A 115,343-nucleotide genomic window follows, 5' to 3' on the forward strand; every position below is an offset into this window, starting at 1 on the left:
CGGCTATTCCATCGGTGACAAAGCATATGGTATCAGTGAACCCGCGTGTACGGAAAGTGTAGTTTCCGTGGCAGCATACAGCTCCGAATACCAGTTAGGCAACGGTAATTGGGTTGGTGGTACCATTGCCAATTTCTCATCCTTCGGTCCTACGATGGATGAACGCAGTAAACCGGATGTAACCGCACCTGGAGTTACTGTAGCATCGTCGATCAGCTCGTTCACGGACAATGCCTTCACATCGATCCTGAACATTGATTTCCAAGGCCGCACTTATCCATTTGCCAGATTCTCCGGAACAAGCATGTCTGCTCCAGCAACCACAGGTGTTGTTGCTTTGATGCTGGAAGTGGATCCAACCTTAACACCTGCCGATATCCGTGACATTCTGCGACAAACAGCGCGCGTGGATCAGAACACCGGAACGATACCTACTGGCGGAAGCACGCGCTGGGGTTACGGAAAAGTGAATGCGTACCAATCGGTGATCGACGTTCTTGGGGTCGTTGGGGTCAATGAAAATACAGTAGATCGAATTAACGTATGGCCGAACCCGACATCTTCCGAACTGAACATTCTACTAAATCAGCGGAGTGGAAATGTCAGGTTGATCGTTGTCGATATCACGGGCAGGGTGGTACACAAAGAGTCTTACAATTCTACCGAAGTGATCTCGTTAAGCACTGCGGAATGGAGTACTGGAGTTTACGTGATCCAGATCGAACAGGATCAGCAGGTTTCTGTTGCAAGGGTCGTGAAACAGTGATCATCGGATTTTGGAACATCTGATCAACTGATCCGCACTATGGATCCACGCACCCTTTCCATACAGGACTACACGTACGACCTACCGGAAGCGCGTATTGCCCAGCAACCGTTGGCGGAAAGGGATGCCAGCAAATTGTTGCTCTTCGACAAGGGAGTGATCCGTGATCATAGCTTTCGTTCGTTACCGGATCTGATCCCATCCAATGCGTTGCTGGTATTGAACAATACCAAGGTGGTCAATGCTCGCCTCATATTCCATCGTGCTTCCGGCGCGCGGATCGAAGTGCTTTGCCTTTCACCGGTGGAAGGAAAACCTGTGGAATTAGCATTTGTGGAATCCGGGTCAAGTGAATGGGAATGCTTCATCGGCAATGCGAAGCGCTGGAAAGCAGGGGAGGAGTTGATCGCAACGGCGAATGGGTTAGAGATCCGGGCCATGCGTAAAGGTCAAGAAAGCATTCGGCTAGCATGGACCCCCGTGGAACTGAGTTTTGTGGAAGTTCTTGATCGCATCGGCCACGTGCCGCTACCCCCCTACATGAAACGGCCGGATGAAGCTGCTGATAAAACGCGGTACAATACGGTCTTTGCGCAATACGATGGCTCGGTCGCCGCACCAACTGCGAGCCTTCACTTTACCAAGGAGATATTGGATCGCATAGTACAGCGTGGCATACGTTCCACGGACCTCACGCTACACGTGGGAGCAGGAACATTCTTACCGGTAAAGAGCGCAACAATGGACCAGCATGCCATGCACTCGGAGCAAGTGCGCATACCGCTAAAAATGCTACTGCAGTTGAGCGAACAGCTAGGCAAAGGACCGGTCATTCCAGTAGGAACCACGGCGCTACGCACATTGGAAAGCATCTATTGGCATGGAGTAAAGCTGCTACGACGAATCGGTTCAAACGTGATCGATATCGATCAATGGGATTCCTATTCCTACGATGAGAATGATCTGCCAACTCCAAAAGACGCACTGAATGCAGTGATCATGAGTCTAATGGAGAAGAAAGAATACCAACTTTCAGGTGAGACCAAGCTCCTGATCGCCCCGGGGTATACGTTCCGCTTTGCAACAGGCCTTGTTACGAATTTTCATCAACCGCAAAGCACATTGCTTTTACTGGTAGCGGCATTTCTAGGTAAGGATTGGCGATCGGTCTACGACCATGCATTGGCATCGGATTATCGCTTTCTGAGCTACGGTGACGGTTCGCTTTTATTGCCTTGAGCATTTCTAATGGATCAATTCCTTTGTCTTACAAGAGTCACACCTACTTTTTACCGGGCGACAACAATACCAGCCCATTATCTTCGTTCCCTTCGCGAATGCGCCAAACAATTACCCTACTAGCCTTGATCCTTGCCAGCACATTAACTTCTGCGCAGCAGGTCGGCGGCAATAAGGTCTTTCGAATATTGGATATTCCAAGCTCTGCACGAGCAGCAGCGCTGGGCGGTAATTACATCGCTGTTCAGGACAATGACCTCAATCTCGGACTCTTCAATCCAGCGCTATTGAACAAGAATACCGGCCGACAGATAGCCCTCAGCTATTTGCCCTATTTTGAGGGAATAAATGTTGGCTACGCTGCCTATTCGCATCATTTCGATAGCTTGAACACGACATTCTCAGGATCCGTTCAGTATGTGAATTACGGCACGTTCCAGCGGACGGATGAGATCGGTAATGAACTCGGCGAGTTCAAGGCAGGTGAGTACGTGGTCCAGGTCGGTGCTGCCCATCCGATCGATAGTTTGTTCAGCATCGGTGCCAATCTGAAATTCATCAACAGTAATCTGGATATTTATAACAGCACGGCTTGGGCTGCGGATATCGGCGGAGTGTTCTACAAGAAGAAGCTCGGGTTAACGGTTGCCGCGGTATTGAAGAACATCGGTTACCAGACCTCCACCTACACTGCCGAACGCGAGAAGCTGCCGTTCCAAGTTCAACTGGGTATTACCTACAAATTCAAGCACGCTCCGTTCCGGTTGGGCCTGATGATGGAGCAGTTACAGCGCTGGGACCTGACGTATGTGGACCCGAACCGCAGTGTGCAGATCGACCCGACTACCGGAGATGTGATCGAAGAAAAAGTAACGACCTTGGATAAGACCTTGCTTCATTTGGTGCCAAGTGCCGAGGTTCTATTGAGCAAGAATTTCATGCTGCGCTTGGCCTACAACTACCGTCGTCGCCAAGAGCTGGTCATCGGTGATAAGCCAGGAGCTGTTGGGATCAGTTTTGGCTTGGGCCTGAAAGTGAGCAAGGTCCATATCAGTTATGGGTTCTCCCAATTGCACCTGGCCGGTATCTCGAATACATTCTCCATCGCCTTCCGGTTCGCGGATATTAAGAAAGCCGAGGGTTGATCCTTCTTGAATGGGCAATTGCGATGTCCTGTTTCATTGCGATCTTCGGATAAAGCAGCTTTAACGGTCCCGCAAATCACTCTTTTCTTTCCAGCAGAGGGCAAGCCATTAACTTGGCGGCCGCATAATGGGTCACGCCAAAAAGATCATCATAGCCATTGACGGTTTCAGCAGTTGTGGCAAGAGTACGTTGGCCAAGCAGCTCGCTCATCATTTGCATTACACGTATATCGACAGTGGTGCGATGTACAGGGCAATTGCACTGTACTGTATTGAGAATGGCCTCGTGAATGGTGATGAATTGAACGACGTTGCGTTATTGCGGGTACTTCCGCATATCCACATTGGTTTCAAACATGACGATGCAACTCAACGCAGCGAGACGTGGTTGGATGGACGCAATGTTGAACACCGTATCCGTGAAATGGATGTGAGCAACACGGTAACGCTGGTGAGTCCTATTCCTGAGGTGCGCGCCAAGTTGGTCCAGTTGCAACAAGAGAGCGGCAAGAATGGGGGAGTTGTGATGGACGGCCGGGACATTGGTACCGTGGTATTTCCGAGGGCCGAGGTGAAATTCTTCATGACCGCAAAGCCGGAAATACGTGCCGAACGACGCTATTTGGAATTGAAAGGTCGCGGAACCAAGGTCCGTATCGAAGAAGTTTTACGCAATATTGCTCGCCGTGACAAGGACGATACAACCCGTGCTGCGGACCCACTGATCCAAGCACCCGATGCGCATGTGATCGACAATAGTGAACTTACTTCCTCGGAACAGTTCGATATTGCGATGGGTGTGATCGTGAAAGCGATCGGTGTGGTTGCAGAAGCGTGATCCAGCGCTGTTCATCGCACGACCATGAACGGTCGCGTAACCCAACCATCGTCCACAAGGAACCGCACGAAGTAGGATCCATCGTTCAACCCGCTTGTATCAAGAGAGCCTGTTTTTCCGCTAATGCGGTAAGAATTCAACACCTGGCCTTGTATGCTGAGGATCTCAACGCTACTGACAGAACCTTGATCCAACCTCCATTGTAGAACATCATTCGCAGGGTTGGGAAAGAGCGAAATTGATAGGTTCATACGATCGTTCTCTGAAACGGACACCGCACCGGGCAACGTGATCACCCATAAGGACCGCGGGGTGTTGATCCAATACTCGATCACGAAGATCTCGTTGCCTACTTGCTCCGCATCCACTGGTAAATAGAATCCTTTAACGATGCGCTGAGCTGAAACGGAATACTCCTGTTCAACGGCATCATAGAACAATTCCAAATGAAGGAGATCACCACTTTCATCAACCGGAACTACGGGTATTCCCCACGGAGCGAACGGGCTGAAACCAGTCGTATCACCGCCGGGAGTGAAACTCGCAACGAATGCGTCACCGGTATAATCGCCACCAAGTGCATTTTGGTTATCGAAGATCAACCCTAGTGGAGAACGGTGACACGTGAACGTACTTATCGGGATCCCCGAATCCGAAGCATCCACGATACTACCGGTCTCCGTCCGGATCTTATCCGCATCAGGACCGTGGTTAACGATCGGTTCCTCGAATATTAGATTCGGTGGAGCGGGGAAGAGTGGGTCGTAGTTGAATTCGGTTGCGGCAGAAGGGAATCCAGGGTTCAATAAAGGATCCTGTGTAGGGTCATAGCCAGCAGCTCGCGTTGGGTTCGGGTTGCCGCCGGCCCGCCACGGAAAGCCATAATGAAAACCGGGGCGCATCCAATTCATCTCTTCCGGATCATCGTGATCTCCGCTGTTCTCAACACCAAATAAATGCCCAGCGGAATTAAAGGCCAGGTCATAAGTGTTCCGAACCCCTTGTGCATAGAGCATTCCAGAAGTTGAAAGGGTACCGATGTCATTGGGGATGACAATATCCACTCCATTGATCGGAAGAATGAGCACGATCGCAGAGACCGGTTCTTCCCGCATGTCCGGAAACACTCCTCCCATATCCTGTACCTCGCCGTGGTCCGTTCGCGAGCCACTGTTCACGAACAATGAGTTCCCATCCGGCGAAACAGCAAGGCCATTGAATCCGTGGTCCTTGCCTCCGCGCGCATATGGTTCAGTGCGGGCCAGTTCGTTCCATTGACGCAAGCCATCAGGAAGTAACGATCCACGCGCAACAACACCTTCCCAGTAATTTCCATTGGAGATATTTCCTGAGATGAACAACGCACTATCGTGGAACACCATTCCCTGTGCATTTGTAATACCATGGTCCGCATTCGTGAACAACAACGTGTCCATGGGCCCGGTTGGTCCGTGATCGATCAAGTAGATGTCACCATCAACGGTCAGGTAATGCAATCTGTCAGAAACAGCGTCATATACCATGCGCGAAACATTCGGCTGTATATCCAAATAGTGTTCAACGGTTACGTCCGGTACAAGCGAAATGGGGGTGTTCTGCGCCAGAACAAGCGGGATATTGAATAGGATCAGTGCAAATAGAGTGAGGCGCATGAAGCAGAGCTTTTGTTTCTAGACGTAAGGTACAGCTATTACGCTGTTTGTTATAGATCTATCGGGATCTACTTCAGTGTGCGGATTATTCTTATTAAGATGTAGCTTGACTTCACAGCGGGCAACTTGGTTTCATCCCGGCTGAATTAGACGGTTTACTACACATCCAAAAGGATTCTTCTTGCCCTGTGCCTCTCCACTACCAACTTGGAACCTTGGCCCATTTCGACGTCACTGGGATCTTTTCTCCACGAGCCAATCGGCGCACATTTTGGCGCAATCCGAACCTCCAGAATGGAAAGAGTTTATTTCCTGAGCATAATGACGTGTAAAGCATTGATCCCTCGGCCTCGCTGGAATACGCAAAGACAAGGTATCTGCCACCAAAAGGAAGTAATGACCCGCAAGACACGCCGCTGATCTTTGTTCGAATATGCACTTTCCTCTGAACATGACCTTTGTACTGGTGTCCTACGAACAACACGATCTCACGCATTTGTGGAGACTGAGGGTCATCGGTCTTTACGATCCTTGAACCGATCGCTACGGCTTCGAAGACATTAACGGATCTTGCGAAATTCCCAGCGAGTCCGTTATCTATACATGAACAAGCAAAACTTCGACCAACTAAAATGATTAAAAAGAATATGGTCGCGATCCGGAGATTCATTTTCTTGAATTACCCAACTAACTCATCAACAACCAAAACCGGATCCTCAGCACCCTCAACAAACACCAACACCTTCAGCATAACCTGGTCCAACAAGGTATCCGGGCAGCTGGCACCGCTGGTAAGGATGACCGTTAATGGCCGTTTTGTGGGTAACCAATTTTTGGAGCGTTCAAGCTTATGCAACGGGTAGTTGAAATGCTCGATCTCGGTAGCACTTAACAATTCCTTCTCGCCGTTGATGAAGAACGTCGGGAATTTCTGTTCGAGTAATTCCACCAAATGACTGGTATTGCTGCTGTTGTATCCGCCAACTACCAATGCTAGATCTGCATCGGCCTTCAGTAATTCGTTGGTGGCGTCCTGGTTATCGTTGGTTGCGTAGCAGAGGGTATCCCGCGTATCCGCGAAATGGGCTTTCAGTTCTGCCTCACCATATTTCGTGAGCATTACTTGTTTCAGATGGTCCGCAATGGCCTGGGTCTCTGTCGCCAGCATCGTGGTCTGGTTCACGACTCCGATACGGTCCAATTGGGTAGCAGGGTCAAAATCGGGTGTGCAACGTTCCCCGAAGAGTTCATGGAATCGCTCCAATGGCACTTCACCGCTAATGATGCGGCCGAGTTCGATGGTCTCGGCCATGTCCTTCACAATAACAGCTGGCGCACCTTGGGCGGTATGACTGAAAGTAGCACGCGTTTCTTCATGTGCGGCTTTGCCATGGATCACCACCGTATGGTCCTGAACACCAAGCTGCGCGCTGCGTTTCCACACCTTCTCCACGAACGGGCATGTGGTGTTGTGCATCAACGGGTCAATGCCAATGGCTTTTAGTCGGTTCTCCGTTTCAATGGTTGTACCGAATGCCGGAATGATCACGATATCGTCCTTGGTGATCTCATTCCAATCCATTAGCATCTCGCCATGCGTATCCTGGATAAAGCGCAGTCCGTGGCTTTCCAGATCGGCGTTCACTTCAGGATTGTGGATCATTTGGCTCAGCAGAAAGATCCGTTTTCCCGGATTCTCTTCCAACGCCTTGTAGCTGATCTCGATCGCGTTCTCAACCCCATAACAGAACCCGAAATGCCGCGCGAATACAAAACGCACCGCTCCAAGGTCAAGCAGGGTAGGTGAAAGGTCCTTTTTCTTCGGGTCCTGGACTTTGCGGAAGGCTTTCAGTCGACCAATAAGATCACTGCGGTAATTTGTAGGGATATCGAAACTGCGCATAGGCAGGCAAAGGTAATAGTAGGAACTCTGTTCTTTTCCTTCAGTTATGTGCCTGTTCGACCGGATAATCTCATCCAGGCTCTTAGGCCATGGAGGCGCATTTGACCTTATCGGCGCTCATCAGTCCTTTCTGCGTTATCAGCGTTCTATTCTCTTCGACCACACAGGCGCTCAATTGTCTGATCGTCTGAACTTCTGACCCTACGATCCTCTAAATCACTACCTTTGCGCCCCCTTTCGGGGAAGCTTATGCCGGGGTGGCATAGGTTAACCAACCAACCCTCTCGTATACCACCCCCTAGGTACGGGATACAAGTAATAACGCATGTCAGTAGTAGAGAATAACAAAGTAACCTTCGCCGAACCACCAGCGGATTTCGATTGGGCGGCATTGGAAGAAGGAAAGACCCCTGAGGCTACCACAGCTCGTTTGGCTATGGAAAAGGCCTACGAGGACACCCTCAGCAGCATCCAGGAACACGAGGTGTTGATGGGTACCGTGGTGGGTATGAATAAGAAGGAAGTAGTGATCAACATCGGCTATAAGTCCGAAGGTGTTGTTCCTATCAGTGAATTCCGGTACAAGGAGGACCTCGCGATCGGCGATAAGGTCGAAGTGTACATTGAGAAGCAAGAAGATAAGGGTGGTCAAATGATCATCAGCCATAAGACCGCGCGCGTTCACAACGCATGGGGCAAGGTCAATGGCGCCATGGAAAGCAGCGCGATCATTACCGGTTACGTTAAGTGCCGCACCAAAGGCGGTCTTATCGTTGATGTATTCGGCATCGAGGCCTTCTTACCAGGTAGCCAGATCGATGTGAAGCCGATCCGTGATTACGATCAGTACGTTGGCAAGAACATGGAATTCAAGGTCGTGAAGATCAACCAGGAATTCAAGAACGTTGTTGTTTCACATAAAGCACTGATCGAAGCCGAACTGGAAGCCCAGAAGAAGCAGATCATTGGTGGCTTGGAGAAAGGTCAGGTATTGGAAGGTACCGTCAAGAACATCACCAGCTACGGAGTGTTCGTGGATCTGGGCGGTGTGGACGGACTCATCCACATCACGGATCTCAGCTATGGCCGCGTAAGCCATCCGGAAGAGGTGGTGAAGTTGGACGAAAAGATCAACGTTGTAATTCTGGATTTCGACGACGAGAAGCGTCGTATCGCACTTGGTCTGAAGCAGCTTAGCGCCCATCCATGGGATGCATTGAGCGCTGACATGAACGCAGGCGACAAAGTGAAGGGCAAAGTGATGGTGATCACCGACTACGGTGCATTCGTTGAGGTATCAGCAGGCGTAGAAGGCCTATTGCACGTTAGCGAAATGAGCTGGAGCCAGCATCTGCGCAGTCCGAAGGACTTCCTCAAGGAAGGACAGGAGATCGATTGCGTGGTCTTGAACATCGACCGTGAAGAGCGGAAGATGAGCTTAGGAATGAAGCAGCTCGCTGCTGATCCATGGGCGGAGATCGAAGCGAAATACCCGGTCAACAGCAAGCATCAGGCGAAAGTCCGCAACTTCACGCACTTCGGCATCTTCGCCGAATTGGAAGAAGGTGTTGATGGATTGATCCACATCAGCGATCTAAGCTGGACCAAGCGTATCAAGCACCCAAGCGAATTCTGCAATGTGGGTGATGATATCGAGGTCATGGTATTGGAGGTCGATAGAGAGAATCGTCGATTGAGCCTTGGCCATAAGCAAGTTGAGGAGAACCCATGGGAAGTGTTCGCAGGGGTATTCGTACCTGGAAGCACGCACGAGGGAGCCATCACTGGCCGCGCTGGTCAGAACTTCATCGTGAGCTTGTCCTATGGAGTTGAAGGCACTGTAACGGCCAAGAACCTGAAGAAGGCCGATGGTGGCAAAGCCGAAATGGAAGAGAAGCTACCGTTCGTGGTACTCGAATTCAATGCCGAAGCACGCCGGATCGTCCTAAGCCACACCCGCACCTTCGAAGAGGGTGAAGAGGTGATCGAATCCGCTCCAGCAGCTGGTGGCAAGAAAGGCGTCCGCAAGGAAGGTTCCGGCGGTGGTGCGACAGCACTGAAGAGCGTGAACGAAAAGGTTGAAAAGAGCACGTTAGGAGACCTCAGCGTATTGAGCGATCTGAAGAGCGCAATGGAATCCAAAGAGCGGACCGGTAAGGCTAAAAAAGCCAAGAAGTTCGTGGAAGACGACGACGATGACGAAGCGTAAGCTACGTTCCAAGTGAATTGAAAAGCCCGGTGCCGCAAGGTTACCGGGCTTTTTCTTATACAGCCACCTGCCTCAATACCATCATAGCCCGCGTACGATCTCGTAGGAAGTAAGTAGCTAAAGGATGGATCTGTCTAATCCATTCTTAATTTTTCATTGTTCATTCTACATTCTACATTCCCTTAGGTCCGGTATCTTCGCCGCCATGCAGCCGCTTTCACTCCTCACCTCTAAAGCCTTTGGGCTTACTGTAGGGCGGTTGTGCTACCAGTTGATCGAGGACCATGGCGACATGAGCGGCGTAGCGCTGATCGGCTTACAACCGCGCGGCGTGTTCTTGGCTAGGCGGTTACGCAAGGAATTGCAACGCATCATAGGCAAGGAGAATTTGTATTATGGCGAACTGGACATCACCTTCCATCGGGACGATTTTCGTCACCGGTCCACACCCGCTGCACCCCGAACGACCGATCTGGAATTCAGCTTGGATGAACGGAAAGTGGTGATAGTTGATGATGTCTTATACACAGGGCGCACCATCCGTGCGGGACTCGATGCAATGCTCGCTTTTGGCAGGCCGGCCAGTGTTCAGTTATTGGTTCTGGTGGATAGGCGTTTCAGTCGCGAACTCCCGATACAGCCTGATTATGTGGGCAAATGGGTGGATAGCATTGATGGCCAACGCGTAAATGTGGAGTGGCAGGAAAGTGACGGTAAGGATCAGGTATTATTGCTCAACGATCGATAATGAAGAAGTCCAGCACCAAGATCGAGAATGCTGAAGCCAGCGACCAGCTTAGCACGCAGCACTTGTTGGGCATAAAGGATCTAAGCGCTGCTGACATTGAGTTGATCTTCCGCACTGCGGATGGTTTCAAGGAAGTACTGGGCAGGCCGATAAAGAAAGTTCCATCGTTACGCGATATCACCATTGCTAATCTCTTCTTCGAAAGCAGCACACGAACGCGTGTGAGCTTTGAGCTTGCTGAGAAACGGTTAAGTGCCGATGTGGTCAACTTCAGTAGCAGTGGTTCCAGCGTGAGCAAGGGTGAAACCTTGGTGGATACCGTGAACAACATCCTGGCCATGAAAGTGGATATGGTGGTGATGCGACACCCGGACCCCGGTGCAGCCATGTTCTTAAGCAGGCATATCAATGCGAGTATCGTGAATGCTGGAGATGGCACGCATGAACATCCCACCCAAGCACTTCTGGATGCTTACAGCATTCGGGAGAAACTTGGGAAGGTCCGCGGTAAGAAAGTGTTGATCGTGGGAGATATTCTTCATTCACGGGTAGCATTGAGCAATATCTTCTGTTTACAAAAACTGGGTGCCGAGGTCATGTTATGCGGACCGGCCACGCTTATTCCCAAGCATATAACAAATCTTGGAGTAAAAGTTGAACATGATTTAGATAAAGCACTGATCTGGTGTGATGTAGCGAATATGCTTCGCATCCAAATGGAGCGGCAAAAAGGGGATGGGATCTCTAATTTCCCAAGTCTTCGTGAATATGCTATGCTTTATGGTTTGGACCTGGAACGATACAAGCGGCTCGGAAAGGAGATCGTGATCATGCACCCGGGTCCGATAAATCGTGGAGTTGAAATAAGTAGCGAAGTAGCCGACCATGCCAATAGCATAATATTGGACCAGGTAAGCAATGGGGTAGCGGTGCGCATGGCCGTATTGTATCTGCTTGCAGCACGTATCCCACGTCTACCTGTTTGAAACTAGGTATTACGTAACCTATGTCGGGCGTATCGATCCAAGTATATCTTTGGCGGGAACGCGGATCACCATGAATTTTACCATAGAAGACAAAGGACGTTACACACTTGTGACCAGCAATGTGGACAAACTTGATACTACCTGTGCTCCGGAACTGAAGAGCGAGCTCGTCTATCTGAACAAGACGGGAGTGAGGAACGTTATCATCGATCTGACCACTACGCGCTATTGCGATAGCTCGGGACTCAGTGCATTGTTGGTAGCAAATCGCTTGTGCAAAAGCGTTAATGGATTGCTCGTGGTATGTGGTTTGCAGGAACCCGTTCAGAAACTGGTACAGATCTCTCAGCTGGAGAGCGTGTTGTCGATAACACCAACACCGGCCGAAGCAGTTGATCTGTTGTACATGGAAGAGATCGAAAAGGACGTTAACAAAGACCAATAATCCGTTTGAATGAAAAAAGTAATACTCTCAGTGATCATCGCAGCTAGTGCTGGAAGCGCAATGGCTCAGGCATGTACTCCTGATCCGATCTATGCGGACAGCCTTTACGGGATCTGGCCGGATACGACCACGAATATGGCACCGGGTATGGTCGGTATAGCTTACGAGCAAGTGTTGAACATGATCATTCCATCGGATGCTGGTTTGATCGATCCTCAATATGTTGGTGTGGTTCTGGATTCCATTGCACTCGATGGTCTCTCCGGTATGCCGGATGGTCTTAGTTATGCGTGTAACAGCCAAACTCCGGCACCGTGCTCCTATTTAACTGGCCAATTGGGTTGTGCAATTATTACAGGCGTGCCTACCACAGAGGGTACTTTCCCTTTGGCAATTGAGGTTACGGCCTTTACAAACATCTTCGGACAAGTTATTCCAGTGCCGCAGACCTTTAGCGGGTATAGCATTGTGATCTCCCAGAACAATGTCGGTATTCTGGAAGGGGAGTTGATCGCTACAGGTTCAGCGCGTGCCGTGCCGAATCCATTCACCACGAACACCAACATCGAGTTCCAAATGGCCCGCTCAGGTCAAGTGAAGCTCAGCGTGTTCAACCTATTAGGTGAAAAACTATGGTCAAAGACCGTGGCTGGCAAGAACGGCTTGAACAAAGTACCATACGAAAGCACCGATCTTCAGGATGGGATCTACCTTTTCAAGGTTGAGTCCGGAAATGATGTATTCACAGGTCGTATGGTCGTTAGGCATTGATCTGCACAGATGATAACGAATAAGACAGGCCTCGCACATGCGGGGCCTTCTTCATGAGCAATGTCCACCCCACGATTCGATGTGACCACGTTAGGAACAGGAGCTGCCTTACCGGCAAGGGGGCGCTATCCCACGGCGCAATTGCTGAACATCCATGAGGCATTGTACCTAGTGGATTGTGGTGAAGGCACGCAAGAAAGGCTGCGCTCGGCTGGCATCAATATGCAACGCATTGGGCACATTTTCATCAGCCATTTGCACGGGGATCACTACCTCGGCCTAATGGGTCTCATCAGCTCCATGCATCTTATGGGGAGGCAAGCCGAATTGCATGTATACGCCGCCATCGAACTGAAAGAGATCATCGAGCTGCAAATGCGTGTTTCGGGAACCTACTTGCGTTTTTCATTGGAGTTTCACCCGATCGTAGCTGAGAGTGGAACGGTGATCCTGGAAAATGTGCAAGTATCCGTTTCCACATTGGCGTTAAAACATCGCATACCATGTGTAGGCTTCGTGTTCCGCGAATCACTACGGCCTAGAAGCCTGCGGAAGGAGCGCGTTGACGAGATCCCCCATTACATGCGCTCGAGCATAAAACAAGGCGCCGATCTGGAACTTCCGGATGGTTCGATGATACTGAATACCGAACTCACCGAAGACCCGCCACCACCGCGTAGTTATGCATATTGTTCAGATACGGCATACGAACCGGCGTTGATCCCCTTTCTGAGGGGCGTTGACCTCTTGTATCATGAAGCAACCTTCACTTCCCCATTCGCCGCTCGTGCCAAGGAAACGATGCATAGCACAGCTGCTCAAGCCGCTCAAGTGGCCAAGGAGGCCGGAGTAGGGCAATTGCTCCTTGGTCATTTCAGCTCGCGTTATAAAAGTGCAGGGCCACTGCTACAAGAAGCCATTCAGATCTTTCCAAACACCCTGCTTAGCTACGAGAGTGCGACCTTTCCGGTTTGAACGATCGGATCCTGAAGAACTTTTGTTGGGTTGCGTTTACTTCACACCTACATTTGCCATCATTAGATTGATTCTAAATAAGGGATGTTGGTAAGAACGCTTCTAGCGGATCATAGTGAGTTATCGTTAATAGGGCTACAGAGCATATTTGCGGATGTGCCTCGGATCGAAGTGGTTGGTGTTGCAAGGGATCCAATTGAGCTACAGGCGCAGATCGTGCGTTTGAAACCGCATATCGTATTATTGGACCACACGGCTGAAGGATTCGGGCCACAAGCAATACGCGAAGGAAGAAAACGCTCACGTTCCACCCTATTCGTGTCGATCACCACCGATCCATCAGCATTTGCTTTGATGGGGGCTATACGCGCAGGAGTAACGAGTTACATTAAGAAGGATTGCGATATTGATGAGATCATCAATGCGGTATTGCAAACTGCGGATGGGGATAAGTTCTTTTGTGGAAAGATCCTGGAAACGTTGCGAAAGTCCAGCTTCGATATGGAACAATTCCTCACCGAACCCTTATCGTGCACCCCGGTTACGCTGAGTGACCGCGAATGTGAAGTAATATCATTGATCGCAGAAGGCCAGAGCTATACGCGTATTGCCGAGGCATTACATTTGAGTGCACATACGATCACAACGCACAGACGGAACATCATGCAGAAGTTGGGGGTGAATAACACCGCAGCTGTCGTTATGTATGCTGTGAAGAACGGCTTGGTAAGTCAGAATAAGTTCTTGTTCAATAAGTTGGGTTGAACCCACTACTTGAGTCTTCGGTCATGGCTGGAATTACGGTGATCGGAGAAATAGGCGGCACGTCTTCCAGGTGGGCATTCATGGAACCGGACAGGTCGGTCCGGGTATTTCCGAACAAAGGCGAAGTACTATCCGGCTTTAACCCGTTGAATGGTGATGCTGACCAATTCGTAGCAAGTGTTTCGGGATATTTCAAGACCAATTTTCCCGGTTACGTTGACCATGGTAATGTGCAGGTCTATGGCGCAGGATGCGGATCCCCGGAGCGCACACAGCGCATGTCGGAGGCATTGAGCAGGATCTGGCCTACTGCCGAAATAGCAGTGGATACGGATATACTGGGGGCTGCAAAGGGCTTATGCGGTAGCGATCCAGGTCTGGTCTTGATATTAGGAACTGGAATGAGTGCCGGGTATTGGGACGGGACCAACCTCTTTCGACCTATGCCATCACTAGGTTTCATAATAGGCGATGAAGGCAGCGGGGCGGATATTGGCCGAACGATCCTACAAGATGCGTTCTACAAGCGGATGCCCTTCCATTTGATCGAAGCCTTGTTCGGTGAGGATGGGCCGGATCTTTCTTTGATCCTCGAGAGCATACATCGGTCAGCATTCCCTGCTCGCGCATTGGCTTCTTATACAGCGAAGCTTAGTGTTCATAGAGAGGAACGTTATGTTCGTGAACTGATCCTGTCGCGGTTCCACGCAATGGCTGAACTGCTTGTACTGTTCTTTTCGCCTGAGCAGCGAGCGAATGTTGCAGCTACGGGATCCGTTTCATTCGGCTTCAAGGAGCTACTGGCGGAGTGTTTATTGGATCGCGGTATGACACTTACTTCAGTGGAACCGGACCCATTGCCGGGCCTCGTGCGCTTCCATCAACAAATGTCTTAGCTCCGCCAAAGGCAGCTTTCAGTTGATTGAACGCCTCGACATTCTCCTCACTATGGATCGTTCGTAACACGCGAGAGCGTTCTAGAGCGGTAAGATGCCAACTCAAGGAGATCTGCTCCTCCTCATCATGTCTTAATTGCACATCGACCACCTGCAAGGGCACCTCGGTCCAGCCACTCGCCTGTTGCAGCATCAGGTCAAAATCCTGATCCTGTACCCGAACAAAGTTGCTGTACACACTTCCAGCCGGATCAAGCAGGCGGGCCAATAACGAACCACTACTTGGATGGATCTTCAGGTCTTTCTGTGTATCCCTTAACTGTAGGATCACAACGCCGGAGGTGTTCTCGTCGATCCATTTCCTGAAGGTGTGAAGGAAAGCAAGTGTAACACGATAACCATAGTTGTCCCGCACTCCTGCGTCCATGACGCGCATTGGAGGTTTGCTAGGCAATGTGACCACTGGCGTTATGTATGGGAAACTAGCGTTCATTCGCAAGGCACTTGAGATCTTAAGCCTTGAGGCACCTTGATCCGCGAACATGCGGTGGAAGTCGATGGCCTCGGCTTCTCCGTTGTTGATCACAGGGGCGTCAGGATGAATATTGGTCAAGAAGGCCATTGGCAGTGCACTGATGACCACCCGGCGGCCATCATTGATGGATGTGGGGTTGATCACCAACAATGGAATGCGTGCTTCGCGCTCCGCACCGGCCATATCTCCGAAACGTACATTCAACAGGCCACGTGTATTCTCATTCAGACGGCGTTCGAACGCATGCCCTCTATCCAATGTATAGGCATGTCCATCGTCATACACCTTCCGGTAACGGAAGAACATATCGTTGGTGACAAAATTGAATGCAACGGGGTTGAGCATATCGCTTGCGACCTCACCTACCAGAATGGATGCATTACGGTCTTGTGTCGTATCGGACAGCCCGGCCAAATAGAGCTGCCGGTAATAGGTAGCGCCTATCAAGCCACCGGACGACCCTGTTAGCAACACTGATCGATCCATCAACGTGCCCTCCAGCAAACTGTCCGCAACTTGCATGCTACGCAGGGTCCAAAGCATTGCACGCAATCCACCACCACTGGTATTCACGATCAACATGGTCGGCTTTTTACCTGAACCATCCAATGCCATATTGTCTTTTTTCCAGAGTTCCAATGTTTCTAGCATGGCATCTGCGTCTGCGCGTGATTTGGCCGTATCATTAGCCATGGCATAGAGCACATCGCGGTCATACGTTGCGGGCTCAACATCATAGTTCAGCCCATATGCTTGATCATCGTACATGAATTTTTCCGTACTATGGCTGACCACATTGAGCAGGATGATGACACCCAGAATAACAGTTGATGTCCAACCTTGCATCCAACTGTACAATGCGCTGATGATCATTAGGATCATTGTGAAGAATAGAAATGCACTGGCTCCGGCTGGAATAGCGAAGAATCGCAGATCACCAAAGGCTCCTAGAGCAATAAAGATCAGCACGACGACCATTTCGAAGATCGAGCCATTGATGTGATTCTGCCAAAGCACATCACGTAGCAATTCTTTATCGTAATGCTCGCTACTTCGAGCCAATAGTAACCTGCCTCGAGGGCCTAAATATGTTTCAACTTTCCATTTTTCCGTTCGTTGGGCGCGCCGCAACCAGCGGCTGGCCTTTCGGCGTTGCGATCTTTTTCTAGGTCCCATTGTTTGATGAGGACCAAGAATATCCATCATTGGTTCGTCCGGCCTGAAGGGTTCTGGATCCTTTCCCAATAATTTGATGATATCCGTATTGGTGCTGGTGAAATAGATCAGTGCAACGAACAGGAATCCCAGCACGCCGACAACGAAGCCCAAGAGGTTTACAATGATGTCAGCTCCATCAACGAACTCCTTGTAATACTGGAACTGAGCGCTACATGACAGATAGGTAAGGATGAACAGGATCGGGATCACCGCATTGTTCACGTTGAATTTCAGAAACGGCTTTGCCAGCGTAGCAATGAAGGGGAATCGGTAGCCATGCATGGCATAGGTGTACAGGTTGAAAGCGGTAATGAAACCGCCGAGTGCGAACCCAGTGATCATGTATGACCAGAAACTGACCCGCCCAAAATACTCGGGGAACAGAAAGAGGTTGGGTACACCATATTTCACACCCATGTTCTCTGTAACGTATCCGAACAGGATGAGCCAGATCAGCAAGAGAAAATGATTCTTCTTGGCATGCAACAGAAGCAACTGCACCGGGAAGAAGTAGAGTACTCTCCTGCTCCAATGAGGTGGTTTGTGCTTCGCGACCATTTCTTATGTAACGATACCGATCATATAGTTCCTACTGAAGGCGCTAAAGATGCGCTAAAAGACCTATACGCAAGAATTGGCCCAAGTGTTGTGAAAACGAAGTAATTAGCCTCGTTCTGTTCTGCTTGGGATGCTATGGTACACCAGAACCGCCACACCCATCAACATGTGTGATATGCAACGGTCTTACTGAATTCAACTGGAAAACTTGTAATGTTACGCAAAGCTCAATGCCACATTCACATCTTCGAAAGTGTTACGCGCATGACATCCGCCTCCAACGCTTCAGCTTCCGATCTTAAAGCTTCCGCTTTAGCTAAAACCTTCGTTTTGAAATCCGCATCGTTCAGCCCTGAGCAATTGATAAGAATGTTGAGGTAACCCGCAATGGCCCCGGCACGTGCACAAACAGCTCCAACACCAGCGTCACTAACGCTGGCTGGCAGACCGGTCTCGGCCATGGCTTGCATCAACGCCATGCTTTCAACGCACACCTCCATAGTGCGTAGTGGGGTGTTTATAGCCCCTTTGGTAGCTTCAGTTATGGCTTTCGCACGAGCAGCCTTTTCAGCATCCGAACCCTTTGGTAGCCCAAGTGCAGCGAGGATGCGATCGAAAGCGCGCGTGTCTTCGTCCACCAAGTATAAAAGCTCATTGCGGTGTTTCTCACCGATCACTGCCCACTCACTGTATTGATCCCACTTATCATCCCAGCCTCGTTTGTGAGCGCTTAGGTTCGCCACCATAGTACCAAGGGCCGCTCCCAAAGCACCAACGTAGGCACCAACGGAACCTCCACCTGGCGCAGGGCTTTCACCAGCGGTCTCCTCCGTGAATTTCTTCAGGTCCATGCTCACCAATCGCTCGGCACCAGGTTCCTCCAGCATGTACTCGATCACTTTTTTCTTCGGATCGAAAGGGCGCAGATCATCCAATCCCAACGATTTGATCGCGATCTTCATCTTCTCGCTCTCGGAGATGCCCAAGCTTCGTTGTTGGCGCTTCAAAAAGAAATCGGCGGCATCCAGCAGTGACTGTTTTGGGATAAGGCCCACCAGCTCGCTTCCAGTTACACGGATCCCTCTTTCTGCCGCGCTCTTGCAAGCTTCATCGAAGGCGATGTGCACCGGTGTAACGGTAATGTCCGTCAGATTCAAGGAAAGTTGAGCAATGCCGTACTCTTCGATGTACCATCCGATGCCTTTCACGGCCTTCAATTTACCGGGTTCTTTTTTGGGTTCTCCGTTGGCATCAACAATAGGCTTGCCTGTTACGGGATCCTTCTCGTGGATAATGCGACCCGCTTCCCGGATATCGAAGGCAATTGCATTCGCACGCCGCGTGCTGGTGGTATTCAAATTCACATTGTATGCCACCAGGAAGTTTCGAGCACCAATAGCAGTTGCGCCACTGCGTGCCACACTTTCTGTGAATTCACTTGGTCCGAAATCCGGTTTCCATGCTGGGTCCACGATCTTCTTGGCCAGCCCTTCATACTCACCGCTGCGATTGTTCGCGAGGTTCTTCCGTTTCTCCTCACGTGCAGCTGCTTCATAGCAATACACAGGAATGGAGAGTTCTTTTCCAACGCGTTCAGCCAGTTTGCGGGCGTATTCTGCGGTCTCTTCCATCGAGATACCACTGATCGGCACTAGTGGGCAAACATCCGTAGCTCCAAAGCGTGGGTGCTCTCCCTTATGCTTGCGCATGTCGATCAATTCCTGTGCTTTCTTCAACAAAAGAAAAGCCGCTTCGATGACGGGTTCCGGTTCCCCAACAAAAGTGATCACGGTCCGGTTCGTTGCGTTCCCAGGATCCACATCCAATAATTGCACCCCCGCAACGGTTTTCACAACAGCGGCGATCGCATCGATCTTAGCCTGGTCTCTTCCTTCACTGATATTGGGTACACACTCGATCAATCTACGTTCCATGGTGCAATTATTCTTTCGGGTTGCGAAGTTAAGACAGGGTAGGGGCTCTGTTCAGAGAGACCTATGGAAAAGCCACGGTCGCCAGATTATTCAACATATGAAGTGCTACGGGCACCCAAATTGAACCGCTCTTCGCACGGGCATAGCCTAGGACCACACCCAATGGCAAGATCAACAGCATCACTGCCGCCGTATACTGCATATGCATGATAGTGAAAACGCCAGCAGTTGCAGCTACCGCTATGTTCTCATCTGCAAGATGCCGAACAGAGCCGAACAATAATCCTCTTAAAAGGAATTCCTCGAAAAGTGGAGCCATGATCCCAACGCCTAAATAGAGCCAGACCATATTGGTGGTGTTACCAAGGATGTCAGTCATGAAATCACTCCGGAATACCGGCGAGAGATAGGCCAACCCTTCAATGATAAGTCCAAGTAGAACGAAGATCCCGGCCCAGATCAGGAACTGTTTGATACTTGGAATACGCAGTCCGAGGAATTGGCTGGTCAGGCTTCGTTTCCATAAGAGAACTGAGAGCAGTATCGCCAGTAGACCGACTAGGCCACTCCAAAGAGCAGCATGACCAATGAGGTCGCCATTGGACATTAAGGTCGCCATTCTTTCCTGCATCAATGGTTCATTGAGCAGGCTGAATGAGAAACCTTGTTCACGCAGCTCCGGTGATCGATCGATGACCCCGTTAATGAACACACCTGATTGCACAATAAAGAACACAAGAACGATCACCCCGAAAAGAGTGATACCCATGGCAAATTCCAACCCTGGTGGTCGGATGAATGTACGAGAAGGATCAGATCCCGGGTGTTGTTCAGACGGGTGTTCCATCGATGATCACGGTTTGGATATGGTTGCTCCCGAATGCATAGGGTAAGTAGGCCAGCGAAGGCACCGGGCGGGTAATGATAAGACTTGCGCGTTTACCGATCGCAATGCTACCCAGCTCCTTCACCAGACCCATGGCAGCAGCACTGTTCAAGGTCATGGCATTGATTGCTTCCTCGGGCAGCATGCGCAATTGGATACAGGCAAGTGAAAGTACCAGATTCATATTTCCACTTGGCGTAGTACCGGGATTGAAGTCAGTTGCCAACGCGACCGGAAGACCGCGATCGATGAGTTGTCTTGCAGGGCCATACGGGATCCTCAAAAAGAACGAGCAGCTCGGAAGTAAGGTTGGAATGGTCTTCTCGGCTGCGCTCGAAGTGCTACCATCCCCGACCAATGCATCGATATCCGATTCTTCCATTATTTCCAGATGATCCACGCTCCGTGCTTTGTGCGCAACAGCCGCTTGAATTCCTCCAATACTTGTGAATTGGTTCACATGTACTTTTCCCGGTAGACCATGGTGTGCGCCAGCAATGAGGATCCGTTCCATTTCGGCAACGGTGAAGTAATTCGTCTCGCAGAAGGTATCCACGTAGTCCGCGAGGTTTTCACGCTTCACCTGCGGAATCAATTCGTTCACAATAAGGTCGATGTATGCACTGCGGTCATCTGCAAATTCAGGAGGCACTGCATGCGCGGCAAGTAGCGTAGTACGTACTTGCAAAGGCAAGGCATCACCGAGTTTGCGTGCAACGCGAAGCATCTTTAGTTCACTTTCGGCAGTGAGGCCATACCCGCTCTTGATCTCCACGGCCACAGTGCCATGTTTCATCATTTCCTGCAAACGGACCTTCGCTTGATCGAATAGCGTGTCTCCGTCCATCGCCCGCAACTTCTTGGCGCTGTTCAGGATCCCACCGCCTTTTGCAGCTATCTCTTGGTAGGTACGACCTTTGATCTTATCCACGAACTCCTCTTCGCGGGGCGCTGCGAAAACAGTATGGGTATGCGAATCGCACCAACCGGGTAGAACATACCCGCCGTTAGCATCGATCACTTCATTTGCGCCGTGATCTTTAGGCAAGTTGGCCATTTCGCCGAACGCCGAGATAAGGCCATCCTCGGCGAGTAACCAGCCATTTTCCACCTGCGGCAAACTAGCCATAGCAGCACCCGCAACTATCTCAGTTCCATATGGATGGGTGCCTACTAGGGCCTTGGCGTTGGTGATCAATAGGCGATGCATTGCGGCAAAGAAAGATCGAAACTCCTGAATAAAATTCAATTGGAAAGACAAGTTCTACACGGCTCGTTCTGCAAGCTGATTACCGGCGGAACACCTACACGCGTTGCGAGCGCTTTACTGTTTTACGACCCGATGCACTGAGTTCCCAGGATCCGACTGCACCAATACGGAATAGCAACCATTTGGGAGTGACGAAAGGTCAAGTGTAGAAACATTGTTCTTTTGGAAAAGCACCGTTCTTCCGAGCATATCCATAACGCGAAGCGTTTGAACATGTTCGGCATTTACAGTGATCATCCCGTTCGTGGGGTTCGGAAATAGTACCTGTTCAGTGTCCGTGTTCGTCGAAGCAATGGACGTCGAAATCTCGCCGTATTTAATGTTCAGAACAGGAGCCAGTTCAGGATCGGTTCCATCCGTGAAATAGACTGATCCTTGAGACGTAGCAGTGCTAGAAATTACAAATTGAGTGATATCCGTCTGCGAGATAAAGGGGAGCATTTCTTCCGGAAGGTCGATACGGATCCAACGGCCGTTGCCATCGTTGCTACCAAAACGACAGGCATCAACTTCTGCATCTGCAACAGCTATATAGTCAACGGCTTCAACATTCATTGTTGTACCAAGAACACCGTGCTTCGCCTTTACGTGTAGCGTAGATCCAATCGGGTTGGCACCGGTCAAACTATCACGACGAAGAAAAATACTTGCTTTTTCAACCGGTTGCATATCCATCACCGTCGTATTGAAGGTAAGCGCGGTAGCGAATTCTTCGGTTCCGTTCAGTCCTAGTTGTAATGTGTTCGAGATCGTGCCTGTGCTAGAAACCGAGCCATTCTCGGAACCCGTTCCAGCGAGCAGGTATAGGTCATCCATCAAGAATTTGTGGTAGAACTCACGGGTGTGCAGATCGATCATATCACGGTAGCCGCCAGCAGAAAGGTGAAAACAATCACGCGTTAATCCATAGTCACGCATGGAGCTTATGGGTGAAGGATAAGTAGGAAATCCATTCGGTAAAGGAGCAGTGAACTGGTCGTACGTACCACCGGGAGCCACTCCCAAGTTACTTTCTTGTCCGAAGGTGTATTGCAAGAAACCCGGCGAATTCACAAAATGTACGCGTGGCATGGTATCAGTGTAAGCCTCAATACCCGCAGAAAAATTGATCATTACATTATTGATCTGCTCGAACGAAGGAAAACCCATGTCTTCCCACGTACCATAGAACGGGTGCAGCGTTTGAAGCGGTGCAAAGCTCTCGATCACTTCTTCGAAATTCGGGTACATGTAGCCGCTCCAAAGCACATGAACATCGGGCCTCACGTTCAGGATGAAGTCGATCACTTGAACTAAACGCGCTCGAACGGATGCTTCCAAGGAATCGGTTTGTTGGGTGGTCATTTCAACGTTCCAATCGCCCAGAACATCGTTACCACCAATGCTCAGATGTACCACTTTGATCGAAGGTTCAGCTATCAAACGCGCTTCGATCTCGTCCTGTTTTTCAGCGGTCAGAAAATCATCTGTTTCAGCACCGTTCTCAGCGATGGTCAGGTTGGTCAGATATCGTGCATCCGAGTGCCCCCAGCGCTCAAGGACGGTATTTATGGTTTGGTCCACACCCATGAAAAAGGCCCAACTGTCGCCAACGAGCAATACTTTATTAGTGGCATCTTCGGAACATTGTGAGTAGCCGGAAAGTGAAGAGATGGAAGCAAGAATAGCAACGCAGCAATTACGTATCATAAAGTGGAAAGGGTTGAATTCGAGCGAAAATAGGTGATCTGGTCGGGAGTGCTGAAATTGCAAAATTTACACATCAGGAACTTGGGATCCACTGAGGGTCCAAATCAGCAAATCTGTTAATCCTCTCACTTCAGCTGATCATCGTATTCCCCGGTTATCTTCGCCCCATGCCCGGAAATACCGTTGGAATTCTTTTCAATCTAACCACATTCGGAGAAAGCCATGGCGTTGCTATTGGTGGTGTTATTGACGGTTGCCCTGCGGGTCTAGATCTGAACGTGGAAGCCATACAAGCAGAATTGGACCGAAGAAGACCTGGCAGCACGCCTTTAGGTACAACTCGGAAGGAAGGCGATGAAGTCGAGATCCTGAGTGGCGTAATGGAAGGTATGACATTAGGTACGCCCATTGGCTTCTTGATCCGCAATAAGGATGCGAATAGCTCTGATTATGACCAATTGAAAGAGGTATATCGCCCAAGCCATGCAGACCGGACGTGGGAACAGAAATACGGCATTCGTGATCACAGGGGTGGAGGGCGGAGCAGCGCGCGTGAAACAGCATGCAGAGTAGTGGCCGGGGCCATAGCGCGCCAATTCTTGTCCAAGCAAGGAATAAAAGTAAGCGCGTATGTAAGTGCCGTTGGAGAGGTACGGTTGGATCGGGTATATAGCGACATGGACCTGGATAGCATCTGGACCAATTCAGCAAGATGTCCTGATGCGGACACTGCGAAAAGCATGACCAAATTGATCGAAAAGGTCCGTGCCGATGGTGATTCGATCGGAGGCGTGATCTCATGTGTTGTACGTGGAGTACCTGCGGGGCTGGGCGAACCTGTTTTCGATAAGTTGGAAGCTGATCTTGCAAAGGCGATGCTTTCGATCAATGCCACCAAAGGGTTTCAGATCGGCAGCGGCTTCGGAGCGACATACTTACTAGGCTCACAGCACAACGATCCATACACGGTCACGCAAGCGGGAGGGATCAAGACTGCGAGCAACCGAAGCGGTGGAACACAAGGTGGGATCAGCAATGGCGAGGATATTCTGTTCGATGTGGCCTTTAAGCCGCCCGCCACCATAGCACAAGCGCAGCAAACAGTGAATGTAAAAGGCGAACCGGTGATCCTAGAAGCAAAAGGCCGCCATGATCCATGTGTGGTGCCAAGGGCTGTACCTATTGTGGAAGCTATGGCCTGTTTGGTTCTGATGGATCATCTTTTAAGACAACGATCAGCTCGAATATGACCGCAGCAGAAAAGAAGAAAGGAATATCGCTACCGGTCAAGATCATTATTGGCCTCATTTCAGGTACGGCTTGGGCGGTATTGTCCAGCATTATGGGTTGGAGCCATTTCACGTTGGATTGGATCGCTCCGTTCGGTGATATCTTCATCAATCTGCTGAAACTGATCGCGATCCCCCTTGTATTGTTCAGCATAATAAGTGGGGTCAGTGGTCTGAGCGACATCACCAAATTGGGGCGGACAGGTCTAGGAATGATGTCGCTTTATCTGGCGACTACGTTCATTGCTGTGAGTGTGGGTCTGGTGTTGGTAAACATCATCCAGCCCGGAAAAATGGCGAACGATGATGCGCGATTACGAAATCGGATCACGTATGAGTTATGGGTGAACAACACGACCAGCGTTGATAAGCCGAAGGATGGCCGCTGTTTGAGTTGCGACCCCGCCAACGCTGCGGTTGTTGCAGAAGTAATGGCGGCCCACGATGAAACAGCTACTGACGATTGGCTGACCGGTAAGGTTGAATTGGCGCGTAACACCAAGCAAGAAGGCCCTTTGCAATTTCTTGTGGACATGGTGCCAAGCAACATTTTCCTCAGTTTCAACGATGCGTTGATGTTGCAGGTGATCTTCTTCGCGATCTTCTTCGGTGTGGTCCTTCTGATGATCCCCGGTGCAAGTGCCGCACCTGTGATCGCGCTGATGAATGGATTGAACGATGTATTCATGACCATGGTCGATGTGGTCATGAAGGCTGCACCTTGGTTCGTGTTCGCGCTGATGGCCGGGGTGGTTTCCCGCATAGCAGGGAACGACCTTGGTGCGGTAATTGAATTGTTCAAATCGCTGGCCGGATATAGCATCACGGTTATTCTGGGGTTGGCGATAGTGGTATTCGTTATCTATCCTACGCTCATGACCCTGTTGATGCGTCGCAATATATTCCTGCGGTTCCTAAAGGCCATCAGTCCTGCACAGTTATTGGCGTTCAGTACGAGTAGCAGCGCTGCCACGTTACCCGTTACGTTGGAATGTGTGGAAGAGAATATCGGAGTAAGCAAAAGCACCGCGAGCTTTGTGTTGCCGATCGGTGCCACGGTGAACATGGACGGCACCAGTTTGTACCAGGCGGTAGCGGTCGTGTTCCTGGCTCAGTTCCACATGGTGGATCTAACGTTCATCCAACAAGTAAGCATTGTACTCACAGCAACGTTGGCCAGCATTGGGGCTGCCGCCGTTCCAAGCGCAGGCTTGATCACACTGTTCGTGGTACTGACCTCATTAGGGCTGGATCCCGCATGGATCGCGATCATACTGCCCGTTGATCGTATCCTGGATATGTGCCGCACCGTCGTGAACGTTACCGGTGACGCTACCTGTTGTAGTGTGGTGGCCCATTGGCAAGGCGAAAAACTGTTCAACGATCAAGTGTGACGAATCAGTGACAGAAAGGCTTCTGCGGATCCAAAGCGGTGCGATCTTTGTATGTTCAAGAAAAATTTAGTTCAAAGTAGTTCGTTAGTGCATTGAACTTCTGCGGTATTCATGAAAGACCATTCCACGACCCAAGGCTGCGGTAACGTCAAAGCTCTTCACCATTCACCCATCACCATTCACTACCTATAAAATGTCCAAGTGGATCAAACGCATTTTTATTACGCTCGCAGTACTTATTGTGCTGGTTCTGGCTGCGGCCATCATACTACCCTATGTATTCAGGGATAAAATTGAAGCTGCGGTGAAGCTTGAGGTCAACAAGAATATCAATGCCATCGTTAACTGGGGCGAATGGGACATCACCATACTGAAAAGCTTCCCGGACCTTACAGTGGATATTGCCGATGTGAAGGTGAGTGGTAATGCACCATTCGAGGGCGTTGACCTTGCGCGGATCGGTTCGCTAACAGCGACCATTGATATCAAGAGCGTATTCGGTGATAAGATCGACATCAAACGTGTGGGTCTCATCAAGCCTTACATCCATATCCGTGTTCTGGAAGATGGAAAGGCCAATTACGACATCGCAATAGCGGATAGTGCAGCAGTTGAAACACCAAGCGATACGGCTAGTTCGCTGAGCTTCGGGTTAAGGGAATACTTCATTGAGAACGGCCATATCATCTACGAGGATCTCTCGTTACCCGTGAGCATGGATCTGGCCAATGTGCAACACAAGGGAAGCGGCGATTTCCGACAGGATCTTTTCACGCTTGAAACAAAGACCACCATCGACAGTGTTACCGTTGTTTACGATGGCGTGAAATATCTTAAACAAGTAAAGGCCGAATTGGATGCGGATCTGGACATGGACCTGGCGAATATGAAATTCACGTTCAAGGAAAATGAGTTGAAGATCAATGAGCTCGCCGTTGCGTTCGATGGCTGGTTGGCCATGCCTACGGATGATATCGCTATGGACCTCACATGGGCAGCACAACGGACCGACCTGAAAATGATCCTATCGTTGATCCCTGCAGCCTTCGCAAAGGACCTTAAGGGCGTTGAGATGTCGGGGAAAGTGGCCTTCGGCGGCTATGTGAAGGGAACCTATGGAGAGGAGGTCATGCCTGGTTTCGGGGTTGATCTGAATATCGATAATGGCCGCTTCAAATATCCGGACCTCCCTGAAAGCTGCGAGAATATTTTCGTTGATCTGAAAGTGACCAGTCCGGATGGAAAGGACACGGATGGAATGGTGGTGAATTTGAAGCGCTTCGCTCTGAAGATGGCGGGCAATCCTATTGAGGCACGCATGCTTTTGGTAAAGCCCACAACGAACCCGACAGTGGATGCTGAGCTCAAGGCCAACGTGGATCTCGCGAGCATCAACAAGGTGGTTCCGTTGGAAAAAGGAGATGAATTGAAAGGTAACCTCACGGCGGACATTCGCATGAAAGGTGCTATGAGCGATATCGAGGCGCAGCGATATGAGAAATTTACTGCGGATGGGAAATTGATCCTTTTGGATATGGCATACAAGAGCGATTCGTTGCCGATCCCGGTAGGTATAAACAGCTTGTATTTTGAATTCAGTCCCCAATTCCTGGCACTTACCAGTTTTGATGGAACCGTTGGCAGTAGCAGCATCCAAGCTAAAGGGCGAATGGATAACTACCTTCAGTGGTGGTTGAAGGACAGCACGCTCGTAGGAACTTTTGATATGACCGCCGACAAGTTCGATATGAACGAATTGATGGGTCCTGAAACTGCAACAACTGAAGGAGCACCTGCGGATACGAGTTCAATGAGCGTGATCGAAGTACCGAGCAATATCAATTTCCGAATGGGTATGGCCGTGAAAGAGGTGATCTATGATGAAATGCACCTGACCAACGTGAAAGGGGGAATGCACATTCATGATAGTCGCGTTGACCTGAAGGATGTATTCTTCAATCTATTTGAAGGTAGCGTGAACATGGATGGATTCTATGATGCCAAGGATCTGAGCAGACCCAACATCGATCTGGGATATAAGGTGAAGGACCTGGACATTGAGCAGACCGTGAAATACGTTGATGCAGTGCAGAAAATGGCACCGATAGCAAAGACGGCGAAAGGGAAATTCAGTACCGCCATGCGCATGCAAGCGGATCTGAATGCGAAGATGGAGCCGAACATGAATACCTTAACGGGTGCTGGAACATTGAACACGAAGAACGTACGGATCGATGGGTTTCAACCCTTGGTGGATATTGCGAAAGCATTGAAGATACAAGGCATAGAGAATACCACATTGCAGGATGTATCGTTCAGCTATCGGTTCGCGGATGGTAAGATGATCACCGACCCGTTCGATGTGAAGATCGACCGGATCAAAGCCAATGTGGGTGGTAGCACAGCATTCGAGGACCAAGCGATCGACTACAACATGAAAGCGAAGATCCCGAGTGACATTTTCGGTGCGCAAGCAACCTCGGCTGTTGCTGGATTGTTGGGAAAAGCAAATCAAGCGATCGGGTCCAATTTCCAGGTCCCTAAAGAGCTGGATGCCACCATCAAGATCACAGGAACGATCGAAAAACCGATCATCAAACCCCAGTTCGCAGGTGGAGAGTCCAATGTGAAGGATATGATCGTTACGGAGATCAAGGAAGAGCTGAACAACCAGATCATTAAGGTCAAGGAAGATGTTGTTGCAAAGGCGCGTGAGGAGGCCGCCAAATTGATCGCAGAGGCCCAGAAACAAGCGGATGACATCAAGGCAAAGGCACGTCAGGAAGCAGCCAGCATTAAGTCCCAAGCCTATAAAGCAGCAGATGATGAATTAGCCAAGGTCACGAATCCATTGGCAAAGTTGGCGGCGAAAGCACTAGCGGATAAAGCCAAACAAGAAGCGGATAAGAAAGAACAACAATTCGTTGCTGAGGCCGATAAACGTGCTGATGGCATCGTGGTGATGGCGCGTAATAAAGGTGATGACATGATAAAAAAGGCGGAGGAAACCAACACGACCGTAAAATAACCATGACCCGTAGGGGCGGACCATGGTCCGCCCCTACGGGTCATGGTATGTCAAGATCGGCACAGAAATAGCAACGACCTCCAATACGGTCGCCCGAAGAGAAGTATGAGCATTCAGTTAACCAGGATCCTGGTCATTGTGGGTCTGTTGATCGGTACAAGTGCATTTGCACAGGATGAACCCGGACCATGTGATCCACCTACGGACAAGAAGATCCTGAAGCTGCTTGCCGATGCCGAAAAGGCCAAGGACGCGGAGTCTCGTCATCATAAGTTGAAGGAAGCGTTGGAGAACGATGCTGAATGCGCAACGTGTCTTTATGAACTGGGAATGTCTGCCTATCGCATTGGAAAAGAGAGCGGAAAAGGATATGATGCGGCGATCAGGTACTTTGATCAGTTGGAGACCAAATGCCCACAATTCCACAGTAACGTGCCCTATCATATGGGGATCATGCACTATGCGCAGGATGAATTTGCCGAGGCCGCGAAAGCTTTCGAAGCGTTCCGTGAATTCCCGACGGATGATCCTACGAAGCTCACTAAGGACTACGACAAGAAATACGCTGATGTGGAAGCTGTAATGCCCGAGCTCCAATTCTATGTGGATTTCTACAAGAACACTGCACCGTTGGATCCCAGGATAGTTCGCGGAGTGAGCACACCGGCTGAAGAATACCTGCCCATGCTATCGCCCGATAACGAGTTGATGTTCATCACCAGAAAAAGCAAGGTGAAGGCAAAAGGTGATATTGTTTCACGCGATGTGGAGGAATTGATAGAAGCCCGCCGAACGGATAGCAAGTCGGACTTCAATGCTGGAGAAGCGCTGCCTGAACCCTTTAACCTTGGAGATGGATATGGCGGAGTAACGATCAACGTGAACAATAAGGAAATGTTCGTTACGGTATGCTCACCGGCGGATGCTCGCGGCTATGTGAACTGCGACATATACCGCACGCATTACGATAGCAAGTTCGATATGGACAAGGGTGGCCAGACCTACATCTGGACCGGCCTGGATAACCTGGGGCCGAACATAAACACGCCCGATGGATGGGAAAGTCAACCGACGTTGAGTGCCGATGGCCGCACGCTATACTTTGCGGTTAATCGGCAGAACACGGATGCAACGGATATCTTCCAAAGCACCCGCGATGAGAAAGGGGAGTGGGCGCCAGCACGCCCAGTGCCCGGGATCAACACCATGGGAGATGAGAAGGCACCGTTCATGCACTCGGATAGCCGCACCATGTACTTCGCGGCAAAACCACCGCAAGATGATCCTGATAAAGGCCATAAGAGCATCGGTGGTTACGATATATTCTTTAGCAAATTAGGAGACGATGGCACATGGGGAAAACCCAAGAACATTGGGAACCCATTGAATACCGAACAGGACGAACACGGATTGATCGTAAGTGCTGACGGTCGAACCGCCTACTTTGCCAGTGGTAGGTTCCAGGGCGTTGGTGGGTTGGATATTTATGGCTTCGACCTGCCTGTGGATGTCCGGCCGGAAGAGATCCTGATCGTGAAAGGAACGGTTCGCGACGAAGCGGGTCGCGTGGTGAAGGACGCGACCGTGGAGATCAAGTACATGGATACACGCAAGACCGAGATCATCCATGTGGATAGCACGGATGGCCGTTACGCAACTATTGTGAATTTGAAAGAGAATAGCGACGTAGTGGTGACGGTAAAGAAGAAGGATCATGTGTTCGATACGCACAGTTTCTCGCTGGAGGATACGGTACGAGCCGGTGTCGCGAAAGTGGATATGACCGTGCAGAAGATCGCGGTTGGGAAGAGCTACCGCGTGAACGATATCAAGTACACTACGAACTCGGCAGAGATATCAAAGACCTCGGAATTCATTTTGGACGAGTTGATCGAATTCATGACCGAGAACCCAAAGGTGAAGATCCGGATCGAAGGGCATACGGACAACGTAGGTAACACACAGGAGAACATGGTGCTTAGCAATGACCGAGCATTCACCGTAATGGGCTATTTGCAGGATAAAGGGATCGCTGGGTCACGGTTAGCTTTCAAAGGCTTAGGGCCTACGGTCCCCTTGAAGAGCAACGATACCGAAGCCGGAAGGGCCGAGAATCGAAGAACTGAATTCGTGATAATTGGTCTTTAAGGACTCTTATCCCGTATGTTAGAACGGCATCCTGTTCAACTAGCTTTGCGCCTTCCCAAAATGCGACCGATCACCACTTTCTTGTTTCTTTCATGCGGACTGTTCTGTTATGGCCAGATATCAACAGCTCAGCCCCCTTTGAATTGGGGAAACGGAGACGATGATAGGTCCACCATACCGAGTATTTCGCTTCATCCATTGGATGTACAGGCATTGGTGGATTCAGAAGACCTTGGCTCGGATGAACTGAAGTACGGCGTACAAAGGGTTCTTTCAGCGAATGTCGTGCAAGAAGGTGTCTGGACCCAATTGCCGAATGGCGATCGTTCATGCCGCTTACTTCTGCGAAGTCCGGGTGCGGCCATGCTAAGTGTTCAGTTCGATCAATGGGAACTGCCAGTAAGTGCGACTGTTCATTTGTACAACGAGGATCGGAATTTCTACATCGGTGGATTTACAATGTCGAACCGGAACCCGGACGATGGTTCCATGGCCACAGCTGTGGTACCAGGCGATGCCGTGGTGATCGAGTATCGTGTGCCCGCTCAGTCTCCAACTGGCGACTTGCACGTAGCAAGTATTACGCACGGGTACCGTGACCTGTTCAATTTCAGGGAAGCTGGCTATTTGCGGGACTACTGGCCAGGATATGCAAGCCACACGTGCAACATCAATGTGAACTGTCCACAAGCAGCGGCCTGGCAGGATCAGAAAAAGTCGGTTGCCATGTTCTTGCGTCCGGATGGTGGTGGATGTTCCGGTAATTTGATCAATGCCGTGCATGCTCCAGGTCGTCCGCTTTTCCATATGGCCAACCATTGTTATCAACCAACAACGAGCCAGTATGTGTTCTACTTCAATTATGAGGCCCCTGCTTGTGTTGGCGATACCGGCCAGACCGTGCAGACGCTCACTGGTGCATCGCTTTTGGCAATTGATTACTATGATGATTTTGCATTGTTGAAACTTACCAACTCGCCGCAAGCCGCCGGATATGATGTTTATTATGCGGGTTGGGATCGATCGGGCGCTACACCACAAACGGGTACAGTGATCCATCATCCAGCTTACGACGTGAAAAAGATCACATTCGATACGAATCCGCTGACTTCCTATTCTGCAGGTGGCACTCAACTATGGAGGAGCTATTGGAACCAAGGTATCGTTGAAGGCGTTTCCAGTGGCGGCCCATTGTTCGATCAGAACAAACGAATGGTCGGGCACATGAATGAAGGCGCGCAGGATTGTACCAATTCCACAACATTGCCTACTGGATGTGCAAAGTTCAGTGCAAGTTGGGATGGTGTTTCTTCGGTCTCCAGACTGCGGGATTGGTTGGATTCCGCGAATACGGGTGTATCCACATTGAACGGTTTCGCTCCTCCGCTCTCGTCGCCCAGTGTAAAGGTTAGCCTCAGGGCCTTCCTGGAGGGGCCATTCAATACGACAAATGGCCTGATGAAGGCTGATCTACGAGCGAATGGAGTTGTGCCGCTTAACGAGCCATATTCAGGGTTAGGATACACACACACAGGCGGCGGCGGGGGAGAAACAACATCTGCCTCGGTATTGTCCGTTTCGAATGCCAATGCGATCGTGGATTGGGTGGTGGTAGAGCTTCGTGCCAAGAATGATAGCGCTTTGGTCGTGGCCACACGGAGTGCATTATTGCAGCGCGATGGAGATATTGTTAGTACGGACGGCACCTCTCCGGTAACGCTTAACATGCCATCGGATCAATACTATATAGCAGTGAGGCATCGAACGCACTTGGGTATCATGGCAGCGGGCCGTTATGCACTTTCCTCTACACCAACGAGCGTTGATCTTACCAATGGCACCGCAGCATTGTATGGAGGCAGTGCCGCAATAAAAATACTGAGTGGAAAACAGGTGATGTTTGCCGGTGATGTGAACGGAGACAACCAAATTGTCTACACGAACACGAACAATGATCGTGATCTTATACTGACCTTGATCGGTGGGGTCGTGCCTACCGCTACATTAAGCGGCTACCATGCGGAAGATGTTAATATGGACGGCGTAGTGAGCTATACCGGTGTCAATAATGATCGGGATATCATTTTGATAAATATAGGGGGAATTACACCGACCAATGTACTGGACGGGTCAATTCCCTGAACCTTGTTCGCGCCCGTCGGATGCAATTTCGCGTTGTGCGTCCTCTGCCTCCTGATCGGCTCGCTCCTTCATTATTGTCTTATTTCTATTCTTCATCATTCTCAGGTTGAGCGTCTCCACAAGTACGGAGAATCCCATGGCGAAATAGATATAATTCTTATTGATATGTTCGCCCATGCCCTCGATCAATAGTGCTACACCGATCATTAGCAGGAATGCCAAGGCCAAGACCTTTACAGTAGGGTTATCCTCTACAAAGTCACTGATCGTGGTTGCTGCTACCATCATGACGACCACGGCAATGATGACCGCTAGGACCATGATGACGATCTCATTGCTCATACCCACGGCAGTGATCACGGAGTCCAACGAGAATACAATGTCCACCACCACGATCTGCGAGATCACCATGGCCATACCTCTTTTTTTGATGTTGGACAGTGGATCTTCATCGTGTCCAGTGACCTTGGAATGTACTTCCACAGTGGCTTTGTAGATCAGGAACAGTCCTCCTAGGATCAGTACCAGGTCGCGTCCGCTGAAGTCATGTCCGAATAATGTGAACAACGTTTCATTCAGCCCCATTACCCAGCTTAAGGATAGCAGCAGCAGAACGCGGGTGATCATGGCCAACGCGAGACCGATCTGCCGAGCCTTGCGCTGTTCAACACGTGTGGATAACGTATTACTGATTATCGAAATGAAGATGATGTTATCGATCCCCAGCACGATCTCCAACACCGTAAGGGTGAAAAGAGCTATCAATCCATGCGATGTTAACAGAACGGCAAAATCCAAAGAAGTAAAGTCGATCATTGATTGTTAAGAGCTGCGATTTCGGGTGCGAAAATACGCGTACCGGATATCAAAAGATCCAACCTGACTGATGAAAATGGATCTTGCACAACCTCTCAAAGTGTGAACAGGTCACGGTACTCGTGCGCACACCTCCTATTTAGCCTTTCGCGATGACGATCCGAATGGTTGGATAATTAATTCGGTTCATTGTGGACCCGTGGCCATTGTTACAATGGTTTCGTTCCGGTTCACCGGGTTCAACCAATGAACAACACGATCCACCAGGCCCGGTTCCGATCGCCCGATCTCGTGCAAAGGCCCCATTGCTTCAGTTACCCTAGCAATGCGGTTATTGATATCCTCTTCCCCGAAGAATAGAATGATCTCCGGTTTCTCGTTCAAAGGGTAATCATCTAGAACAACCGCAAGATCTGCGGTCGGGTCTGTCCAAGGCAACACATTTGTATCCCATTGTCCCAAATAGAATAGCGGTGGCATAGGTGCTTCCTTCCCGTAGGTGTCTTCGATGACGATTCCTTTCAACGGCCGATGATCACGGAGTGAGTAAAGTGCTTCAACACGGGAGCGCTTACTGTAGGTAAAACACAATACGACCAGGATCACAAAGTTCAATGAATGTATCCATAGTACATGGCCACGCCACAAACCTGCCTTGTTCTGCCACCATTTCGATGTTGCGAGATACTGTTCCCAGCTAACATGACCAACTACGAAGAACAAAGGGATTATAGGCAGAAGGAAACGTTCTTGTTTATTCGGAAAATAGGAATGGATAGCAATGAAAAGCAGCATTGGAAGCCAAAGCAAAAGGGGAGCGGTTCGCCGAACGAAACCGAACAACACCGCCAGCCCCAGGAATGGCAGGTAAATGCCTGCGAGCAAAAGGAGGTAATTGTACCAAGGAAGCACGCCATAGGTTGTCGTGTTGTAAAGGTTGTACAGCACGTACTCCGTTATCTCCGCGAAAGGTATACCCCACAGGATGATATCGATCATGCCTTGTAATGCCACTATGGGACCCAGAATTCCGATTCCGTAATAGATGGTGTGCTTCCACTTTTTTTGCAAGAGGAATGCCAGTCCAGGACCAATGGCAAAGAATAGGGTCTGGAACCTCACATTAATTGCAAGTCCTATCCATATGCCTGCTATCAGTGCATCTTTCAATCCGATCTCATTCTTGTTGCGTACCAAGTGATATGCTCCTAACATGAGGAATGGGATGCAGGCGACCTCCACAAGGTTCCTTACCGCTAGGAAAGGCATGAAATAGAACAGTGCTAAAAAGAGTCCGGTCCGCCAAGCGATCTCGGCGTTGGACAGACGCAGGGCTATTCTATACCCGACACGTACTACGACCAAACTCCAAATTGCGAGCAAAATGCGCACAGCGATCATCATCGATTTCGGATCGGAAACGCCTATGGTCTTCAGAATGTAGAAGAACAGATAATGTAGACCAACGAAGAAAAAACTATGTCCGCTCGGTCTGGGAGAATCACCTTGGTTCCAGGGAAGCCAATTGTTGTAATCCGCACCATCCACCCAGGACCCAGCCGCTTCAATAACAAGGAAATGGTCATCGTGAGCGAAGTATCCTTCACTGAAAAAAGCAGCGATCAACCGGGGAACAAAGGCGATCACAGTAAGTGCTCGCAACGGATCTTTCCTACACCAATGCTTAAAGGATCCCCACATCACCGCGAAACTAGTGTGAACAAGGTTACTTTCGGAACCGCCGTAAATAAGTGGTCCAATGGTGAAGCGCAGAGAATTAAGTTCCAGAGGAGTTATTGGAACATTGATAGCAGCGGCAGCAATGATCGCAGCATTGCCCGTTGTGTTCGATCTGATGCTCACCCGTCCAGGGATAATACCCTTTGAACCGTTCTTGGACTACTTGCCGCGCAAGGACTTGTCCACGCTGATCTTTGGTGTCTTGTACAGCGCAGCGGTATTGGCAATGATCATAACCTTGAAAGATCCAGTTCGGCTCTTGCGTGGTTTTCAAGCTTACATCATGCTCATTACACTCCGCATGATCTGCATGATCCTGGTGCCATTGGTACCACCTATCGATCTGGTAACGCTGCAAGATCCATTCGCCCAGCTCTTTTATCCTTCTGACGTACCATTCGAGAAAGATCTTTTCTTCAGTGGACATACTGCGACCGCATTCCTTTTGTTCTTGGTGGTTCCGGGTCGGAATTGGCGAACCTTGTTCATGGCCGTAACGGTTTTCGTAGGGATAGGTGTTCTGGTCCAACATGTGCATTGGACAGTGGATGTTATTGCAGCACCTATTGCGGCTTGGCTGTCATGGCGTGCAAGTGCACTTACGTTAAAATGGTCAACGAAAATCAGCCCAACCTGAATTCCGTCACTTCAGTTTTTTCAAATAGATGCCACTGGCAATTCGCTCAACAAGCCCTTCTGGCATTAGGCCCATTGCGAATACGGTGATGCGGTTCATCAGACCAGGAACCACCTCGGCCTTTCCAGCGAACATGGCATTTAACGCAGCTTTTGCAATTGGCTCAGGAGGGTGCCCGAATTTCTTCGCAAGTTCGTCCAGCGCTTGCATGCCGGCCCTTTCGGTGAATCCTGTGATCACACTACCCGGGCACACGCAGCAGACCTTGATGCCGGTTGCGTCCAGTTCCATTCTCAAGGATCGCGACCACCGTAGAATAAAGGATTTACTACCGCTGTAGGTACTTAACGTAGCCATCGCATTGTACCCCGCCATGCTTCCAATATTCAGAATATAGGCGCACTTGGTTTGCTTGAGATGGGGGATAAGCAAATGCGTTAATTCCACCGGGACCGTCATGTTCAGCTTCATCATACGGAGATGGTCAGCAAGCGGTTTTTCTGCGAATCGCCCCCAAATAGCTTCGCCAGCGTTGTTCACCACAATGTCCAATTGAACACCGGAAGAGATCACGTCAGCAGCTAATTTCGATATAGCATCCGGTGCGGTGAGGTCGGCTTCAACGATACGCACGCGTCCACCGTTCAGAGCTCTGCATGCAGCGGCCGTTTCTTCCAGCTTGACCCGTGTACGCGCAACAGCTATGATGCCATAACCTCGTTCAGCTATTTGCAAAGCAATTGCTCGTCCCAATCCCTGACTTGCACCGGTTATCAATGCGTATCCTTTCTCCATCAACACCTACGGCCTCACTTAACAAATCCTTGGAACCGATGATAGAACGGAGTTTTGCTATTCGCTGTTTTCAGTTGGAATTCCCCTGAAATGATCGGTATATACATCACTCGCCTGCGGCTTGCTTCACCGATCAAGGAGGAACGTTGAACCCTGTGCCAAGCGCGACCATCGTGTACCGTAAGATCGCCAGCCTTAATGTCGAAAGCCACTTCACGTGGGTCCGGTCTGTTGTCCAGGAACTGCACCTTGCGGAATAGGATGCCGGACTTACGTTGCTTATGTGTTCCGGGTAAAATACGTAATCCTCCATTCCGTGGATCCTGATCATCCAAGTGGATACCAACGTTCAACATGGGGTACATTTTCTTACCGAGAAAGAGATCACGAACAGAGTCGGTATGCCAACCCATTTGTGTGAAGTTGCTTTCAGAGGAATTTACATAATGATTGATCACCAAGCCATCCTTCTCGTGCGTTCCGAAGCGTGCTTTTTCATCGTAGAGGTTCAGAAGCAAATTCAATCGAGGATCGTTCATCAATTCCTCGAGTACAGGGTGGTATTGCGATGCGAAACAAAAACGCTGTACGATCGGAGTGCCGTCAACGTCACGTCCGAACTTGATCGGTGTACCGTTCAATACTTTCAGGTCCTGTTGCACCCAACTTCGGCTTAATTCATTTATCGCGGTCCGTATGGCTTCAACTGCATGAATGTCCAAGAAATTCCGGAAGTGCAGAAAACCGTTCTTTTCAAAGGATTGCTTCAGATCAGGCGATATGCCTTTGGAGAATTCAGTACTTACTTCGCTTTTAGGCGCCATCGTGAAGCCCTTGAATTGGGTTGCGAAAAATACTGAACTTCCGGATAGCCCCGAAATAATAGAGGCATGTTATGGACAATTGTGATGAACAGTGGGTTGGTTCATTACTTTGGCGCCCTTACTTTTCCAATGAACATCGTAGTATTATCCCGGGATACCAAATTGTATTCTACCAAACGATTGGTGGAGGCTTGTGAAATACGCGGCCACAACGTGCGCGTGATAAATCATATAAAGTGTGATATTTTCATCGAAAAGAAGAACCCACAGATCATTTATGGTGGTGAGTCCATCACGGATGTGGACGCAGTTATCCCACGAATTGGTGCAAGTGTTACGTTCTATGGCACTGCGGTGGTCCGACAGTTCGAAATGATGAAAGTTTTTACCACCATTGAGAGCCAAGCATTGGTCCGCAGCCGGGACAAGCTTCGCAGCATGCAGATCCTTACGCGCAGCGGAGTAGGCATTCCCAAGACCGTCTTTACCAATTACAGCAAAGATGTAGGCAGCGTGGTCGATAGCGTGGGTGGTGCGCCGTGTATCATCAAATTGTTGGAAGGTACCCAAGGATTGGGCGTAGTGCTGGCCGAGACCAAGAAAAGTGCAGTCGCCGTTTGCGAAGCGTTCAATAGCTTGAAGGCCCGTGTCATCGTGCAGGAATTCATCAAGGAAAGCAAAGGCGTGGACATCCGCGCTTTCGTAGTGGATGGTAGGGTAGTTGGAGCGATGAAGCGTACGGGCAAGGAAGGTGAGTTCCGTAGCAACCTGCACCGTGGCGGTACTGCGGAATTGATCGAACTATCGCACGAAGAAGAAGTGTCTGCCATAAAAGCCGTAAAGGCTTTGGGCCTGCACGTAGCCGGCGTGGACATGCTTCAAAGCGATCGGGGTCCCTTGGTATTGGAAGTGAATAGTAGCCCCGGTCTGGAAGGCATCGAAAAGGCCACTGGCCAAGATATTGCTGGCGAGATCGTGAAGTTCATTGAGCGGCATACTTAGACATGGCTTGAACTTCGGTTGTAGCGCGAATTGAGCTTCGCTTAATGCAGAACAGCGGCTTGCAACCTTGTTCCGCCCCCAAACATATCTGATTCCGTGTGGGGGTTGAAGGAATTCAACATTGATCACCACTCGCGTCCTTCTGGGTGGATCCGCGATCGAATAGCTCGAATATCGCGGTTTGGTTGGAACCCTTACCCCAATAAGAACCGTTCTCCTACATCCACGACGAATCTGCCGCGCAGGAATTTTCGGCCAAGTAGCACTTGGAACTTCATATCGCTCCTGTCGAACAGCGTGAACTGCGTGCGCACTGCATGATCGTTCAATTGAACAACGGTGCTGATCAGGTAGCGATTACTGATGGAACCATTGCTGCTCTTCACTTTTACCCGTTTATAGCGTGAAAAGATCATCTTTTTACGAACGCCACCCATTTGAAATGTCACCACCAACTTCCGTTCGCCGTTCACGGTGCGGATCCCCAGGTTCTGATAGTGTAAAGCACTGCGATAAGCACCGGTATCGATCTTGGCAATTACACGTGGAACGCCAAGGTCGGTAAGAGCGATATGCTCAAGTCTGCCTATGGTGATCTTTTGTGCTAATACCATTTGGATCTAGAGATTCGTCCCAAGATGCGATACTGACTGCCGAAGGCACGTGTTAATTTTTGATCAGGCGATTCAAAAAATATTTGCATAGCCATAGCTACGGAACTATTTTTTGAAGAAGCATGGGCGGAAAAGAGCGAGCAGATCAGAAGGATCTCTATTTCCAAATGGTATAACATGTTCGGCGCAAACGTACCCTCATAGTGCTTTACTGGAGCGGCAATTCATGGTAGATTGCCAACAGGTCCGGTTTGAACACATGACGATCAGCATGGTATGATCCTTGCTTATACCGATATTTGCAACAACCCAATTGAAAATGAACCGGATCATACTACTCACAGTAACCGCATTATTAGCGGTCGTATGCACGACTTCGCCTGAACTTAAAGCGCAGGATAGGACTGAACAGGTCGCAATGAAGAGCTTCGGCGATGCCATCACCCCCGATGGAGCGATTACCACCGAAGACCTTTTGAAGGCAATGACAACAACGGATTCACTTGCGACCAAAGTGCAATGTGAAGTGATCACCAGCTGCACCAAGAAAGGCTGTTGGATGGATGTGATGTTGAAGGACGGTGAGGTGATGAAGGTCCGCTTCAAGGATTATGGCTTCTTTGTTCCTACATCCGGGCTGGAAGGAAAGCATGCAATTATGCAGGGGTATGCAAAGAAGGAAACCACCGATGTGGCCACTTTGCAGCATTATGCAGAAGATGCAGGAAAGAGCGAAGAAGAGATCGCGAAGATCACGGAACCCGAAACCAGTTTGATGTTCTTGGCCAACGGTGTGCTGATCGCGGAATAAGGTGAAATCCATTTCGAATGTTGGACAATGGCCAGGAGCACTGCTCAGGGCCATTGTCGTTTTCTGTTCAATTACCACGGTGGCTCATGCCCAAAGTGGGTTTGAATTGAAGCCGGTCCGTGAAAGCGCGATCATTGGTGCTGGACTCATTTCCCATGGAACTTCGTTCTTTCTCGAACACCGGAACAGGACCGCACCTGCCCCCGTTCTGGATTACGACAGGATCCCTGGAATAGATCGGGTGGCAACGCGCCAATGGAGTCCCTCCGCCCATACGACCAGCAACGTCTTATTCGGAGTTGCACTGGCGGCATCATTCACCGCGGCGATCATTGGTGATGAGCAAGCGAAGCCATTAGTACCGATCGTGATCATTACGAGCTCCGGCCTATTGGCTAGCGGAGTTACCAATACGGTTAAGGAATTGGTACGAAGACCGCGCCCTTACCTCTACAACAGCAATGCACCGGAGGTGCTAGTCCCATCCAATAACGACCAACTCAGTTTTTGGAGTGGACATACCGCAAACACGGCTGCATTAACCTTCGCATGTGCAAGCATGATGCAACGGAGCAATGCCTCGAGCGGGGTGAAGACCGTAACCTGGATCGGCGCTGCTTTGGCGCCTGCGGCGATGGGATATTTGCGTGTAAGAGCGGGCAAGCATTTCCCCACGGATGTGTTGACAGGTTACGCTGTTGGTGCACTTATCGGTTTGGCGGTGCCCTACTTTCACCGCGTTAATTGATCGTTCAGATGATGAAGTTCGCGTTGGCCGTGCATGGAGGTGCCGGAACCATATCCAAGGAGTTAATGACCAGCAGCCGGGAGCAAGCCTACCACAGCACGCTGGAATTAGCGTTGACAAGGGGGCAGGAGATCCTTTCGAAAGGTGGAGCTGCCTTGGATGCGGTGGAAGTCGCGGTACGTGTGATGGAGGATTCGCCACTATTCAATGCGGGTCGTGGGTCGGTGTTCAATGCCGATGGACAGCATGAAATGGATGCGAGCTTGATGAACGGATCCGATCTGAAGGCCGGTGCCGTAGCGGGTGTGCAGAATGTAAAGAACCCTATCGGGCTGGCCCGCAAAGTGATGGACCATAGTGAACATGTGCTGTTAAGCGGCAACGGTGCCTTTGAGTTTGCACATAAGCAACGTGTGGAGTTGGAGGACGATCAATACTTCTTTGACGACCTGCGGTATGAGCAATGGAAGGAAGTTGCAGGGACTGATCGCGTACAACTGGATCATGCTGACAAGGAACGGAAATTCGGGACCGTAGGTGCTGTGGCTTGGGATGCGAATGGCAACTTGGCTGCCGCAACGAGTACAGGTGGCATGACCAATAAGAAGTTCCAGCGGATAGGGGATAGCCCGATCATTGGAGCAGGTACGTATGCCAATAATGATTCATGCGCGATCAGTTGCACTGGCCACGGCGAAAGCTTTATTCGCGCTGTTGTTGCCTTCGATGTGCACGCACTGATGCTGTACAAAGGACTCTCGCTTGCTGATGCGGTGCGCGAAGTGGTCCATGAAAAATTACCGAAGCTGGATGGCGATGGCGGCCTTATTGCTGTGGATCGAGACGGTAACATCGTCCTGGATTTCAATTGTCCGGGCATGTACCGTGGTCAGGTATCGCATGATCAGGAACTTACAACTGCGATCTTCCGCTAGTTGTCTTTATTCACTGTCGCTTTTCCCTTTCGCCAGTTTTCTGTAAAGGGGATCTTGATACGGTCTTCCTCAGGGAAATCATGATCCTCACCGAGGATGTAACCGTATGGTTTCAAAGCGGGCAATGAATCGCATACGATCTTGATCATTCCCGTAATTGGAATGGCCAGCACCATACCAATAAGGCCCCACAGCGTTCCGCCTGCGATAAGCGCTACCAAGCTGGCCAAGGGGTTAATGCTCACACTCGACCCAACCACTTTCGGTGTAATGAAGTTGTTCTCCAGGAATTGTGTTATCGCGCAAACGCCTAAAGCACCGACGGCATACATGTAGGAATCTTTGGTTATCAGGGCGATCAAAAGGGGGAAGAGCGAGCCGATCATTACGCCGATGTACGGTATCACATTCAGGAAACCCACTAAAAAACCGAGAAGGATGGCGTATTTCAGTCCAAGAATAAGGAAGCCGATGCTGTTCAGTACGCCGAGGATCACGATCACGGTGAAAACACCTTTGAGGTATTTTTGGGATAGTTTGGAGATCCGTATCATGATGTCCAAGACCAGACCATCACTGGTAGAACCGAGTTGTTTGAAGAACATTCGGAACCTATCGCGTAACAGTATCAAGAGGAACACGAAGAGTGGTATTGGTACTATGCTCGCCAGCACATTGCCTGTGCTTGAGAAAAGATCTACTGCGACCTTACCACCGGTACTCGCAATTTCGCCCACGCGTTCATTGAACCATTTCAACTGTTCACGTTGGCTCATGTGGGTCCGGTCGGCGATCCATGCCTGTATCATGGTTCCTTTTTCTACCAAAGCTGTTTTCAGCGTTGGAAGGTCATCAGCGAACCTTCTTAGTTGCCATCCCATTAAGAAAAGGGTGCCGATAACTACGATCAACAAGACCAGCGTGGCAACTGTTGCCCCCAACCATTTCGGTCCGAAGCGGTCCATGCTACGTGCAATGGGTAGCATTAGGAAGGCTAATAGCCCACTCCCAACGACCAAGAGGATCAAGCTTCTTCCATAGAAGAGCGCCACAACGGTGAGCACCGTGGCGAGCAATAGCAGAACATAGCGCTTTAGTCCTTCGGATCCGGTCATGGTCTTTGATCGTGTTACCGTACGAAGATCACACTTCTTCGTGTTCACCGGTCAATCGGTTTCGGATACGCTCCCATGAACGACCAAGTTCGTGGACGAGCCGCTCACCGCGTTTGCTTTGCATGAACGCATTTGCAATGGCGGGTAGAACAAGACCCGCGAACCATCCGAGCGCCTTTCCTTTTATGGTTTTCCCGGTTGAACCAAGCACAATTCCGAGCAGGTTGCCAGCGATCCCATTGTCGTTACCGAACGCAGCTTTCAGTGCCTTCAACGGAGAGATGGACTGAATGGCTTCTTGAATGGAATTGCTGATCAAAGCTTTGCGAAGATCCGGGTCGCGAAAGGTTTCCAGATGGGCCTGCATACGTTCGTTCTGGGCTGCGCGTGCTGCTCGGAGGACTTGTTTCTCAGCAAGCACTTCATCCATATTCTTGAAGCGTTCAATCCTTTTCATGGATGGTATTGATGATGGAAAGCGTTATGAAATTCCGGATCACCGGGCCGAAAAGGAAATATACAGTAGCGGCGAGCAAAATAAAAATACCAGCCGTACTAAGGAACCCAAGTACCAAGCTGTTCATGAGCTGCCCTAGCCATATGGCCAATGCAATGCTGCACATGAGAAGTCCGCCGGTAATGAACAAGGCCATGACAAAGCCTAGTATCAGCGCTCCGGATAACTTGCCCAATGTTTCGCTACCTGCCAATTTGGAATAAGCGACCTGCGCATCCAACCACTCTTTGGAATCGTCCAGAACGGTGCCCAGAACATCATCGATCCCAGGCGTGGCGTCACCATTTGCGCTGTAGCGCTCTTTGAATTCCGTTTCCTTTTGCTCCGGCATAATGATCAATTTGCACTGTGCCGAATATTCTCAGCAGCTCGTTCAACTTTCTCGGAAAGATCCTCTTCGGATACCTCAACATCATCCTTTAAGCGTGAACGAAGGTCTTTCCCTTCATCGACGAGGAATCGGATGAAATCCTTCACTTCCTCTGATGTCATGGATGCGGCGTCGGATACCTTTCCTTTTGCCTTGCTCCATTCTACACGGCCTTTATCAATTGCATCGCCGAGGTCATCTTTTGCTTTAGATGCCTTTTTCTTCAGTTTTTTCCGGGTTTCTTTTCCAGAGTCAGGTGCAAACAACACTCCGAGTGCGGCACCTACTGCAACAGCGGCCAAAAGGCCGATCAATTTTTGATTTCGATTCATGTGCTTGTGCTCTTGGCTGAATAAGTATTCAATAAAGTTACGCTGTTCAATGTACAAAGACTGAGCCATGGATCAGATCTGCCATTGCTTATGACAAAATTGCGGTTCCAACTTGCCAGTCAATATACGAAAGCAAATGTTCATAGCGATATGGAAATGCGCAGTTGTGACGATCCAGGTCCATTGGTGATCTGATATTTTGGATGATTGCTCAGATCTGAGCATAGACAAGGATCACTGCGGCGTTAACAAGGAATTAATGTAGCTTGCAATGTCGTTACATTTCCTCGTCAGTTATACTCGATCTCGTCAATGATAACCTCCTGATCAATGAAAAAAGGTAAGTACATCGTATTGGCTTTTGGATGCATTGTCATCCTCGGGTTGGTCCATGCCACAATGCAGGATAGGTCGAAGGATGAAAATGGCCATCCGAGCGGTCCGCAGGTGGTAAATGAACGCATGTTGCTGGAGCGTGCGTACCCCGATGCAGTGTTCGATCTGGTCGCCTATAAAAAGGGTGTTGCTGAAGCCCTTCGACTAAGAAGCGCTCAAGTGGAACGCGATCTTTTGACCTGGACGGTTGAAGGTCCTGGGAACATCGGGGGGCGATTCAATACCATTGCGATCCATCCAACGGACTCTGACATAATGTTGGCAGGCGCCGCAACTGGTGGCGTTTTCCGGACAACGGATGGCGGATCGACATGGACTCCTGTATTTGATGAACAACCCTATTTGTCCATCGGTTACATCACATTTGATCCGAGCAACCCGAATACGATCTGGGTTGGCACTGGTGACGCTAATATCTCAGGATTCTGCTACATAGGCGACGGTGTGTACAAAAGCACCGATGGCGGTACAACATGGCAGCACAAGGGACTGGTCGACCAACATGTAACTGCATCGATCATTGTTGATCCGACGAATTCCAACACCGTTTATGCAGCGGCCATGGGCCAACCTTTCATACGTGACGACAACCGTGGATTGTACAAGACGATAGATGGTGGCGACTCATGGACTTCCGTATTGTTCGTCAGTGATCAAGCGGGCGTGATCGATATGGTGATGGATCCGAGCAACGCACAGGTCATCTATGCCGCTACCTTCGATCGAATTCGGAGTAATTCCGAAAGTGTGGCCCACGGGCCGAATGGAAAGATCTGGAAAACAACCAACGGTGGTTCGGATTGGGTGCAACTCACCAATGGTCTACCGAACTATCCCGTTTCACGGATCGGGCTTGCAATTGCCCATTCTGCGCCGAACACACTCTATGCAATTGTTGCGGATTCCACTTATGGCGTGGAGGGGATCTACAAGACCATTAATGCTGGTGCATCATGGACCAGTTTGGATATATCAACGGTCGACAATTTGCATAGCACGTTCGGTTGGTACTTCGGAAAGATCCACGTCAACCCTTCGGATGCTGAGCGGGTCTATATTTTGGGTGTGGATAGTTACACATCCGTAGATGGTGGAGATACGTGGGATATGTTTACGCCATCTTGGGGAACGTACGAAGTTCACGCGGATAAGCATGATCTGCAGTTCACTACGGGCAACGTGATCCTCTTATGCACGGATGGAGGAATCTATCGGACCAATGACGAAGGAGGTACGTGGGAGGACATCGAGAATATCCCCGTGAATCAGGTCTACCATGCCGCAGAGAACCCGCATTTGGTAGCGGATTATTGGTGCGGTGTGCAGGACAACGGTACGTCCAGAGGAAACGCCTCGAACATTAATAGCTGGGAACGCATGGCAGGAGGCGATGGTTTCCTGCCCAAATTCGATCCAGTGGATCCATTGCTGAGCTATGTGGAAATTCAATATGGCTACGTGCTGTATTCTGATAATGGTGGATCGGACTATTTCGATTGCGTATCAGGTATCGATGAGAATGATCGTGTGAATTGGGACATGCCTTATACGATCGATCCATTTGATCGAAGCGTCCTGTATTGTGGAACTGAACGGATGTACAAAATGGAAGGTGCGCCCTATGGCTTTTGGGAACCGATCAGCAATGACCTTTCGAATGGAGGAACGGGTAGGGTACACACGATCACAACACTGAGTCCATCCGCAGTGAGTGCCAGCAATATATACGTCGGTACCGGTGATGCGAATGTGTGGGCATCGACCAATGGTGGCGCGAGCTGGAACAATGTGACAGGCACGTTACCAGAGCGTTATGTAACGGCAGTTGTGGCCTCTCCGAATTTGGCAAATGCAGTTTATGTTACGCATTCCGGCTATCGCGAAGGAGAGAATATTCCGCACATACATCGTTCTGCGAATAACGGTACAAGTTGGATCGACATCTCCGGTGATCTGCCACAAGTTGCGGTGAACGATGTTCTTGTACGGAATGGGAACGAGGACTTGATCTTCGTGTCCACCGATGTTGGTGTATACTATACCGTGAACGGTGGCCTTCAATGGAATCGGTTAGGCGACAATATGCCGTTAATGCCAGTGTTCGACATCGAGTTCAACGCCGCTGGAACCAAGGTCATAGCGAGCACGTTTGCACGTTCGGTGCAGACCTGTGATATCACGAGCTTACTTACAGTGTCAACAAATGACATGCCTCCGCTCACCGCAGGGATCATGGTTTATCCGAATCCTGTAGCGGATCTTCTGAATATTAAAATGCACAAGAAAGCAGCAGTACAGATCGAAGTGTACGATATCCAAGGAGCGATAGTTTGGGCTGGTACATTTGGAGATGTATCCTCGTTCACTATTCCTGTGAAAGAGCTTGCAGTGGGTACCTATTCGATCGCGATACGATCAGGCACCGAGTGTTCAATTCAACGATTCGTGAAATTGGATCGATAGGTCGATCAGCGCAGCCACTTCCGTTCCATAATGAACGTACCGAAAGGCAGGATCGATGCAAGGCCAAGACCAACGATCCGCTCCAGATCCCACTTCAATTTAGTGAACAGCGGCAAGGCCAGTACCCAATAGGCTATGAAGAGAACGCCATGCGCCCACCCCACGTATTTCACGAACAGGGGCATATCCCAAATGTATTTCAGTGGCATCGCGATCCCAAGCAGGATCAAATAGCTCCATCCTTCTGCAATTGCCACAGCGCGGAACCTGCTAATTATCGGGTTGTCCTTCATGCGGCCGAAGATATCATCTTCCGTAGTGCGATCGGGTTCCTTCACGAACTCTGGCTATACGCTTTCTGGATCTATGGGCGAAAATGCACCAATAAGACGGTTTCAAATATTTACTTTCGATGCCGCAGGGTCGCCTACGGCAGATCCTGTAGAGGTATAGATGTTTAGAGGTGAAAGCATTCATGAAGACATTTATGAGTATTCTCTATTGAAGATGAAATCGGTCATTCGAACAACAGAGTTAATTCTCCTCTGGAGCGTATGCGCGATGCTTAGCATGTGCAGGCCACAATGTCGCTTAGTAGAATCGCCAGCCCAGCTTACAGATACATTGGACGTTGATGATGAGATCTATGCACTTTCACTTCCTGAGCGAGAGCATTGGGAACTTGATCCTGATGGTGTGGCATCAATAATTGTAAAGAATACGATTTCTGGAATTGATCTAGTCGCATTCTACATCACAGACCGCATCGAACCTGGAAATGGCCCATATGAGAACAACGAGCATGACTATCGAGGTGATTCGTATTTCCATACAGATCCTCTCACTGGAGAAAGATCTGATGTACGGTTCGTGCGGCACATCTGCTCCTCGATAGGTGGCTGGTACGGTGTCTTCGAATGCGACCCATTCTTGCAAGGCGATACTGTTTTTGTCCAGTGCTTTGTGGCGAAGCAGGAAGCACCTGATCGAATTATGGCAATGGAAGTTTGGGGGCGATTCAATACGACCGATGAGCAAAAAGCGCTGAGAAAGGAGGTCTATCAGTTCATTGCTTCTACGGAATGGCTATCCGCCACGCAACCAAGGTGGCAACGCTGAGCGCTCGTCATGGTTCGGAGTTTAAACCTGTGCAGGGTCTGCCATAGGCGACCCTGCACCCCATAAAAGATTCCGAACCCATAACTTCGGACTTATGTCCACGCGCAAACTTCGAACCCAGGACGGCGTGGTCTATTTCGCGACATTTACCTGCTACCAATGGTTACCATTGTTCAAGGCAACAAATGCTTATGACATCCTCTACAAGTGGATGCACATTGCTTACAACAAAGGGTATCGCTTTCTGGGCTATGCGTTCATGCCCAACCACGCACATTTCTTGATCCGAGTACCTGAGGGAGGCACGATCAATACGGTGCTTGGTAACGGTAAAAGGTTCATGGCATACGAGATCATAGAACGTTTGAAAGCCTCAGAGCAGAATGAACTTCTAACACAACTTCAACAAGGTCTTCGAGTTTCTGATATTGCACGAGGCCAGAAGCATCGCGTTTTTGCCACATCAACAGATCTAGTGGAGCTTTTCAGTGGTAAAATGATCGAACAGAAACTGCACTACATACATGCTAACCCTGTATCCAAGAAATGGCAGCTGGTAGACGATGCGGTTGAGTACCAACATTCCAGTTTCGCGTTCTATGTTCGTGGTGAGAATCGGAATGCTCCACTTACCGCATATTAGGAATTCGGGTACCTCGATGGTAAAGGCGCGCCATGGTGAAAACAAGAACATGACTTTGACGCTAACACATTGTACCTTGTGTAACCATGCGCATGGTGGCGCTATATCTTCGATGCTGCAGGGTCGCCTACGGCAGACTTATTCTATGTTAAAAACAAGCATAACGTAAAGTTTTTTTCAGGCATTAGGACTCCAGCCATGAACCAAGGATGAGGCCCACCCTTGATCCATGTTGTTGGCCGTTGCCATCATGCCTATCCCTGTTAGGTTGCTCTTCAGCAGAGCCTGCTTCCGTTTGGACACGACATACGAAGTACGGCAATCCGATCAATTCTGCACTAATTGCCGCTGCTCATAGGGCCGGTTGTTGCGGATCACGGCGCAAACACAATGGATGATCTTATTACGGACCGCATTGACAACCAATATCGGCTTCTTGCCTTCAGATACTTTGCGTTGGAAGTAGACCTTTAATTCTCCTTCGCGTTGCACGTTGGCAAGTGCAGCCATGTGGAGCATGGTCTTAAGGATCTTGTTGGCTTGATGTGATACTTGCGTTCGTCCGCGAATACTGCTACCAGAACTACGCTCAAATGGAGCTACACCAGCATGACATGCCAGTTCGCGTGGGTTCGTAAATCGATGGAAGCCATCGGTGAGCGCGATCAAATAGCTCGCTAATTGTGGGCCTACGCCAGGGATCGTGAGCAACAGGTTGTATTGTTCACTGGTTATATCATCGGCTTTGATCTGTGCCATGATCAGTTGCTCTACGCGTATCACGGCACGATCCGAAGCAACGATCAAACGCTTGTCAAGTTGGTCGAACGCCTTTTTAATGTCCTTGTCCATGTAGCGGTTCAGGTCCGAGAGATGCTTCTTGTACATGGCTCTGACGCGAACCAAGTGTTGCCTACGTGTGAGCAGGTGCTTGAGTTTATCGAGCTTGAGGTTCTGTGCTGTGAACAAACGTGTTTTCTCTCGAAATGTGCGTGCGTATTGCGCGATCCGCAAAGCGTCCACTTTGTCGTTCTTCACACGCTTGATGCCCATGCTCTTTTGTATATCGAGCGGGTGCGCCAACCAAGCATGCCAGTGCTGCTCCACGATCAGATTAAGCAACATCAACGTATAGTGCCCGGTAGGTTCCAAACACACTAGGCATTCCCCGGTGTCAACTCCGTATCGTTTCTTCCAGCTGTTCATTAGCGTCATTACGGCTGTACGACCATTGCTTACTTGCAAGCTCTCCAAGTGAACACCGTGTTCATCGAGCAATGCGAAATCCAAGGTTGCACTGCTCACATCGATACCGATCCAATGCTTCATTTTCGTTTACTTTGAGGTTCAACAAATGATCGCTGTTGAGGCTGAGCGACAGGTCCGATGCTCCATGACTCTAATAGGCCCTTACGCCTAGCATTCTATCCGAGCCTTAGACCTGAGAAAGCCAGAGGTACCCCTAAGTCTCTTAGGGCTTTAACCCTAGCTGCGGAGTTGGTTCACCCCTGGCTTGGCTCAGTTCTCTTCAGTGATCTATCGACATCTAAGAAAATAGTTCCTTAGTGACGATGCAATACTAGAGCCTGCAGAGGTTTAGAATGCATGATGTTATAATCGATCATGGAGACTCCAAAGGCTCTGCCGAAAAATGGAGCGCTACTGAAAAGTTCTTCGATGCTCCGAATTCTACGGCAAACCGTGTCTATAGGCCAGACAAATTTGGAGAGGAGCGTAGTGAACACAATTGGGATAATTACCCTGAAGTACTGAGCATGCTTAAACGCTGGGGTAAAGGGTTCATTGCAGATGGGTTACATCAATATTTTTTCCCGATTACAAAATACTATCGTAAGTGGGCGAATATTCTTAAACGTCTGGTTTTGAGAGATGACCTACAGTCAGATAAACAACGGAGTATCGGGTTCGACAGACTACCCATGCCATTTCCAGTTCCGTATGCCTATCCAACGAATCGTAATGTCGAATTCAAGCATCATAACGATGCTGCTGCCTACCTGCACAGTCTTCTGTTAAATCGTGGTCTTTTTTCAGGCTTTGCTGCTCGAGATTTTTTCCGAGAACTAATAAAGACACAACTCGTAGCGGCCCGTTTCAAAGCATACAAAAACTACGAAGCACCAGATGGGGACATGTCATTCAAAGAATTCTACAATATTACTGGCGTTGACCTTGTCCTTACTGGTGTGAATATTTCGAGACACGAGCCAAGGTATTTTTCGGTTTGGCACACGCCTGATTTTCCTGTTGTGGAGGCAGTAGCGCTGAGCATGAGCATACCATTTGCCTTTAAGCCGGTATATATTGAAGGAGGCGTGCGTAAGGGCGACCAAGCCCAAAACTTGGCCTACCAAGGTTTATACGTAGACGGGGGCATGTTGAACAATTATCCGGTGCGCGCATTCGATACGATTGCTCTGCGCAGCTCCTTGAGCAACGGTGAATTGTTACGGTATCGCAATGAAGAGATATCGGGTGGTGCTTTCCTTGCTATAGATCCTAAAGAAGGCACGGGTGGAAACGAACCTTTTTTAGGATTTAGGCTTGTGGATTTGGGACTTCCAAATGCAGAATTTGATAATGATTCTTCAATTCCGGCATCAACCGATTTTGACTCTATTTTCCCGAAAAGTGGAGACAAAGGTATTATAGGCAAATTACTCGGGGATTTATACTTCACATTCATGTATTCTTCTAGTGCTGGTCAAATCAGGTATGTTAATGATAGGTCTCGTACAGTTCCACTTAATACACATGGTCTTGAACTATTTGACTTTGCACATCAAAAAGCAGATAAGGAGAATAACAAGACTATAATTGTGCAAACTGATGGAAAAGAAAAGGAATTTCCACGTGATAAATGGAAAGAAGACCGAATCAAAGAAGCACAACAGCGTGTTTTATCTCGAGTAGAGCCATGAGTAAGTACGGCGTTAAATTATTATTTGCAGCTACTTGTATGGTTTTGATTTTGGGTTGTTCAGTAAACCAAGAAAGAAACTATCAAAATGATTTATTGTGCAACACTGATTTAATCAATGCTGCACTCTCTATGCCTAAACTGGGTGTCGATAGTTCCGAAATACGTAAATTCGAAGAACGAATTGGTTCGAGAGTTCGCATGCCAGGTCGAAGACGGTTCATTATAGATTCGCCTAAGGCCAAGCATGTGTATAATGATTCCACGTTTGCTCGTATTTCAGAATTGTTTTTTGGAGGTAGAATTGTCGCAAAGCGCTATCGTCCTTCAAGAATCTACCATAAAGAATCTGCACCTGATGGGGGGGAATTAGTTCCTGATGGCTTGGACATTGCTAGGCCGGAACTGTTTTGGTTACCAATTTTTTATCGACCACGCCCAATGAATGGTTTGAATATGGTAGTTATGCATCAATTAATTGATAGTATGTATTATTCTGGCAAGGGTTGGTGGACATTACCCGATGTATCTGTGGTAAAGTTATATAACCGAGATGCAGTGCTCGATTCTGTTTATCCAGAATTACAAGTGAATAGAACTTTAGACCGGGAATCATTTGCGCTACTTTTCAATTGTTTGCAAGCTCATTTTGATAGCCTGAGCGCTTCCGGTGCTGAACGCAATTCCAATGGTTTAACAACTGATTTAGGGGCCGAGGATGCCCCATTTAGAGACAAGGCATTTAAGCACCTAATTCGACATCACGCATGGTTAGCACCAGATAGTGTTGCAATAGAGTTGTATTGTTATCCTGCAGACAGATTAAGGAAGTATATGTTGTACGACGGTGGTGCTCATTCCTTTGTTATAGATAGCGCGTCGGGCATGTACTTAAAAGTTGCGAACGAAACGGTAAATGCAAAAGAGCTAGTCTATGATATACAATGGGAAGACTTAGCCATTTGGATCGTTTATACGCACATTGGCAAAGTGGAGCGAACACCGTACGAGCCTTGAGGCGCTTGTTGTGTAATTCGTATTTTTCGATTTGAATCTCGTGGGTCATTCTTCTACGGGCTTACTATGCGTACATGAGCTTAACCTTTTTGATTTTTTAAACCTGTGCAGGGTCTGCTGTAGGCGACCCTGCACCCCAAAAAGCCCACGACAAAACTGGTTAAATAGATCACTTCGCAGTAACACGCAGCGCGATCCTGCGATTCTGCGAACGACCGACTTCCGTATTATTTCCGGCAACGGGGTATTGGTCACCGTAGCCTTCCGCTTCCATGCGTTTGGAACTCACACCAATAGTGATCAATGCCGTGTAGACAGCGTCCGCACGCGCTTGTGAGAGCTTCATATTCTAAACCTGTGCAGGGTCTGCCGCAGGCGACCCTGCACCCCCTCAACGCCCACGACTAAACTGTTTTCCCAAAAACTACTTCTAAACCTGTGCAGGGTCTGCCACAGGCGACCCTGCACCCCACAAAGCCCACGACAAAACGGCTAGAACAGATCACTTCGCAGTAACGCGTATCGCAACACGGCGATTCTGTGATCGACCTTCTTCCGTATTGTTTCCGGCAACCGGGTATTGGTCCCCATAGCCTTCCGATCCTATGCGTGTGGATCGAATACCCAATTTGACCAATGCGGTACGTACCGCATCTGCTCGCTCCTGTGAACGCTTTTGGTTCTCGGTAGAACTACCCCTGCTATCGGTGTAGCCACCGATCTTCAATTCAACATCCGGAAACACGTTCATGATCGCGGCTATGTTGTTCAATTGGTCCTTGCTCTGGTCCATGTCGAGCGCTGTGCTTTCTTCCTGGAATACGATATGGTCACAGTTGAACCATGAGGTCGTATCCACCACTTTATTGCTGGAAATGAATTGAAAGAGGTTTCGTTCGATACCCGCACTATCACCGATCAGCTCGTATCCGTTATCCAGTTTATGGAACCAGCCCGGTACATTCTTTTGTACTGCAACAACAGCGTTCGTGGTAGTGGTGTCGGTAGGGTCGATAGTCAGTTCTGAGTTCTGCAATAGTGGTATTTCCACCGCTGGTTCATCGTAGCGATCCCAGATCCAGAACGAGATCAGACCGACCCCAACAAGACCAATGATCAGAGCGGTCTTGTTGCTTCGTACCGGTGCGTCCGTCGGGTCCAGGTTATTATCGAGCCCTAAAAGTCCGCTGATGCCTAGAGGTAATTCCTTGATGATGCTGCTTCTCTCTTCATTCAGCAATCCGATGAAAGACCCGACCTCAAATCCATTGCTCGTCATCGATCTGCTCAAGTGGCCCATGACCAGTTGCGCTGCAATGTTCATCACGGGGCCGGCAGAACGGGTTTTCAGCCCACTCAGGCTGCTGAAAGAACTTATGACGTTGGACGACCTATCGCCGAAAAGCCTCTTCAGGAAACCGCCAACGAGATCATTGTTACCAGCTGCTCGCTTGAAAAAACCATTGCTGATGCTGTTCCCAAGATTGTCAAGCAAAGCACCGCTCTTAGGGTCAGTGAGCAGAGTGAACAGGTGGTTCATGGCGCCGCTATTAGCGCTCTTACCGATCATTGCGGCCAACATGGTCGGCACCATTCCGTCAATCGCCTTGGTTACTCCAATTTCACTTTCTCCGAGATTGCCGGCCACGCCTTGCACCAACGAAGGTGTAACGTTGCTCAGAATACCGGTCAATAGATCGCTCATAGTGATGTTCTTGCTTTGGATCCTGGAAAAGGCAGAGTTCCGGATCGTAACGAAATACTATTCAGGAATGATCAAGAATCGCAGACCCAGCGCAGATGAACGGATGAATTACACGCTAGGTCAGCCCTTGACGTTAACACGGACGGCGGCGAACTGACGACTTTCCAAGCTGTAATAATACCCTTTGGAAATTATATGGAATTTCATGCCTTCAACGCTGAAGGGTCTTCCTTCATCCACATCCGCAAGATCACTATACATAATATCATGACCGTCGAAGATCATTACCTGTCCGCTTCCAATGGTCTCTAGCATATTGCCCTCCGTGATCACTACGCCGGTATCTTCTCCGAGTCCAATACCAATTGCATTCGGGTTACCGGCAACGGCTTGTGTAAGTCTGCTGAACCGCCCGCGCTCAACGAAGTGACTATCGATTATTACATCATGTATCAATGAAGCCCCTGTGGTCATTTTTACACCACCCTTTATCAGACCAATGGAGCTGTGCCCTTGGTAGATCATGGTACTGCTCATGCACATAGCACCTGCACTTGTTCCCGCCACCACGAAACCGGTCTCGTTGATATACCGGCGTTTCATCAATTCCAGAAAAGCAGTACCTCCGAAGATCGTTGTAAGCCGAAGTTGATTGCCTCCGCTCATCATAACAGCACTGCAGCGGGCCAATCGTTTCACAACATCGGGTTTTACATACGAACGATCCCTGATCCCCAAAACATCTACATCGGTAACGCCTAGTTTCTTGAATGCTTCCAAATAGTTCTCCGCAACTTCTTCGGGGATCATACTCGCAGCTGTTATCAGCGCGATCCGGGCACTTGACCCACCGGCTTCGTCAACCACGCGCCGAAGAATACTGTCATCTATGAAGGCGTGAAGTGTTTTGTGGCCAGGAGCGTCAGCAGTTCCTTTATCCTCAGCGCCGCCTATTGCGATCAACTTTCCTTTGGGTGCCCTATTCATGTTGATATCCCCCGCCCCCTGATGCCGAAATGCTCGACAATTGATGAATGATAAGTCTTACAACAACTTGATCCTTACGGTCAGGGCATGGAACGAAGGATAATTATCCAACACTCCATCACCTTGGACGGGGCGAAAATAGAAGGTTCCAATATATATGGTAACTGAATGTGAAGTTTTGATGAACACCGACCTGTCACCTATCTTCCGCCGTTGTGGGAGGAAAAGTGCTCGTAGATGCCACTATGCACAAGCACGATCCCACGTTGTAAAGCATTAAATTCACGCGATAACCCGTTATACATGCGCATTCTTGAACTTAAGGCCATGCGAGGCCCAAACCATTGGTCCGTGCGGCGTCACAACCTTATTATCATGCGTCTTGATATCGAGGATCTGGAGCAACGGCCAACGGATAAGATACCGGGGTTCTATGAGCGGATGAAGGAAATGATGCCGTCGCTGTATTCGCATCGTTGTAGCGAAGAACATGAAGGTGGTTTCTTTGAACGCATCGTGCGCGGTACGTGGATGGGGCATGTCATTGAGCACATTGCTTTGGAGATACAGACCTTGGCCGATATGGACACCGGATTCGGTCGTACACGAAGTACCGGCCAGGATGGTGTCTATAACGTTGTTTTCAGTTATGTGGAGGAACCTGTAGGGCTTTATGCGGCTAAGGCTGCTGTTCGCATTGCCGAAGCCTTGATCAGCGGTGAGAAATATGATCTGGCGGAGGATATTCAGAAGATGCGGGAACTACGGGAAGAATCCCGTTTAGGACCCAGTACCGGAAGCATCGTGCAAGAAGCCGTGGCCAGAGGTATACCTTACATCAGGTTGAATGGTCAGAGCTTGGTACAGTTGGGCCATGGCGTGCATCAGAAGCGCATTCGCGCGACCATCACCAGCCATACAAGCAACATCGGTGTGGAAATAGCATGCGACAAGGAAGAGACCAAGCAATTACTGGAGAGTTATGAGATCCCAGTACCAAAGGGCCGTGTCGTACGGACGGAGGAAGGGCTGAAGGATGCCATTGAAGTGGTGGGTTACCCCTGTGTGATAAAACCGATAGGCGGAAACCACGGTAGAGGTGCAACGATCGGCATCAAGACCTGGGAAGATGCCGTTGTAGCCCTACATAAAGCCAAGGACATCAGTCGCAGCGTTATCGTGGAGCGATACATCACCGGACTGGACCATCGATTGCTGGTGATCGACCATAAGTTCGTTGCAGCTGCAAAACGCACTCCGGCTTGTGTTATAGGCGATGGCAAGAGTACCATCGAGGAACTAACAGAAGAGGTGAATAAGGATCCACGCCGTGGTTATGGTCATGAAAAAATGCTGACCAAGATCGATATAGATGATCACACGGAAAAGCTGCTGGCCCGTGAGGGTATGACCCGCACATCGGTACCGAAGAAAGATGATGTGGTGTATTTGAAAGCGACCGCTAACTTGAGCACGGGCGGAACCGCGGATGATATTACTGAGATAGTACACTCGTTCAATGTGTTCATGGCAGAGCGGATCAGTCGCATCATCGACCTGGACATCTGTGGCATCGACATCATGACCGATGACATTACACAGCCGCTTACGGAGAATGGAGGCGCTGTGCTGGAAGTGAATGCAGCACCTGGTTTCCGCATGCATCTCGATCCAACTGGAGGCCTAGGGCGCAATGTGGCCGAGCCGGTTGTGGATATGCTCTTTCCGCCCGGGGCGCCTAGTCGAATACCCATCATTGCATGCACTGGTACGAACGGAAAGACCACGACCACACGGTTGATCGCGCACATTATGCGCAACAGTGGATTCAAAGTAGGTATGACATGCAGTGATGGTGTCTATATCATGAACCGTTTGTTGATGACCGGCGATTGCACCGGTCCGCTCAGTGCGCAATTCGTTCTGAAGGATCCGCTGGTGAACATGGCCGTATTGGAAACTGCCCGTGGTGGTATGCTACGCAGCGGTCTTGGGTTCGAGCATTGCGATGTAGGTATATGCACCAATGTTGCCGCCGACCATTTAGGGTTGAAGGATATCAATACGTTGGATGAATTGGCACATGTAAAAAGCATTGTACCTAGAAGCGTAAGAAAGGATGGCTATGCGATCCTGAACGCTGATGATGAATTGGTAATGGCCATGCGCAAGCAATGTGACAGTAAGATCGCGTTGTTCAGTTTGGATGAGCAGAACCGACTCATACGCCAACACTGTAAGCTCGGTGGTTTGGCCGCTATCTACGAGAACGGTTACATCACAATAAGCAAAGGTGAATGGAAACTGCGGATCGAAAAAGCCGTGAACGTGCCGCTTACCTACGGAGGTAAAGCGGTATTCAACATCCAGAACGTATTGCCAGCCGTGTTGGCTGCTTATGTGCAAGGCGTTAAGATCGAAGAACTGCGTCAAGCACTAGCAACCTTTGTTCCTTCACCGGCTCAAACTCCGGGTCGTTTGAACATGTTCCAATTCCGCAATTTCCAAGTAGTAGTGGATTATGCGCACAACCCGCATGGTTTCGAGGCTCTCGGAAAGTTCGTGGAAAAAGTATCTGCTAGCCCTAAGATCGGTGTGATCGCAGGAGTAGGGGACCGGCGCGATGACGATACGATAAACCTAGGACGATTGAGTGCCAAAATGTTCGACGAGATCATCATCCGCCAGGACCGTAACCTCCGTGGCAAGAGCGATGATCAGATCATTGCACTATTGGTAAAAGGCATCCACGAAGTTGATCCGAAGAAAAAATATACGATCATCAAGAAGGAGGATGAAGCCATAAGGCATGCGATCGCAACGGCCCCCAAAGGCGCGTTCGTAGTGCTCTGTAGCGACGTGGTGCCGGATGCATTGGCACTTGTAATGAAGCTCAAGGAAGAGGACGAGAACGTGTCATTCAATAAGGAGGATATCCCGAACCGGAACAAGGAGTTGGTGTAATTCCGTGGATATTTTTGAGTGGGAGGATCGATCGATCTGCATAGTTGGATCGTAACGAAGCATCGTACATTATCGCGCCTTCGTTGAGATGATCAACGCAGTGCGTAGAATCTACTTAGATGGGCTTAGCATGCGATGTATGATCGTATGGAACGTCAGAAGAGAAAATATCCAGTATTTGCACTGATCATGATACCTATTCTGTGAATGTATCACTGGCAACACTGATCGAACCTAAAGAAAAAGCCCCCACCGAATGGTGGAGGCTTTTGCTTTTGAACGGGTCTATATTACTTCGCCACTTCTTTCTTGGCCGCTTTCGGCTTTTCGGATCTGGCAACTTTGATCTTTTGTTCCTTGTTGTTCTCGTCCTTACCGGCGGATTGGCGCTTTTCGCTGATGCGGGCGCTCTTACCACGAAGTTCACGTAAGTAGAAGATCCGGGCACGGTTCACATCACCACGCTTGTTCACTTCGACCTTATCGATGAATGGGCTTGCTATTGGGAAGATCCGCTCTACACCGATGTTGTTACTGATCTTGCGAACGGTAAAAGTGGCAGTGCTTCCAGAACCTTTGCGCTGGAGAACCACACCTTGGTACTGTTGAATGCGTTCTTTGGTGCCTTCTACGATCTTATAGTGAACGGTAACGGTATCGCCTGCCTTGAAAGCGGCAAGTTCCTGCAGTGGGGCGTACTCTTTCTCGAGTTGTTTGATCCTATCCATTTGATGTATTATTAGGGAGGTTACCCAGCGCCCACGACAGGTTCGGGGGATTCGGTCTCCGGATTTGGGGCCGCAAACGTACGGAGATTTCAGCGATCTACAGCAGGGTCCCCCTCACCTTTTTCAGAAAGGAGTCCCGGACGTCGTTCCCGGGTGCGCTCCAACGCCTGTTCATGGCGCCAAGCATCAACTTTTGCCTGGTGGCCGCTTACCAACACTTCCGGAATGGTCCATCCGTTGTAATTAGCCGGTCTGGTATAGGTCGGCGGTGCCACCAGACCATCCTGGAAACTATCGCTCAAGGCCGATGTTTCATCACCTAATACGCCTGGTATCAAGCGTATTATGGAGTCGCTCAGAACTGCTGCAGCCAGCTCGCCACCGCTAAGTACATAGTTTCCGATCGAGATCTCACGTGTTATCAAATTCTCTCTAACTCGCTCATCCACGCCCTTGTAATGCCCACACAAAAGGATCAGGTTGCCTTTCAGACTCAGTTGGTTAGCAAGGTTTTGGTCAAGTAGCTCACCATCCGGGCTCATGTAGATGATCTCGTCGTAGGATCGTTCACTTTTCAGTTGCTCAATTGCACGATGGATCGGCTCCACGGACATGACCATTCCCGCACCGCCGCCGAACGGAGCATCATCCAGCCTGCGGTGCTTGTCCGTGCTCCAATCCCTAAGGTCGTGGACCTTTACGTGCACCAAGCCTTTACTCTGAGCACGCTGAAGTATGCTCTCCCCGAACCAACTGTCGAGCAACTTAGGTACTGCGGTAAGAATATCGATGCGCATGCGGAGGAAATTTCAGGTCGCTAAGTTCAGGTTTTGAAAAGGATCATGCATTTTTTCCGAAAGGATCCTATCTTCGGCATGTTCATTGCCTTTGATATGCAACGAATAAATTAGAATGATGAATAAGCTCCTGATCCTCGCACCCTTAGCGTTGTTCCACTTGAGTGTACAAGCGCAGAAACACGTTTACGAAGACCTTCTCGTGATGTTCGTGGACGAGAAATATGAGAAAGTTCTGGATAAAGCGGAAGGGTATACCCTGAGCGATGCCACCAAGAAGGACGCGCTACCATACTTGTATATGAGCATGAGCTACTTCGAGATGACCAAGGATGAAAAATACCAGACCGATTACCCAAAGGCATCCAAGGACGCATTGAAATACGCGGAAAAGTACCGCAAGAAGGATAAGGAGAACGAGTTCTTCAGCAACTACGAGGATTATTGGGCAGATCTGAATACCAAGGCCGCCGAGGAAGGGGAGAATTGGTTGGACGATCCGAAAGGACTTAGTAAAGCAAAAAGCATCTTTGATGCAATGACGAGTTATTACCCGGAAAATCCGGGACCATGGTTGTTATTGTCCATCACACAATACAAAAGCAATTTGGCCAAGGAAGGTGATCTGAGCGTTAAGGCATTCGATAAGGCCATCGCCGATGCCGGTGACCTCAATACGTTGCCACCCGACCAAAAGAAGTTATTGAAGAATGCGATCATCCGCTTTGCGGATTTTCAGGACTCCAAGGGTAACAAAAGCGAGGCAAAGAAGTACGTGGAATTGGGAAAGGACTATTTCATGGACTCACCTGACTTCAAAGGCTTGTACGATTCAATGTTCTAATGGCCTTTTTTAGTGATGCCCTTTGGTCTGATCAACATGACCAGAACGGGCATCAATAAGAGTTCCGTGACCAACGCGAATGCGAGAGTAAGCGTCACCAGTAGTCCCATGTCGAAGATGCTTCCGAAGCTGGAAAGCATCAAGGTAACGAAGCCGGATAGTAGCATCAATCCTGTAACAGTGACTGCTTTTCCTGTGGTGAGGTACGTGCGTTTCAGTGCATACATCGGTGACTTTCCAGCGCGCAATTGTTGTCTCAATTTGGCGAGCATATGGATCGTATCATCTTCCGCGATCCCGAATGCGATGGAGAAAATGATCGCTGTGCTTACTTTCAGGTCGATGTGGAAATAGCCGATCACCCCTGCAACGAAAAGCAATGGGATCAAGTTCGGGATCAACGCCACAAGCACCATGCGCGGATCTCGGAAGAACCATAGCATGATCAACGAAGTGATCACGATGGCAAGCCCCATTCCTCCTAATAGTTGGGTACTCAATGTTTCATTGCTCCGATCGATCAGGTAAGCCATGCCCGTGAGGTGGAATTTCACAAGTTCCGGGTCAGTGTGCTCTTCAAGGAACTTCTCGAATTCGACGTTGCGTTCCTTGTTCACTGCACTGCCATCATCCAGCATACGACCGCTCAATCGCGCCATACTTCGGTCTGCTGAAACGATCGATCCGAGGTAGGCTCCGCTCAGCATTTTCGCTCTGCCGACCATGCGCAATGTTTCGGTACTATCCGGTATGCGGTAGTATTCCCGTTGCCCTCCATTGAATGCTTTGTTCAATGATCGCATTACAGTAACTGGGGATAGAACACCCTTTGCACCGTAAAGATCAATTGCTTTTTGCTCCACTTTCTCTATCTCACCGAGCACGCGATGATCCCAGATCCCTTTGGTCGTATCCTGCACAGTGATCTCTAGTTCAAAAGGCCGTACACCTCCGAATTGGCGATCAAAGAACCGCACGCCGAGTCGTTCTTTTTCTTCTTCGGGCCACGCATCGAGCAGGAACGTATTCACACGGATCTTCGACATGCCATGGATGCCTGCCACTATGATCAAGGAGAACCCGATCAGTATTGATTTTCTGTTGCGAATTGTCCATTGGAATAACCTGGGCAGCCGCTTATCCCATGGTGAAGGCTTCTCGCTTACAGGCAATAGTTTTCCAGGGCTGATGAAGATCAGGATCGCGGGTAAAAGGGTGAATGCGATCAGGAAGGTGAGCATGACGCCGATCGCTGTGAACCATCCGAATTCCTGTAATGGCTGGATATTGGCCGCACCCAACGTAGCAAACCCTACAGCCGCGGTCAATGCTGTCAGGAATGTGGGTAGCCCAACATGCTTGTAGGTGTGTGCGATCGCCTCCCTTCGGGGCAGACCGGCTCTCAACTCATCCAAGTAGTGTTCGAGGATATGCACAACATCGCTCATGCCCACCACGAAAAGGATCGTCGGTAGCAACATGGTCAGGATGCTGAGTGGTTGCCCCATCAAGGTCATGGCACCAACTTGCCATAGGATCGCTAGACCAACCGTACCGATCGGAACCAATACTCCCCACAACGATCGGAAGCCCCACCAAAGAAAGATCGCAAGAAGAACGATGGCCGATGTCAGGAACAGGATCAACTCTTCCAACATCATCCGTATGTAGTGGAACTGTCCGTGTATCCTTCCGGCCAATTGCACGTCCTGTAATCCACTTGCTTTTATGGCTTGTTCCACATCCTTGAGCAACGCGTCGCTTTTCAATTTCGATAGTCCCGTTCCGGCATCGATCAGCATCAACATGGCCTTTCCGTCCTCGGAGAAGAATGTGCCGTGGATCCTTGGATCCTGCGCGATACGGGTCGAGTCAGCTGTTAACGTACTGTCGCTTTCGAACCTGAGATACGGGGTCTGGAATACACCGATGGGCGTTATGATCGGTTCGGTCAGGCGGGTAGGAGAACTCACCTTTTTGATATTATCCAGGCGTTCCAGAGCAGAGGTCAATGAATCCACCTTGGAAAGCAGCTCCACGTTGTAGATACCTGCTTCACGCGGAATGCCGATCATCAGGAAATCGTTATCGCCACCGAACTTTTTTCGGAAGGCGTTGTAACGCTCAAGTTCCGGATCGTTGGTTGGAAAGAATTTCTCGAAATCATAATCCAACTTAGCGTTACGCAACGCGAAGACCATGATCGCTGTGATCACAGCGATCACCACCAATGCTGTTCGAGCATTGCGTGGGGTAAGAATGGTGTGGATACGTCGGGTGCTTTCGTCCATCAACGATCAATGGTCGATGCAGGAGTGCAAAGATCGGAAAGATCGATCGGTGCGCGGCTAACTTTGTGGCCAATGTTCAAGTATTTGGTCCGTGCGGGAGTGGTTGCACTGGTGTTTTTCGTTTCTGGTCCAGTGCTCGCAGGTAAACTGGAGCGGGCATTTGAAGCACTTGCTGAACACGATTATTTTCGTGCGAAGGAGCTTTTCATTAAACAGATCAAGAAGCATCCCGCCGGTGCTTGGTATGGTCTAAGTGTTATCACAGGGCGCAGTAATAATCCGTTCTTTCAACTGGATTCATCCCATATATACATTGAAAGGGCCGATGCCGCTTTTACGCTTGCTTCGGATAAGGAACGAAGTAAATTGGCGAAGGTGAAAGTCGATAACGCGGCTTTGTTGGCTCAACGCGAAAGCGTTTTCGGGTTAGCATGGGAAAAAGCGTTGGGCCAGAATTCCATCACTGGATTCGATAAGTTCATCACCACCTACAAGAAGAGTTCGCATGTACTTGAGGCGATCGCACTTCGTGATGAATTAGCCTTTGATGAGGTGAAGGCGAAGGGTTCATCAACGGCTTACCGGTCTTTCTTGGAGAAGTATCCGAATGCACGTCAATCCTATGAAGCACGGAAGCGATTGGATGAAGCGGTCTATTCGGAAGCAACGAGGATCGGTGATCTGGCATCCTACTTGGCCTTCATCAAGGACCATCCTGAGAATCCGTATGTGCAGCAGGCCGAGGAAGAAGTCCTTCGCATAAGTACACCCACAGGGAGCGTAGCGGAGTATAGGAAATTCATTAAAACGTATCCAACGAGTCAGCAGGTTGAAGAAGCTTGGCGAAGGATATATGCGATCAGCACACGTGATCTTAGTGCCGCCAGCATAACGGCATTCATTCAAGCCAATCCGGATTATCCTTATTTGAACGAGTTGGCAGAGGATTACAAGATAGCGAGCTTGCACTTGCTACCTTATCAACAGGGAGAATTGTGGGGTTATATTGATGATGCAGGAACTGTTCGCATCGATGCGCAATATGAGTTCGCAGAACCCTTCGAGGGAGGTCAAGCGCTGGTCGGTAAGAATAAATTGGTGGGTACGGTCAATCGATCCGGAACGCAGGTTGTTCCTATAGAATATGATGAAGTAGTGGATCCGGTGGAGAAATTAATGACCGTGGAGCGCGATGGGCGATCTGGTGCTGTGGACCTTTCGGGAAAACTGGTCGTACCGCTGATGTACAATGATGTTGGCGAGTTCTCAAAAGGACTTGCTTTCGCATCCGTGGATGGGTTGTTCGGTTATATCAACACGCGTGGCGAGGAGGTGATCCCGTTCCGTTACAACAGTGCTGGTGCGTTCCGAAATGGTTTGGCAGTTGTGGGAATGGATGGGAAGTTCGGAGTGATCGATGTTCAAGGGAATATTGTCGTTCCATTCCAGTATGATTGGATCGAAGGATTCACCAATTCAACATCACGCGTACGGTTGGATGGTCGGCTAGGGCTACTTGGCCCTTATGGTGATCTGATCCTGCTATTGGCCTATGATCACGTTGGTCCTTTTCGGGACGGATTGGCACTCGTGGTGCAGGACAAGAAATGTGGTTATGCGGATATCACAGGAACGCTCGTGATCCCTATCAGATACGAAGCCCCCACAGGAGTTGCTAATTGGGGCGATTTCCATAACGGCCTGGCCAAAGTGCAGGAGAAAGGCAAGTTGGGACTGATCAATACGAGTGGTAAACCGATCATTGCTTTACAAAATGCCGATGTTGGCCAAGCCACCGGAGCGCTGATACCATTCAAGAAGAAGACCAAATGGGGATTCGCGGATCGTACTGGCAGGGTGTTGATCAGTGATAAGTACGATCTGGCCTGGGAGATGGTCGATGGACTGGCTCGTGTGAAGAACGGACCATATTTCGGAGCTATCGACAGCACAGGGCAAACAGTGATCCAATTGCAATACACGGATCTGTTGGACCTTAAGGACGGTTACCTCGTTGCAAGATCGGACAGTGGAACTGGCCTGCTGGACCTGAAAGGTGTAGTTGTGGTCCCTTTAGGTTTCGATGAAGTAGAACTGATCCAGCCGCGAATTGCACGGGTGGAACAAAATGAACGTTTCGCTTATTTCAGTATAAGCGAGAACACATTCATTTGGAAACAGGAAGGGTTCGACGAAGCAGAGAACTTAACGGAGTAGGGTAACGTGCCCAATGATCCGTTCAGAATTCGCTGCAGGAACATTGCCCATCCTGTAGTTGATCTTCCATACGTACACGCCATCCTGGGCGATCGTGCCTTTTACTGATCCATCCCATCCAATGGTTGGATCCGAAGTTGTGAAGATCAATTCACCCCACCGATCGAAGATCTCCAATTTGTAGTTCTCCACATTACCACTGACCACTGGAAGGAACACATCGTTGATGTCATCGTTGTTCGGCGTGAAGGCATTCGGAACGTGAACATACATGTCGCAATCACCTACTAACACTTCGATCTGATCGGTGCCGAAAGCGCATTGGCCAGTGAATGAAACAGTGTAGGTTCCTGCTGCATCCACGGTCGTGTTATGCGATGTGGATCCGTTGCTCCAGAGGTAGCTTATTCCGTTGATCTCCGTTACGCTCAAGTTCACGTATTGGCCCGGGCAGATCACGGCTTCCGGGCCGATCTCCAGCGAAGTTATGCTGTCATTGAAGCTGATGTTGATCACATCCGTAGCGGTGCATCCTTCCAACGAATAGGTGACGGAATAGGAACCCTCGGTATCCACATCGATCGCAGATAGCGTTGAGCCGGTCGACCATAATACCTCCACATCTCCAGGGTCTACGGAAAGGGGAACAGTAAGCCCTTCGCACGAAATGATATCGGCACCAAGGTCCGGTGTGGTAAGATCAACGACGTGTACTTCAACGGTATCGCTCGCACTACACCCGGCCATGACCACATTCACCCAATAGATCCCTTCACCGTTGACCGAGATCGCATCGGCATTTGCACCCGTGCTCCACGTGTGCTGCGCATTCGGCTGTGTAGCATCAAGGATAACCGACTCACCCGGGCAGAGCACAACGTCATTTCCAATACTGAACGTCGAGGTCATGAAAACAGCTACGTCAATTGCATCCGTGACCATACATCCGTTCTGAGTAACCTCCACGGAATACGTCCCATCCGTATCGATCGTCAATGCAGGCTGTGTACTTCCCGTGCTCCACAAATATGTGGCACCAGCTTGTGCTACATCCAATAGAAGCGATGTGCCTTCGCATAATGTTGTATCGGTACCCAGTTCAACGATCGGTTCATCCAGGATCGTGATCACGGCATTGTCCGTCACGGTGCACCCGTTAACAGTAACTTCAACATTCACGTTCACTGCATTCCCCGAAGTGTAAGTTGCTCCGGTCGATCCGTCATTCCACAGGTAGATACCACCGGCAGCAGTGGCATCGTAGGTGGTTGTTGTTCCGGGGCAAATACTTGTGTCAGGTCCTATCTCAACCAATGGAAGTGGATTGAACACAACGCTCACCGTATCATACAAAGCACATTGGCCAACAGTGGCAACTACGGAATAGGTACCGGTCGTACTCACGGAACGCATTGCACTAGTGGATGCATTCTCCCAGAGATAGGTAGCGCCCGGTAGTGTGGCGTCCAATGTTGTCGATTCTCCGTCGCATAACTGAAGGTCCGGACCTAGATCCAACGCATTGCCTTGTGCATAGGTCACAACGATGGTATCACTTGCGGAGCAACCCGCGATCGGCACATGTTCCACCCAGTAGGTTCCGGCATCCAGGACAGTGAATGATGAACCAGCGATCGCGCCGTTCCATGTGTTTGTCCCGTTCGCTAACCCAGGGTCAAGTACCAAGGATGCTCCCGGGCAAAGCACAGTGTCGGGACCTAGATCGATGGTCAATGTTCCAAATTCGATCTGCACAGTATCCACAGAGGAGCAGCTATTGAACGTGACCTCAACTGCATAGGTGCCGCTCGTTGAAACGAGCAAGGTTGATGTGATGGCCCCCGTATTCCAAGAATAGGTGGCACCCGCTACTGTTGCATCCAACAATATCGAAGTTTCGCCATTGCATAGAAGTTGATCTGCACCAAGATCAATAAGATCGGTTGCTAGTACTGTTACCAATACAGTATCAGTTGTGATACACGAACCCTGTATCGCTTGCACCCAATAGGTTCCTGAAGTTGCTGCCGTGATCGTTGGGGTAGCAGCTCCTGTACTCCACAAGTAGGTTGCACCGGCTGTGGTTGCATCGAGCATAACATCCTCGCCTTGGCACAACGAAACATCCAGACCAAGATCCACGAGTGTTGCGGTGATCACGTTCACAACAACGGTATCATACGCCGCACAATTACCAACGGTGACGATGACGCTATGCGTAGCTGAAGCACTCGCCGTAATGGTTGGAGTAACAGCTCCATTGCTCCAGAGGTAGGAAGCACCAGGCCAAGTAGCATCGAGCGTGGCTGATGTGCCGTTGCATAATGTTTGGTCAACTCCAAGATCAACAACCGGAGCAGGCGCAACAATCACTACCACAGTATCAGTCGTGGTGCAAATTCCTTGGATCGCTTGCACCCAATAGGTTCCTGAGGTTGCTGTAGTGATCGTTGGGGTGATGGCTCCTGTACTCCACAAGTAGGTTGCACCGGCTGTGGTTGCATCGAGCAATACGTTTTCGCCTTGGCACAACGAAACATCCGGACCAAGATCCACGAGTGTTGCGGTGATCACGTTCACAACAACCGTATCATACGCCGCACAATTACCAACGGTGACGATGACGCTATGCGTAGCTGAAGCACTCGCCGTAATGGTTGGAGTAACAGCTCCATTGCTCCAGAGGTAGGAAGCACCAGGCCAAGTAGCATCCAGTGTTACAGAAGTTCCGTTGCAAAACGCTTGATCAACTCCAAGGTCAACAACGGGAGCTGGTGCAACGGTAACTACAACTGTATCGGTAGTCGTGCATATCCCTTGTATCGCTTGCACCCAATAGGTTCCTGAAGTTGCTGCCGTGATCGTTGGGGTAGCAGCTCCTGTACTCCACAAGTAGGTTGCACCGGCTGTGGTTGCATCGAGCATAACATCCTCGCCTTGGCACAACGAAACATCCAGACCAAGATCCACGAGTGTTGCGGTGATCACGTTCACAACAACGGTATCATACGCCGCACAATTACCAACGGTGACGATGACGCTATGCGTAGCTGAAGCACTCGCCGTAATGGTTGGAGTAACAGCTCCATTGCTCCAGAGGTAGGAAGCACCAGGCCAAGTAGCATCGAGCGTGGCTGATGTGCCGTTGCATAATGTTTGGTCAACTCCAAGATCAACAACCGGAGCAGGCGCAACAATCACTACCACAGTATCAGTCGTGGTGCAAATTCCTTGGATCGCTTGCACCCAATAGGTTCCTGAGGTTGCTGTAGTGATCGTTGGGGTGATGGCTCCTGTACTCCACAAGTAGGTTGCACCGGCTGTGGTTGCATCGAGCAATACGTTTTCGCCTTGGCACAACGAAACATCCGGACCAAGATCCACGAGTGTTGCGGTGATCACGTTCACAACAACCGTATCATACGCCGCACAATTACCAACGGTGACGATGACGCTATGCGTAGCTGAAGCACTCGCCGTAATGGTTGGAGTAACAGCTCCATTGCTCCAGAGGTAGGAAGCACCAGGCCAAGTAGCATCGAGCGTGGCTGATGTGCCGTTGCATAATGTTTGGTCAACTCCAAGATCAACAACCGGAGCAGGCGCAACAGTCACTACCACAGTATCAGTCGTGGTGCAAATTCCTTGGATCGCTTGCACCCAATAGGTTCCTGAGGTTGCTGTAGTGATCGTTGGGGTGATGGCTCCTGTACTCCACAAGTAGGTTGCACCGGCTGTGGTTGCATCGAGCAATACGTTTTCGCCTTGGCACAACGAAACATCCGGACCAAGATCCACGAGTGTTGCGGTGATCACGTTCACAACAACCGTATCATACGCCGCACAATTACCAACGGTGACGATGACGCTATGCGTAGCTGAAGCACTCGCCGTAATGGTTGGAGTAACAGCTCCATTGCTCCAGAGGTAGGAAGCACCAGGCCAAGTAGCATCGAGCGTGGCTGATGTGCCGTTGCATAATGTTTGGTCAACTCCAAGATCAACAACCGGAGCAGGCGCAACAGTTACGACTATTGAATCAGTTGCCGTGCAGGTCCCCTGTGTTGCCTGCACCCAGTATGTTCCAGCAGTGCCGATCGTTATCGAATTGGTCAGTTCTCCCGTATTCCATAAGAACGTAGCACCCGGAACCAATGCAGTAAGAGAAGTTGTGGAACCCTGGCAGAATGAAACGTCCGGTCCAAGATCGACCACCGGCAACAGGGTTACGGATACGGCTATGGAATCTCGCCCCGTGCAACCGTTCAGGGTAGCATCAACCCAATAGATCCCTGCATTGCCAACAGTGATCGAATTGGTCAGTTCTCCCGTATTCCATACGAATGTGGCACCCGGAACCAGTGCCGTAAGAGTGGTTGTTGAACCTTGGCATAACGAAACGTCCGACCCAAGATCCACCACCGGCAACGGAGTTACGGATACGGTTATTGAATCTCGAACTACGCAACCGTTCAAGGTAGCATCTACCCAATGGATCCCCGCATTGCCAACAGTGATCGAATTGGTCAGTTCCCCCGTACTCCATAGGAATGTGGCACCCGGAATTAATGCGGAAAGAGAAGTTGTGGCACCTTGACAGATCGTAATATCAGGACCCAGGTCCACGGTTTGCAACACATAATGCGACAAGGTGAATGCATCGCTCGATGTACAATTGTTCAGTGTTACATCCACTGAATAAAGACCAGGGGTAAAGGCGGTATAGGTCGGGGTCAATGCGCCATCCTGCCAGAGGTAGGTTGCACCTGGAGCCGTGGCATCCAAGAGTACGTTGGAACCCGGACATACGGTCTGGTCCGGTCCGAGGTCAACTATTGGCAAAGGGTTATAACTGACATTGATCATGTCCGTGGTAGAACATCCGTTCACCGTCACGTCCACACTATACATGCCGCCAGTGGTAACATTGAATGTTGCGTTCGTGGAATTATCCTGCCACACATATGAAGCATTAGGCGTAGTCGCATCCAACAGAAGCGCTTGGCCAGCGCATAACGCGGTGTCCGGGCCGATATCAACCACCGGTAAAGGGCTGTAGAATACTTCGATGAGGTCACTCGCGAAGCAATTATTCATCTGCACGTTCACGCTATAGATACCCGGCGCGGAAACGTTGAAACTAGAATTGCCCGATCCATCTTGCCAAGTGTAGGATGCGGAGGGATTGCTCGCATTCAGTAATAGTGTTTGTCCAGTACACAAGGTCGTATCAGGCCCGAGGTCGACCGCTGGTGAGGGATCATAAGCAACAGTGATCGCATCACTGGCTGAACAATTGTTCGCGGTAACCGTGACGTTGTAATTTCCAGGTCCTGTTACAGGAAATGAAGATCCCGTGGAGCCATCCTGCCAAAGATAGGTCCCGCCTGGAACTGCCGCATCGAGCGTTAATGACTGCCCGGTGCATAGTGTAGCATCCGGTCCGAGGTCAACAACCGGCAACGGCGTAACGGTAACGAGGATATCATCGGTCAGGACCACCGTGCCTGTCAATGAAATATCATCAAGTCCAAAGTCATTGCCGACCGCATCACCGCTCATTGCCCGCAAGCAGACCGTTGCAGAGGTCTGTCCTGGTGCAGTGGTCCATGTTTGTGTAACGTTCTGCCAACCATTCGCCCATATTGGAAGCGTTACTTGCGGGCCTAAGGCGGTACCATCGATATGCCATTGTAAACGAGCAGGTGTCGAATTGGAGACCGAAAGTGTCCAATAGCTGAATGTATAGGTCTGACCGCCACAGACGGATACGGTCTGGCACCATACATTGTCCAATGCGGAAGCCGGACCGGCGTTCACGATCATTAAATTTCCGGTACCTGACCCTGCGAATAACGGGTGATAATCAGCGGCGTTGGTGCCAACGTAATAGTTCCCAACGACCTGTAGGTTGGTCGAACTAGTGAAGTCGGAGGTAAAGCCAGTATTTCCGCCGCTGAAATTCCCATTGGTTATTAATTCGGCAGAAGGGTATGAAATTTGGCACCAATAGACTCCCGATGCGTTCACTGAGATGTTATCTCCTAGGTCACCTGTACTCCACAAATAGGAAGAGAAGCCGGGTGGAGCCTGTAACGGGACGGACTGGCCTTGACAAACCGTGGTATCGTTGCCTAAAGAAAAGGAACACGTTGGTTGCGCAACCACGACCGCACTGAACAGGCCAGCTCCAAGGAGGAGCAAGAACCGGAACGGTCGTTGGATCTGCGTAATAGTGAACATGCGTGCGCGAGAGGACAAATTTCGGACCATTGACGGAACCGATCGCCAAATAGTTGTACAGGTTATCGATCAGCTATGAACATCCGGTTCACGCCTTCATAACGAAATTCGGTAACGGTATTGAATACGCGCCCCAAATGATCTGCGATCTTTTGGCTTCTGTTACCGCTTTTTTCATCATATGCCACGGTGTTGAAACACACGATTCCACCTTGCTCACAGCGGTCCCGTAGACCATGGCTGAACCCGCTCGTATCAACGCCACGAGCGAGGTCCAGATCCTCGAATAGATCCACAAGAATGAGGTCGAAGCGCTCTTTTATCGCATGGATCCGGACAACTGCATCCCCTTGGATCATGGTGAACTTTTCAATACCATCCGCACCAAAATGGCTGGTCGCCAGATCCATCATACAGGGGTCCAGCTCAATGGCAGTGATAGATGCCTTGGAATCCAATTCATTCCGAAGAATATAGGCCGCGCTACCGCCACCAAAACCAAGCATTAGTACGGTTTTTGGTCGTAGGTCTTTGAATACCTCATGCAACGTATTCTGCCAAACACGGTGTAAACTGCCGAAAGATTGGTTACCATTAGCCGAATTGAGAACTTTTCGTCCGTTCTCCCACCGTATTTCCAACGGTCCGAATTTCCCATTTGCTGTATGGGTCCTTATCGGAAAGATATAGCTTAAGAACCGGGCAAATAGATCATCCATGTTCAAGCGTCATGTTGCGAAGATCGTGGTTTCGACGGGTAGGCTAGTGGATGATCATTATTTGTCCCGCGGTACAAGCGGCCATTTTCACGAACTTAGCACGATTCCCGAACATGGAACAAGAACGATCAGTATCATTAAGAGCAAAGGCATGGTTGGGCTTTTTGCTATTCATAACAGCGGTCGCACTTCGAGCGCAAGTGCCCGTTCCGTTCACCTCGAAGGATGAACGCTTCATGGTGTTCGCCAATGAACGATTCGAAAAATTGGAGCCGAGACCAGCTCAAAAGACCTTTGCCATGGATGGCGAACTGGTCTATTTGGATCACAATGGAGCGTTGAAGATCTTCACGATCGAAGGGCACAGTTTGCATCTCCTTGAACCCAACGGAGTAGGGGAGGTAAAAGGAACTGGTCGTCGCATCGCATGGCTGAAGGCCGATACGTTGAAAACGGTTCGATCCAGAAGTGTTAAAGTGATCTCGACCGGGGTTGCAAAATTCACAGTATCAGATAGTTCCATTGTCTACTTGGATTCAGCAAAGAAGACGATATCAGTTTGGTGGCGGAACCACGAGGAAACACTGGTCGATGTGCAAGTAGCAACGGATAAACCACAATGGAGTCATGCGGGAGGTCAAGTTGTGATCCTGGATAGAGCGAACCGAATAATATGGCGGTTCGCGAAAGGTGAATTACAGGTCCTGTGCGATAGCACAGATATTGGAATTGTGAGTGTTGGTGATGGAATTGTTGGTTATTGGGACGATAGGTCCAACCAATTCAAAGTGAACGATGGAACAACGGATATGGTCTTTAGCCAATTGCGCCCAGTAAGTGCAAAAGCGGGAAACGGTATCTTTGCGTGGGTGGATGGTGCGGGTGGGCTGCGCTGTTGGAAGAATGGTGTTACGCAGCGACTCACTACTGATATTCCAAGCGGTTATTGGGTGCAGGACGAGATCCTTCTTTATTTGGACGAAGGTGATCTGAAAATGTTCAATGGCAATGAGGTCATCCTAGTGGAAGCGTACGTTCCGGAACGATGGCAAGTAGTGGGCAGCAAACTTGTATACCTGGACCTGAACCGTGAGTTACGCGGTATAGTGGATGGTAAACGGGAACGGTTCGGAACAGAGGCCAATATCGATACCTTCGATCTTTATGGTGATGCGATCGCTTATCCTAGTCCTACCGGGTTGTTCACGGTGCTAAGAGGCGGGCGAGTATCTACTTATTAGGTGGATCTCGTTCTACTCCTCCAATGTCCACAAACTCGTTGTGAACCGTTTTCCGCGTAGGTCGATATTGCCGATCTCACGGACCTTGAATGTCTCAGGCAGTTGGAGCACATCCAATAGATCTTTGGATATCAAATTATCCACACCGTGTGCGTTGCAGCTGTTCTGGATGCGGGCAGCTGTATTCACTACATCGCCACTGAAGATCCGCTCCTTCTTCACTCGGCCTACTTCACCTGCGGTAACCTCGCCGTAGTGGAATCCTGCTTTGAATAAGGGTTCAATACCGTAGCGTTTTTTGTAATATGGAGCTCTGGTCCGGAGCTTTTTGCGGATGTTAAAGAAGCACACGATGCACCGGTAGCGAATTATACCACGCCGCAAGGGCCACGTAACGCTTACTTCATCACCTACATATTGGTAGATCTCTCCACGTGCATCCACGATAGGGTCGGTGATATCGGTATACAATTCGTTCAACAATTGGAAATACTTCACGTTTCCCAATCGCTCTGCGATGGAGGTGGAAGAACGCATATCCAGGAACATGAATACGCGCATTTCCTGTTGCGGTTTATGGTATCGTCCGGTCAAATAGGCAATACCTCCGCTTCCGAATTGATCGTTAAGGCGCACCATGAAAACACTGGCTCCGACCAATATGGTCCAGAACATGTATTGACCTAGGAAACGCGGACTACTTAGGTGTTCGAGGAATACGTTCGCGAACGGGTCACTAGCGCTCAAAGCAGGAACAACAGCCCCCGTGAACGTGATCACAAAGAACATGATCACGGCCATTATGGTGATCGCCTTCACGAACGAGTATTTGCGTAAACGGTCTCTAAGGATCAAGATGTAGATACCACCACCAAATAAACCCGCTAGTAACGAGGTGATGAACCGTTCGTTCAAATGCTCGGCATACGTGCTGGGGATACCATGTACAAGCAACACATTGTGTTCGAACAAAGCCGCAATAAAGCCAACTAAAACCCAGATGAATGTAATGCGGAATACGCGGTTCAATCGCAATTGGGACCGGTCTCTACTAGCTGCCATGGAAGGCGGCAAAGTTAGCTTGGGCGGGGCATGGAACGTGAATGGAACGTTAAGGATCGGAAAAGATCTACATAGCTCAGGGCTGATAACTGTTGATCAGGGTCTTTCCAGAACTTGTCGACTTAGGTATCTTTGCATATTGGTCAAATGTTGAGATATCTTTTGTGCTTTACTGCACTGTGTCTGCGAGGCATTGGCAAGGATACCTCTTTGGTGTGTTTTATGGATTCTAAGACCCATGTATTCAAAGATAGGGTGAGTGCGGCACATGGGTCACAAATTCAAAGAACAGCATTGGATGCTTGAGATAAAGCAACCGATCCATTCAGGTCTGATCCGTTGCATTGTTGCAGCTACCTTATTGGTTGCGGAAGTTTCCGATACGAGCGCTTTCTATATCCAACTGCATGGTGATGTGACCGAATATTATTCCGGTGAAGGGTTGAAAGGTGTACAGGTACGTTTGGTTAAGGATAGCGTGGAGAGAGAAACGGTGATCACCTCTTGGAATGGGAAATACGAGATCTTTCTGGAGCGCGGGTATGATTATCTCGTTTGGTTCTATCGCGAAGATATGGTTACCAAACATGTGCACATTGATGCCAGGGACGTACCCATGTTCCCGGATGTACCATTCTATGAAATGTATTTGCAAATGACCATGGTCAAGTGGATCGATGGCTTTGATTTTGCAGTTTTTGAAATGCCGCTCGGCCTAGCGCAATACAAGCATAGCGTGCGCAATCTCAACTGGGATGTGGAGTATACCGAACAGCGCAGAATTGAGTTGGCACGGGCCATGATCATGTATGATCGAGAGCGTACGAGACAGGAGAAAGAAGCGAAACGCTCGGGTAAGAATGCGACGATCACGCGTAACCGGAAAAGAGCACGTTTCTGATCGGTCAGCGAGTTGCTGCTACCAATTTGATCACCTGCACAGCTTCTTTTACGTCATGCACGCGCAGGATCACTGCACCATTCATGATCGCGATGGTATTCAGTATGGATGTGCCATGGAGTGCTTCACCGGAAGAAATTCCCAAGACCTCATTGATCATTCGTTTACGGGAAACACCTACGAGAACAGGATATCCAAGCGCAACCATCTGTTCAAGTCCGTTCAATAAAGCATAGTTATGTACAGTGGTCTTCCCAAAACCGAATCCCGGGTCAATGATCACGTCGGCAATACCCGCTTTATGGGCTGCATTGATACGCTGACTTAGGAAGAGCACAACCTCTTCTACCACATCGGAATACAATGGTTCATTCTGCATATCCTTCGGTGTGCCTTGCATGTGCATTACAACATAGGGAACACCAAGTACAGCAACAGTTGTAAGCATGTCTTCATCCAACCTGCCGGCACCGATATCATTCACCATACTAGCACCATGGGCTACAGCTTCCTTCGCTACGCGTGCATGGTACGTGTCAATGCTGATCAACGCCTCAGGAAACCGCTCATGAATGGCAGAGATCACAGACAGAACGCGATTCAGTTCATATTCGGCAGAGATGGGCTTTGCCCCTGGTCGGGAGCTTGCTCCACCGATATCCAGAATAGCGGCACCTTCATTCAACATTTGTTCAGCGAGGCGCAATGCACCATCTGTTCCCACACGACTCGCTGGATGAAATGAATCCGGTGTAACGTTCAGTATTCCCATGACCAAGGGAAACTTCGGATTCACCAAGCGGTCTTTTACCCGCCAAGAAGTAGTCTTCAATTGTTCCACGCCTCAAATGTCCGGAATTCTGGATCCTCTTCGGGATCGGGGTCATTTTGAATTGAGATCCTGCACTTACCAATACCTTCGCCCCGCGGAATGAAAAAGACCCTTGATCAGTATGATCGTGTAGTTACGGAATGCTTGGACCTGTTCTCTAGAAAGGCTCAGGATTATGGCACGGCCTGGCGCATCCTTCGGGTTCCGTCACTAACTGACCAGATCTTCATCAAAGCGCAGCGTATTCGTACCCTGCAACAGACAGGTGAGAATAAGGTCGGTGAAGGGATCCGACCAGAGCTGGTGGGAATATTGAATTACGCTGCCATGGCCTTAGTGCAATTGAGGAAAGGGGTAGTGGATGTGCCTGATATCAACGCCAATGAAGCTACGGATCTTGTTCGGACCCGGATCAATGCAGCACGGGATCTCATGGAACGGAAGAACCATGATTATGGCGAAGCATGGAGGTCCATGCGCGTTAGCTCCTTGGTGGATCTTATCCTGATGAAGTTGCTTCGCATCAAGCAGATAGAGGATAATGCGGGTGCGACATTGGTAAGCGAAGGAATTGATGCGAATTTTTTGGACATCGTGAATTATGCAGCGTTCGCAATGATCCAGCAGGACGAAGGCAAGGGGTAGTTCATCCTTCCGAAATGGTTTACTTCCGCAAAGTTGAACCACATTATACTGTTCATAACTCATCACGAAGTTGAGGCATCTTCGCTTGATCAAGCGGGTCCTCGACGATAGCTTTGCAAGCTGCGAATGACATCGAACAGCATGCGTATTCTTCTTTTAGCTCTTCTTGTGGTACTTGGAAGCTCGGTGTCAGCGGCTCATCTACGAGTGTATGGTCTTGTTACGGAGTTAGAGGGCAACATACCTATGTCCGGTGTTATGGTCAAGGTCTATAAGGATGGTGAGCGTTTGAAGCCGTTCTATACCGGAGCCAATGGAAAGTACAACGTTGATCTCGATAATGGTGCCTACTATGTCATCCGGTTCGTGAAGGACGGTCGCGTAACGAAATGTTTCAGTGTGGATACGCACGGTGGTGAATGGCAAGGTGATGGCAAGGAGGTCTCTTTGGAGATCGGTATCATCATGTTCGAGCCGGTATCAGGTATGGATCTCTCCTTCTTCGATATGCCCATGGGTATGGCGAATTTCATGCCTTTGAACGGACAGATCCTTTGGAGTAAGGAGTACGAGTCCAAAGTTGCACCCCAAGTGCAACGCCTAATGACGGAACGTGCCTCACGATTGGCGTTCCTCGCCACTAATGCAAACCAGAGCGGCAACGACTTCCCTCGGTATTGATCCCCAGAATTCGTGTAAAATGTTGATCGTATGTTAAGATGGGCAGGCCCAAGTGGCTTGGTTATAACTTAGCCCCGAAGCGTTGAACAGCTTGCAAATAAACATTGACCCATGCGCATTCTTATTCTCATTTGTCGGATCCTCGTTGGTTCATTGTTCATTGTCAGTGGCCTTATCAAGGCCAATGACCCTTTGGGCTTCTCATATAAATTGGAGGAGTACTTTGCTGAAAGCGCGTTGAACATGCCCGGTCTAATGCCTTATGCTTTGGGGTTAGCTGTGCTCGCTTGCTTGGCAGAGATCGTGCTTGGCTTTGCGGTTCTGGTGGGTGGTAGGTTGAAGTTGGCAACGGTATCATTGGTTCTGCTCACGATCTTCTTTGGCTGGCTTACGGCGTTCACCGGCACGTGTAATGATCGGCATGATACAGGTACACCAATGACCTATACCATCATGGAGAATGGTCAAGAGATTGAACGCGAGATGACCTGCGTGAGTGATTGCGGCTGTTTTGGCGATGCAATGAAAGGTTCCGTTGGGCGCAGCCTAACGCCATGGGAAAGCTTTTCGAAGGATGCGATCTTATTCATTCTGCTCATTCCGATCCTGCTCGCCGCGTTCATGCGTGCGGATACGGGTTGGAATACCACCGCGGATGACATGATCCTACTGCCTGTTGGCTTGGTCCTGGTAGCCTTTTGGAGCTGGATATTCACGTGGTGGGGACCGGTATGGTTCACGTTGGTCGGTGTGGTCGGCTATCTTGTGATCAAGAAGACCATAGAAGGAGTTAAGGCAGAATGGATCACTGCCGCATGGGTCACAGTGATCACTTTGGTGTTCACCTGGTACTGCTTTGCACATTTGCCTATCCGTGACTACAGGCCTTATGCTGTGGGTAATAGCATTGTTGAGCAACGCGCGGTAGCTAAGCCACCGGTGAACCAAACGTTCGTCAGCTACAAAAAGATCGCTACCGGAGAGGTGACGGAATTCGATACAAGTAAGCCTTATCCGTGGAATGATAGCACTTATGTGAATGTTCCGAACAGTACGCGTGTCGTTGAACTGGAACCGGGTATCCTATCGCAAGTGTCGGATTTCTTGTTAACGGATGGTGATGGCAATGAGATCACCGAGGATATTTTGGCTGAACCGACTCCTGTTCTCCTGATCATGATGTATAACGTTGAGTCGACGCGTACCGATCATCTTGCCGAGATCGCTCAACTTGCTGATACCGCCAGTAAGAAAGGATGGTACGTATACGGTGTTAGCGCGAACACATGGGAAGACGTTGAGACCATGCGCCATGAGCATCAGCTATCATTTGATTTCCTGCAATGCGATGAGAAAACGGTGAAGACCGTGATCCGCAGCAACCCGGGTATCTTGTTATTGCAACAAGGAACAGTTCGCGGCAAATGGCACGATAATGACGTGCCGGATATCGTTGAAGTTGATGGGACGTTGAAATAGGTTTTTCCAATTGCTGCACTTCCTGGAAAAAGTTGATCACGATCCTCTGTTCATCGTTCATTGATCGAAAAAAGACCTTGTTTTTAGGATGATGCGATCTTTGCCCACAATGAAGACCATTGTAGCGGGCAACTGGAAAATGCATAAGGACCACGCGGAAGCGTTGGCATTGATCGATGAGATCGCGAAAGAGCGGGATACACTGCCGCAGAATGTGGTGGTCGTAGTAGCACCTGCATATCCTTTCTTGGCAGAAGCAGCAGAGCGCTTGCCCAACGTTATTGTAGCTGCACAGAACTGTCATTTCGCTGAACAGGGCGCCTACACCGGAGAAGTAAGTGTGGCCATGCTTAAGAGCATCGGGGTGAGCGCATGCATAGTTGGCCATAGTGAAAGGCGCCAGTACTTCGGCGAGACCGATGCCGATGTTGCAAAGAAGATCGTCACGCTTTTGGCCCATGGACTAATTCCGATCTACTGCTGCGGCGAACGCGAGGAGGAACGGAAGGCTGGGAAACACTTCGATGTGGTCAGTGGGCAAATGAAAGAGGCGCTTGGTGGCCTCGCGAACGAGCAATTGGTGAAAGTGGTCGTGGCCTATGAGCCTGTTTGGGCGATCGGCACAGGACTTACGGCAAGCGCTGAACAAGCACAGGAAATGCACGCGCACATTCGCAGTCTGCTCAGATCGCATGGTGATCCGGTCGCACTTAACGTGCCGATCCTCTATGGTGGAAGCTGCAAGCCGGACAACGCCGAAAGCCTATTCTCCAACGCCGATGTTAATGGTGGCCTTATTGGCGGTGCTGCCCTCAAGGCCTCGGATTTTCTGGAGCTTGTGCGAATAGCCGGGAAGACGAACAAGCCATAACGTACTTTACATTAGGACCTAAGTACACGATCGGTACGCGCTTTGTTCCAAGGGGTACCACGAACGTAGTGTTCAATTAAAAACAACTCCATTGACATACACTGAAGTAACATTCCGGCTAGCCCCGGTTGATCCTTGGCGCGACATTCTAATGGTCGAACTTGGCGAGCTCGGTTATGACAGTTTCGATGAGAGTTTTACGGACCCTTCCCACGAGAGTGGCGAATTGAAGGCGTACATAAAAGCCGAACAGTTCGACGCATCCGCATTGCGGAAATTGATGACGCTGCGGGATCCACATGTGAACGTTACGTGGACCAAAGCGGACATGCCTGCAAGGAATTGGAATGCGGAATGGGAAAGCAGTTTTCAACCGGTTGAAGTAGGATCCAAGGTCCGGATCCGTGCGGACTTTCATCCGAGCAAAACGGGTTTTGAGCATGAACTGGTCATTACGCCCCGCATGGCCTTTGGTACTGGGCACCATGCAACTACGCGTATGATGGTTCTGGCCATGTTGGATGTTGAGCTAAAGAATAAGAGCGTTTGCGACCTAGGGTGTGGCACCGGAGTGCTTGCCATTTTAGCGGAACGAATGGGTGCTTCTTCGTGCGTCGCGATCGATATTGATCCTGATGTGATGCAGAACGGGCGTGAGAATGTTCTGCGCAACAACTGTGAGCATATCGTGGTGGAAACTGGAGATGCACAAGCAATGGGCGATCGACGATTCGATGCTATCTTGGCCAACATAGAACGCAACACCTTGCTCGAAGCAATGCAGTTGATGTATGATGCGCTACTCCCCGGCGGTCTGTTGTTCCTGAGCGGCTTTGTCGTAACGGACAGGCACATGCTGATCCAACGCGCCAAAGAAGTAGGGCTTACCATACATGAACGGTTGAACGAAGGGGATTGGGCTTTATTGGGATGTAGACGACCTTTGGGTCAAGAGTGAACCAAGAATGGATCAAGGTGTATTACCATGAACAGAATTATGTGCCAGAAACCAGCCGTGGAATTTGAAAAATTCACAGTTCTGCAGGGTAATGTTCGTTCACGCTTAAGCTGGTCATTCGCGCCGTCGGTCATGGCGATCGTATTGAGCATTGTCATGGTGTTTGGTCTTTCTCCATCGGCTAATGCGCAGACCAAACCGTTTACTGCGGATCAAGCGACCTTTCTGGCAGAAATGACCACGTTCATCATGGATGCGGATCGAAAGGAAGGCAGGAAGTTCATGGAGGAAGAGTTCGCACCGGTCTGGAACGGGAGCTTCTACAATGAGCGCCAACGGGTCCAGATCATGAATATTTCGAACTTCATGCTGAAGAAACGCTTCTCTGCATTCCCGGATTTCCGTGATCTGATGAGCGTTGTCACCGCTTTTCCGAATAGCGGACGAACCAGCGAGGAAATGGATGCGTGGTTACGCGGCCTTGAACAAATGGTGGAAAGTGGGCGCAAACAGAACGTTGTAACATTTCTGGGCATGTGTGCTGGGCTGTTCCGGGAGAGCACCATCTTCAAAAGCGCTAGTACCGAGTGGAAGAGCCGAACCAATAAGTTCACCTTTCAATTCGATAGTATCCCGTTGATCATTTTCCCTAGGTCCGATCTTGTTTGCTTGGCCAAGGGAGATAGTGCGGTGATCATGGGAACTTCAGGGACCTATTTCCCTACACAGGAGCTTTGGGAAGGGAAGGGTGGTAAAGTGAATTGGGTGCGAGCCGGGTTGAAGGAAACTGCAACCTATGTGGATTGGGACCATGCGTATTCGATCAAAATGAAGAGCGCCGCCTTTGAGATCGATTCGGTAAGATTGACGGATCCGTATTTCGACAGGATCCTACTTGGTAAGCTGACCGATAAAGTACTAGCCAACGTAAAAGAGGACAATGCCAGTTATCCACGGTTCGAAGGATATGATCGGCGCCAGAAGATCCAGGATATTGCGGAAGGTGTGGATTTCGAAGGTGGATTCACATTGCAAGGGGCCAAACTGCAAGGGTATGGTACCAAAGAAGAGCCTGCATACCTCACGATGTACAGGGATAAGCGACCATTCATTGTTACCAGTGGCCTCATGTATTCCATTGAGCCCGAACGCATCACGAGCGATGACGTTGCAGTCTACGTGAAATTGGACAAGGATTCCCTTTATCACCCGAGTGTCAGTTTCCGTTTTCTTAAGGATAAGAAGCAGCTCTCCCTGATCAAGAAGGATGAAGGAATGAGCAAGTCTCCCTTCTTTGATTCATATCACGAGCTCGATATGTATTTCGAAGTGCTGACCTGGAAACAAGGAGATCCATTGATCGAAATGGGCAACCTTTCCGGTAGCACACAGAATAAAGCGAGCTTCGAGAGTTTCGACTATTTCCGATTGAAGAGATATACGAGCATGCTGGGTATCGACGCGGTCCATCCACTGGTCCGTCTCAATGATTTCAGCAAACAGAACGAAGGGAAATTCTACGCTGGGGAATTCGCGGTCTACAGCAAGATCCAGAAAGAACAGATCACCTCGTTAATGATCGACATGGCCAACAAGGGCTACCTGAAATATGATGTGGAAACGGAATGGGTGGAAACCTCGCCCAGATTGCGCCAGCATATTCTTAACAGTGCCGAAAAACGGGATTACGACGCGCTCCAGTTCAACAGTGAGATGGACGGTTCAGTAAATGCGAGCATCAATCTGCTCAACAATGACCTTACGCTGATGGGCGTAACGCGAATTCTTATGAGTGATTCACAGGATGTTAAGATCTTTCCCAGTGATAAGACGGTGATCGTCAAGAAAGGAAGGGATTTTACGTTCGGCGGAGTCATTCAGGCCGGGCGATTGGAGTATTTCGGCAAGGAATACTTCTTCCATTATGAACCGTTCACCATTGATCTCCTCAACGTCGATTCCGTGAGCTTCATGGCCACCAGTTTTGAAAAGAATGACGAAGGCAAGCACACGCTTAAACGCGTTAAGAATGTGTTGGAACAGGTAAGTGGTACGTTGGAGATCGATGCGCCAAGTAACAAAAGCGGTATCAACCAGAAGGACTATACGGCCTATCCGAAATTCAACAGTGCCAAAGAGAGTTTCGTATTCTATGATCGTGGTAATATTCAACGCGGAGTGTATGTCCGCGATAAATTCTACTACCGGTCCGATCCATTCCAGATCGATAGCCTGGACAACTTTACCAACGAGGGGCTTACGTTCAATGGTACCTTGGTAAGTGGCGGGATATTCCCGGACATCAAGGAACCAATCACCCTACAGAATGATTATGCATTGGGCTTTGAGCGGGCCACTGGAACAGCTGGGTTGCCGCTCTACGGCCGCAAAGCGAAATTCAACGCTACCATCACGCTTAACGGCCGAGGCCTGCAAGGAAATGGAACGTTGGAATACCTCACAACGACGGTAAGTTCCAAGTCGTTGATCTTCATGCCCGACAGCACCTTGGGCCGTGCGGATACCTTGACCAACGTGGCCGCAACAACTCCCACAAAAGTGCCTGAGGTACAAGGAGGCGACCTCTTCGTACGGTTAACACCTGCCGATGATCTATTGCGCACGGAAATGTTACGCAAGCCAATGGCAATGTTCGGTGGGCAGACATTGTTGCATGGTACCACCGATCTGAAACCATCCGGAATGACCGGGGCTGGTCTGGCGGATTTCGGAAATGCCACATTGAGGTCCGATCTGTATGAATTTGAGACGATGTTGATCCACGCGGATACCAGTGATTTCCGGTTGACCGAAGGAGACACGGCCAGCATTGCATTCCGCACGGACAACGTGAACAGTACCATTGATCTGGATGAGCGGGTCGGAGAATTCGTGAGCAACGGAGATGAAACGAAAGTGGAATTCCCGGTGAACCAGTATTTCTGCTACATGGACCGGTTCAAGTGGTTCATGGATCAGGGCGATATCGAATTGGAAAGCGATCGTACAGCTGCGGCAGCCAACGAGGATCTGCAGCTCGCTGGTTCCAATTTCATAAGCAGCAGACCCGATCAGGACTCGCTTAGTTTCATGGCGCCCAAAGCCCGGTACGATCTTAAACGACACTTGATCACGGCAACGAGTGTGCAATACATCCAGGTCGCGGATGCGTTGATCACACCCGATAGCCTCACCGTAAGGGTCCGTAAGAATGCCGAAATGGATCCGCTCGATCACGCAGAGGTACTGGCCAATTTCGTTACCAAATATCACAAGATATACGATGCCAACATCGTCATTAAGGCCAAACGTCAGTACAGCGGAAAAGGCTTCATTGATTACGTCGATGAGAACAACAAGAGCTTTAAGATAGAGCTTCGCAACATCAATGTGGATACGGCCTATCAGACCAACGCGCTTGGCTCCATTACCAAGGAACAGGACTTTCAACTGAGCCCGGCGTTCGACTTTTTCGGTGATGTGCGATTGGTGGCCAGTGCCAAGGATCTCACCTTCAGTGGTAGCACCCGTATCCAACATGGTTGCGAAGGACTTGCTCGGAACTGGATGTCATTCACTGGTGAGATCGACCCTGCTGAAGTATTCATCCCGGTTGCGGATACCTTGTATGATGATCAGGGCGCTCTGATAGGTGCAGGCATTTACCTCACCTATGAAGACCCTTTCAGTATGTACGGGACATTCTTGAGCCGAACGAAGGATGATAAGGACCAGAAAGTGATCAGTGCGAAGGGCCTGTTGTTCTATGACAAAGGGCGGAAGGAGTACATGATCTCCAACAAGGACAAGATCCGCCAACGTGAACTTCCAGGTGATCTGGTAGCATTGGCCGTGGACAATTGCACAGTGCTCGCTGATGGTAAAGTGGATCTAGGCGTGAACTTGGTCAGATAAAATTGACCAACGTAGGTAATATGCGGTTCGACGCGGAAGCCGATCTGGCCAGCGGCAATATGGTCATGATGGCGGACTTCTTGTTCCATGACAATGCGTTGGAACGGATGGCAGCGGAGATATTGGCCTATCCTGATCAGAAACCAATGGATCTCGCAAAGACCAACTACGAGAAGATGTTGCGCGAGGTACTTGGATTGGAGGCCTCCGATAAGCTCATCAGTGAGTTGAGCATTAAAGGAGAGATCAAAAAACTACCCGATGAATTGGTGAAGCCGATCGTACTTGGCGATGTCCGCTTGAAATGGGATGGCCCGGAACAAAGTTGGTTGAGCGATGGCGAGATCGCGGTTGCGACCATTCTGAAGAAACCGGTCTATCGTATGGTAAAGGGTAAAGTGCATCTGGAACGGAAGAGAAGCGGGGACATCATGACCATCTATTTGGCTCTTGATGACCAGACCTACTACTTCTTCCAATACACACGGAATTACCTTTACGCTTATAGTAGCGATGCAAGTTTCAATACAATGATCAGTGAGCTTAAGGATGATAAGCGCACAGTTGATGCGAAAAAGGACGAACCGGCCTATCAGTTCATCATCGGTACGAAACGTAAAGTGGACGATTTCCGAGAACGTTTCAGGTTGTGATAAATGGAGTTCCCTTGGGTATATAGCATCAGTGCAATTGTTGTCGCGTACTTTTTCGGCAGCATACCATCAAGTGTTTGGTGGGGTAAGGCATTCTATGGAGTGGATGTTCGCGAGCATGGGAGCAGGAATGCCGGAGCAACAAATACGTTCAGGGTATTGGGTTGGCGTGCCGGGGTACCTGTGCTTGTGATAGACATCCTGAAAGGGTTCATTCCCGTTCGCCTGCTCCCGAATTTCAGTGACCTTGAACCGGATACTGCGCCTTGGATGTGGTTGCGTGTAGCATTGCTATTCGCGGCTGTACTCGGGCACCTCTATCCGATCATGGCAAAGTTCAGAGGAGGTAAGGGAATGGCCACCTCGCTGGGCGGTGTTCTCGCTGTCCATCCAGGAGCTGCATTGATCTGTCTGATCGTATTCCTCGTTGTATTCCTTCTGAGCAAATATGTTTCGTTAGGGTCCTTGGGTGCTGCAATAACATTTCCAATAGCTGTAGCACTCATTTACCATGAAGCCAGTGCGGTCAAAGTAGGTTTTGCAATAATCCTATGTTTGTTGGTCTTTTTTACACACCGGGAGAATATAGCCCGGCTTTTGCGTGGTGAGGAGAACAAGATGTCTTTCGCGAGAAAGAACAGTGAAGATCGATGATGGAAAAGATCCTGAAAGGTCCTGTTGAGGTGCGCAATGTGATCATTAGCGAGGCCGGAAGGAAATGCGCCGACCCAGAATACCGATCGTTCCGTTCTGTAGCAATCTTATTGATACTGCTCTTACCGAATTTGCTTCTTGCGCAAGGCGATGTACAATTGCGTGCAAAGGCCGATGCATTGTTCGAGGCGGAGAAGTTTGCCGAAGCAATGCCGATGTACTCGCAGTTGGTGAGCTTGGAACCCAGCGATCGTACGTTGAACTACTTGTTCGGTACGTGTATTCTTTTCGGAGGTGCTGATAAGGAAAAGGCAATAGGTCATTTGAAATATGCCACTGATTTTCCCGCAATTCCCACAATGGCGTGGTACTGGTTGGGCAGAGCCTACCATCTCAATTACAGATTCAAGGATGCCCAGACGGCCTATCAGCGGTTCGTTGGCACGGGCGATAGGAAGGCACTTGAGAAATGGCCCGTTGAAGCGCTGCAACAGCAATGTCGGAATGGCGAAAAGCTATTGAGTAACCTGAAGGAAATTAAGGTGCGGAATAAGGTGGAGGTCAATGATGTGGATTTCTTCCGATTCTATGACCTCAGTGACATCGGGGGCAAGATCGTCGTAATGCCCGAGGAGCTGAAGACCAGTTACGACAAGAAGAAAGAGCTGCGCAGCTTGGTCTATTTGCCGGACAGAGGGGGGACCTTCTATTTCGGGAGCTACGGCAAGGATGGCAAGACGGGTCTGGACATCTATCGGTCGGAACTTGTCAACGGAAGTTATGCCTCTCCCGTAAAATTGGCGGGTTATATCAACACCGATCAGGATGAGGATTTTGCATTCCTGCATCCGGATGGCAAAACGTTCTACTTCAGCAGTAAAGGGCATTCCAGTATGGGAGGCTATGATGTATTCCGGGCATCGTTCGATAAAGGGTTGGATGCGTTCGGCAGACCGGAGAATATGGACTTTGCCGTCAACACACCGGATGACGACATCTTCTACATTGTTGATCCGGAACAAAAGGAGGCCTGCTTTGCGAGTGCGCGTAGCAGTAGTCAAGGGAATCTGCACGTGTATCGGGTTGCAACGGAGCAGCTCAAATTGAACCTGACGGTGCTAAAAGGCACCTTTGCGAATGGCTTCGATGCTTCTGATCGAAAAGCACACATCGTTGTAGTGGATGACCTCACACGGGAAACCGTTATCGACGTTCAAACGGATATCAATGGCTCCTACATTATTTCTCTGCCTAGGAGTGGTCGGTTCCGGTATCAAGTTGATTGTGGCCCCACAGGGCGCAAGCATGTAGGGATCGTGGATGTACCTGCGAATGATTCGCCGCGAGCCTATCGGCAAGAGATCGAATTGGTGAATAAGAGCGGTGCGGAAGAACTTGTGATCCGGAACTACTTCGATTCACCACTGGATGGCGACATCATTGAGCTGGCGTTGGATGAGATCAAACGGCGGGCTAGGCTTGATGTTGTAAAGCCCCAAGAGATCGCGGTGGTGCCGACGCCAGAGGTCATTGGCGACGTAATGACCGCAGCCGGTTTCACGGGCGATATCGATAAAGCTGCGGCGGTGCGATTGGCGCAGAACGACGCGGCAGAGGAAGAGATGAAAGCCAATGAGATGCTTAGCGATAGCAAAGAAGCTTTCGGAATTGCAATATCATCGGTGAACGATGCGGAAAAGGCAGCCGCGCGAGCAGAGCAATTGTTGACCGAGGCCAATGCTGCATCGAGTGAGGAGGCCAAGAACAAGCTGATGACCGATGCCGCGCGCGAGCGGCAGCATGCGCGTGATGCACACATGCGAGCACGCGCTGCGCAACGAACAGGTCTGGATCTGGAGACCGAAAGTGCAGCTGCTCGGCAACGCGGTATTGCCGCGACCAAACGATCCAACGACGTTCAACAAGCACTCAATGCGAACAACGATAAAGCAGCGCTTCCATTGCTGATCGCATTGCGCAAACATCTGGAAGAAAAAGCAGGACCCGGTGGTGAAAAGGATTTTGTGGAACTGCAGCGCAGGGCGGCCACCGCGAAGAAGGAAGAAGGGGATAGAGCCATGTCACAGGCCAATTCGAAAAGCTTGGATGAGACCGAATTGAAAAATAGGCTGGCCAGGGCAAAGCGCGAAGTGGTGGAAGCGCGAGGGAGCAAGAAGGAAACGCTGGAAAAAGAGATCGCTGAATACCAGACCCAATTGGGATACCTGCATGATGAGACCGAAGCCGCATTCGCTAAGGCCGATGTGCTCAATCGCGAGACCAAGGTCATGAAGGGGCAAGTGATGCTCACGAAGAAACTTGCAACTACCAGTTCCGGGAACAAAGCCGATCCGGATAAGAATGATGTGGCTTCCTTGGGTCAACGTATTGGTGGCATCGGTACGCGTATCGCGAATATTGAAGTGGATGAACGCTACGATCCGGAACTAAGTACCAATGAGGCGGAGGTAGAAGCGCGCATGTTCGATTGGAACGGTTCATATGCGGCTACGGCAAGCAACGGTATCACAGCCACTCGTGCTGCGGAAAGAGAATCGGTCACGGAACGCGTTGATACCAGAAAGAACGAGGTCGCCGGTGAGGAACTTACCCAAGAGACTTCGCCCGATACCGACGTTGCGGATGTGCCAACAGGACAAGGAAAACCGGATGAGGATACCACCGCTTCTGCATTGCCAAGCGTTCGCTTAGCTTCTGTTGGTGAGAATAGCAACGGCACCAATGATCAAATAGCAGGAAAGACCAATAACACCGATGGAACTGGAACAAAGGACCCAGCTACAACGAGTGATCAAGATCGAACCAGAGTTAGTTCAGCCGACCCTTCGGTAGTGCCGTCCACGACAAGTGAGAAGACCGCATCAACGCCAGAGGAACTTTCACCGGAAGAGATCAGGAATGCAGGCGAGAATGATGCACTGGTTGTAATGAACACTGAAGCACCATCTGAGCTGGATGCGGCCACTAAGCGATTCGTTCTGGAGAATGAGCTCGCCGAGTTGCGTCAAATTGAAAAGGCGGAGAAGGACGCCGGAAAGAAGCAGGAGATCGCACAGCGCATGGCTGAACTCGACGTTTTATTGAATGCACCGGTGCCTGAGCCGGAAGAGGCAAATGCCGAGATCGCCACCGATGAGGATCTGCGACCTACAGCAGCCGATATGGAACGAGTGCCGATGACGTTCGATCCTGGAATTAAGGACAGCCTCTTGATCACGGACCTGTATAGCGACTATTCCAAGGACAAGGCCCGGATCTTGAAAATGGACGATCCCATTGATCGTGCTGATGGTCTCAACGGATTGGAATTGATGCTCGCCGATAGTCTCCGTGGTGAGATGGTAAGGCAGCTCGCAGTGTTGCAATTGGATTCCAGCCAAGCAGGAACGATCCTTCCGCGTATTTCACGTTTGAGCAAGATGCGCGAGGAGCGTATTGAAACAGGAGCACAGTACGCCGCCGTGGCGCAGCAGGTCGCGGAGGCACAGCCGGAGGAACCCGGTATGAATTCGATCCAACTTTCAGAAGTGATCGGTTCCCAAGAAGAGAAAGAACCGGAAACGGCCAAAGCGCGGCATCCAATTCTTGACCGTTTCATCAGCGTAGACCCCGATCCGAAGAATGTCTACGCAAGTGATCTTGCGCACAGGGCAGATGGCTTGGACAATGCACTTGCATTCAAAACGGCCGACCTCGCGCGTATCGATGGGATCCAGGGGGAACTTGATTCGCTCAACAACCTGCTGATGGGCCATGCACGAGATAAGGAGTACGATAAGTTGATCAAGGAAATGAGTCAGTTGCACGATGAGCGCTACATCATCCGCACGGACCTGGGCCAACGGTCCGCGTTCCTAACGAAGAGCGAATTTACTGAAGCGAAGGACAGTGTTAAGACATTGGAGGCCGTTGTGAAGTCAAAAGCATTGTTGGTGGACGAGCCGTTGTGGGTCATGGCCAAAGCATTGCGCTCAGATGCCGATATGCAATTCGAACAAGCTGCCGAAATGCGCAAGCAAGCGGACCGGATCAATGATATTTTTGAGCGTGATAGCTTGTATCGTACCGCGTATGGATCGGAGCTGGAAGGGTTGCGCAGTATCGACGAGGCAATTACGGTGAACAACTATATCCTGAGCGACGAATTCAAGGAAGGAGAACAACTCGAATACGTTACGGTTGCTTCTCGCGTATTGGGCATCCCGGAACCAGTTGCGGAACGGTCTGAGGAAATTGCTGCCAATAGCGAACAGGAACAAGATTCCGGAACGGATGTCGCGATCACCGATCTGAACACCATGGATCCGGTCCGGAATGACACGACCGACCAAGCCGAAGATCAGATCGCACAGGCAACTGGAACTCCGGATACGGATACGATCTCGGATCCCGCAGCTTCATTGACGGAGGGCAGTACAGAAGCAGAACAGAACAATGAACTGATATCCGAAGTCGTGGAGGATAATGTTGATCCGGTCCAGAGCAACGAACCGATCGATCAAGTAGCGGAACTGGTTCCAGTTCCAGTACCCGCAAGTGGAACAGTTACGGATAATGTTGATCAAGTAGTGATCCCAATTGAAGCAGAAGACTTGATCAGTGAACCAGCTACGACTTCCGTGATCGATACATCAGCATCAGAAACCGTAGCGGAGACCCTGGATCGAGATCCAACTAGTACCGATCCGATCGTTGCCGATACCCCACCGGCCAACAACGAAAGTACTAGTGAGGAAGCAAGTGCAACCTTGGAAGAGAACGGATCAGAACCGAGCATAACGGCACCAGCGGTGAACACCACAGGGGATCCAATTGTATTGAACAACGACCCAACAGCCGCGACAAGCGAGGGCTCATCCGCAAAGACGGTACTCACAACGGAAGGGACCATTGTACCCGCAGCTGAGGATAGAGCCGATGCTATTGCGGAACGGATCATCGGTGAACAGCCCACGGATCGACGTCGACCCATCGAGTATTATGCGTCATTCCTGCAAGTGGAGGACATCTCAGATCCATCGGTTTTCCCAGAACCTACGATAAAGGACCCTGATCGACTTCAGGTCATGGCAGAATCCGCGGTCCGTGAGGCAATTGATCTGGAAAGATCATCATTGGAAAAAGCAGAGTTGGCGGCCGTGAATTTGACGGAAGCATCTACAGCGAAAAAGAGGGACAAAGCTGAATTGGAGATCCTGGCCGTGCGCAATACAGCACTATCGGATTCGTTGCATACCGCCTCTGTGCAACGCGATCGTGAAGCGCGTATGTTGGACATCCAACTCCAGCAAATGAAGCAGAGCGAGTTGTTCAGGGAGCGGATGCTTAGATACTATTACATGACCCCTGAAGAGCTCACGATGATCGAGGCACGATCGGATCAGAACCTTTATTTCCAAGCGCGTGCTAAAGCCCAGGATCAACAGAATGCGGCCGATGAAGCAGCACGCAATGCACAAGCGGATCGCGTTGCTGGTGAGTCGCTTCGAGCAGAAGCGATCAGGGTGGGAGAGAATGCAGGTGGATCTGTTTCTGCGGATGAAGCCGCGCAGACCGCTGGTTTATTGCAACTACGGGCTGGTAGAATGATGGCCAGAGCGGATTCACTCGGCGATGTGGCAGAACGTCTGCGCATTGCCGCATTGAACAGTAACAACAAAGCATCCATGGTGATGCAGACCATGCAAACGGATCTCGCTACGGAGACGGTTGCACTCGAAACACGTACAAGCGTTGTGAACGATCCGATCGCCGATCTCGTTTCACCAAGCACAACTGTCGCAGATCCTTCGCCTGTGCCGACACCAGCACCAGCACCAGCACCGACACCAGTATCCGATCCATCGCCTGCAATTGCCGGAACCATTCCCGCCGTGCTGAAGGAAGATGTATTCGACATCCGTTCAACTCCGGTTGTTCGCACGGAAGCGATTCCAATTGACGCAGCAATACCGGAAGGCATTGTTTTCAAAGTGCAGATCGGTGCATTCAAATCCGGGATCTCGAAGGACGCATTCAGCGAACTAACACCGATCACCGGAGAGACCGTAGGCAATGGATTCGTACGCTACACCGCCGGTATGTTCACCGGTTTCGAAGGCGCCGCGAAAGCCAAGGATCTAGTACGTGAAAGAGGATACGGTGATGCCTTCGTTGTTGCTTACCAGGACGGAAAACGCATACCATTAGGTGATGCGATGCGCCAGACGGGTGCCGCTGGTGTAGAGCCTGCTAGTGCAGCTATAACTACGGCACCAGCATCCACCACACCAACGCCTACCGTTGTAACGCCGGCTCCTGCAACTTCAACCACCGTACCGGCCGCTACCACCGTACCTGTAACTACGCCACCTGCGAATACCGACGAAGCCATTTTGGCCACATATCCGGCCACTGCCGAAGAAGTGTTAGCGAGCTACACGCCACCCGTTGATGCTACCGCGTATTACAATGAACCCGGCGCAGCACCAGCGAAACAAGTAGAGACCGTGAAAGGATTGTTCTTCACAGTTCAGGTCGGTGTGTACAGTAAGCCGGTTGCATTGGATCGGATCTTCAACATTGAGCCATTGAACAGTGAACGCACGGCAACAGGAAAGATCCGTTACACAACGGGCATGTTCCTGGATACTGACGCTGCAAGAACACGCAAGGATGTGACCGTTACACTCGGTGTCAGCGACGCGTACGTAACGGCATACATCAACGGAAAGCGCATCCCGCTGAGCGAAGCAAATGCACTATTGGCAAAGTTCGGTACGTCGATCCTAGCCCAACCCTGATCCGGGTCAAAGCCATCTCCTCGGTAGTAATTCGATCAGATCCAAGAGCAGTTTGCGAGCAATGCGCGCATTTCCCCCTCTCCTTGGGAGAGGGGCAGGGGTGAGGTTGTCCATGCAGTCCAAAGTTGATCTCTGTCCGTTTGCGTCCATCTGTGGAAAAAAACCGAGCGAAGCAAGACACCAAGTAGGCATTCATATGCTGTAACCCCGTGACCCGAACATCCGCGTCCATCTGTGGTTCACTGACCGAGCGAAGCAAGACAGCAAGAAAATATTCATTCACGTTCATCAACTCCCGCACTGTTGATGCGGGACATTAACGGTAATAAGGTCACCATGCATAGAGAGCACAATACATTACGGTCAAGTAGACATCATTCGGTTCAAACCAATGATCCAGAGATGGCATAACTTTGCCGCCCATGCACGCACAGTATTCCCCTGAAGAAGCACTGCTCGCTGAGGTCCTTTACGAGACAGGCCCCATCCGTGAGATCGTCCTGCACAACGATGATGTCAATACATTCGACCATGTCATCATGTGCTTGATCGACATCTGCGGACACGATGAGATCCAAGCGGAACAATGTGCTTCCATCGTACACTACAACGGTAAATGCAGCGTTAAGCGTGGAACCTTCGATCAACTGGAACCGCGGTGTACACAACTTTTGGAACGGGGTTTGAGTGCAGACATCCAATGAACATCCTGAAAAGTAAAGTAGCCATCGTGCTATTGGGTTTCGTTATGCTCGAAGCCTGCGCGAAAGTGCCCATTACGGGCCGCCGCCAATTGAATCTTGTGAGTGAGGGTGAAATGATGGCCATGGCCAACACCCAATACGCAGGTTTCCTGGGAGAGAATCAACCGCTACCTCCAGCGAATGATAATGTGGTCCGCGTGCGCACGATCGGGGAGAAACTTGCAGCAGCTGCCACCAAATTCCTGGCGGATAACAATGCATCCAACCGGATCAATGGGTTCGATTGGCAATTCAACGTGGTCGATGACCCTACCGTGAACGCGTGGTGCATGCCCGGAGGAAAAGTGGTTGTCTACACCGGGATACTGCCTGTAACCCAGAATGACAATGGCTTAGCTGTGGTCATGGGCCATGAGATCGCGCATGCCATTGCCCGCCATGGAAATGAACGCATGAGCCAAGCAGTAACCGCGCAAGGGTTGGGCACAGTGCTGTCCGTTGCGAACGATGAGAACCCGACCTTGGTCGGCAATATATTTCTCCAGAGCTATGGTATCGGCTCTCAGCTGGGTTTATTGGCCTACGGAAGGAAGCAGGAAAGCGAAGCCGATAAAATGGGATTGGTATTCATGGCAATGGCCGGATACGATCCACGCGAAGCACCGATCTTCTGGGAGCGCATGAGCGCGGGTGGGGGAGCAGCACCGCCGGAAATACTCAGCACGCACCCAAGTGATGAACGCCGTGTCGCCGATCTCAATGCGTACATGGACGAGGCGTTGAAGTACTACAAACCGTAGTGCGAACTACCTTCAGGCATATTCAGGTCCAGGTAAACTGAGATGCCCACCAATACAAGCTTCATATCCAAAAGCCTTGGCAAGTTGTCCAACGTTGGAAAGCAGGTGTTGGGCTTTGCCAAAAGATCATTGATCAAGACGTTACCTTGGGTCGGTGGAATTGCGATCGTGCTGGTTGTGGGAGCATTCACCAGTGCGCCGTACCACATGCATCGCTGGCTGGGGATGGCAGGTGGCGTTACAACGGGCCCGGTCAATAGCATCATTGTTCTGGGTGGATCAGGAATGCCCTCCGGACCGGAATTGTTGCGGTTGCATTATGCTGCTGAAGTAGCAATGGACAACCCCTCGGCACGTATACTGCTCGTGCACCCATTGGATACCACCGTGGCGGAGCTCATGGCAGAAGAACTCATCATCCGAGGCGTTGCAGTATCACGGATCAGCATGGCATTGCAAGGCACGAATACACGGGAACAGGCCTTGTTGCTAACGGAGAATGACCCCTCAATGAAACTGGAACAGGTCGCGCTGGTTACGGCACCGGAGAACATGTACCGCAGCTTAGCGGTCTTCCGGAAATTGGGCTATACCAACGTATCCGGAGTGCCTGCGTTCGATAATCCCATGTTCATCGACCTCAGTTACCGCCACAAGAAGATCGGTGGAAAAGCATATGTGCCTGATCTAGGCGATAACCTAGCGCTACGCTATAATTTCTGGAATTATTTGAAGCTGGAGGTCACCTGCCTGCGGGAACTCGTGGCCTATGGCTACTACAAAATGAACGGTTGGGTGTAGCGCAAGCGGTCGATCCAATGCGCTCCATTGATCATTCAACAACACACTGCAATGGTTCACTTCTTTATTCTATCTTTGCGGCCCATTAAAAAATGGACCCGTAGCTCAATTGGATAGAGCACCTCACTACGGATGAGGAGGTTTGGGGTTCGACTCCCTACGGGTTCACAAACTAACTAAGCGCCGCAAGGCGCTTTTTTAGTTTGTGAACCCGTTAAAGGTGCTGAAAGGCACCTTTGACATTTTCAGAATGAAAATGTCGGAGTCGAGGTTTACCCCGGCGCACGCCGGGGACTCCCTACGGGTTCACAAAAGAAGCAAGCGATGAAAGAAGGAACCCGTGCTGTTGCAAAGCAACAGCGTTCATCACATAGTGAAGAACGGGAGTCCATACGAGTCCATTCAAGTCCATTGTTACCAAAAGCTAATACAAAAAACAACCCATAAGCCATATCCCCCTCTCTTCCGCCGCATGGCGGAGGCCGGGACCTCGCCTGCCGAACGGCAGGGTGAGGTACTGAACTAGGCGTTGCCTTTGGCTACGCCCGCATGCAACTATTAACGTAGCCTATGGCTACGCATCACGGAGCAGTCTGAAGCGTTTAATGGAGATTAACCGGAATCCATCCTCCGGCTGTGCAAACTTTAGGGTGACCACCCACCACCCGGACCGTCCCAAATGTGCCTATCCCGCGAATGATCCGGTGTTAGCAAGTAATCAACAATAGCTTGCCGATCAATAGGTTTGCCGTAAATTGTGCCACTATTTCATAAACCCAAACACCTTGGACCACCCAGCCAAGGACCAAACCCCTATTCCATGAGGAATTCCTTTACGATTCGATCTTTTCACAATACCCTGCTACATTTTGCAATTGGAGTAGGTGTTCTCTGTCCATCGATTGGTTGGTCGCAGTCCAATCCAACAGCACGAGCAATACCGTTTACAGAGAATTTTGGTACAGCCACATTCACCTCACCACCAACTGGTTTCATTAGTTGGAACGGATTGAGCGGAGGAACTGTTAGCACTCAAGCTCTAGCCGAGGGGTCTGTACCGTCTGGAGATGCGACCATAGCTGCCCAAACAATGGCGACAGCTACAGGCGGGTCACACGGTTTAGCAAATGGTTCCAACGCAAGATTCTACATTCAAACGAGCTCAAACGGTACGAATGGAGTTAATCAGATCGCCATGGCACTTAATTCAACAGGTTATGTCAATGTTGTCGTCGGTTACGATGTAGAAATGATCTCCGTTACGACCGGCCGAGCTATAGGTGTTGTCTGCCAATATCGTGTTGGTACGTCTGGTTCATGGACGACGATAACTCCTTACGTTCCCAGCTCAATCCACTTTTCTCAGACAGGCGGAACTGTAGCGTGTTAAAACACAGTAGGTGGAACACTTCCCAGCGCGTGTGAGAATCAAGCGGCTAAGTCCGTTGGGCGAATACATCCAGTTGGCACAGGTGTAGCCTTCCGGGTCTATCGATAGATAATGTCACCACAAACGGAACTGTTTCGGGGTCCAACACCTCCGTCCAATTCGCAACCACAGGCAGCACTGTTAGCGAAGATGTTGGAACAGTAGACCTCACCTTGGAGATCACCGATGAAGACCCTACGGTCGATACCGATGTGGATGTGGTGATCATCGTTGGTGCTCCGGGTCGTGTGAATAGCTATACCACCCAAACGGTCAATTTCCCTGGAGGAAGTGGTGCGGACAAAACATTAACGATCACCGTTACCGACAATAGCCTTTGCGATGGCGATGCGACCATTACGTTCCAGTTGCAGAACATCACCGGCGGACAGGGCACAGCTGTTGTTGGAACGAATGATGAGTACGACTTGGAGATCACGGACAACGACCTCTGCACCAGCGTGGAGTTCGTCTCGGCAACATCCAGCGGAACTGAAGGCGGCGGTACGGTGGCACTCACCTTGGCGATCACCAACCCATCTGGAACGGCGACCACAGTTGATGTGGCTATCACGAGTGGCAGTGCAGCAGATGTGAACAGCTACACCACGCAAACCGTAACATTCCCAGCGACGAGCAGTGACATCGAAACGGTAACCATCACCATCACTGACGATATGCTTTGCGAAGGTCCAGAGAGCTTGACGTTCACGTTGCAGAACATCGGTGGTGGTCAAGGCATTCCGTTCATCGGTTCGCAAGCCACCAACGTGCTAACCGTTACGGATAACGATGCTTTCGCCGCCACCGTACAGGATGATTTCGAAGACGGCAACTTCAACGGTTGGGTGGAGAATGCGGCTGGTCGCTGGTCGGCAAGCAGCGTGAACCCGATCAACGGTGCATACTCACTGCGCGAAGTGGATCAGAATGTGGCGGGCTCCAGCTACATCAGCAAGGCCATGGGCGGTGTGGACCTTTCTACGGGCGCAGCTTCATGGCAGTGGCAGAACGGCTACAACAACGATCCTTCGACATCCAACAAGTTCTGGTTCTGGATTGCCGCCAACGAAGCGAATGTGAGTTCCGGCACCGTGGATGGTTACGCTGTCGGCGTGAATCTGCTTGGTTCAACGGATCTCGTTACGCTGTGGCGGGTGGATAACGGGATCAGCGGAACGCGCACTGCGATCGTCACCAGCGCTTATGATTGGAATACCGGTGAGACCGGATTCCGGGTAACGCGCAGCGCTGCAGGTGTTTGGGAATTGTTCTTGGATACAAACGGCGGCTTTGATGCATTGGCTTCTCAAGGAACCGGCACGGACGCGACGTACACTACTATGGATTTCGTGGCTCAATATGCCGCTTACTCCGCCTCGCTCGGTGGACTTTTGAAGTTCGATGATTTCGCATTCAGCAACGTAAGCTGTGGAAATACCTATTACAGCCAGTCCACAGGTGCTGTGAATGATGAGATCTGGTCCACTGCGATGATGGGTACACCTGGAGCAGTGAACTTCACGATCGGCGATAACATGGTGTTGCAGAACACGCACGTGGTCACCGTGAACAACGACACGTACGTCCGCAACTTGGACGTGCAGACGGGCAGCGGATTGGTATTGAACACTGGCATAACCCTGAGTGCTTTCGGAACCGCCGCTGATCTTGATGGAACCATTACCGCAGCGTATGGATCCACCTTGGCATTGCTGAGCACATCGGCAACTGCGTTGGGTACTTCAGGAACTCCAGTATTGTCCAACCTTACCGTTAGCACAGCAGCGGGTACCACATTGACCGGTAACGTGGATTTCACCGGTACGTTGGATATCGTTGACGGTACATTCGATGCGACGGGTGGAACGGTTCGCCTCCTGAGTGATGCGACCAACACTGGTAACTTGGGTCAAGTAGGAGCTACGGCCAACTACTCCGGTGATATGACCGTGCAGCGTTACATTCCTGCAGGTGCTACCCGCTGGCGTTTGCTAGGTAGTCCAGTGGATGGAGCTGACATTGCGGATTGGGATGCGGACTTCATTACCGCCGGGTTCACCGGATCGGATTATCCTAACTTCGATAACCCTGTGGGAAGCAACATCCTCTGGCCGAGCATTCGTGATTATGACGAGACCAATACAGGTCTTGCAGATGCAGGTTTGGAAGGCGTAATGAGTACGGCTGTACTGTTGGATGCTGGCAAAGGATTCGCGGCATGGTGCGGTGATAACCTCACAACTACTGCTGCGTTTACTGTAGATGTAACCGGTCCACCGAACATCGCGAGCGGCCCTATTGATCTTGAAGTGACCTTCACAACTGGCAGTGGTGCTACTGAAGATGGTTGGAACTTGGTGAGCAACCCGCTTCCATCTGCCATCGACTTCACGGAAGTGACATTGGGAGCGAATACGTTCAATGGATACTACGTCTACGATCCCTTCGACGGTTCTACGGAGACCTGGGATGAAGGAACACAGTCCAGTTCGGGTACGAACTTGAACGGTGATATCGCCAGCTCACAAGGTTTCTGGTTGAAAGCGACTGCAGCAAGTCCTACGAACAGTTCGGTTGCTGAAACAGCAAAGGTTGCTGGCAATGGTGGTCCGTTGTTCGGTGGCTTGCAAGTGCCGGCTTTCCCGATCGTTCGATTGAACATCAGCAGCAGTATGAATAGCTTCAACGATAATGCCGTGGTTGTTTTCGATCTCGGCGTTCCTGAGTTCGAGCCGATCGATGCGCCGAAGATCTTCTTCAGCGATCCATCCGCACCAATGATCGCTACCTTGGCATCTACCGGTGAGTCCATGGTATTCAATAAATACGGCGCGATCACCGAAGGGTTGAGCATTCCTGTTAAAGTGCAGAGCTATGTTGCTGGTACGTACACCATCACAGCAGGGATCAGCGGAAACCCCTTCTCGTGCATGTGGTTGGAAGACCTCCAGACAGGAACCATCACCGCATTGACCGATGGCGTGCAATACAGTTTCCAACTTGCTGCTGGAGCAAGCACCACACCACGCTTCATGATCCACAGCACGGCTGCTGTTCCAATGACACTGGAGCCTGGTCTTTGCGGCGCAAATGGTTCTGCAACGGTTGATCTAGGCAACAACACCGCCGATATCACATGGACCACACCAACTGGCACCGTTATTCTGGAGCAACTCGGAGCTACGGGTGAGAATACGTTCAGCACGGGCAATGCAGGGAACTACACCGTACACATCAGCACCAATGCAGTGTGTGGTGAAATCGTTCAGGATCTCTACATCGATATCGACGCTACCGAAGTAGTTGCTGCATTCGATGCACCGGCAACAGCTATTGTGAATGAAGCCATTGACTTCACCAACAACAGCACGGTATACGGAGATTTCTTCTGGAACTTCGGAGATAACACCACGAGCACAGAGACGAACCCGGTGCACACCTACACCGAGCCTGGTACGTACACGGTATCGTTGGAAGTAACTGCTGATGATTGTGCAGTGATCACCACACAGGATGTCGTGGTTCAAGTGAGCACAGGTGTTGCGACCATTGCTGCGGCAGGTCTCAATGTGTGGAGCAACGCACAAGGCATCGTAATGGAGCATAGCTTCACCGAAGGCACTGTGAAAGTGGAAGTGTTGGATGCAACAGGTCGCCTGCACATTCAGCGCCAGATCGCAGCAGCACCGGGCCGCACGGTAATTGCTACGGATGCATTGAACTCGGGTATCTGGTTCGTACGAGTCACCAATGGAGATCTTGTACAGAGCTTCCGTGTGCCATTGGTGCGTTGATCAGATCAGAACATTAATTGCAAAAGCCCCTCGATCATGTCGGGGGGCTTTTGCGTTATGGTATATCGGTTGTGGAAATAATGCCATCTGGCACAGTGGTACATTCATTGATCACATAACTTGCAACCCATCTTAGATCAGATCATGCGCCATACACTTCGTCCGCTTCTAGCAGCAATTATCCTAATGTTCTTCACCGGTTGTTTGACCATTGAGGAGAACTATGTGTTCAAGAAAGATGGAAGTGGCACCATGGAATATGTGGTGGACCTGAGTGAACTGGGGGAGATTATGAAGAGCCTTGACGGCGGCGGCAAGGATGGCGGTGCTAGTGGTACGAAAGGTCTCAGTACCATGGACATGGATGAAGAGGTAGCAGCATTGCAGAAGATCCCGGGAATCCAAAAGGTGAAGGTGAACAAGAAGGTGGAATTGGTTCAACGTGTCAGCTTCAAGTTCAAGGACCTTGTTGCGCTGAATGCCGCGTTGAATGTGTTGATGAAGGATAGCTCGGGTACTACCACGGAGTTCTTCAAATGGGAAGGCAACGACCTAGTGCGGGTGAACAATGATCACGCTTATGAATTGGGCGCTGGCATGGCCGAAACAGCGAATGAGGATGAAGCGGAAGGTGAAGACAGCTCGGACATGGACATGAGCGCCATGTTGGAGACCATGAAATACAAGTTCAGCTTCAAGTTCGCACAGCCGCTGGGAACCGTTGTTTCAGCACCGGAAATAAATGCGGAACGTCCTAATACGAAGGAATTTCGGATGGAGACCGACTTTGGTGTAATAGGTAGGAACAGACAAGCCTTGGATCTTAGACTCCCATTGAACAAGTAGTCCAAGTATGGAAGATCACCTGCTCGAAACAGCGATCCGTATTGCTGCAAAGGTCCATCGGGGACAAGTGGATCGTTTCGGAAAACCTTACATCCTGCACGTAATGCGTGTGATGATGCGTGGCCACGACCTGGATGAACAGATCCTGGGTGCGTTGCATGATGTGCTGGAGCGTAGCAACCTAACGGTATCGGATCTGGCGGAAAGGGGATTCTCGGCGCGTATTCTGAAGGCATTGGAGCACATCAGTCGAATTCCTCCGGAAACCTATGAGGCGTATATAGACCGCGTAATGCTTGATGGGTTGGCCATTCGGGTAAAGATCCATGACCTTGCCGACAAAATGGATCTATTGCATGTGGCTCAGTTGGACCCATCGGACCTCAAGCGCTATAACAAGCAGCTCGCGGCGTACCACCGTATGAAAAAAGTGATGGAGGAAGCCAAAGCGCGGTTGCTGCAAATATCAAAGAAGGGTTAAGGCTTTCAGGGTGAAGTGATAAAGCACCTTACATTTCTCAGGTTGGGGTTATATTCACCGCCCAAACCTAGACATCCTATGACGCGTAACGTACTTTTTGCATTTCTCATAGCTCCATTATTCATGGCCTGTGGATCCGGCAATACACCCGAGTCCACCACAACGACCGATAGCACCGCCACGGTAGTTCCGGATTCCTTGTTCGAATGGGAAGCGGACCAATTCGCTGATATTCGGATCCTGCGATACCGGGTTCCAGGATGGGACCTGCTTAGCTTGAAGCAGAAGCAGATGTGCTATTACCTGAACATGGCGGGTCTTGCTGGGCGCGATATCATGTACGACCAGAACTACAAGCATAACCTGAAGATCCGTCGTGCTTTGGAAGCCGTGATCAAGAATTACAAAGGCGATAAGACCACGGCCGATTGGACCAACTTCATGACCTACGCCAAACAAGTGTTCTTCAGCAGCGGTATCCACCACCATTACAGTATGGATAAGCATACGCCAGAGTTCGGCCAAGCGTGGTTCGAAGCGGTATTGAAGGAGAGCGGATCAAGCCTTTCAAGTGATGTGCTCGCTGCCATTTTCGACCCGAGCGTGGATGCTAAGAAAGTGAGCCTTGACGATAATTCGGATCTAGTTACGTCCAGTGCAGTGAACTTCTACGGAGAAGGTGTTACAGCGAAAGATGTAGAAGCATTCTATGCAACAATGGGAAGTTTGGATGATGCTGAGCCATTGAGTTATGGATTGAACAGCAAGCTGGTAAAGGATAAGGACGGTAAGCTCATGGAGAAGGTGTACAAGGTTGGTGGGATGTACAGCCCGGCTTTGGAAGAGAGCGTGAAATGGTTGGAGAAGGCCATGACCGTATCGGAAACACCGGAACAGCGTACTGCGTTGGAACTACTGATAAAATACTATCGCACAGGAGATCTGAAGACCTGGGATGATTTCAATGTGGCCTGGGTAAAGGACACCAAGAGCACAGTGGATTATATCCTCGGATTCGTTGAGGTATACAACGATCCATTGGGCAAGCGAGGTAGCTATGAGGCGATCGTGGAGGTGAACGATCCAGAAGCGAGCAAGGCCATGAGCAAGATCATGGAGAATGCGCAATGGTTCGAGGACAATAGCCCGCTAAAGCCGGAGCATAAAAAGAAGGACGTGGTCGGTATCACCTATCGCTTCATCAATACGGTTGGCGAGGCTGGCGATGCTGCTCCAAGCACACCGATCGGTGTTAACCTACCTAACGCGGACTGGATCCGGGCAACACATGGTTCGAAGAGCGTAAGCCTTGGCAACATCAGCGATGCGTATGAGAAGAGCACTGGTTCCAGCAGTCTGGAAGTGTTCTGCAATGATCCGGAGGAGATCGCGCGTGCCAAGGAACATGGACAATTGGCTGGTAAGTTGCACACCGCATTGCACGAGGTAGTGGGTCACGCTAGTGGTCAGTTGGAAAAAGGAATTGCTGGTCCGGATGTTACGTTGAAGAACTACGCAAGTACCTTGGAAGAAGGGCGTGCGGATCTTGTTGCACTCTATTACCTTCTGGATCCAAAACTGATGGAGCTAGGTGTTATGCCGAGCTTGGAAGTGGGTAAGGCGGAATACGATTCCTACATCCGCAACGGTCTATTAGTGCAATTGCGTCGCTTAAAGATCGGAAAGAACGTGGAGGAGGCTCATATGCGCAACCGGATGTGGGTGAGTGCTTGGGTTTTCGAGAAAGGCCTCAAGGACAATGTGATCGCAAAAGTGGAACGCGATGGAAACACGTACTACGATATCCAGGACTACGACAAGTTGCGTGTTCTGTTCGGTGATCTTCTACGTGAAGTACAACGGATCAAGAGCCAAGGCGATTTCGCCGCCGGAAAGGCATTGGTCGAGAACTATGGCGTGAAGGTGGATCCTATCCTCCATGCGCAAGTACTTAAGCGTGCGGAGAAGATCAAGACCGCACCGTATTCCGGGTTCATCCAGCCAGAAATGACGGCAGTTGAGGATGCACAAGGCAATGTGACCGATGTGACATTGAGCTTCCCTTCCGATTATATTGGGCAAATGTTGAGGTACTCGGAAAAGCACAGCTTCCTACCGGACGAGAATTGATCGGTATTCAAGAATAATTGAAGACCTCCGAAACCTTAAGCGATGGACTGCCGTTAAAAGCAGTGTCCAAGTAGTTCAGAGGTCAATCTGAAGAGTCACGTTGCCCTCGATCCATTTATGGTTCGGGGGCTTCGTGCTTTCAGGCCATTCGGTTCTGATCCTAGTACAACGCGCTGAACTGAGTTAATTGGGGGCAACATGTTGGATCGTCAATGCCGCCCCCGATTGCACAGCACATTCGCAGCCCACGTAGCAGGCAGGAGTTCCGGTTTCGTATGGGGTTCGTAACCATAACTTCGGATATATCCTACAGCCGCAGTATGCAGCTTATTGCTTGGGAAACGTTCATCGCTATTAATGTCCATATCGATCCCATGAATAAGAACTTGACCCGTATCGCTGAGGTATCGGGCCACTTCCAAACTACGCTCCACTTCGCCCCAAAGGCGCGTCCACAGGTCATTGACCTTGGGGGCGCGTTCTCGCCGGTAGATCACTTGTGCGCCATTCTCATGGAAGCGCAGCACCACGGTCGTAGCATATACGGTGTGGTGCGAGCGATTATGACTATCGCTACCAACATACACGGTCACACTCGGGTCGGAATCAAGGACCGCACGTACATGGTCCAATAGGTCCACGTGTTGTCCGTCCATCATTCGTTTGAAGCCGTTCTGTGCTAATTGATCGCCCATTGCCGGAAAGATAGTCTGAATGGCCGATAGCCGTTGAAGCCATTATTCAGGTTTTTGGTGAAATTGGCCAATTCTGATCGGACAAGAGGATGTACCATGTATTACATTTGCAGCCCTGAATTATTAGCCGTTCAATACCGAAGTGGCGGAATTGGTAGACGCGCACGTTTCAGGGGCGTGTGAGCTTAGCTCGTGCGGGTTCGAGTCCCGCCTTCGGTACAAAAAGTGGCGTGGTACAAGCCGCCCCATAGTACCCCGGATCCTGCAATGCGGATCTGGGTTGAATAAGAACGCTGGTGAGCTTCACTATGTAGAAGGAGCGCTTTGGCTGAATGAAAGTTAGAAAGTTTCGTACTAGACGAATGTGGAGCAATACGCTCCTCATGCTCTGGCTTATCCCCTTTGCAGTATTGATCGGTGCCATAGCAGTGGCGTTGACCGACAGCTTGTTGGCACTAGTGGGGATAGCCGCCGTTGCATTCATTGGAGTATCGATTGCTTTATTCCGGGATATTGGAAATCGATCCACATATATCGTGGGCACGGAGAAGCTGATACTGCATGACGGTCGTAACAAACTGACCGTACCAATGTCGGAATTGGTCGATGCCAGTATGATCGATCGCATGGCAGCCCGTGAGTACATCCGATCCAAGTCAAGTGGAGAGGGTAAGAGTGCATCACGGATGAAAGCGAGTGACCTGATCAAGGACCTGACCCGGTTCTGTTCGGTGGATCTAGGTCTTACCACCTTCACCTTTGGAATGGGCCGGTCAATGATCGACAAGATGCCGCAGTCCAAGAACGATCTTGTTCTACTGCGGCTACGCTCTGGAAAGGACTATTTTCTATCTCCGATAGATAACGTGGAACTGGCCACCACGATCAATCGATTGATCGGTCAGATGCACTAAGGGCCTATTGTAGAACTTAGTTACAGCGGATCTTCTGTCCCAGCTGTAAAGTTCGGGTCTTACTGATCCCGTTCAGCTTACACAATGCATAAACGGAGGTGCCATAGCGCCTGGAAATGCCGGAAAGCGTGTCCCCTCTGCGAACAATATGAACCTTATTGCTGGATGTCTGTCCTTTGGATCGTATTGTTCCGCCGAACAGGTCTTGAGTAATATCGAACGTCTTGGCCTTCAAGGTTCCATCGCTCAGGTCGAACACCAGTGCTGGATCGATCGGTTGGTCAAGGAATCGTACCTCGAAATGCAAATGACTGCCGAAGCTACGGCCCGTATTGCCACCTAGTCCTAAGGTATCGCCTGCCTGCAACAATTGACCGGTAGTTACCTTACGTTTACTCATATGTGCATAAACGGTCTCGAGTCCATTGTAATGGCGTATGACCACGACATGGCCAAAGCTCTTACTGTAACGGGATATCCGCACCATGCCAGGGAACGAACATACAACTGGGTCTCCTGTCGCTAGATCAATATCCACTCCACGGTGCATGCGTCCTTTTCGCGGCCCGTAACCGGACGTGATCGGGCCTTTGCACGGTAATTCATGATCATGATCATCACGGCTCAGATACAAGCGCAACGTGTCATGCATGAAAGGATGTGTGCCGGTATTGTTGAACAATGCATCCGTGTTCCAATGGCAGTAAAGGTCATAACCTGGGATCAAGAATAACGAATCGTTCACGTCCCACAAGAGGTCTACGGCTTCGTTAGCGGCTGCGTCTTTCGGTTTCGTATCGTCGGCCTCCAATAAAAGTTCAATTTCGTCATCACTTTCTGGTCCTCCAATGTCAGGGCTTAGCTCCTGTGCTTTGGCAATACCAGCATAGCAAAGCACCAGAATAAGGACCAGAAGCGGATGAAGGCGGTAATGCATGGGGCGCAAATCTACCCGCCGGAACGAATTTTGCAAGCCCGAAGTGGGCCTTGGATCAACAAAGCAATGTTCCACAGCCTATTTTTTTTGATGAAAGCTGCGATCGGCGCGGTAAAAGAAGACATCGCATCGAGGTTAAATCGTGTTAATTTAAGTCTTGCGGAAATGCGGATCTCAACTTTGTAGCGTCCTTAACGTAGAAAGAGGTTGATCGGTTGCAATTTCACCGGTCCACGGCTTGGATCGAATAAACGATGACGGCGGTTGAAACAACTAGTAAAGCGCACACTTCGGTGTTAGGTGATCGCTTGGCACATGCGGTGATCATCTACCTCGTTGCCTTGCTCTTGACCTTGCCGCTCTTCATCATTCTGCTGCCATTCGTGCCGGAACTGACCCTGCCTATTGGAGAGGGTGTGCGTGTGGATCACATACTTACGTTCGTTGTGATCCTGATCGCCTTCATTGTTCTGGTACGTCGTTTTCAGATCGCAATCTACGGTGTTCTGATCATAGGAGCATTGGCATTGACCGTGTCCAGCGTTATTGGTCATTACACCTTCGGCAATATGTATGAGGATTATGCGGAGTTATTGCGGTCCTTGCGGGATACGGCAGCAAGTGCCCCATTGGCGTCGCAACGGCTGAAACCTTTCCATGATGCGGACAAATTACGTCGATTGGTAGTGCAACCGAAGCCTGTAGTACGCAAGACTGCCGTAAAGCTGGCAACCGCCAATTTCAGTGATGTGAAAGTTGGTAATAATGAGTTCACGATGGTCCAGGCCTTTTCCATATTCAAGGAGATCAATCACAATTGGAAATATGTATCGGACGTGAAGGGTGGGGAGTATTTCGCACCGCCGGACGAGAGCTTGGAACTAATGGCAGGCGATTGTGATGATCATGCCGTCCTTATGGCCACCTGCATCAAGGCGATCGGTGGTGAAGTGCGCTTGGTGCGTACTGAGGGCCATGTTTATCCAGAAATGAAGATCGGAACGGATGAGCAATTGGAGCGTGCAGCTTACCTCATCCGCAAGGAATTGTTCACCAAGGAGGTTGGCGATGCACCACTTTATCACCACACCGATGCAGATGGCCTTCATTGGATCAATCTGGATTATACCCGTGATTATCCGGGAGGTGAGCTTATGAGCGAACGCATTGTGGGTATTCTGGACCTCTAGCGGAGGAACTTCGGAATTACGATGCTAGGCATCCTTTCATTGCTGGTCCGATCTATCGCTACCGCTGGATCGCGAAGGAATTTTGGTTTGCAATTGCCTGGGCAGGGCTATCGCCTCTTAAACCTTTGTATTCATTGAAACTCAGATCGTGCGACTCTGCCCTACGGCAGATCGAAAGACGGGTGTCGTGTTCTGTTTTTCTAATTTATTCGATCCGCCGTACGGCGGATCGAAGCATCTGCATTATGCGACCCTGAAATGGGTCACAGAAATTAGGTCTCGGCCGTGCCCAGCACGAATTTCGATCCAGAAAGGGTCGCAGAAATTCGGTTGCGTGAATTTTAATAGGCGATAGCCCTGATCGTCCGGAAGACCATGAACAGGCGGAGAGGTACATTCGCACACCTCCATGAAGCGATTGGTGCATCCATCCGACCTTGCAAAAGCCAGCCACATGCGTCCGGGCGATCCGCGTATTCGCTTGTTGACCGAAGTGAGCGGGCTTAAACGCTTGGAACGGTTCTACAACGGCATTGAAGACCTCAAAGATCTTGAATTCGCGGCCGCGGTGTTCCGCCATTTGGAACTTGAACTGGAGGTTGCACCGCAGGATCTGGAGAACATACCCCGTGAAGGAGGATTGATCTTCGTTGCGAACCATCCGTATGGAGCGATCGATGGATTGGCGTTGGTGAACGTTCTGGGATCGGTGCGACCGGATGTGAAGGTCATGGCCAACTTCCTGCTGCAGCAGTTGGAACCTTTGAAGGATCGGTTCATTGGCGTTAACCCATTCGAACAACTTAGATCGCAAAGCAGTTTCCAGGGCATGCGACAGGCAATGGAACACGTTTCGGAAGGACATGCGCTCGCAGTATTCCCGGCAGGTGAAGTAAGTAGCTGGCGCACTGATCTAAAGGCCGTGGCCGACCCACGTTGGAAACTGCCGGCAATAAAAATGGCCCAACGATCCGGCAGGCCCGTGATCCCGATCTGGTTCGATGGCGCCAACAGCATGCTGTTCCAAATGCTCGGCATGATCAATCCCAACCTCAGGACATTGGCCCTTCCAAGCGAGATGATGCGTATGCGCGGAAAAACATTACGCATGCGGATCGGGCGACCGATCTCACCCAATGAGATCGCTGCGTTCCGTTCAGCGGATCAGCTCACACGATTCCTGCGGGCCAAGACGTATGCATTGGGCAGTGGCCTTCAAGTAAAACGCGAGCTGTTCAATCCGTTGCGTTTTCCACAACGACCAAAGGAGGTTGAGCAACGCGTGGACCCCAAGGAATTGGTGAACGAGATCGCCGAAATAGCTGACCTGAAGATCAACACGCAAGGTGAGTTCGATCTTTACTTGTCCACCAGTCATCGGATCCCGAGGATATTGCGGGAGATCGGGCGCATGCGGGAACTGACGTTCCGTTCTGTTGGAGAAGGAACCAACAAAGCGGTTGACCTGGATGAATTCGATCTGTATTATGACCACTTATTCCTCTGGGATCGGGAAAAGGAGCAACTAGTAGGGGCCTATCGCATTGGAGATGGTCGGCGGATCATGGCGCGTTATGGAAAGCGTGGATTCTATATGAATACACTGTTCCGCATGGATCGCCCAATGGAGAAGGTGCTGCGGAAAAGTTTTGAATTGGGCAGGTCATTCGTTGCTTCTGAATACCAAAGACAACGGCTTCCGCTGTACATGCTTTGGCGTGGATTGATGTTGCACGTAACGGCGAACCCGGATCAGCAATATTTGATCGGGCCGGTAAGCATCAGTGGTAATTACAGCCGCTTCTCCAGAATGCTGATCATGGAATTCGTGCAGCGAAATCATTATGATGGCGCATTGGCCGAGTACGTACGGCCGCGACATCGCTTCCGGGTAAAATTGGATAAAGGGGATAGCGAGGCATTGGTAGAAGCATCCAATGCAGACCTGAAGAAGATGGACAGAATGATCGCCGACGTGGATCCGAATGAAAAGGCAATGCCTGTGTTATTGAAGAAATACCTCTTGCTCAATGGCCGGATCATCGGATTCAACAGAGATCCTAAATTCAACGATGCGTTGGATGGATTGCTCTTACTTGATCTGAATAAATTGCCGGAGAATACGATCGAGGATCTACGCAACGGCATGGCCGTGTAAGGGAAATTCGACCATCGCGACGAACGCATTATGGAAAGGAAACTCACACTGGTGCTTGGTGCAAGTTCAAAGCCTGAGCGCTATTCGAACAAGGCCACACTCCGGTTATTGGATGCGGGACATCCTGTAGTGGCTGTGGGTCTGCGCGAAGGAGATATTGCAGGCACGCCGATCGTGACCACCATTCCGGAAGGTGGGCCGATCGATACGGTTACCATGTACATGAGCGCTCAGAACCAGGAGGCTTGGGAGCAGCGCATTCTTGCCTTAAGACCGAAGCGCATCATATTCAATCCGGGTGCGGAGAACGAACGGCTCTCGAAGTTAGCTGCCGATCAAGGTATTGAGGTCGTGGAGGGATGTACGTTGGTCATGCTTTCCGTCGGCACGTTCTAGGACGGGACACTTGAACATGAAAAGGCCCGGAGCGAGCTCCGGGCCTTTTCATGTAATGGAAGCAGGTCTTATTTACCTACTGTTAGTTTCTGTGTGCTGGTACCAAGTTCGTTGCTCACACGCAGGATGTACAAGCCGTTGGCCATACCCAGCTCAATGCTGCTGATCTCAATACCATTGTCACCGGTCGGAGCCAAGGTCTTATTGTAGATCACTGCACCACGCATATCGGTTACGGTAACTTGTGTGTTGTAGTTATCCATTCCGAATGCTTGAACCGTGAAGCGATCATTGCTAGGGTTAGGGAATACGTTCAATAAACGTTGTGCATCCAATGCTTCGATGCCTACAGGTCCACTGATGTTTATATCATCAATGTACAGATCACCTGAGAACTCGCTGCTGATGTATCGGAAGCGGAAGCGGATATCCGGGTTCAGTAAGGAGGGTGGAAGCGTGATCGTCTTTTGCTCCCAAGTGCCAGGCCCTTCCATTAGGTTTCCGTTAGTGATCAGTTCTTCTTCGTTGATGTTGGTACGTATTTGCCATGTCGCCCCGCAATTGGTAGAAGACCACAACTCCAGACGCTCACTGACCGTGTCGATATTGGTGGTTGTTGTACTGTACGAATACCAGAAGGACATCTGTGCGCTTTGGAAATAATGGAGGTCGAAGCTTGGTGTCAGCAATTCATCATAGTCACCTAAGTTCGTTGGGTCGATGAAGTTGATCGGGTAGCGATCACCACTGTTCAGGAATGCACAGGAATTGCTATTGTGTCCACCATCAGTGTACTTCCGGAATTGCGTGAAATTGCCGGCATAGTTCATGGCGATGTACGGGTTCAGATCCTCGGCCACGTTCTCGAAATCTTCGTTGTAATTACTTTGCTCTGCGAACCCATTCCCGCCGATAAGTACCGCATATTGATCCACTTTGGTATCCCCACCATTGGCATTGCTCACACCCATGGAAACGGTCTTCCAACCGGGGGAACTGAAAACCACATTGGGGTTACGCTCAGTAGAAGTTGATGGAGTGCCATCTTCAAATGTCCACGCCCAAACCTCAGGAAAAGCTCCTGTCGAGTTGTCAATGAATCGAACAACATCACCCGCACAAGCAGTAGGGGAGAATGGAATATCGGTTGTGCCATTGAAGTTTGGACCCAATACAGCATAGAAATCCGCCTTTGGCGCACAATTCCACTGATACCCATCAGCAACACCTGTGCTTTGCAATGTGGCATCGCTCCATAGGCTATTACGCTGATTGGTCGTGGTCTCAGCAAAAGCGCGTAGGCGAGCAACCTGTCCATCGGTGAACATGTGCGCACTAGCGCAGTAGGAATACTCCATGTAGTTCTCCACGTTCTCAACAGCCGCAATAACACCTTTTACAACTACCTCATCCAGAATAAATGTTCCGTTCGCGTCTTCCGCGTTCCACGCATAGATCCTGAAGGTCAAAGGTGTAGCTGAATTGGTATGACCAGGAACGGTCACAGTGATCGTACCGGATTGCCCCGTAGCGTCGTTGGTGAAAAAGCCCACATTTCCACTTGGAACGGAAATGTTCGGGTCCCCATTTACGTTGAGCGGAAGGTTAGTGGTAAAATTGTTATTCGCGGACCTTACAGCAAATGTGCGCACCCCTGTAGTATTCCGGTCGATATTGAAGTCGATGGAAGTTACCGAGATATAGTCCGTTACCACGGGAGTAACGGTGATCTCATAATACTTGGAAGCATTGATCGGGTTCGCATTCAGCACCGCAAAATCCGTTTCCCCGTCATTGGCCCCTGTTGACCAGTTGGAGAATGCGAACTTTCCAGCTACTTCAGAATTAGCGGATACGCCCGTTGCACTGAATGAACTGAAATTGGCACGCACATGGAAATCGATGGAATCAAGTGCAGGTATCACCACTGAAGGGTCCACGGTCCCGGAAGAAGTGGTTACATCATCGAAATTGAAGATGCTGTTGCGCATCGATTGGCGATCGCAAACTGCCCATGTCGATTCATCATTAGGGCAAACATTCCATCCTTTCGTTATCGGCGTATCCTCCACCCCATCATCACCACAGGTATTCTGCATGTGGATTCCTGCGTTATCACCTGGTACGCCATTGTTCTCACCCCAAACGTGATTCAGGTCGAAGAAGTGGCCCACTTCATGGGTCAGCGCGCGGGAAGTGAATTCCGCACCCGTACCGATCCGTCCAACATAATCATGAAGGATCAGAACACCATCAGCGAAACTGGGCGCACCACTGAAATATCCTGCTGCACCGCTTGCGATCTTGTCCGTAACCCAGACATTCAGGTATTTATTACGAGGCCACGGAGTGAATTTGGAAGAAGACTCGCCAAGGAATGTCTGTGGTGATTTAATGCGCTCAATACCATTCGTGCAATTGCCATAGGGGTCAATTGTAGGAAGTACGAACTGCATCCGTGGATTACCGATCCGGTCAGCAAATGCAGGATGCACATTCGCGGAATCAGGGTTCATCAATTGAAAATCACGATTAAGCACTTCAACCGCATCGAGGATCTGTTCGTTGGAAATATTCTCTCTGCCGTTCAGGTGAATAATGTGAAAAACGATCGGGATCGTGTAGAGCGTGTTCTCATCGCGCTCATTGCCACTGTTCCGAAGCAATTCACGCATTTCAGCTTCCGCTTCCGCCTCCATTTGAAGGTAGTCAGGATAGGTCTCAATAAGACGTTGCCGTTCAAGGTCCGTACCACAGGGTCGTGGGGCCTGCTGGGCCATGGACGATAAGGACAACGTACAAGCGGTCAGTCCGAGTATTAGGTGTTTCATGGTATTCCTCTGCGTAAAAAGGGGTTATTCTGTGTCCGATCCGTGGCCTAAAGTACAAAGGGTCTTTGTTACCATCACCATGGTGGAGGAATTGGATCCATATTCGGTCGCTTTGGACAGGTTACGGTATTTCGGGTCCAAAGAACGGTCGCTCTGTTTCTGAGCTGGATAATGATCTCTTTTTCAGCGAGTAAGGTAGCGCTTTAAACGGTCTTTGCGTCAAGTGAAGCTTGGATAACAGTACAGGCCCGTTCCACATCCATAGCCTTGATCATCAACGGAGGCGCGATCCGGAATGCAGTAGGGCAGGATAGGAACCAGAAGCCAAGTACACCTTCTTGCAAGCAGTCCATAACAACGTGTTGTACGAGATCTGCATTTCCCAATTCCACCGCAAGCATTAGGCCTTCACCGCGTACCTCTTTAATAGCAGGGTGAATGAGCAGATTCTTGAATAATGCGCCCATTATCCGAGCATTCTCCGCAAGATCTTCCTCCTCTAGCAACTCGAGAGCGACTAGTCCCGCCACACAAGGCAAGGGGTGCCCACCGAATGTGGTAATGTGGCCCAGCGTTGGATCGTGTGTGAGCAAGTGCATGTGCTCTTTTGAAGCAACAAAAGCGCCCATTGGAAGTCCTCCGCCAAGTGCTTTTCCGAGAACCAGAATATCCGGGACAACATCAAAATGGGCAAAAGCAAACCGTTTTCCCGTGCGTCCAAAACCGGTCTGCACCTCATCGAATATGAGCATGGTTCCGGTTTTGAGGCATTTAGCACGCAGGTCACGGATCCAGGAATGGTCCGGTACACGTATCCCGGCGTCACCTTGGATCGGTTCAACTACCGCAGCAGCAGTGTTTGTGGAGATCAGGTCAAGGTCTGCACGTGAATTGAACGCCATGAAACGCACGTCCGGCAACAACGGACGGGACCGGTACTTCTTCGTTTCGTTACCTGTAATGCTCAGTGACCCATGCGTACTTCCGTGATAGCTGTTCTTGCATGCGATCAGTTCCGTTCTGCCAGTGATGCGTTTTGCCAGTTTCAGTGCGCCCTCCATAGCTTCGGTACCACTATTCACGAAGTAGACACTGTCAAGGCCGTTCGGTAGCAGGGAAGTAAGTTTCTCCGCGAATTTGACCTGTGGTTCCTGAATGAACTCGCCATAGGGGATCACATGCAGATAGCGGTCGCATTGGGCTTTGATGGCGGTTACCACTTTCGGGTGCCGATGGCCTGTGTTGTTCACCGCCAAGCCTGCGACAAGATCCAAGTACCGTTTACCCGAACGATCGGTGAGGTAGCACCCTTCGGCATGTACGATATCCAAAGCAAGTGGGTGCGGACTTGTTTGGGCCAAGTGATCGAGGAACGATGTATGCAGATCGGGCATTGGTCGCAAAGATCGTTCGAAAGTCCGTCATAGTGACTGCTGGCCATGACAACGGATCCCTCATGGTATGATCACCTTCACCTCTTGAATTTTTGATCACCGGATCTGCTCCCCATCCGCTCTTTCAACCTTCGCAATACCTCACGGTTGAAATCCTGCTCAGCAAGGCGCAATTGAACGGTCTTTACAGAACCGATGCTCTTTTTGAATTTCTCAGCGTATTGCTTTTCGAGATCCACTTCCTGCTGGCGATTGGCCAAGTGCTTTACGATCATTTCCGCTGCTTGGGACTCCGACAATTCACCACTGGAATTGCGAGCGCCATGGCTCAATTCTCTAGCTTCTTTTCGGATGGCATCCTGTTTCGCATCGTACTCATTGTAGAT

General features: G+C 50.1%; 85 protein-coding genes and 2 tRNA genes (2 of these 87 cut by a window edge). 54 read left to right on the forward strand and 33 right to left on the reverse strand.

The window, feature by feature from the left end:
• The 4 genes from IPF95_12370 to IPF95_12385 form a co-directional block, all read left to right on the forward strand.
• Positions 1–766, forward strand: partial view of a S8 family peptidase gene (locus tag IPF95_12370; protein ID MBK6475483.1) — the 3' end only. 1,418 nt of this gene lie to the left of the window's left edge; the window shows 766 of its 2,184 coding nt (coding positions 1,419–2,184); its start codon lies beyond the left edge, outside the window; its stop codon occupies positions 764–766.
• A gap of 39 nt (positions 767–805) precedes the next feature.
• Complete coding sequence (locus tag IPF95_12375) at positions 806–2,005, forward strand: S-adenosylmethionine:tRNA ribosyltransferase-isomerase (GenBank protein MBK6475484.1); 1,200 nt, start codon at positions 806–808, stop codon at positions 2,003–2,005.
• 98 nt (positions 2,006–2,103) lie between these two features.
• Positions 2,104–3,150 (forward strand): type IX secretion system protein PorQ, encoded by a 1,047-nt coding sequence (gene porQ / locus IPF95_12380; GenBank protein ID MBK6475485.1) that lies wholly within the window; start codon positions 2,104–2,106, stop codon positions 3,148–3,150.
• Between the two features lie 127 nt (positions 3,151–3,277).
• A complete protein-coding gene (locus IPF95_12385; GenBank protein ID MBK6475486.1) occupies positions 3,278–3,988 on the forward strand; it encodes a (d)CMP kinase in 711 nt (236 codons plus the stop codon).
• Between the two features lie 11 nt (positions 3,989–3,999).
• Here IPF95_12385 and IPF95_12390 read toward each other — a convergent pair whose 3' ends face one another.
• Together IPF95_12390 and IPF95_12395 are read right to left on the reverse strand one after the other, a co-directional pair.
• Positions 4,000–5,640 (reverse strand): T9SS type A sorting domain-containing protein, encoded by a 1,641-nt coding sequence (locus tag IPF95_12390; protein MBK6475487.1) that lies wholly within the window; start codon positions 5,638–5,640, stop codon positions 4,000–4,002.
• Positions 5,641–6,319: 679 nt separating this feature from the next.
• The gene (locus IPF95_12395) at positions 6,320–7,543 is read right to left on the reverse strand and encodes a 4-hydroxy-3-methylbut-2-enyl diphosphate reductase (protein MBK6475488.1); all 1,224 of its coding nucleotides are present in this window, start codon (positions 7,541–7,543) and stop codon (positions 6,320–6,322) included.
• A gap of 325 nt (positions 7,544–7,868) precedes the next feature.
• On the opposite strand from IPF95_12395, the gene rpsA reads away from it, so the two are divergent.
• The 8 genes from rpsA (at position 7,869) to IPF95_12435 (ending at position 15,338) form a co-directional block, all read left to right on the forward strand.
• Positions 7,869–9,752, forward strand: a complete 1,884-nt coding sequence (gene rpsA / locus IPF95_12400; protein MBK6475489.1) for a 30S ribosomal protein S1 — start codon at positions 7,869–7,871, stop codon at positions 9,750–9,752.
• Between the two features lie 205 nt (positions 9,753–9,957).
• Complete coding sequence (gene pyrR, locus IPF95_12405) at positions 9,958–10,500, forward strand: bifunctional pyr operon transcriptional regulator/uracil phosphoribosyltransferase PyrR (GenBank protein ID MBK6475490.1); 543 nt, start codon at positions 9,958–9,960, stop codon at positions 10,498–10,500.
• Entirely contained in the window at positions 10,500–11,486 is a 987-nt protein-coding gene (locus IPF95_12410; protein ID MBK6475491.1) for an aspartate carbamoyltransferase catalytic subunit, read from the forward strand. Before pyrR ends, IPF95_12410 begins: the two co-directional genes overlap by 1 nt.
• Before the next feature lie 70 nt (positions 11,487–11,556).
• Positions 11,557–11,931: an STAS domain-containing protein gene (locus IPF95_12415; protein ID MBK6475492.1), complete on the forward strand. Its 375-nt coding sequence runs from the start codon at positions 11,557–11,559 to the stop codon at positions 11,929–11,931.
• A 9-nt stretch (positions 11,932–11,940) separates the two neighbouring features.
• The gene (locus IPF95_12420) at positions 11,941–12,702 is read left to right on the forward strand and encodes a T9SS type A sorting domain-containing protein (protein MBK6475493.1); all 762 of its coding nucleotides are present in this window, start codon (positions 11,941–11,943) and stop codon (positions 12,700–12,702) included.
• Between the two features lie 60 nt (positions 12,703–12,762).
• Positions 12,763–13,677 (forward strand): ribonuclease Z, encoded by a 915-nt coding sequence (locus IPF95_12425; GenBank protein ID MBK6475494.1) that lies wholly within the window; start codon positions 12,763–12,765, stop codon positions 13,675–13,677.
• Positions 13,678–13,761: 84 nt separating this feature from the next.
• On the forward strand, positions 13,762–14,442 hold the full coding sequence (locus IPF95_12430) for a response regulator transcription factor (GenBank protein MBK6475495.1): 681 nt from the start codon (positions 13,762–13,764) through the stop codon (positions 14,440–14,442).
• A gap of 23 nt (positions 14,443–14,465) precedes the next feature.
• The gene (locus IPF95_12435; protein ID MBK6475496.1) at positions 14,466–15,338 is read left to right on the forward strand and encodes a hypothetical protein; all 873 of its coding nucleotides are present in this window, start codon (positions 14,466–14,468) and stop codon (positions 15,336–15,338) included.
• On the opposite strand, the gene IPF95_12440 is transcribed toward IPF95_12435, so the two are convergent.
• From IPF95_12440 to IPF95_12460, 5 genes are all read right to left on the reverse strand, one after another.
• Complete coding sequence (locus tag IPF95_12440) at positions 15,277–17,649, reverse strand: hypothetical protein (protein MBK6475497.1); 2,373 nt, start codon at positions 17,647–17,649, stop codon at positions 15,277–15,279. The genes IPF95_12435 and IPF95_12440 overlap by 62 nt on opposite strands.
• Before the next feature lie 239 nt (positions 17,650–17,888).
• The gene (gene ftcD, locus IPF95_12445; GenBank protein MBK6475498.1) at positions 17,889–19,583 is read right to left on the reverse strand and encodes a glutamate formimidoyltransferase; all 1,695 of its coding nucleotides are present in this window, start codon (positions 19,581–19,583) and stop codon (positions 17,889–17,891) included.
• Between the two features lie 61 nt (positions 19,584–19,644).
• A complete protein-coding gene (locus tag IPF95_12450) occupies positions 19,645–20,352 on the reverse strand; it encodes a CPBP family intramembrane metalloprotease (protein ID MBK6475499.1) in 708 nt (235 codons plus the stop codon).
• A 61-nt stretch (positions 20,353–20,413) separates the two neighbouring features.
• A complete protein-coding gene (locus IPF95_12455; protein ID MBK6475500.1) occupies positions 20,414–21,679 on the reverse strand; it encodes an imidazolonepropionase in 1,266 nt (421 codons plus the stop codon).
• Between the two features lie 114 nt (positions 21,680–21,793).
• Entirely contained in the window at positions 21,794–23,428 is a 1,635-nt protein-coding gene (locus IPF95_12460) for a T9SS type A sorting domain-containing protein (GenBank protein MBK6475501.1), read from the reverse strand.
• A gap of 167 nt (positions 23,429–23,595) precedes the next feature.
• Between IPF95_12460 and aroC the strand changes: the two genes are divergently transcribed.
• The 5 genes from aroC (at position 23,596) to IPF95_12485 (ending at position 33,429) form a co-directional block, all read left to right on the forward strand.
• Positions 23,596–24,678 (forward strand): chorismate synthase, encoded by a 1,083-nt coding sequence (gene aroC, locus IPF95_12465; protein ID MBK6475502.1) that lies wholly within the window; start codon positions 23,596–23,598, stop codon positions 24,676–24,678.
• A complete protein-coding gene (locus IPF95_12470) occupies positions 24,675–26,111 on the forward strand; it encodes a dicarboxylate/amino acid:cation symporter (GenBank protein MBK6475503.1) in 1,437 nt (478 codons plus the stop codon). The genes aroC and IPF95_12470 overlap by 4 nt, the downstream gene beginning before the upstream one ends.
• Before the next feature lie 193 nt (positions 26,112–26,304).
• Positions 26,305–29,139 carry an AsmA family protein gene (locus tag IPF95_12475; GenBank protein ID MBK6475504.1) on the forward strand — a complete coding sequence of 945 codons (2,835 nt, stop codon included), beginning with the start codon at positions 26,305–26,307 and terminating at the stop codon, positions 29,137–29,139.
• A 105-nt stretch (positions 29,140–29,244) separates the two neighbouring features.
• Complete coding sequence (locus tag IPF95_12480; GenBank protein ID MBK6475505.1) at positions 29,245–31,287, forward strand: OmpA family protein; 2,043 nt, start codon at positions 29,245–29,247, stop codon at positions 31,285–31,287.
• Between the two features lie 60 nt (positions 31,288–31,347).
• Complete coding sequence (locus IPF95_12485; protein MBK6475506.1) at positions 31,348–33,429, forward strand: hypothetical protein; 2,082 nt, start codon at positions 31,348–31,350, stop codon at positions 33,427–33,429.
• Here IPF95_12485 and IPF95_12490 read toward each other — a convergent pair.
• On the reverse strand, positions 33,418–34,245 hold the full coding sequence (locus IPF95_12490; GenBank protein MBK6475507.1) for a TerC family protein: 828 nt from the start codon (positions 34,243–34,245) through the stop codon (positions 33,418–33,420). The two genes, IPF95_12485 and IPF95_12490, sit on opposite strands and share 12 nt — an antisense overlap.
• Positions 34,246–34,431: 186 nt before the next feature.
• Positions 34,432–35,907: a glycosyltransferase family 39 protein gene (locus IPF95_12495; GenBank protein ID MBK6475508.1), complete on the reverse strand. Its 1,476-nt coding sequence runs from the start codon at positions 35,905–35,907 to the stop codon at positions 34,432–34,434.
• A gap of 97 nt (positions 35,908–36,004) precedes the next feature.
• On the opposite strand from IPF95_12495, the gene IPF95_12500 reads away from it, so the two are divergent.
• On the forward strand, positions 36,005–36,622 hold the full coding sequence (locus tag IPF95_12500) for a phosphatase PAP2 family protein (protein MBK6475509.1): 618 nt from the start codon (positions 36,005–36,007) through the stop codon (positions 36,620–36,622).
• 6 nt (positions 36,623–36,628) lie between these two features.
• Here the strand turns inward: IPF95_12500 and IPF95_12505 are convergent, their stop codons facing one another.
• Together IPF95_12505 and IPF95_12510 are read right to left on the reverse strand one after the other, a co-directional pair.
• Positions 36,629–37,417: an SDR family oxidoreductase gene (locus IPF95_12505; GenBank protein ID MBK6475510.1), complete on the reverse strand. Its 789-nt coding sequence runs from the start codon at positions 37,415–37,417 to the stop codon at positions 36,629–36,631.
• Positions 37,418–37,431: 14 nt separating this feature from the next.
• Positions 37,432–38,241, reverse strand: coding sequence for a phytanoyl-CoA dioxygenase family protein (locus tag IPF95_12510; protein ID MBK6475511.1), 810 nt, complete (start codon positions 38,239–38,241; stop codon positions 37,432–37,434).
• Positions 38,242–38,370: 129 nt separating this feature from the next.
• On the opposite strand from IPF95_12510, the gene rimK reads away from it, so the two are divergent.
• Complete coding sequence (gene rimK, locus IPF95_12515; protein ID MBK6475512.1) at positions 38,371–39,243, forward strand: 30S ribosomal protein S6--L-glutamate ligase; 873 nt, start codon at positions 38,371–38,373, stop codon at positions 39,241–39,243.
• A 194-nt stretch (positions 39,244–39,437) separates the two neighbouring features.
• Here the strand turns inward: rimK and IPF95_12520 are convergent, their stop codons facing one another.
• Positions 39,438–39,857 (reverse strand): ATP-dependent zinc protease, encoded by a 420-nt coding sequence (locus IPF95_12520; protein ID MBK6475513.1) that lies wholly within the window; start codon positions 39,855–39,857, stop codon positions 39,438–39,440.
• Positions 39,858–40,176: 319 nt separating this feature from the next.
• Between IPF95_12520 and IPF95_12525 the strand changes: the two genes are divergently transcribed.
• Genes IPF95_12525 through IPF95_12535 form a run of 3 tightly spaced genes read left to right on the forward strand, consistent with a single transcriptional unit; the run spans position 40,177 to position 42,351 of the window.
• Positions 40,177–40,668, forward strand: a complete 492-nt coding sequence (locus IPF95_12525; GenBank protein ID MBK6475514.1) for a DUF4920 domain-containing protein — start codon at positions 40,177–40,179, stop codon at positions 40,666–40,668.
• Between the two features lies 1 nt (position 40,669).
• Positions 40,670–41,416 (forward strand): phosphatase PAP2 family protein, encoded by a 747-nt coding sequence (locus IPF95_12530; GenBank protein MBK6475515.1) that lies wholly within the window; start codon positions 40,670–40,672, stop codon positions 41,414–41,416.
• An 8-nt stretch (positions 41,417–41,424) separates the two neighbouring features.
• Positions 41,425–42,351 carry an isoaspartyl peptidase/L-asparaginase gene (locus tag IPF95_12535; GenBank protein MBK6475516.1) on the forward strand — a complete coding sequence of 309 codons (927 nt, stop codon included), beginning with the start codon at positions 41,425–41,427 and terminating at the stop codon, positions 42,349–42,351.
• Here IPF95_12535 and IPF95_12540 read toward each other — a convergent pair.
• Genes IPF95_12540 through IPF95_12555 form a run of 4 tightly spaced genes read right to left on the reverse strand, consistent with a single transcriptional unit; the run spans position 42,348 to position 44,685 of the window.
• Positions 42,348–43,514, reverse strand: coding sequence for an AI-2E family transporter (locus tag IPF95_12540; GenBank protein ID MBK6475517.1), 1,167 nt, complete (start codon positions 43,512–43,514; stop codon positions 42,348–42,350). The two genes, IPF95_12535 and IPF95_12540, sit on opposite strands and share 4 nt — an antisense overlap.
• Entirely contained in the window at positions 43,495–43,923 is a 429-nt protein-coding gene (locus IPF95_12545; GenBank protein MBK6475518.1) for a hypothetical protein, read from the reverse strand. Before IPF95_12545 ends, IPF95_12540 begins: the two co-directional genes overlap by 20 nt.
• Positions 43,910–44,314: a hypothetical protein gene (locus IPF95_12550; protein ID MBK6475519.1), complete on the reverse strand. Its 405-nt coding sequence runs from the start codon at positions 44,312–44,314 to the stop codon at positions 43,910–43,912. The genes IPF95_12545 and IPF95_12550 overlap by 14 nt, the downstream gene beginning before the upstream one ends.
• Positions 44,315–44,319: 5 nt before the next feature.
• Positions 44,320–44,685: a YtxH domain-containing protein gene (locus IPF95_12555; protein ID MBK6475520.1), complete on the reverse strand. Its 366-nt coding sequence runs from the start codon at positions 44,683–44,685 to the stop codon at positions 44,320–44,322.
• Between the two features lie 330 nt (positions 44,686–45,015).
• Here IPF95_12555 and IPF95_12560 point away from each other — a divergent pair, with 330 nt between their 5' ends.
• Positions 45,016–47,544: a T9SS type A sorting domain-containing protein gene (locus tag IPF95_12560; protein MBK6475521.1), complete on the forward strand. Its 2,529-nt coding sequence runs from the start codon at positions 45,016–45,018 to the stop codon at positions 47,542–47,544.
• Positions 47,545–47,549: 5 nt separating this feature from the next.
• Here the strand turns inward: IPF95_12560 and IPF95_12565 are convergent, their stop codons facing one another.
• Positions 47,550–47,837, reverse strand: coding sequence for a DUF3817 domain-containing protein (locus IPF95_12565; protein ID MBK6475522.1), 288 nt, complete (start codon positions 47,835–47,837; stop codon positions 47,550–47,552).
• 214 nt (positions 47,838–48,051) lie between these two features.
• Here IPF95_12565 and IPF95_12570 point away from each other — a divergent pair, with 214 nt between their 5' ends.
• The gene (locus IPF95_12570; GenBank protein MBK6475523.1) at positions 48,052–48,663 is read left to right on the forward strand and encodes a hypothetical protein; all 612 of its coding nucleotides are present in this window, start codon (positions 48,052–48,054) and stop codon (positions 48,661–48,663) included.
• 94 nt (positions 48,664–48,757) lie between these two features.
• The gene (locus IPF95_12575; protein MBK6475524.1) at positions 48,758–49,306 is read left to right on the forward strand and encodes a hypothetical protein; all 549 of its coding nucleotides are present in this window, start codon (positions 48,758–48,760) and stop codon (positions 49,304–49,306) included.
• A gap of 327 nt (positions 49,307–49,633) precedes the next feature.
• Here the strand turns inward: IPF95_12575 and IPF95_12580 are convergent, their stop codons facing one another.
• The gene (locus tag IPF95_12580; protein MBK6475525.1) at positions 49,634–50,635 is read right to left on the reverse strand and encodes an IS110 family transposase; all 1,002 of its coding nucleotides are present in this window, start codon (positions 50,633–50,635) and stop codon (positions 49,634–49,636) included.
• Positions 50,636–50,907: 272 nt separating this feature from the next.
• Between IPF95_12580 and IPF95_12585 the strand changes: the two genes are divergently transcribed.
• The gene (locus tag IPF95_12585) at positions 50,908–52,248 is read left to right on the forward strand and encodes a patatin-like phospholipase family protein (protein MBK6475526.1); all 1,341 of its coding nucleotides are present in this window, start codon (positions 50,908–50,910) and stop codon (positions 52,246–52,248) included.
• Positions 52,245–53,264: a hypothetical protein gene (locus IPF95_12590; GenBank protein MBK6475527.1), complete on the forward strand. Its 1,020-nt coding sequence runs from the start codon at positions 52,245–52,247 to the stop codon at positions 53,262–53,264. Before IPF95_12585 ends, IPF95_12590 begins: the two co-directional genes overlap by 4 nt.
• A gap of 169 nt (positions 53,265–53,433) precedes the next feature.
• Here IPF95_12590 and IPF95_12595 read toward each other — a convergent pair whose 3' ends face one another.
• From IPF95_12595 to IPF95_12605, 3 genes are all read right to left on the reverse strand, one after another.
• Entirely contained in the window at positions 53,434–53,610 is a 177-nt protein-coding gene (locus tag IPF95_12595) for an OmpA family protein (GenBank protein ID MBK6475528.1), read from the reverse strand.
• 156 nt (positions 53,611–53,766) lie between these two features.
• Positions 53,767–54,969, reverse strand: coding sequence for an OmpA family protein (locus tag IPF95_12600; protein MBK6475529.1), 1,203 nt, complete (start codon positions 54,967–54,969; stop codon positions 53,767–53,769).
• Positions 54,970–55,089: 120 nt separating this feature from the next.
• Complete coding sequence (locus tag IPF95_12605; GenBank protein MBK6475530.1) at positions 55,090–55,956, reverse strand: cyanophycinase; 867 nt, start codon at positions 55,954–55,956, stop codon at positions 55,090–55,092.
• A gap of 303 nt (positions 55,957–56,259) precedes the next feature.
• On the opposite strand from IPF95_12605, the gene cphA reads away from it, so the two are divergent.
• Complete coding sequence (gene cphA, locus IPF95_12610) at positions 56,260–58,920, forward strand: cyanophycin synthetase (GenBank protein MBK6475531.1); 2,661 nt, start codon at positions 56,260–56,262, stop codon at positions 58,918–58,920.
• Between the two features lie 290 nt (positions 58,921–59,210).
• On the opposite strand, the gene rplS is transcribed toward cphA, so the two are convergent.
• Both rplS and trmD read right to left on the reverse strand, forming a co-directional pair.
• Positions 59,211–59,648, reverse strand: coding sequence for a 50S ribosomal protein L19 (rplS, locus tag IPF95_12615; GenBank protein MBK6475532.1), 438 nt, complete (start codon positions 59,646–59,648; stop codon positions 59,211–59,213).
• A gap of 89 nt (positions 59,649–59,737) precedes the next feature.
• Complete coding sequence (gene trmD, locus IPF95_12620) at positions 59,738–60,445, reverse strand: tRNA (guanosine(37)-N1)-methyltransferase TrmD (protein ID MBK6475533.1); 708 nt, start codon at positions 60,443–60,445, stop codon at positions 59,738–59,740.
• Positions 60,446–60,560: 115 nt separating this feature from the next.
• Between trmD and IPF95_12625 the strand changes: the two genes are divergently transcribed.
• Positions 60,561–61,289, forward strand: a complete 729-nt coding sequence (locus tag IPF95_12625; protein ID MBK6475534.1) for a hypothetical protein — start codon at positions 60,561–60,563, stop codon at positions 61,287–61,289.
• Here IPF95_12625 and IPF95_12630 read toward each other — a convergent pair.
• Positions 61,286–63,580 (reverse strand): RND family transporter, encoded by a 2,295-nt coding sequence (locus IPF95_12630; protein ID MBK6475535.1) that lies wholly within the window; start codon positions 63,578–63,580, stop codon positions 61,286–61,288. The two genes, IPF95_12625 and IPF95_12630, sit on opposite strands and share 4 nt — an antisense overlap.
• Positions 63,581–63,652: 72 nt before the next feature.
• Here IPF95_12630 and IPF95_12635 point away from each other — a divergent pair, with 72 nt between their 5' ends.
• Positions 63,653–65,797 (forward strand): WG repeat-containing protein, encoded by a 2,145-nt coding sequence (locus IPF95_12635; protein ID MBK6475536.1) that lies wholly within the window; start codon positions 63,653–63,655, stop codon positions 65,795–65,797.
• On the opposite strand, the gene IPF95_12640 is transcribed toward IPF95_12635, so the two are convergent.
• Both IPF95_12640 and IPF95_12645 read right to left on the reverse strand, forming a co-directional pair.
• Positions 65,786–72,040: a gliding motility-associated C-terminal domain-containing protein gene (locus IPF95_12640; protein ID MBK6475537.1), complete on the reverse strand. Its 6,255-nt coding sequence runs from the start codon at positions 72,038–72,040 to the stop codon at positions 65,786–65,788. The two genes, IPF95_12635 and IPF95_12640, sit on opposite strands and share 12 nt — an antisense overlap.
• A gap of 62 nt (positions 72,041–72,102) precedes the next feature.
• Positions 72,103–72,759 carry a methyltransferase domain-containing protein gene (locus IPF95_12645; protein ID MBK6475538.1) on the reverse strand — a complete coding sequence of 219 codons (657 nt, stop codon included), beginning with the start codon at positions 72,757–72,759 and terminating at the stop codon, positions 72,103–72,105.
• Between the two features lie 113 nt (positions 72,760–72,872).
• Between IPF95_12645 and IPF95_12650 the strand changes: the two genes are divergently transcribed.
• A complete protein-coding gene (locus tag IPF95_12650) occupies positions 72,873–74,000 on the forward strand; it encodes a hypothetical protein (GenBank protein MBK6475539.1) in 1,128 nt (375 codons plus the stop codon).
• Positions 74,001–74,012: 12 nt separating this feature from the next.
• Here the strand turns inward: IPF95_12650 and IPF95_12655 are convergent, their stop codons facing one another.
• On the reverse strand, positions 74,013–75,062 hold the full coding sequence (locus IPF95_12655; GenBank protein MBK6475540.1) for an adenylate/guanylate cyclase domain-containing protein: 1,050 nt from the start codon (positions 75,060–75,062) through the stop codon (positions 74,013–74,015).
• A 268-nt stretch (positions 75,063–75,330) separates the two neighbouring features.
• Here IPF95_12655 and IPF95_12660 point away from each other — a divergent pair, with 268 nt between their 5' ends.
• Positions 75,331–75,963, forward strand: a complete 633-nt coding sequence (locus IPF95_12660; protein ID MBK6475541.1) for a hypothetical protein — start codon at positions 75,331–75,333, stop codon at positions 75,961–75,963.
• Positions 75,964–75,967: 4 nt separating this feature from the next.
• Here IPF95_12660 and folP read toward each other — a convergent pair whose 3' ends face one another.
• A complete protein-coding gene (gene folP, locus IPF95_12665; GenBank protein MBK6475542.1) occupies positions 75,968–76,735 on the reverse strand; it encodes a dihydropteroate synthase in 768 nt (255 codons plus the stop codon).
• Between the two features lie 159 nt (positions 76,736–76,894).
• Here folP and IPF95_12670 point away from each other — a divergent pair, with 159 nt between their 5' ends.
• The 17 genes from IPF95_12670 (at position 76,895) to IPF95_12750 (ending at position 104,442) form a co-directional block, all read left to right on the forward strand.
• The gene (locus IPF95_12670; protein ID MBK6475543.1) at positions 76,895–77,440 is read left to right on the forward strand and encodes a DUF1599 domain-containing protein; all 546 of its coding nucleotides are present in this window, start codon (positions 76,895–76,897) and stop codon (positions 77,438–77,440) included.
• A 141-nt stretch (positions 77,441–77,581) separates the two neighbouring features.
• Positions 77,582–78,121, forward strand: coding sequence for a hypothetical protein (locus tag IPF95_12675; protein MBK6475544.1), 540 nt, complete (start codon positions 77,582–77,584; stop codon positions 78,119–78,121).
• Between the two features lie 111 nt (positions 78,122–78,232).
• Positions 78,233–79,600 (forward strand): DoxX family protein, encoded by a 1,368-nt coding sequence (locus tag IPF95_12680; GenBank protein ID MBK6475545.1) that lies wholly within the window; start codon positions 78,233–78,235, stop codon positions 79,598–79,600.
• 109 nt (positions 79,601–79,709) lie between these two features.
• Positions 79,710–80,471, forward strand: a complete 762-nt coding sequence (locus IPF95_12685) for a triose-phosphate isomerase (GenBank protein MBK6475546.1) — start codon at positions 79,710–79,712, stop codon at positions 80,469–80,471.
• 91 nt (positions 80,472–80,562) lie between these two features.
• Positions 80,563–81,429, forward strand: a complete 867-nt coding sequence (prmA, locus tag IPF95_12690) for a 50S ribosomal protein L11 methyltransferase (GenBank protein ID MBK6475547.1) — start codon at positions 80,563–80,565, stop codon at positions 81,427–81,429.
• A 39-nt stretch (positions 81,430–81,468) separates the two neighbouring features.
• Complete coding sequence (locus IPF95_12695) at positions 81,469–85,344, forward strand: hypothetical protein (protein MBK6475548.1); 3,876 nt, start codon at positions 81,469–81,471, stop codon at positions 85,342–85,344.
• A 2-nt stretch (positions 85,345–85,346) separates the two neighbouring features.
• Positions 85,347–85,997, forward strand: a complete 651-nt coding sequence (locus IPF95_12700; GenBank protein ID MBK6475549.1) for a hypothetical protein — start codon at positions 85,347–85,349, stop codon at positions 85,995–85,997.
• Positions 85,998–86,000: 3 nt separating this feature from the next.
• Positions 86,001–86,651, forward strand: coding sequence for a glycerol-3-phosphate 1-O-acyltransferase PlsY (plsY, locus tag IPF95_12705; GenBank protein ID MBK6475550.1), 651 nt, complete (start codon positions 86,001–86,003; stop codon positions 86,649–86,651).
• Entirely contained in the window at positions 86,648–93,454 is a 6,807-nt protein-coding gene (locus IPF95_12710; GenBank protein MBK6475551.1) for a PD40 domain-containing protein, read from the forward strand. Before plsY ends, IPF95_12710 begins: the two co-directional genes overlap by 4 nt.
• 422 nt (positions 93,455–93,876) lie before the next feature.
• Positions 93,877–94,158 carry an ATP-dependent Clp protease adaptor ClpS gene (locus tag IPF95_12715; GenBank protein ID MBK6475552.1) on the forward strand — a complete coding sequence of 94 codons (282 nt, stop codon included), beginning with the start codon at positions 93,877–93,879 and terminating at the stop codon, positions 94,156–94,158.
• Entirely contained in the window at positions 94,155–94,958 is an 804-nt protein-coding gene (locus IPF95_12720) for a M48 family metallopeptidase (GenBank protein ID MBK6475553.1), read from the forward strand. Before IPF95_12715 ends, IPF95_12720 begins: the two co-directional genes overlap by 4 nt.
• Positions 94,959–95,042: 84 nt before the next feature.
• The gene (locus IPF95_12725; GenBank protein MBK6475554.1) at positions 95,043–95,759 is read left to right on the forward strand and encodes a YdcF family protein; all 717 of its coding nucleotides are present in this window, start codon (positions 95,043–95,045) and stop codon (positions 95,757–95,759) included.
• 94 nt (positions 95,760–95,853) lie between these two features.
• Positions 95,854–95,927, forward strand: a tRNA-Arg gene (locus tag IPF95_12730).
• A 1,434-nt stretch (positions 95,928–97,361) separates the two neighbouring features.
• Entirely contained in the window at positions 97,362–100,985 is a 3,624-nt protein-coding gene (locus IPF95_12735) for a PKD domain-containing protein (GenBank protein ID MBK6475555.1), read from the forward strand.
• A gap of 144 nt (positions 100,986–101,129) precedes the next feature.
• Positions 101,130–101,831 carry a hypothetical protein gene (locus IPF95_12740; GenBank protein ID MBK6475556.1) on the forward strand — a complete coding sequence of 234 codons (702 nt, stop codon included), beginning with the start codon at positions 101,130–101,132 and terminating at the stop codon, positions 101,829–101,831.
• A gap of 7 nt (positions 101,832–101,838) precedes the next feature.
• On the forward strand, positions 101,839–102,312 hold the full coding sequence (locus IPF95_12745) for a phosphohydrolase (GenBank protein MBK6475557.1): 474 nt from the start codon (positions 101,839–101,841) through the stop codon (positions 102,310–102,312).
• A gap of 123 nt (positions 102,313–102,435) precedes the next feature.
• The gene (locus IPF95_12750) at positions 102,436–104,442 is read left to right on the forward strand and encodes a dihydrofolate reductase (GenBank protein MBK6475558.1); all 2,007 of its coding nucleotides are present in this window, start codon (positions 102,436–102,438) and stop codon (positions 104,440–104,442) included.
• Positions 104,443–104,651: 209 nt separating this feature from the next.
• Here the strand turns inward: IPF95_12750 and IPF95_12755 are convergent, their stop codons facing one another.
• Positions 104,652–105,137, reverse strand: a complete 486-nt coding sequence (locus tag IPF95_12755) for a hypothetical protein (protein ID MBK6475559.1) — start codon at positions 105,135–105,137, stop codon at positions 104,652–104,654.
• A gap of 136 nt (positions 105,138–105,273) precedes the next feature.
• Between IPF95_12755 and IPF95_12760 the strand changes: the two genes are divergently transcribed.
• Positions 105,274–105,356 (forward strand) — tRNA-Leu (locus IPF95_12760).
• Between the two features lie 113 nt (positions 105,357–105,469).
• Positions 105,470–106,051 (forward strand): hypothetical protein, encoded by a 582-nt coding sequence (locus IPF95_12765; protein ID MBK6475560.1) that lies wholly within the window; start codon positions 105,470–105,472, stop codon positions 106,049–106,051.
• A 16-nt stretch (positions 106,052–106,067) separates the two neighbouring features.
• On the opposite strand, the gene IPF95_12770 is transcribed toward IPF95_12765, so the two are convergent.
• Positions 106,068–106,988 (reverse strand): peptidoglycan DD-metalloendopeptidase family protein, encoded by a 921-nt coding sequence (locus IPF95_12770; GenBank protein MBK6475561.1) that lies wholly within the window; start codon positions 106,986–106,988, stop codon positions 106,068–106,070.
• 254 nt (positions 106,989–107,242) lie between these two features.
• Between IPF95_12770 and IPF95_12775 the strand changes: the two genes are divergently transcribed.
• The 3 genes from IPF95_12775 (at position 107,243) to IPF95_12785 (ending at position 110,732) form a co-directional block, all read left to right on the forward strand.
• Entirely contained in the window at positions 107,243–108,178 is a 936-nt protein-coding gene (locus IPF95_12775; GenBank protein ID MBK6475562.1) for a transglutaminase family protein, read from the forward strand.
• Between the two features lie 409 nt (positions 108,179–108,587).
• On the forward strand, positions 108,588–110,336 hold the full coding sequence (locus IPF95_12780; protein ID MBK6475563.1) for a lysophospholipid acyltransferase family protein: 1,749 nt from the start codon (positions 108,588–108,590) through the stop codon (positions 110,334–110,336).
• Positions 110,337–110,366: 30 nt separating this feature from the next.
• Entirely contained in the window at positions 110,367–110,732 is a 366-nt protein-coding gene (locus IPF95_12785; protein MBK6475564.1) for a CoA-binding protein, read from the forward strand.
• A gap of 68 nt (positions 110,733–110,800) precedes the next feature.
• On the opposite strand, the gene IPF95_12790 is transcribed toward IPF95_12785, so the two are convergent.
• The 3 genes from IPF95_12790 to IPF95_12800 all read right to left on the reverse strand — a co-directional run.
• Positions 110,801–113,563 (reverse strand): T9SS type A sorting domain-containing protein, encoded by a 2,763-nt coding sequence (locus IPF95_12790; protein MBK6475565.1) that lies wholly within the window; start codon positions 113,561–113,563, stop codon positions 110,801–110,803.
• Positions 113,564–113,766: 203 nt separating this feature from the next.
• On the reverse strand, positions 113,767–114,957 hold the full coding sequence (locus tag IPF95_12795) for an aspartate aminotransferase family protein (protein ID MBK6475566.1): 1,191 nt from the start codon (positions 114,955–114,957) through the stop codon (positions 113,767–113,769).
• A 77-nt stretch (positions 114,958–115,034) separates the two neighbouring features.
• Positions 115,035–115,343, reverse strand: the 3' portion of a protein-coding gene (locus IPF95_12800) for a hypothetical protein (GenBank protein ID MBK6475567.1). Its footprint extends 195 nt past the window's final position; the window shows 309 of its 504 coding nt (coding positions 196–504); its start codon lies off the right edge, out of view; the stop codon is at positions 115,035–115,037.

The organism is Flavobacteriales bacterium (genome assembly GCA_016704485.1).
In the GTDB taxonomy this organism is placed as follows: Bacteria; Bacteroidota; Bacteroidia; order Flavobacteriales_F; family PHOS-HE28; genus PHOS-HE28.

What these genes read in the sequence shown, in the direction of transcription:
- IPF95_12375 (MBK6475484.1), top strand. Translation starts at nt 806, where the DNA reads ATGGATCCACGCACCCTTTCCATACAGGACTACACGTACGACCTACCG.
- porQ (MBK6475485.1), top strand. Translation starts at nt 2,104, where the DNA reads ATGCGCCAAACAATTACCCTACTAGCCTTGATCCTTGCCAGCACATTA.
- IPF95_12385 (MBK6475486.1), top strand. Translation starts at nt 3,278, where the DNA reads ATGGGTCACGCCAAAAAGATCATCATAGCCATTGACGGTTTCAGCAGT.
- IPF95_12390 (MBK6475487.1), bottom strand. Translation starts at nt 5,640, where the DNA reads ATGCGCCTCACTCTATTTGCACTGATCCTATTCAATATCCCGCTTGTT.
- IPF95_12395 (MBK6475488.1), bottom strand. Translation starts at nt 7,543, where the DNA reads ATGCGCAGTTTCGATATCCCTACAAATTACCGCAGTGATCTTATTGGT.
- rpsA (MBK6475489.1), top strand. Translation starts at nt 7,869, where the DNA reads ATGTCAGTAGTAGAGAATAACAAAGTAACCTTCGCCGAACCACCAGCG.
- pyrR (MBK6475490.1), top strand. Translation starts at nt 9,958, where the DNA reads ATGCAGCCGCTTTCACTCCTCACCTCTAAAGCCTTTGGGCTTACTGTA.
- IPF95_12410 (MBK6475491.1), top strand. Translation starts at nt 10,500, where the DNA reads ATGAAGAAGTCCAGCACCAAGATCGAGAATGCTGAAGCCAGCGACCAG.
- IPF95_12415 (MBK6475492.1), top strand. Translation starts at nt 11,557, where the DNA reads ATGAATTTTACCATAGAAGACAAAGGACGTTACACACTTGTGACCAGC.
- IPF95_12420 (MBK6475493.1), top strand. Translation starts at nt 11,941, where the DNA reads ATGAAAAAAGTAATACTCTCAGTGATCATCGCAGCTAGTGCTGGAAGC.
- IPF95_12425 (MBK6475494.1), top strand. Translation starts at nt 12,763, where the DNA reads ATGTCCACCCCACGATTCGATGTGACCACGTTAGGAACAGGAGCTGCC.
- IPF95_12430 (MBK6475495.1), top strand. Translation starts at nt 13,762, where the DNA reads ATGTTGGTAAGAACGCTTCTAGCGGATCATAGTGAGTTATCGTTAATA.
- IPF95_12435 (MBK6475496.1), top strand. Translation starts at nt 14,466, where the DNA reads ATGGCTGGAATTACGGTGATCGGAGAAATAGGCGGCACGTCTTCCAGG.
- IPF95_12440 (MBK6475497.1), bottom strand. Translation starts at nt 17,649, where the DNA reads ATGGTCGCGAAGCACAAACCACCTCATTGGAGCAGGAGAGTACTCTAC.
- ftcD (MBK6475498.1), bottom strand. Translation starts at nt 19,583, where the DNA reads ATGGAACGTAGATTGATCGAGTGTGTACCCAATATCAGTGAAGGAAGA.
- IPF95_12450 (MBK6475499.1), bottom strand. Translation starts at nt 20,352, where the DNA reads ATGGGTATCACTCTTTTCGGGGTGATCGTTCTTGTGTTCTTTATTGTG.
- IPF95_12455 (MBK6475500.1), bottom strand. Translation starts at nt 21,679, where the DNA reads ATGCATCGCCTATTGATCACCAACGCCAAGGCCCTAGTAGGCACCCAT.
- IPF95_12460 (MBK6475501.1), bottom strand. Translation starts at nt 23,428, where the DNA reads ATGATACGTAATTGCTGCGTTGCTATTCTTGCTTCCATCTCTTCACTT.
- aroC (MBK6475502.1), top strand. Translation starts at nt 23,596, where the DNA reads ATGCCCGGAAATACCGTTGGAATTCTTTTCAATCTAACCACATTCGGA.
- IPF95_12470 (MBK6475503.1), top strand. Translation starts at nt 24,675, where the DNA reads ATGACCGCAGCAGAAAAGAAGAAAGGAATATCGCTACCGGTCAAGATC.
- IPF95_12475 (MBK6475504.1), top strand. Translation starts at nt 26,305, where the DNA reads ATGTCCAAGTGGATCAAACGCATTTTTATTACGCTCGCAGTACTTATT.
- IPF95_12480 (MBK6475505.1), top strand. Translation starts at nt 29,245, where the DNA reads ATGAGCATTCAGTTAACCAGGATCCTGGTCATTGTGGGTCTGTTGATC.
- IPF95_12485 (MBK6475506.1), top strand. Translation starts at nt 31,348, where the DNA reads ATGCGACCGATCACCACTTTCTTGTTTCTTTCATGCGGACTGTTCTGT.
- IPF95_12490 (MBK6475507.1), bottom strand. Translation starts at nt 34,245, where the DNA reads ATGATCGACTTTACTTCTTTGGATTTTGCCGTTCTGTTAACATCGCAT.
- IPF95_12500 (MBK6475509.1), top strand. Translation starts at nt 36,005, where the DNA reads ATGGTGAAGCGCAGAGAATTAAGTTCCAGAGGAGTTATTGGAACATTG.
- IPF95_12505 (MBK6475510.1), bottom strand. Translation starts at nt 37,417, where the DNA reads ATGGAGAAAGGATACGCATTGATAACCGGTGCAAGTCAGGGATTGGGA.
- IPF95_12510 (MBK6475511.1), bottom strand. Translation starts at nt 38,241, where the DNA reads ATGGCGCCTAAAAGCGAAGTAAGTACTGAATTCTCCAAAGGCATATCG.
- rimK (MBK6475512.1), top strand. Translation starts at nt 38,371, where the DNA reads ATGAACATCGTAGTATTATCCCGGGATACCAAATTGTATTCTACCAAA.
- IPF95_12520 (MBK6475513.1), bottom strand. Translation starts at nt 39,857, where the DNA reads ATGGTATTAGCACAAAAGATCACCATAGGCAGACTTGAGCATATCGCT.
- IPF95_12525 (MBK6475514.1), top strand. Translation starts at nt 40,177, where the DNA reads ATGAACCGGATCATACTACTCACAGTAACCGCATTATTAGCGGTCGTA.
- IPF95_12535 (MBK6475516.1), top strand. Translation starts at nt 41,425, where the DNA reads ATGATGAAGTTCGCGTTGGCCGTGCATGGAGGTGCCGGAACCATATCC.
- IPF95_12545 (MBK6475518.1), bottom strand. Translation starts at nt 43,923, where the DNA reads ATGAAAAGGATTGAACGCTTCAAGAATATGGATGAAGTGCTTGCTGAG.
- IPF95_12550 (MBK6475519.1), bottom strand. Translation starts at nt 44,314, where the DNA reads ATGCCGGAGCAAAAGGAAACGGAATTCAAAGAGCGCTACAGCGCAAAT.
- IPF95_12555 (MBK6475520.1), bottom strand. Translation starts at nt 44,685, where the DNA reads ATGAATCGAAATCAAAAATTGATCGGCCTTTTGGCCGCTGTTGCAGTA.
- IPF95_12560 (MBK6475521.1), top strand. Translation starts at nt 45,016, where the DNA reads ATGAAAAAAGGTAAGTACATCGTATTGGCTTTTGGATGCATTGTCATC.
- IPF95_12565 (MBK6475522.1), bottom strand. Translation starts at nt 47,837, where the DNA reads ATGAAGGACAACCCGATAATTAGCAGGTTCCGCGCTGTGGCAATTGCA.
- IPF95_12570 (MBK6475523.1), top strand. Translation starts at nt 48,052, where the DNA reads ATGAAATCGGTCATTCGAACAACAGAGTTAATTCTCCTCTGGAGCGTA.
- IPF95_12575 (MBK6475524.1), top strand. Translation starts at nt 48,758, where the DNA reads ATGTCCACGCGCAAACTTCGAACCCAGGACGGCGTGGTCTATTTCGCG.
- IPF95_12580 (MBK6475525.1), bottom strand. Translation starts at nt 50,635, where the DNA reads ATGAAGCATTGGATCGGTATCGATGTGAGCAGTGCAACCTTGGATTTC.
- IPF95_12585 (MBK6475526.1), top strand. Translation starts at nt 50,908, where the DNA reads ATGCATGATGTTATAATCGATCATGGAGACTCCAAAGGCTCTGCCGAA.
- IPF95_12590 (MBK6475527.1), top strand. Translation starts at nt 52,245, where the DNA reads ATGAGTAAGTACGGCGTTAAATTATTATTTGCAGCTACTTGTATGGTT.
- IPF95_12595 (MBK6475528.1), bottom strand. Translation starts at nt 53,610, where the DNA reads ATGAAGCTCTCACAAGCGCGTGCGGACGCTGTCTACACGGCATTGATC.
- IPF95_12600 (MBK6475529.1), bottom strand. Translation starts at nt 54,969, where the DNA reads ATGAGCGATCTATTGACCGGTATTCTGAGCAACGTTACACCTTCGTTG.
- IPF95_12605 (MBK6475530.1), bottom strand. Translation starts at nt 55,956, where the DNA reads ATGAATAGGGCACCCAAAGGAAAGTTGATCGCAATAGGCGGCGCTGAG.
- cphA (MBK6475531.1), top strand. Translation starts at nt 56,260, where the DNA reads ATGCGCATTCTTGAACTTAAGGCCATGCGAGGCCCAAACCATTGGTCC.
- rplS (MBK6475532.1), bottom strand. Translation starts at nt 59,648, where the DNA reads ATGGATAGGATCAAACAACTCGAGAAAGAGTACGCCCCACTGCAGGAA.
- trmD (MBK6475533.1), bottom strand. Translation starts at nt 60,445, where the DNA reads ATGCGCATCGATATTCTTACCGCAGTACCTAAGTTGCTCGACAGTTGG.
- IPF95_12625 (MBK6475534.1), top strand. Translation starts at nt 60,561, where the DNA reads ATGATGAATAAGCTCCTGATCCTCGCACCCTTAGCGTTGTTCCACTTG.
- IPF95_12630 (MBK6475535.1), bottom strand. Translation starts at nt 63,580, where the DNA reads ATGGACGAAAGCACCCGACGTATCCACACCATTCTTACCCCACGCAAT.
- IPF95_12635 (MBK6475536.1), top strand. Translation starts at nt 63,653, where the DNA reads ATGTTCAAGTATTTGGTCCGTGCGGGAGTGGTTGCACTGGTGTTTTTC.
- IPF95_12640 (MBK6475537.1), bottom strand. Translation starts at nt 72,040, where the DNA reads ATGTTCACTATTACGCAGATCCAACGACCGTTCCGGTTCTTGCTCCTC.
- IPF95_12645 (MBK6475538.1), bottom strand. Translation starts at nt 72,759, where the DNA reads ATGGATGATCTATTTGCCCGGTTCTTAAGCTATATCTTTCCGATAAGG.
- IPF95_12650 (MBK6475539.1), top strand. Translation starts at nt 72,873, where the DNA reads ATGGAACAAGAACGATCAGTATCATTAAGAGCAAAGGCATGGTTGGGC.
- IPF95_12655 (MBK6475540.1), bottom strand. Translation starts at nt 75,062, where the DNA reads ATGGCAGCTAGTAGAGACCGGTCCCAATTGCGATTGAACCGCGTATTC.
- IPF95_12660 (MBK6475541.1), top strand. Translation starts at nt 75,331, where the DNA reads ATGGGTCACAAATTCAAAGAACAGCATTGGATGCTTGAGATAAAGCAA.
- folP (MBK6475542.1), bottom strand. Translation starts at nt 76,735, where the DNA reads ATGGGAATACTGAACGTTACACCGGATTCATTTCATCCAGCGAGTCGT.
- IPF95_12670 (MBK6475543.1), top strand. Translation starts at nt 76,895, where the DNA reads ATGAAAAAGACCCTTGATCAGTATGATCGTGTAGTTACGGAATGCTTG.
- IPF95_12675 (MBK6475544.1), top strand. Translation starts at nt 77,582, where the DNA reads ATGCGTATTCTTCTTTTAGCTCTTCTTGTGGTACTTGGAAGCTCGGTG.
- IPF95_12680 (MBK6475545.1), top strand. Translation starts at nt 78,233, where the DNA reads ATGCGCATTCTTATTCTCATTTGTCGGATCCTCGTTGGTTCATTGTTC.
- IPF95_12685 (MBK6475546.1), top strand. Translation starts at nt 79,710, where the DNA reads ATGAAGACCATTGTAGCGGGCAACTGGAAAATGCATAAGGACCACGCG.
- IPF95_12695 (MBK6475548.1), top strand. Translation starts at nt 81,469, where the DNA reads ATGTGCCAGAAACCAGCCGTGGAATTTGAAAAATTCACAGTTCTGCAG.
- plsY (MBK6475550.1), top strand. Translation starts at nt 86,001, where the DNA reads ATGGAGTTCCCTTGGGTATATAGCATCAGTGCAATTGTTGTCGCGTAC.
- IPF95_12710 (MBK6475551.1), top strand. Translation starts at nt 86,648, where the DNA reads ATGATGGAAAAGATCCTGAAAGGTCCTGTTGAGGTGCGCAATGTGATC.
- IPF95_12715 (MBK6475552.1), top strand. Translation starts at nt 93,877, where the DNA reads ATGCACGCACAGTATTCCCCTGAAGAAGCACTGCTCGCTGAGGTCCTT.
- IPF95_12720 (MBK6475553.1), top strand. Translation starts at nt 94,155, where the DNA reads ATGAACATCCTGAAAAGTAAAGTAGCCATCGTGCTATTGGGTTTCGTT.
- IPF95_12740 (MBK6475556.1), top strand. Translation starts at nt 101,130, where the DNA reads ATGCGCCATACACTTCGTCCGCTTCTAGCAGCAATTATCCTAATGTTC.
- IPF95_12745 (MBK6475557.1), top strand. Translation starts at nt 101,839, where the DNA reads ATGGAAGATCACCTGCTCGAAACAGCGATCCGTATTGCTGCAAAGGTC.
- IPF95_12750 (MBK6475558.1), top strand. Translation starts at nt 102,436, where the DNA reads ATGGCCTGTGGATCCGGCAATACACCCGAGTCCACCACAACGACCGAT.
- IPF95_12755 (MBK6475559.1), bottom strand. Translation starts at nt 105,137, where the DNA reads ATGGGCGATCAATTAGCACAGAACGGCTTCAAACGAATGATGGACGGA.
- IPF95_12765 (MBK6475560.1), top strand. Translation starts at nt 105,470, where the DNA reads ATGAAAGTTAGAAAGTTTCGTACTAGACGAATGTGGAGCAATACGCTC.
- IPF95_12770 (MBK6475561.1), bottom strand. Translation starts at nt 106,988, where the DNA reads ATGCATTACCGCCTTCATCCGCTTCTGGTCCTTATTCTGGTGCTTTGC.
- IPF95_12775 (MBK6475562.1), top strand. Translation starts at nt 107,243, where the DNA reads ATGACGGCGGTTGAAACAACTAGTAAAGCGCACACTTCGGTGTTAGGT.
- IPF95_12780 (MBK6475563.1), top strand. Translation starts at nt 108,588, where the DNA reads ATGAAGCGATTGGTGCATCCATCCGACCTTGCAAAAGCCAGCCACATG.
- IPF95_12785 (MBK6475564.1), top strand. Translation starts at nt 110,367, where the DNA reads ATGGAAAGGAAACTCACACTGGTGCTTGGTGCAAGTTCAAAGCCTGAG.
- IPF95_12790 (MBK6475565.1), bottom strand. Translation starts at nt 113,563, where the DNA reads ATGAAACACCTAATACTCGGACTGACCGCTTGTACGTTGTCCTTATCG.
- IPF95_12795 (MBK6475566.1), bottom strand. Translation starts at nt 114,957, where the DNA reads ATGCCCGATCTGCATACATCGTTCCTCGATCACTTGGCCCAAACAAGT.